We start from the raw sequence: 87,073 nt of genomic DNA on the forward strand, positions 1-87,073 counted from the left end.
CACGGGGAAGCCACCTCAGGCAAGGTTCTGAATGCGAAAAAATCCCTCCGTTTCGCTGAACCCGGGGGACATTTCTACTTGGGACAAAAGGGGACATTTCTATTTAGCGTTGACAGGAAGAAAATGTGGAATGGCCGGCATTTTTTTGCGCAGCAGCATAAAACCCCCGCCCCATGAAAAAAGCCGCCCGGCTTGCGCGGGGCGGCAGTTCTGCAACTGCGGCTACTACTTAGGCAGTCAAGGCTGCAATACCAGCTTTCGCGATTTGCGCATCTTCCGCCGACTTCACGCCCGAGACGCCGACGGCGCCCACGTAGTGACCGTCGAACACGATGGGCACGCCGCCTTCGAGCAAGCCGTCGATTTCCGGTGCGCTCAGGAACGACACGCGGCCGCCATTGATCATCTCTTCATAGATGCGCGATTCGCGGCGGCCCAGCGCGGCCGTCTTGGCTTTCGACGGGGCGATGTGCGACGAGATCGGCGCCACGCCATCCATGCGCTGCAGCCACAGCAGGTGGCCGCCGTCATCGACGATGGCGATCGTGACCGCCCAGTTATTCTTGACCGCTTCCGCTTCGGCGGCGGCAGCGATTTTCTTTACGTCGTCCAGGGTCAAAATCGGTTTCGATTGCATGGTGCATCCTTGTTATGTTGAAGCAAAATTGTATACGAAATGCGCAGCGGCACGATCGCTTACTGCTCGCGCTTGGCTTTCAGCTTTTGCTTGAGCTGCGCCATCACGGCAAAGGCCGCCTGCTCGCCCGCCAGAATGGCCTGGTTGCGGCTGTTGAAATCGTTGCCCTTCATGGTGCCCAGGCTGGGCTGGATCACCACGTCCGCATCCTTGAGCTCGAACTGATTGATGCGCTGGCCCATGATGGCAAACGTCTGCATGATCACTTCCATCGAACTGATAGCCTTTTGCGTATCCGTTTGCGACGAGATATTCACGGCGATGATGAAATCGGCGCCCATGTCGCGCGCAAAGCGCACAGGCACGGGAGCGACCAGGCCGCCATCGACATAGGTGTGGCCGGCAATCGTCACGGGCTGGAACACGCCGGGCACGGCCGACGAGGCGCGCACTGCCATGCCGGTGTTGCCGCGCTGGAACAGGATCGGCTGGCCATTTTTCAAATCGGTCGCCACCACGCCAAACGGTATCTTGAGTTTTTCCAGCGGCACGCCGCCGACAGCCTTGTTGACATAGCTTTGCAGCGCTTCGCCCTTCAATACGCCGGACGACTTGCCGAACAGGGGCAATGCCCAGTCGGAAATGGCCGCCTCGTCCATGTCGAACGCCATCTTTTGCAGGGCGAAGCCGGAATTGCCCGCCGCATACATGGCACCCACCACGCTGCCGGCGCTGGTGCCCGTGACGATGTCGGCATGGATACCCTGCGATTCGAGCGCCTTGATCACGCCGATGTGCGCGAAGCCGCGCGCCGCGCCGCCGCCCAGGGCCAGGCCAATCTTGATCTTGCGGGGCGTGACGACGATGGGTTCCGGTGGCGTCAATACTTGTATGGGTTTCGGGACGGTGGTATCGCAGCCGGCCAGCGCAAAGGCGGCCAGGGCAAGCAGGGTCAGGCGTTTAGGGAACATGGTGGAGAGGGGGAACCGCGCGCGGCAGTGGCAACAAAGGAGAGACGATTGTAGCGCAAGCGGGGCTGCCCGCACTGAAGGCGGTCTTAAATGTTTGTGGTGACAATGTTCCGAACCGTGCGCGCCACTCCGGCTGCTAGACTGGCGCCTGGTCTTTACTCACAATTAACATGTCCGAAGAATTGCAATTTGCCGACAGCCGCGCCCTGCACGCACCGTTTGCGCAACAGCTATCGCAGCTATCGCCCGACGGCGCCCTCGCCTGGATCGACGTCAATGTTGGCTCGCCTGTGGCGGGGCAATGGGGCGTGGCGGCAGCGCTGCTGGACACGCCCTGGCCACATATCATGCGGCCAAACCTGCAGAACCTGCTCAAGGGCATGCTGTGAACAGGCCAGCCCATATCAGCATCGACTTGAGCGATATCAACACCGCGCGCCAGTTACATGCCAGCCTGGCAGCAGCGCTGGCCTTTCCTGCCATCTACGGCATGAACTGGGATGCGCTCTGGGATGCCATCACTGGCCTGGTGGACATGCCGCAACAATTACAATTCACAGGCTGGCAAGTGTTGGAAGAGCGGCTGCCGCGCGATGCGGCCATCCTGCAGCGCATCCTCGCGCGCATGGCGCAGGATGCGCAGGACGGGGCGACGCAGGTCCATTACATGTAGAACGGAAACGCTTGACAGCCCGGCCCAACTTCCCTTACATTAAGTGCATGTCCTCCTTCAAACATTCCTCCCCTTCCCTGCTGTCGCTATCGCGACTACCCCTAGCACGCGCATAACGTTTGCCGCATTGCTTCGCCTGGCCACACGCCGGCGTGTTTCAAAAACCCTGGAAGGTTTGATGATGTTTGCACCATCCCCATTCGTACACGTAATCCCCACTGCGACCGCCCCTGCTGGCATCGCTGCCGCACTGCTACCGCTACCGATCGCTTGCCTGGCCTAGTGTTGCGTGGCCGCCCGGCAAGCTTGCGCCACAACCATTGATTTCCCCCCTATCTTCAGGAGTACCCGATCATGATGTTGCAAAACCCAGCTTCCAAATACCGCGCCTTTCCTCCCGTCAAATTGACCGACCGTCAATGGCCCAACCAGATCATCAGCAAACCGCCTATCTGGATGAGCACCGACTTGCGCGACGGCAACCAGTCGCTGATCGAACCGATGAGCGCGGAAAAGAAGCTGCGCTTCTTCGAGATGCTGATCGCCATCGGCCTGAAGGAAATCGAAGTGGGTTTCCCATCGGCATCGCAGACGGATTTCGACTTCGTGCGCAAGCTCGTCGATGAAGGCCGCATCCCGGACGACGTCACCATCATCGTGCTGACCCAGTCGCGCGAAGAATTGATACGCCGCACGGTGGAGTCCGTCGTCGGTGCCAAGCGCGCCATCGTTCACCTGTACAACTCGGTGGCGCCCGTGTTCCGCAAAGTCGTGTTCGGCATGTCGCGCGAAGAAATCACCAACATCGCCACCACCGGCACGACCTTGGTAAAACAGCTGGTGGCCCAGCATCCGGAAACGGAATGGGGCTTTGAATACACGCCCGAATCGTTCTCCACCACGGAACTCGATTTCTCCAAGCATATCTGCGACGCCGTCAGCGCCATCTGGAAGCCGACGCCGGCCAACAAGATGATCATCAACCTGCCATCGACCGTGGAATGCAGCACGCCCAACGTGTATGCGGACCAGATCGAATGGATGTCGCGCAAGCTGGCGCGCCGCGATTCCATCATCATCAGCGTGCACCCGCATAACGACCGCGGCACGGCCGTCGCGTCGGCCGAACTGGCCGTGATGGCGGGCGCCGACCGCGTCGAAGGCTGTTTGTTCGGCAATGGCGAGCGCACGGGCAACGTCGACCTGGTGACGTTGGCGATGAACTTGTACACGCAAGGCGTGCACCCGGGCCTGGATTTCTCCGACATCGATACCGTGCGCAAGTGCGTGGAAGAGTGCAACCAGTTGCCCGTCCACCCGCGCCACCCGTATGCGGGCGACCTGGTGTTTACGGCATTTTCCGGCTCGCACCAGGATGCGATCAAGAAAGGTTTTGCCAAGCAACAACCGGACAGCATCTGGGAGGTGCCGTACTTGCCGATCGACCCGGCCGACCTGGGCCGCAGCTACGACGCCGTGATCCGCGTCAACAGCCAGTCCGGCAAGGGCGGCATGGCGTACTTGCTGGAACAGGAATACGGCCTGGTCTTGCCGCGCCGCCTGCAGATCGAATTCTCGCGCGCCGTGCAAGCCGTGGCCGATGCCACGGGCCGCGAAATCGCCGCGCAAGATATCCATGAAATCTTCCAGAAGGAATACCTGGAGCAGACGGCGCCGTACGCCTACGCTGCGCACCGCATGGTGGAAGACACCAGCAGCGACGAATCCGTGCAAATCGACATCAGCCTGTCGCACCGCCAGACACCGCTGGCCTTGCAAGGCGGCGGCAACGGCCCCATCGATGCCTTCGTCAATGCGCTGGGCCTGGACATCAAACTGATGGATTACCACGAGCATTCGATCGGCTCGGGCGCCAACGCGCAAGCGGCTTGCTATGTGGAGTTGCGCCTCGACAATGGCCCGACCCTGTTCGGCGCCGCCATCGACAGCAATATCGTCACCGCCTCGTTCAAGGCCGTGCTGTCGGCCGTGAACCGCCGCATCGGGCAGACGGAAGCTGAAAAGACAACGGCGGCCGAGGTCGCTGCCAGCGCCGCCTAAACACTTTTCAGCGCACTCCCTAGGGAGAAAAAGCGGTACGGCTTGATCTCCGTGCCGCTTTTTCATTTCTTTGGGGCAATTAGTAGTGCAAATCAGGTATTGCCGACCGTATAATCATTTCATAACAAGACCAGCGGAGACAGATCATTAGCTACCGAGGGAATCAGTATGAAGTTGAAGGACATGAAGATAGGCGTGCGCCTGGGTGCCGCTTTTGGCGTGGTGCTGCTGTTGATGGCAGTGCTGGTGGGAACGGGCCTTTTCCGGCTGGACAAGATCGGCGCGCTCGGCGAAGCCATCATCGAGAAAGACTGGGCCAAGGCTGACGCCATCGCCACCATCCGCAGTACCACCCGTTCAAACGCGGCGCTGGTGCTGGAACTCTTCATCCATGAAGATCCGGCCCGCGCCAACGCCATCCACGGCGAAATCGATGCCAACAAGGCCACCATCAGCGATGCGCTGGCCATCCTCGACCGCCTGATCGTGCTACCTGAAGGCAAGGAACTGCTGGCTACCCTGAAGCAGCAGCGCAAGGCCTATGTCGTCTCGTTCAGCCAGGCCGACAAGCTGCTGATGGCAGGACAGCGCGCCGAAGCGGCCGTGCATGTGCGCGACGATACCCTGCCCGCCTTGAACCGCTTGCAAAAGACGGTGAACCACCTGAACGAAATCCAGCGCGCAGTGGTCGTGCACGGCGGCCAGCAAATCCAGCACAATATTACAGCAGCGAATGTGCTGATGGCCAGCCTGGGCACGGCCGCCCTGCTGCTGGGCGTGCTCTTTGCCTGGTGGGTCACGCGCTCGATCACCACGCCAATGGCATATGCCTTGCGCGTGGCGCAAGCCGTGGCCGCAGGCGATCTGAGCACTAAAATCGTGGCCGATGGCAAGGATGAAGCGGGCCAGCTGCTGCAGGCGCTACGCGACATGAATACCAACCTGGCCACCCTGGTGGGGCAAGTGCGCGGCGGCACGGGCACGATTGCCGTGGCATCGAGCCAGATCGCCAGCGGCAATGCCGACCTGTCGGCCCGCACGGAAGCACAAGCCAGCGCGCTGGAAGAGACGGCCTCGTCGATGATCGAACTGACGGGCACCGTGCGCAGCAACAGCGACAATGCGCGCCAGGCCGACAGCCTGGCCCGCTCGGCATCAGCCATCGCCCAGCGCGGCGGCACGGCCATGGCGGAAGTGATCGGCACCATGGATGCCATCAATGCATCGTCGCGCAAGATCGTCGACATCATCGCCGTCATCGATGGCATCGCTTTCCAGACGAATATCCTGGCCCTGAACGCGGCGGTGGAGGCAGCGCGTGCCGGCGAGCAAGGCCGCGGCTTCGCCGTGGTGGCGTCCGAAGTGCGCAACCTGGCGCAGCGCTCGGCTGCGGCCGCCAAGGAAATCAAGGAACTGATCGCCGACTCCGTCAACCGGGTCGGCCAGGGCGCGCAGCTGGTCAGCCAGGCGGGCGCCACGATGGACGAAGTGGTGGCCAGCGTGGGCCGGGTCAGCGCCATCGTCGGCGAAATCAGCGTCGCCAACCACGAGCAGAGCGAAGGCATCGAGCAGATCAATGCCGCCATCATGCAGATGGATCAGACGACGCAGCAAAACGCGGCTCTGGTCGAGGAGGCAGCTGCGGCTGCGGCGGCCATGCATGAGCAGGCAGGCGAACTGGAAACCCTCGTCAGCCAGTTCAAGCTGGAACAGAACGCCATCGCCAAGGCGCCGCCCCGCCCTGCCCCCTCAGTTCCGCGCTTGCAGTAAGCAAACTATTCCACCTGGCGCGCCAGGCGGATGCCGGAAAATTGCCAGCGCGCGCCGGCCGGGAAGAAATTGCGGTAGCTGGCGCGCGCATGGCCGGCCGGCGTGGCGCACGATGAACCGCGCAGCACATACTGGTTCAGCATGAACTTGCCGTTGTATTCGCCGAGCGCCCCGGGCGCCGTACGGTAGCCGGGATAGGGCGCGTAGCTGCTGCTGGTCCACTGCCAGCAATGGCCGAACATTTGCCGCAATCCCGTTCCCGACGCGCCGGCCTCCGGATGCAGCTGGCCAAGCTCCACCGCGACGCCTTGCGCCGCCACTTCCCACTCCGCTTCCGTCGGCAGACGCGCGCCGGCCCAGTGTGCATAAGCGTCCGCCTCGAACAGCGACAAATGCGTGGCCGGCGCCTGCAAGTCGAGCGGATGCAAGCCAAACAGGGTGAACTCCAGCCAGTGGCCCGCCTCGTCGCGCTGCCAGTACAGCGGACACTGCAAACCCTGGCTGCGCACCCAATCCCAGCCTTCGGCCAGCCACCAATGCGCCGTACGGTAGCCGCCCGCCTCGATGAAGGCGAGATAGTCGCCATTCGTCACCAGCGCGCTGGCCAGTTCGAACGGCGCCACGTATTGCGGGTGGCGCGGCAATTCATTGTCAAAGCAAAAGCCATCGCCCGCATGGCCGATCTGCGCCAGGCCGCCATCGAAGGCGAGCCAGGCCGTGGGCTGCGCGCGTCCTTGCGCTGGCGCAACCGCGCTGTCCATGTAAGCGGGAAACAGGGCGCTCTGCGCCAGCAAGTGCTTGACGTCCGTCAACAGTAATTCCTGGTGCTGCTGCTCGTGTTCGAGACCCAGCGCCAGCAGCATGCTCAGCCGTTCGCGCTCCTCGCGCGCCAGTTCGCCCGTCAGCAGGCGCCCGATGCGCGCATCGACGTTGGCCCGGTAGGCGCGCACCTGCGCCATGCCGGGACGCGTCAGCAAGCCCCGCTGGGCGCGCGGATGCTTCTCGCCCACGCCGTTGTAATACGAGTTGAACAGCACGCGGAAGGCCGGGTGAAAGGGCGCAAACGCCGCTTCCATGCTTTCCAGGATAAACGTTTCGAAAAACCAGGTGGTATGCGCCAGATGCCATTTCACGGGACTGGCGTCCGGCATCGATTGCGCGCCGCAATCCTCGTCCGACAGGGGTTCGGCCAGCAGCAGCGAATGCTGCCGCACTTTATGGTAATGATCGATCAGCATCGTCGCCTTTTAGTCTCTGATAGCGCGCGCATAGATCACGGCAAACCACTGCTGCGGGTCCGTCCAGACTTGCACTGTGGAAAACCCGGCCTGTTCCAGCAAGCCGACGAAGGTGGCGCGCGTGTACTTATAGCTGTCTTCCGTATGGATGCGCTCGCCTTTAGCGAAGCGCCGCTGGCCACCTTTCCAATGGACAACTTGCTCGCTGCGCGCTTCCAGGTGCATCTCGACGCGGCGCTCGTCGGCATTGAAGAAGCCGTGGTGCTGCCACGCGCGCACGTCGAAGTCGGCGCCGATCAGGCCGTTCACATGGCGCAGCATGTTCAGGTTGAAGGCGGCCGTGACGCCCAGCGCGTCGTCATAGGCGGCGTCGAGGATGGCGTCATCCTTGATCAGGTCGACGCCGATCAGCAGGCCGCCATCGCCGTCCGCATTCGCGCGCAGGCGGCGCAGGAAGGCGATTGCTTGCTCAGGCGCAAAATTGCCGATCGACGAGCCGGGATAGAAGAACAATCGCCGCGCCTCGCGCACGCTATCGGGCAAGTCCAGGCGGCTGGAGAAGTCCAGGCCCAGTCCCGTCATTTCGATGTGCGGAAAGCGCTGCTGCAGTCGACTCAGCGATTCGCTGAGGAAATCATAGGAAATATCCACGGCCACATACTGGGCCGGGTGCAGCAGAGGGAACAGGCTGGCGGCCTTGGCGCAATTGCCCGCGCCCAGGTCGATCAGGGTGCTGCCCGGCCCCACGGCGTGCGCGATCTCGGCGCCGTGGCGGGCGAAGATGGCCGCTTCCGTGCGCGTCGGATAATACTCGGGCAAGGCGCAGATGGCCTCGAACAGTGTAGAACCCAGCGCGTCGTACAGGTACTTGGGCGAGGTCCAGGCATTGCGCGCCAGCAGGCCGCTGCTGATCTCGGCTATCATGGCAGGAGTGGCGCTGGCCGCTTCTGCGTTGCCGGCGGGATACAAATAGGACTGCTGTTGCGCGAGTTGCATGGTCATGGGCTGGCGTCGTTTCTCTAGGTTCACGAAGGGCATGCACGGGTGACCACCGGATGCGCCGCCCCTGCCGTACCGCTTTGCGGGCGCCTTGCCGATGACTTTTTCTCATCATAGCGGAATCCGCGCAAGCCAGCCGTGCGGCAGGTAACTTAAGGTCAATGCGCGCCGCACGCCGCAGTAACCACACAAAAGTGGTATTACCAAGCAAAAAGCATAAGCCTGTCGTATACTACACATTGCCGGCCAAACAATCCGCGCCCCTTTGCAGTTCCCAGGCCCCCCTCTCCCCCGCGTGCCTCCCTTTACGATAGCCGTTAACACCATGCTCGAATTGCGCAATCTGTCGAAGTCCTATGCCCATGCCCGTCCCGTGCTGGCCAACATTTCCTGCCGTTTCAAGGCCGGGGAATTCATCGCCATCATGGGTGACTCGGGCGTGGGCAAGTCGACCTTGCTGAACCTGATCGCCGGCCTCGATACGCCCGATGCGGGTGCCGAAGCGCACCCTATCCTGGTGGACGGCATTGCCATGTCCAGCCTCGATGACGCGGCCGCCACCCGGCTGCGGCGCGCCCGCATGGGCTTTATCTTCCAGGCCTTCCACGTCTTGCCGCACCTGACCCTGCTGCAGAACGTGGCCCTGCCGCTGCTGCTCAACGGACTGCCCCAGGAGCGTGCCGCCAGCATGCTCGAGGCGGTCGGCCTGGGCGGACGCGGCGGAGACTTTCCGCAGCAATTGTCCGGCGGAGAAATGCAGCGCGTGGCCATTGCCCGCGCGCTCGTGCACAAGCCGGCGCTGGTGCTGGCCGATGAGCCTACCGGCAATCTCGACCCGGATACGGCGCACAGCATCCTGCAATTGCTGCGCGCCGAAATCAAAGCCAACGGTAGTTGCGCGATCATGGTCACGCATTCGCTGGCCGCCGCCGAAATGGCGGACAGAACCATGATCCTGACGAAAAGTGGCTTACAAAATACAACAATCGTCAACCAAATTGATCAAACAATCAGTTAATTTAACTGACCATCTGTCACAAGTTTTGTTATCGTAGTATTATTGAAAACACTTGCCTGGTTATCAATGTTGTAACGCAAATGTTGTCACGTCACCCAGACAGCGGTACTGCGATGACGAACTATAGCCGGGACCGCATAACTGTGGTCTCGTCCCTTGCATAACCTGAAGGAGGAGTAAATGAACGTTCGGCAAAAGAAGCTGGAAATGATTGAAGCGATGAACCGGGCGCGTGCGCTCGAACCATCGAGTTTTGTGCCCAACAAGCTGCTCGATACCCTGATCGAGAAGATGAACCTGAAAAATGATGCGGAACTGTGCCGTGTACTCGAGGTCCAGCCCCCCATCATCAGCAAGATTCGTCACGGCAAACTGGCGGTCGGTGCAACGATTTTATTGCGCATGCATGAAAAATCGGACATCACCATCCGCGAACTGAAGGAACTGTCCGCCACGCCAGTCCACTGATACATCCGCTGTTGTCATACCATGCCAGGCACCCAGGCCCCCGGCGCCATGAACTGTTGCCATACAATTCGCGTAGTTCGCTCACCGCACAACATCCGAGCACGATAGCGAAGAGACCCAGCCCAAACCATGCTGACCGTTTCTCTGCCCTTCCGCTCCCGCAGCCCCCCCCGCATTCACTCCGCATTGCCCCGGCAGCCGGCATTTCCACTCAAACTCGATCTGACACACCACGCATAGTCTGCGCAGGTATCAAGGTCAGCTTTAATCAGCTTTCTCAAGCGCACCCCGGCGACACCCAGGGCGACATGCGCCCCGACGTCATCGCGCCATGCTCGAAACTGGCCGCCATCCTCGCCACGGCCTTCATTGAAATGGGCTCGCAAGCGGCCATCGCGGCCCGCTGGCGCATTGGGCGGAACTGGAGATACGCGAGGGCGACGCGCTGTGTGGCATCGATGCGGGCGCCGACATCGACGTGCCGGCCGTGCCCGACCCGGCGCAGGGACGGCAACTGCTGCACGACGGACGGCGCCGCCGTGCAGGCGCTGGCGAGCCAGCTGCAGGCCTCACTTCCCGCTATCAGCCAGCCACTACCCCGTAATGGCGCGCATAGCGCTCGTCCAGATTCGCCAGCGGCATCATCATGAACATGTCGGCGCTTTCGAAATCAGGATCCCACGCCGGTTCGCCGCAAATCCACGCGCCCGAACGCAGGTAGCCCTTGATCAGCGGTGGCACCTGCGGCTTGTGCGCCGCTTCCACCTTGTGAATGGGGAAAGGCAGGTGCGGCGTGACGCGGTACTCGCTTGGGGCCATGTGCTTTTCGGCCAGCGCCTGGTACACGGCGACGGCGTTATGGCCGCCGTCGGCCAGGCTGATGCTGGCGCAGCCGACCAGGTAGTCGCAGCGCTCGCGGCGCATGTATTCGGCCAGGCCCGACCACAGCAGCATGATCACACTGCCGCCCCGGTATTTCGGGTGGATGCAGGCGCGGCCCGCTTCGACCATGCGTCCGCGCAGGTTCTTCAGGCGGCTCAGGTCGAACTCGTTTTCCGAATACAGCCGGCCGATCTTGGCTGCCTTGGCCGCGCTCAGCACGCGGTAGGTGCCCACCACTTTCAGGGTATCGGCGTCGCGCACGATCAGGTGATCGCAGTGCGCGTCGAATTCATCACTGTCGAGGCCATCGGCGTTGGCCAGCGACGTGAGGCCCATGGTCTCGATAAACACCTTGTAACGCAAACGCTGGACTTCGCGCAATTCCGCCGCTGTCGTGGCCTGGCTCAGTACCAGTTGAACCGGCCGGGCCTTGGCTTCGTTTGATGCGATTATGTTTTGCATGGTTTCATCCCTGTGATCAAGACGACTCCAGCGTACTTGTCTAATATGTCAGGAAAATGACAGCCGAATGTCATTTCCATGACGCAAGTCAATGCCATGCGGGGATCGTGCATAATTACCACACTCGCCCAGCCGAAAGAGCCCATGAAAGACACAGACGCCGTCCACATCCGCCCCTACACCAAGCCGGCAGCCGGCTGGGATGCGTTGAAACACGTGGCCATCAGCCTGCGCCAGGAACGGGTCGCACCCGGCAATCTGAAGGCGCTGCTGGCGCAAAACCAGCCGGACGGCTTCGACTGCCCCGGCTGCGCCTGGCCCGACCGCAACCACGCTTCCACGTTTGCCTTTTGCGAGAACGGCGCCAAGGCCGTCGCCGCCGAAGCGACCAGCCGCCGCGCCGGCCCGGAGCTTTTTGCCAGCCATACCGTCACGCAGTTGCTGGAGCAATCCGACTACGCGCTGGAGCAGCACGGCCGCCTGACCGAGCCGATGGTGTACGACGCTGCCAGCGACCGCTATGTGCCCATCGCCTGGGAAGACGCCTATGCCCTCGTGGGGCGCCACCTACGCGCCCTGCCCGATCCGAACCAGGCCGCGTTTTACACGTCGGGGCGGGCCAGCAACGAAGCGGCCTTCTTGTACCAGCTGATGGCGCGCCTGTACGGCACGAACAACTTCCCCGACTGCTCCAACATGTGCCACGAGGCGACCAGCCGCGGCTTGCCGGCCACCGTGGGCATGGGCAAGGGCACGGTGACCTTGGCCGACTTCGAACTGGCCGACACAATCCTTATCTTCGGCCAGAATCCCGCCACCAACCATCCGCGCATGCTGGGCGAACTGCGCGACTGCGCGCGCTGCGGCGGCAGCATCGTTTCCATCAATCCCCTGCGCGAACGGGGCTTGCAGCGCTTCATGGACCCGCAAAGCGCGCTGGAAATGGCGACCCTGGGCAGCACGCGCCTGGCCGGCCTGTTCGTCCAGCCCACCCTGGGCGGCGACTTCGCCCTGATCAAGGCCGTCGCCAAGCGCGTCGTCGAGCATGACGATGCGGCGCAGGCGGCCGGCGCCCCGGCCGTCATCGACCATGCTTTCATTCTTCAACACTGCAGCGGCTTCGACGCATTCCGCGACGACCTGCGCACGGAAAGCTGGGAGCTGCTGGTACGGGAGTCGGGCGTGGCGCGCGCGCAGATCGAGGCGCTGACGGACATCTTCGTCAAGGGCCAGCGCATCATCGCCACCTGGGGCATGGGCCTGACGCAGCACAAGCACAGCGTGGCGGCCATCCGCATGCTGTCGAACCTGATGATGCTGCGCGGGCAGATCGGCAAGCCGGGCGCGGGCTTGTGTCCCGTGCGTGGCCACTCCAACGTGCAGGGCGACCGCACGGTGGGCATCGAGGAAAAGCCCACCAAGGCCTTCCTCGACCGCCTGGGCCAGGTATATGGATTCGAGCCGCCGCGCGCGCATGGCCACGACGTGGTGGCCAGCATCGACGCCATGCGGCGCGGCGCGGTAAAAGTGTTCATCGCGCTGGGCGGCAATTTTGCGGCCGCCACGCCAGACACGCCGCTCACTTTTGCCGCCCTGCGCCAGTGCGCGCTGACGGTGCAGGTAGCCACCAAGCTCAATCGCAGCCACCTGGTCATCGGCAAGGAAGCCTTGCTGCTGCCCACGCTGGGGCGCACGGAGATCGACCTGCAGCACGGCGTGGCGCAGGGCGTGACGGTGGAAGACTCGATGAGCATGGTGCATATCTCGTACGGCCGCAATGCGCCCGCTGCGCCGCAGCTGCGCTCGGAAGTGGCCATCGTGGCCGGCATGGCCGAAGCGACCGTGGGCAGCAGCCTGGTGGACTGGCGCGCGTATGCAGCCGACTATGCGCGCATCCGCGACGACATCGAGAAGGTGTTTGACGATTTTTACGACTACAACGCCAGGGTGGCGCAGCCGGGCGGCTTTCATCTGACGGTGGCTTCGCGCCAGCGCGTGTGGAAGACGGCCAGCGGCAAGGCCAGCTTCCTGGTGGCGCCACTGCAGCTGGACACCCCGCTGCACCGCGCCCGCGCGCGCCACGGCGAGCGCCTGATGGTATTGATGAGCACGCGCTCGCACGACCAGTACAACACCACCATCTACGGCATGGATGACCGCTACCGGGGCGTGTACGGCACGCGCAAAGTGGTCTTCGCCAACAGGGAAGATATCGCCATGCTGGGCTTTGCCGACGGTGAGCTGGTGGACTTGATCGGCGCCTGGGACGATGGCGTGGCGCGCCGCGCCGATGGCTTCCGGCTCGTCGCCTACGACATCCCGCGCGGCTGCCTGGGCGCGTATTACCCGGAGACGAACGCGCTGGTGCCGCTGGCCAGCACGGCCGACGGCGCCGGCACGCCGACGTCGAAGTCGGTCCCCGTGCTGCTGCAACGCAGTGAAGTTAAAGCGTGATGGCGGGCGTGTAATCGACGTACGCATCCTGGCGGCAGAAACCCACCAGCTTCATGCCCGCCTGCGTGGCGATGGAAATGGCCAGCGAACTGGGGGCGGAAATCGTCGCCAGCAACGGGATCTGCATGCGCGCCGCCTTGCGCGCCAGCTCGTAGCTGCCGCGGCTGGACAGGAAGACAAAGCCGCGCCGCATGTCGATATCGTGCAGCGCGAGATGGCCAATCAGTTTATCCAGGCCGTTGTGGCGGCCGACATCCTCGAAGACGTGCACGATATCGCCATCGGGCGTGCACCACGCGGCTGCGTGGACGCCGCCCGTTTCCCGCATCAGCACCTGGTGTTCGCGCAAGCTGCTCGATGCGCGCGCCAGCGCGGCCGGCAGGTCGACGTGGATCAGCGCCGGCGGCAGCGCTGCAGGCTGCAAGTCGAGCATGTCGATGCTGTCGATGCCGCACACGCCGCAACCCGTGCGGCCCGTCAGCTGGCGGCGCCGGTCCTTCAGGCGCACGAAATCTTCCTGCGCGATGCTCAAAGCCACTTCAGCAGAATCAGGACGCAGGAACACCTCGCAGTCGAAGATGGCATCGGCGGAAGCGACCACGCCTTCCGTCAGCGCGAAGCCGTAGGCAAACGCTTCCAGGTCGCGCGGAGTGGCCATCATGACGACGTGGGAAATGCCATTGAAGACCAGCGCGACGGGAATTTCCTCGGCGACATGGTCGGTGGCGGCAATGGATGCGCCCGCGCGGTGGCGGACGATGGCGCGCTCGACGAAGCCGGCGCGTTCGATCTCTATATCTTCTGACATGGCAACCATGGGGAAACTATCACAGACCCCATGGTAAACCAGAACGGCCAGACAGGGGGCGGCCCCTGCCCGCGCCATCAATCCTTCTTCGGACGGCCCGTTTTCAGCTGCGGCAAGCCGGCCAGCACGTTTTGCAGGGTGGCCAGGTCGATCTGGCTGATCAGCGCCACGCCGATGCGCAGCAATTCGCTTTTCTTGATCTCGAAACCGGCCTTCAGGCAGGCTTTCTTGACCTGGCCCAATACTTCGTATTCCGCTTCCGGCATGGTGAAGCTGTCGCGCACCAGTTTCGGCTTGCGGGCTTTTTCCTTGACGGCGGCGACCTTGGCGACAGGCGCTTTTTTCGCTGGCGCAGGCTTGACGGCCGCTTTGGCTACCGCTTTGACAGCGGTTTTCGCTGCCGGCTTGGCGACGGCCTTGGCGGCTGGCTTCGCAGCAACCTTGGCCGCTGGCTTGGCGACCGGCTTGGCAGCGGCTTTGGCGACAGGTTTCGCCACGACGGCCTTGGCGGCCCCTTTGGCGGCAACAGGTTTTGCTGCTGCCGGTTTCGCAGCGGCCGGCTTGGCGGCCACTGGCTTGACGGCGGCTTTTGCCACCGGCTTGGCTGCCGGCTTGGCGGCAGGTTTGGCGGCCGGTGCGGTCTTGGCGGCTGCCGCGTTGATCGAGGCGCTGGTGGGAAACATCGATACGGGCGCGCTGTCGGCTTTTTTCGCTGGGACGGGTTTGGTCATGGATTTTCCAATCTAATAAATAATATAAACAATATATACGGTTTTTTGAAACCTTGCTTGCTGCACATCAAATTGCGTCAATACTGCCCCCTCCTCACGCGCTGGCGCGTATCGTGAAATCGACCCCGACCTCATCCCAGAATTCCTGCTCCTTCTCGATCCAGAACGACACGGTGGGATGGTGCGCCACCCAGCCGCGCTTGATATCGAGTTCGATGCGGCTCTTCATGCGCAGGCGCAGTTCGCTGAAATCGGCTTCGATGCGCGCATGCATGAGCAAAATCGACAGGCGCAGCGCCAACACGGCCTTGGCGAAATCGGGGTCGGACAGCACCTCGCCGATCTTGCGCAAGTTGCCCTTCTGCGCCAGGATCAGCCGGCTCATGGTCTTCTGTTCGCGCGTGGTAAAGCCGGGCAAGTCCGCGTTTTCCACGATATAGGAAGCGTGCTTGTGGTAGCCCGTCTGCGACACGGCCAGGCCCACTTCGTGCAGCAGGCTGCTCCAGCGCAGGCATTTCACCAGGGCGTCCGACGCGGGCTTGAGCTGCGCATACATGGCCAGCGCCTGTTCGGCCACCCGGTTGGCGCGCTGCTGGTCGATATGAAATTTCTCCATGCAGCCCTGTACCGACTGCTCGCGGCGGTCGCGCTTGGTCGAACGCAGGTACAGATCCCACATCACGCCCATGCGCAAGCCCGCCTCAATCGGCGTCATGGCGGGAATGGCCAGTTCGCGGAACAGGCCGATCAAGATGGCCAGGCCGCCGACGATGGTGCTGGCACGGTCGGGGCGCAAGCCGGGCATGTCGATACGGCTGGTGTGACCGAGTTCGATGAAGCGGCGCGCCAGCGCATCGAGGCTGGCGCTCGTGAGCAAGCCGTCGCCCAGCTTGTTGCGGGCGATGATGTCGGCGATGGTGCGGATGGTGCCGGAAGAGCCGTAGGCCGTCTTCCAGTGCTGCGGGCGGTACGGCGGCGCCGCATCCTCGAAATGGCTGCGCGCCGACAGGATGGCCGCCTCGAACGACGGCGCGTCGATGCGCCCGCCGATGAAGAACGACAGGCTTTGCTTGACGGTGCCCAGGCTGAACGACTCGACGCGCTCGATATCGTTGCCGCGCCCCAGTATCAATTCGGTCGAACCGCCGCCGATATCCATCACCAGCCGGCGTTCGCCGGGAATGGCCAGCGCATTGGCCACGCCCATGTAGATCAAACGCCCCTCCTCCTCGCCCGAGATAATCTCGATCGGGTAGCCGATGGCTTGCTCGGCCAGCGGCAGGAAGACGGCGCCGTTGCGCGCCACGCGCATGGCCGACGTGGCCACCACGCGCACGGCATCGAGTTCGAAGCCGGCGAGGATGGCGCGAAAGCGCTGCAAGCAGGCCAGCGCGCCCTGCATGGCCGCCTCGGTCAGGTCGCCATTGGCGTCCAGGCCGGCGGCCAGGCGTATCGGGTCGCGCACGCTCTTGACCACGCGGATCGTGTCGCCATCATGCTTGCCGACGTGTAAACGAAAACTGTTGGACCCCAGGTCCACCGCTGCATACATACTGGCCTCTTGTCTTGTCATTACTGTGCCAACCGAAAAAGTTGGCAAACTCAGTTGCTAAACTATATAAATCATTTAAACGATTTAAAAATCCTACCACACTACCCCCATCGTATGACAGCGGCGTGACAGGATTGTGACAAAACGGCGAGCAACAGTAACGCTCAAGAACACCTGACAAAACCGTAGCGAGCGGAAGGAAGTTGTGGTTGAGACGCGCAACTGTACGAAGGTACAGTGAGCATCGCAGACCATAAATTCCGACGCGCAGTAGGTTTTGACAGGTGTTCTACGGCACGATGGTGGTAAATAAATAGACCGCAAAAATCACCAGATGCACCGTGCCCTGCATGACCGTGGTACGGCCCGTGCCCAGCGACAGGGTGGCAACCATCAACGACAGCAGCAACAGCACTGTCGACTTGATATCGAGTCCCAGGGTAATCGTCAGGCCCGTGGCCAGCGACACCACCACCACGGCGGGTATCGTCAGGCCGATGCTGGCCAGCGCGGAGCCGAGCGCCAGGTTCAGGCTCGTTTGCAGCCGGTTGGCGCGCGCGGCGCGCACGGCGGCCAGGCCTTCGGGCAGCAGCACGATGGCGGCGATGACGATGCCGACCAGGGTTTTCGGCGCGCCCATGGCGGCAATCGCCGTCTCCAGCGCGGGCGCCAGCGATTTGGCCAGCAGCACCACGGCACCCAGGCACACCAGCAGCGCGCCGGCGCTGACCCAGGCGACGGTGGGCGTCGGCGGCGCCGCATGCACTTCTTCGTCACCGACGGCTTCCTTGGGCAGGAAGTAATCGCGGTGGCGCACCGTCTGCACCAGCACGAAGGTGCCGTACAGGACCAGCGAGATCACGGCGATGAAGATCAGCTGGCTGGAATTGTAGAAGGGGCCGGCGGCGCTCGATGTGTAGTTCGGCAGCACCAGGGTCAACACGGCGATGGCCGCCAGCGTGGCAAGCGAAGCACTCACGCCCAGCAAGCCGAAGGTCTGCTCGCGGTGGCGCCCGGCGCCCAGCAGCAGGCAGATGCCGACGATGCCGTTCAAGATGATCATGATGGCGGCAAACACGGTGTCGCGCGCCAGGCCCGTCGTTTCCGGTCCGCCTGCCAGCATCAGCGAGACGATCAGCGCCACCTCGATCAGGGTCACGGCCAGCGCCAGCACCAGGGTGCCATACGGTTCGCCGATGCGGTGCGCCACCACTTCCGCGTGGTACACGGCGGCCAGCACGCTGCCGATCAGGCCAGCCACCAGCAGGATCTGGTAAGCGCCGCCGACATTGAAGGTGGAGCCGAAGAGGAACAACCAGCCGGCAAGCGGGGCGGCAAGCGGCCATACAGGCAGGGTTTTGAGCATTTTCATTATGGGCCTGGCAAGAGTAAAAAAGGGGAACTGCGGTGCGGACGACAAGAGAGGGCCTAGCGTGCACCCCACAGCATAACTTGCTTAGCTTAAATGAAAGTTAGGGAATGCACACCTCCGGCTGCCGGCGGCCCGCGCCTTGATCACCTTGCTGCAGTGCACCTCCTTGCTTCCAGTAACTATAGTACCTTTGGTAACATGCCGTTGCAATTTTCTTGTCTTTTTGCATCCTGCTGGCGTCATACTGCAGGGCCCGCCCTCTGGCACCGAGCAAGGACAGACCATGATTTCCGTAAACAGCAGCGCCATGCGCACGTTCGTCTTCGCGGGCAGCTTGCTGTGCGCCGCCGCACACGCGGACACACCGCCAGCGCAGGCAGCGCAGGTAGACGCGAACTGGGCCACCCCGCCCGCGCCCGCCGCAGAGCCGCGCTGGCAAGACAGCCTGCCACCCGCGCCACCCGTGGCGCCACGCGAAGAAAAGATACTGCCCAAGAGCGAATGGCTCAGCGTCGAGCCGATGAAAACGCCCGACCGGCGCTGCGATCCTGGCCTCGATGCCCTGTTCTTGCCCAAGGAATGCGGCAAGGAACCCAGCTGGCTGGGCTCACGCAAGAAGTAATCCGATTTAAATATCGAGGATGCTGTTGGCCTGCGCCTCCACCACCCTGTTGCGGCCGGCCTGCTTGGCCGCCTGTAGCGCCTCGTCAGCGCGCTTGAACAGGCTGACGGTGCTGTCTTCGGCACGGATGGTGGTCACGCCCAGGCTGGCCGTCAGTTGCAGCACGGCGCGTTCCGTCTTGACGGGCAGCACTTCGACGGCGGCGCGGATGCGCTCGGCCACCATCAGCGCATCGGCCAGGGTCGTGCGCGGCAACTGGATGGCGAATTCGGCGCCGCCCAGGCGGCCCATCAGGTCACTGTCGCGCAACTGCTGGCGGCAGGTGTCGACGATGGTTTTGAGCACCGCATCGCCCACCGGATGGCCATAGCTGTCGTTGACGCGCTTGAAATGATCGATATTGAGCACCACCAGCGCCGTCGGCAAGCCGGGCCGGCGCGCCAGCGCCATCCATGGCGCCAGCGCCTGGTAAAAGCCGCGCCGGTTTGGCACGCCCGTGGCCGCGTCGAGCACTTCCAGGCGCGCCAGCTGGCCGCCCAGCTTTTCACGCGACAGCAGCAGATAGCCGAAGGCGTTCGTCAGCATCATCAGGTACAGGGCGCCGAAACCGGCCAGCTGCAGCAGCTCCGCGTCAAAAGCGGGGACGGCGGCGGCCAGCACGCCGCGCGCGGCGATCAGCAGCGACAGCAGGCCCATACTGACGACGAGGAAGCGGCGCAGCATGCTCGCCTCGCGCCATTTCAGGCACAGCGCGGCCACGCCGGCCAGGAAGAAGCCGGCCACGATCAGCGAACCGCCGGCGCTGCGCAACAGCGGCGCCACATCGAACAGGTAGCAGGCGGCGAACAGCCCCACCGACAACCCCAGCGCCGGCAAGACATAACGGCGCCATCCGCTGCGCCCGGCCGCCTGCCACAGCGCGCCCGCGTCGAGCGCCATGCCGGCAAACAGCAGGCTGTTGCCCAGCAAGATGGAGAGGAAATCGGGCAGCACGCCGCGGAAATACAGCAGGCACCAGGCCACGGCCTGGCATTGCTTGGCCACCGCCCAGGTGGACATGCTGAGCGACTTCTTGCGCTCGTACTCGAAGAAGAACAGGGCCGCGCACAGGCTCAGGTTGCCGAGGGCCAGGGCCAGTACCAGGGTCTTGATATCCATGGGCTACGCTATCGATGCGCAGGCGCGGCGCGCCAGGTCAGATTTCGTGTTCGACATTGGTGCTGCCGTCGCCGATCTTGCTGACCCACGCCTGCACGAAATACTGCTTTTCCACGTCGCTGGGGGCCTCGTGCCAGAACACGATGAGAGTGCCCTTGTGATCGTGAATTTGCGCCACTTTTTCAATGAAGCCGACATTGTCGGCCTGGTCGGCCAGCGCCGCCGCGTAGCCATACACGCGCGTCAGCCGCTCGATGCGGTCAGGCTCCGTAAAACTGTTCGTCGCCGTAATAATGGGGTGATCCAAAAACATGCTTGTCTCCATGGTGCCCGACTGCGGCCGTGCCGCTGCGCGCAGATATACGCATGCTCGGCGCGGATTAATCGGGTATGCTCACGGGAGCTTATCAGATTTCTCTGAATGCAACAAAGCATCTCCCCCAGTCCACTCAGCGAAGTTGTCCCATGCCGGAAAACGGAAGCACCTCCCCACTTGCCCCGCAGGTGCATACCTGTGGCGACCGGCGCCGCCTGGAATTCCAGCCCGGCATGATCCAGAGCGAAATGCTGCTGTCGCGCCCCGACCATCTGCTGCTGCGCTATGCGCGCGCCATGATGTGCTTTACCCTGTTCGTGCCGCGTCCCCGCCACATCCTGATGGTAGGCCTGGGCGGCGGCTCGCTGCTGAAATTCTGCCACCGCCACCTGCCCGACACGTCCATCACGGTGCTGGAATTGCGCGCCGACGTGATCGCCCTGCGCGAACAGTTCTTGCTGCCGCCTGACGACGCGCGCCTGCGCATCATCGAGACAGATGCCGTCAGCTATATCCGCCAGCATCCGGGCTGCGCCGACGTGCTGCTGCTCGATGGCTACGACGAAACGGGCTTGCCGCCGGCACTGGGCAGCGCACGCTTCTACGCTGACTGCCTGCGCGCCCTGCTGCCCGGCGGCGTGCTGGTGGCCAACCTGTTCAGTTATGACGAGCACTACCCTGCCATGCTGGCGCGCCTGATGCTCACATTCCGTGGCGCCGTCTGCCACTTCGACGGCATCGCCGGCAATAACCGCATCATCTTCGCCGCCAAGCCCGAGCAGGGCCAAGACGCCGACGGCCGCGCCGTGCGCATGGTGCGCCTCGTGCGCTGGCGGCGCATGGCCGGCCTGGCGTTCCTGAACCGCTGGCTGCCGGCATGGCAGTTGTGGCGCTTGCGCCGCCAGTCAGGTGCGGACAGCGACTGAAAGTCGACTTCCCCAGCCATAGATGTTGTTGCTTATTAGCAGTGATTTGGTGCAAAATCAGCATGGTGGATGTGGTTTATGACAAACTACGGCCTGCGTGGGGGCGGCAGGCGCCGCCGAACCCATGTGTCCATGAAGTGAGATAGGAAAAACCATGCTGCGTGGCCGCCTGCCATTGTCGATTTCCGCTGCGGCCGCGCTGACTTTTGCCTGCGGCGTCAGCGTGACGGCCGTGCTGTTTGCCGCCATCAGCCAGCTCGAATACGACAAGATGAGCCTGAGCCTGCAGCAGCGCGCCGGCGCCAGGGTGGCAGCCATCAAGCAGGGGCTGGACGACGCAGTCGAGGTGCTGACCACGACGAACCAGCTGTTTGCCGCAGTCGTACCCGTCACACGGGAACAGTTCCACGACTTCACCACGCCGCTGCTGCAGCGCCATCCGTTCATCCAGGCCTTCAATTTCCACCGTATCGTGCCGCATGCGCAGCGCGCGGCGTTCGAGGCCGAGCTGCGGCGCATCGTGCCCGACTACGCCATGATGGAAATGCGCGATGGCGTCGTCGTGCCCGCCACAACGCGCGCCAGCTACCTGGTGGTGGACTACCTCGTACCCTTGCAGGGCAACCGCCCCGCCTTCGGCTTGAACGTCACTCCGAGCGGCATGCTGGCGCGCGCGCTGGAACAATCGATCATGAGCGGCCAGACCACCGCCACCGGCCTGCTGGCCCTGGCGCAGGGACCGCAGCAAGGCTTCGTCATCGTGCGCCCCGTGTACCGCCACGGCGTGCCCCTGCAAACGGTACAGCAGCGGCGCGCGGCGCTGATCGGCGATACGGCGGTCATCGTGCGCGCGGGAGAACTGGTGCAGAAAATCCTCGCCGGCGCCGACCTGCTGGGCGACTCGCAGCTCGAACTGAGCGTCTACGCGGACGCCGGCGCCGACCCGCGCCAACTGGTTTTCCGGCATGGCCAGGCGCCTGCCGATGAAGCGAGCGGCGCCTGGGAATTGCTGCCCCGCTGGCTGCACTTTGCCTACCACAACCAGTATGATGGGGCCTTTACTTCCGCCGGCCGGCCCTGGCACGTGCGCGTGGTGGCCCATCCGCGCCCCTTCCTGTCCGACCATCTGGGCTCCCTGTTTACCCTGATCGCGGGCTTGCTGTTCAGCACATTGACGGCCGCCTTCGTGCAGTCGCTGACGCAGCGTTCGCGCCGCGTGCAACTGCTGGTGGAGCAGCGCACGGCCGACCTCAAACGCAGCAATGAGCTGCTCAGCGCCGACGTGCGGGCGCGCCAGCGCACAGAGCGCGCTCTGCAGGAAAGCGAGAAGCGTTTCCGCCGCCTGCTGGCCCTGTCCTCGGACTGGTACTGGGAACAGGATGCCAACTTCTGCTTCACCCACATCACCAGCGGTTTTACGGACAAGTCGAACATGCCGCTGGAACGCTTCATCGGCATGACGCGCTGGGAAAACAATCCGGAAATGCGCAATTCGCGCTGGGGCAAGCAGCATATCGCCAACCTGGAAGCGCACCTGCCCTTCTCCAATCTCGAATATGCGATGCAGGACCGCGACGGCCAGCTGCGCTGGTTCAGCATCAATGGCGAACCGCTGTTCAACGAGCTGGGCGAATTTCGCGGCTACCGGGGCACGGGTTCGGAAATCACGGAACGCAAGCTGGCCGAGCAGCAAATCCAGCACATCGCCCACCACGACGTGCTGACAGGCTTGCCCAACCGCGCCCTGCTGCGCGACCGCCTGACGCAAGCGATGGCCCTGTCGCGCCGCAAGAACCGCGCATTGTGGGTACTGCTGATCGACCTCGACCGTTTCAAGTTCGTCAATGACAGCCTGGGCCACAAGGCCGGCGACCTGCTGCTGAAAACCATCGCCACGCGATTGCAGGCCAGCCTGCGCGAAAGCGATACGGTGGCGCGCCTGTCGGGCGATGAATTCGTCGCCATCCTGTGCGAACAGGCGGACGAAGTGCTGAGCGGCGCCATCGTGCAGCGCGTGATGGATGCCGTGGCGCAGCCGGTACTCTTAGATGGCAAGGAATTCTTCGTCACCTGCAGCATCGGCGTGGCCGTCTACGACATGTCGCGCTACGACGCGCCCGGCGACGTGACCTTGCATGGCGAGACGCAGAACCTGATCGAGCAGGCCGACATCGCCATGTACTGCGCCAAGAAACAGGGCCGCAACAACATCAAGTTCTACACGACGGCCATGAACCAGGCAACCCTGGAGCGCCTGCGCATCGAGACGGCGCTGCGCAACGCGCTCGAACGCGAGCAGTTCGTGCTGCATTACCAGCCGCAGGTGGACCTGGCCAGCGGGCGCATCGTCGGCGTGGAAGCGCTGTTGCGCTGGCAGCATCCGGAGCTGGGCATGGTGGCGCCGCAGCGCTTCATCGCGCTGGCGGAAGATACGGGCCTGATCGTGCCGATCGGCGCCTGGGTCATGCGCGAAGCATGCGCGCAGGTGAAGCGCTGGCATGTGGCGGGACTCGGCACGCTGCGCCTGGCCGTCAACCTGTCGGCGCGCCAGTTCAACGAGCCGAACCTGGTGGCGTCAATTGCCGAAGTGCTGCTGGAAACGGGCTTGCCGCCCGCCTGCCTGGAACTGGAACTCACGGAAAGCCTGTTCATGCACGACGTGGCGCTGGCCGTCAGCCAGCTGCACGACATGAAGGCCCTGGGGGTGCAGCTGTCGATCGACGACTTCGGCACCGGCTATTCCAGCTTCGCCTACCTGCGCACCTTCCCCATCGACGTGCTGAAGATCGACCGCAGTTTCGTCGGCGACGTGGCGCGCGACGCGGACGATGCGGCCATCGTCGTTTCCATCATCGCCCTGGCGCACAATTTGAAGTTGCGCGTGGTGGCCGAAGGCGTGGAAACGGCGGAGCAGCTCGATTACCTGCGCCGCCATGGCTGCGACGAGGCGCAAGGCTATTACTTCAGCCACCCGCTGCCCGCGCATGAGGTGGAGGCGCTGCTGCGGGCGGAAGAAACGCACGTCATGCACTAGCCGGCGGCGGCACCCTTGCCCCGAGCTCGAGCTCGGCCCAGTCGTCGTCCAGACCCGCTTGCGCCTCTTGACCGTTGCGTGCAGCAGGTCGCCATACTCGCCGCAAGTCGGACACTGCATGCCGGTCTCCATGGCTACAGCTTCTGCTGGAGGAATTCGAGGAAGCAGCTGATGCGCTGCGCCAGCTGCGTATTGCGGTAATACACGGCGTGGATCTGCTGGCGGTAGCCCGTGGAGAACGATTCAAGCACTTTGACCAGGCGGCCGGCGGCGATGTCGTCCTTCGTCATGAAGTCGGACAGGCAGACGATGCCCTGGTCGTGCAGGGCCAGCTGGCGCAGGGTTTCACCGCTGGAGGCGGCCAGCGCGGGCACGATCTGCAGGCTGTTGCCGGCTGCGTGACGCAGCGGCCAGTGATTGCCCAGTTCATATTGGGCAAAGCCCAGCAGTGCATGGCCGGACAGCGCTTCCGGCGTGGCCGGGGTGCCGTGGCGCGCCAGGTAGGCGGGCGTGGCCAGCACGTGCAGGGGGCTGGCGCTGAGGGGGCGCGCATGCAGGGTCGAGTCGACCAGGGCGCCGATGCGGATGGCGATATCGGTGCGGTGCTCGAGCAGGTCGGCAATCTGATCGTTGCTGGTCAGCTCCAGGCGGATGTCCGGGTACAGGGCGCGAAACTCCGCCACGTGGGGCACCACGCAATGCAGCATGAAGGGCGAGGCGGCATCCACGGACAAACGCCCGGCCGGCTTCTGGCGGCGGATGCGGATCGACTCTTCCACGTCTTCCATCGAGGCGAGGATGGCGCGTGCCTTGTCCAGGAATAGCTGCCCCTCTTCCGTCAGCTCCATGCGGCGCGTGGTGCGCGTCAGCAGCGACGTGGCCAGCTTGTCTTCCAGGCGCGACAGGGCGCGGCTGACGCCTGAAGTGGTTTGCCCCAGGTGTACGGCGGCCGCGCTCAGGGTGCCGCTGTCGATGACGGTGACGAAGATTTTCAGGTCGTCCGAGTTAATATCCATTCTTGCCCTTGTTTCACAGATCAGGGCATTATAATGGATTACAGGCAATAGTCAGGGAGGGCGGCCTGACTGCTCGCTACATCAGGCAACGTAGAACAAAATGGCGACAAAATGGCAGCTACTGCCCGCCAGCACGAACAGATGCCAGATGCCGTGACCATGACGCAGCTTGTGGTCGGTGGCATAGAAAGCGATGCCGCCCGTGTAGCACAGGCCGCCCGCCACCAGCCACAGGAAGCCGTTCCACGCGAGCGCCGCCAGCAGCGGCTTGATGCCGATGACGATGAGCCAGCCCATGGCCACGTAAATCACCAGCGACAGGATGCGCGCGCCTTTCGCGTACACATATTCCTGCACGATGCCAAGCAGGGCCAGACCCCAGACCACGCCGAACAGCGACCAGCCCCATGGTCCGCGCAGGGTCACCAGCATGAAGGGGGTGTAGGTTCCCGCGATGAGCAGGTAGATGGCGCAGTGGTCGAGCCGCTGCAGCACGGCCTTGGCCTTGCCGCGCACGCTGTGATACAGGGTGGAAGTGAGGTACAAGGTCAGCAGCATGGCCGCATACACGCTGCAGCTGACGATTTTCCAGGCGTCGCCCGTGCGGGCCGCCACGACGATCAGGATGACGCCGCCGATGGCCGCCAAGGCGGCGCCTACCGTATGGGAAATGCTGTTGAAGCGTTCGCCGTGGTACATGGCTTAAGCCGGGCGTACAGGTACGCAGCAAAATGCCGGGGTCAGACCCGCCGGGTCTGACCCCAGTGCTTGCTTTGGGGTTTCAATCAAGCTTCTTCCGCCTTCTTGCGCGCGGGACGGCGCGCCGGCGTCTTGCGTGGCGCCCTGGCCGGCTTGTCTTCCGCTACCGGAGCGACTTCCACCGGCGCAGGCTCGATGACTTCCACTACAGCCTCAACCGCCTTCTTGGCCGGCTTTTTCGCCGCTGCAGTCTTGCGGGCCGGCGTGCGCGGCTTGGCCTTGGGCTTCGCTTCGGCGACGGCTTCCACCATCACTTCGGCTACAGGTTCAGGCACTGGCATGGCTTCCACCACCGCCACCTCGACGACTTCGGTGCGCGCTTCGCGGCCGCCATCGCCATTCTTGCGGCCACCGCGGCCATTGCGGCGCGAACCGCGCTTGGCGTTGCCCTCTTCCGCCACTACCTCGGCCACCGCTGCAGCTACCTCGTGCTGCACCTCCGGCTGCGGCGCCGGCACATACTGCTCGACGACGACTGCTTCCGTGTCGGCCACCGGCACGAAGGCTTGTGGCGCTTCGCCGCGGCGTTGTTCGTTCTGCTTGCGGCCGCCACGGCCATTGCGGCGCGAATCGCGGCGGCTGCCGCCTTCGCGGCTGTTGCCGTCTTCCGCCGTCGCGCCGGTCTCGCCGTTGCCGCTTGCTTCGCTGGCTGCGTCTGCGTTCACTGGGACAGGTGCCGCCACCAGGCCGCTGCTGCGGTAGACATAGGCGCCCGATTTTTCATCGCGGCCAAATTCCAGCAAGCCGCGCGTCTGCGCTTCTTCCAGCAGGTTGCCGAAGGTGCGGAAACCGTAGTACGACTCGCTGAAATCGGGCTTGCGGCGCTTGATCGCTTCTTTCAGCATCGAGGCCCAGATCTTGCCGCTGTCGCCGCGCTCCGAGACCAGCGCGTCGAAAGTCTCGACGGCCATCTCGATCGCTTCCGTCTTGCGCGACTCGTATTTTTCCTTGCGGCGCACTTCTTCGTCGGGCGAGCGCTTGGCGGCCGCAGCCGGGCTTTCGCGCGCATCGCGCTTGGCGGCCGTGCGGCGGCTTTCGCGCACCAGGTCATCGTAGAAAATGAATTCGTCGCAGTTGGCCACCAGCAGGTCGGAGGTCGACTGCTTGACGCCCACGCCGATCACCTGCTTGGCGTTTTCGCGCAGTTTCGACACCAGTGGCGAAAAGTCGGAGTCGCCGCTGATGATGACGAAGGTGTTCACGTGGGCCTTGGTGTAGCACAGGTCCAGCGCATCGACCACCAGGCGGATGTCGGCCGAATTCTTGCCGGACTGGCGCACGTGGGGAATTTCGATCAGTTCGAAGTTCGCCTCATGCATGGTGCCCTTGAAACTTTTATAACGGTCCCAGTCGCAATATGCCTTCTTGACAACAATACTGCCCTTGAGCAGCAAGCGTTCGAGGATGGGCTTGATATCGAATTTTTCGTAATTTGCATCTCGCACGCCGAGCGCGACGTTCTCGAAGTCGCAAAACACGGCCATGCTGAGGTTTTCTGGGGATGACGCCATAAGGGTGAATTCTCGCTGATGATAAGGGCGGACGGGAAGCGCAACGCCTCCCTTTTCGCCTAGTATATTCGCCCATCCCCCGTTTCGGCGACAACTATCGTGCGCGGCAGCCTATTGCGCGCCACCAGCGGCGCTCGCACTGGCGCCGGCGACCGGCCAAACGACGCTTTCATCGACCGAATACAACTGGAATAAGGCAAACCAGGTGGAAAATCGCAGACTCCGTCGATGACGTCGCTGCCTGTCCAGACAGCGAGTAGCACAGAACAATATTAAAACTACGTGACGCACATATTTTTGTGGCCACCAGCTGCGAAAAAATTGTTGCCTTGCACCAACACACTTTTCCCACTGACAGGAGTAAACTGGATGCCTTCTGAAGGAGTTGCCATGTCCATAGCCGCCCTCACCACCGGTACCTCGGGGCTGACCGCCAACCAGCGCGCGCTGGATGTGGCCGCCAACAATATCGCCAATGCAAGTACGCCGGGCTTCCAGCCGCAGAAAGCCGAGTTCCAGGAAGCCAGTCCGGCCGGCACGGGCGTCACCCTCTCCGTCGAAGGACGCAAGCTGGCCGCCAGCGAAAGCGTCAGCGGCGCCAATGCGAATGCGGCCAAGGCGGCCGAAAGCCGGCCGAACGGCGTGGGCCTGGCATCAGAACTGACGGATAACCTCGTCTACAAGGCCGGCTTCAACCTGTTGGCCAATGTCGTCAAGGCAGCCGACCAGGCTTTGGGCAGCCTGATCGATGTCAAGACCTGAAGCCCTGAGACTATCTACACCATAGCCAGCGCCAGCGGCGCCATCGCCGGCGTAATCAGCGCCAGCAGCCGTTCTGCGGGAATGCCATCGCGCGCCTGCACCGACAGGCCATGCAGCAAGGCCGCATAGTAGTCTCCCAGCGCCTGCACGTCCGCCTCCCCTTTCAATTCCCCCGCCAATTGCGCCGCGCGCAGGCGCTCGATGACGGCTTGCGCGCGCGCGCGGCGGTGCTGCGCCAGCCAGTCGGCGATGCCCGCGTTGTCCGCGCTGGTGTTGGTGGCGGCCGTTACCACCATGCAGCCTTGCGGCTGGCCGCTGCGTGTGTACAGCAGCACGGCTTCTTCCAGCATGCGCACCACCGCCTCGCGCACATTCAGGCTCGCGGCCAAGGCATGCACGGCAAACGCGCCCTCACCCGTTTCATACAATTCCACGGCTTCGCGGAACAACTGCTCCTTCGAGCCGAACGCCGCATAAATGCGCGCCGAGGCGATGCCCAGCGCCGCCACCAGGTCGGCCATCGACACGCCCTCGTAGCCGCGCGTCCAGAAGGCGTCGCGCGCTTTTTCCAGCGCCAGCGCGCGGTCGAATTCCCTCGGTCTTCCCGCCATTTTCATCCTCTGCTTACGAACTGGCGGCCAGTATAACGCCTGGCACGCAACCCGCCTTCACGATTTATTTTGCATCGACGCCTTGACCAGGCCAACAATTTCACCTATTCTTTGTCAATCGACAAACAATAGGAGCCGATATGAAAACCGTCCAAGGACCCAGCCTGCACCTGGCCCAATTCGCCGCCGACACGGCGCCCTTCAACACCCTGCCCGCCATCGCCGAGTGGGCGGCCGGCATGGGCTTCAAGGCTTTGCAGATTCCCGCCTGGGATGCGCGTCTGTTCGACGTGGCGCAAGCCGCCCACAGCCAGCAATACTGCGATGAACTGATCGCCATGCTGGCCGGCCATGGCCTGGTCATCAGCGAACTGACGACGCACATCTTCGGCCAGCTGGTGGCCGTGCATCCCGCCTACGACGCGCTGTGCGACAGCTTCGCGCCGGAACACCTGCATGGCCAGCCGGCAGCACGCACGGCATGGGCCATCGAGCAGGTCAAGCTGGCGGCCATGGCCTCGAAACGCCTGGGCCTGACGGAAATGGGCACGTTTTCCGGCTCGTTTGCCTGGCCATATTTGTTCCCGTTCCCGCAACGCCCGCCCGGCCTGATCGAAACGGCTTTCGACGAACTGGCGCGCCGCTGGCTGCCCATCCTCGACGTGTGCGAGGAACAGGGCGTCAACCTGTGCTACGAAATCCACCCCAGCGAAGACCTGCATGACGGCATCAGCTTCGAGATGTTTTACGAGCGAGTGGGACGCCACCCCCGCTGCAAGATGCTGTTCGATCCCAGCCACTTCGTGCTGCAGCAACTGAACTACCTGGAATTCATCGATATCTACAAGGAGCACATCCGCATGTTCCATGTGAAGGATGCGGAATTCAATCCGACGGGACGGCAAGGCATTTACGGCGGCTATCAGTCATGGGAAAACCGCGCCGGGCGTTTCCGTTCGCTGGGCGACGGCCAGGTCGACTTCAAGGCGATTTTCTCGAAGATGGCGCAGAACGATTACGCGGGCTGGGCCACCCTGGAATGGGAATGCTGCCTGAAGGATCAGGAAGTGGGCGCGCGCGAAGGCGTGGCCTTCATCAACGCCCACATCATTGCCGTAACGAGCAAGATCTTCGACGACTTCGCCGGCGCCCCCGTCAGCGCGCAGCAAATCCAGCAATTGCTGGGCATCGAGCACAACTAAACAAGGAAACCCCATGAACGAATTTACACATGACTACGTCCGCATCGACGGCCAGCGCCTGCATTGCGTGATTGCCGGCGAAGGAAAACCCGTGCTGCTGATCCCCGGCTGGCCGCAAACCTGGTATGCCTGGCGCCACGTGATGGCAGCCCTGGCCGCCAACGGCTACCAGGCCATCGCCATCGACCCGCCCGGCAGCGGCCACTCGGACCGCCCGGCCGGCGGCTACGACACGGGCGCCGTGGCGGCCACCCTGCACCGCGCCATGCTGGCCCTCGGCCATGCGCAGTACGATGTCGTCGGCCACGACATCGGCATGTGGGTCGGCTATGCGCTGGCCAGCGATTTCCCGCAAGCCGTGACGAAACTGGCGCTGACGGAAGCCGTGATCCCCGGCCTGGCGCCCGCGCCGCCGATTTTTGTCGCGCCGTCCGACAACATCTTCCTGTGGCACTTCATGTTCAACCAGGTGCTGGACTTGCCGGAAATGCTCACGGCGGGCAAGGAGCGCGAATACATCCGCTTCATTTTCGACCGCTGGTCGTACCGCCGCGACAAGGTGGCCGTCGACGTGTATGCGGACGCCTACGCCACGCCGGGCGCCCTGCGCGCCGGTTTCGCCTACTACCGCGCCATTCCCGAAACCATCCGCCAAAACCTCGAGCGGGCGAAAAAGAGCCTGGCCATGCCCGTGCTGGCCATCGGCGCCGACCATGCGACAAATGACGCGCCCCTGCTGACCATGCAGGGCAAGGCGGTTCATTTACAAGGCGCTATCGTCGCCGAGTGCGGTCACTTCATCATGGAAGAACAGCCGCAAGCGTTCATCGCCCAGTTGCTGCCCTTCCTGGACGGAGAGCTGGCATGAGCCTTGATCCGCTGATTGCCGCCTGGCTGGAACAGACCAGGGATGCGCCGCCGCCCGCCTCGCTGGCAGACTTGCGCGCGGCCACGGAAACGGGCTTGCGCCAGCTGCACGGGCCATTGGAAGATGTCGCGTCGATCAGGGATTACGTGCTGCCCGGTGAACATGCATTGACTGTGCGCGCCTATGTGCCGGCCGGCGCGGATACGGGCCAGCCCTTGCCTGCCATCGTCTTTGCGCATGGGGGAGGATGGTGTCTGTGCTCGCTGGACCTGTACGACAATCCTTGCCGCGCGCTGGCCAACGCCACCGGCTGCGTGATTTTTTCCGTCGATTACCGGCTGGCGCCCGAGCACAAGTTCCCCGTGCCGCCAGCCGACTTTTACCGGGCGCTGTGCTGGGTGGCGGACCATGCAGAGGCGCTGGGCATCGATGCAAAACGACTGGCCGTGGGCGGCGACAGCGCGGGCGGCAACCTCGCCGCCGCAGCGGCACTGATGGCGCGCGACCAGGCCGGCCCCGCGCTGGCGCACCAGCTGCTGCTGTACCCGGCGCTCGATTTTTCCTTCGACACGCAGTCCTACCAGCGCTATGCGAAGGGCCATTCGCTGACCCGGGAAGCCATGCGCTTTTGCTGGTCGGCGTACCTGAACAAGCCGGCCGACGGCGCGCAAGCTTACGCCGCGCCCCTGCGAGCAGCGTCGCTGAAATACTTGCCGCCGGCGACCGTGCTGGTGTGCGAATTCGATCCGTTGCATGACGAGGGCGCGGCGTATGCGCTGCGCCTGCGCGACGACGGCGTGGCAGCCGAGTGCGTGCAGCTCGACGGCATGATCCATGCGTCCATACACATGCTGGGCTTGACGCCAGCTGCGCGGCGATTGTTTGACGTGGCGGGCCAGGCCATGCGAACAGCGCTGGGAAGGTAAGCAATCCGCCGCCGCGGATACGTCCACGGCGGCCATCATCTAACAGCGCAATATACAGACGTATATGGCAATGCTCGGACCACAAGAGTCCAAGCCCATGCGCAGGTCAATTTTGCCGACTATTTTCATGCACCGCAGCATTTCGCTGTGCGAACGAATGTTTCATAAAACGGTTGACACGCAGAATTTGGCTAGGCAAACTGATTTCCAGGGAGCCTGAAAATGAATGCAAATATGACAAATATTCAGACCGCAGCAGATCCGGAACTCATCGCCTTCAGCGATGACGAGGAAAGCAAGGACCGCCAGTTCGTCAACGCGCTGGCGCGCGGGCTGGAAGTGCTGCGCTGCTTTCGCCCCGGCGAAGTCTATCTGTCGAACGCGGAGATGGCCAAGCGCACGGGCATCCCGAAACCAACGATTTCGCGCCTTAGCTACACCCTCACTAAACTCGGCTACCTCAATTATTCGGACAGCCTGGGCAAGTACCAGCTGGGCGCCGGCGTGCTGGCCCTCGGCTACCGCATGCTGTCGAACCTCGACGTGCGCAAGATGGCGCGTCCGCTGATGGAAGAACTGGCAGAACACGCGCAAGCCTCCGTGTCGCTGGGCACGCGCGACCGTCTCAGCATGGTCTACGTGGAAACCTGCCGCAGCAGCGCCAACGTCACCCTGCGTCTCGACGTCGGTTCGCGCATCCCCCTGATGACGACGGCCATGGGCAAGGCGCTGCTGTGCATCCTGCCGCAGGCCGAGCGCGACTACCTGATGGACCACGCCAGGGCGCATGAGACGGAGCGCTGGCCGCGCATCAAGGCCGGCATCGAACAAGGCTTCAAGGATTACCAGGACCGGGGCTTTTGCATCTCGGCCGGCGAGTGGCAGAACGACGTGCATGCCGTGGGTGTGCCCTTGCAGGGCTTTGACGGCGAACAGGTGATGGCCTTCAATTGCGGCGGCCCCGCCTTTTTGCTGTCGCGCGAAAAACTCGAAGGTGACCTGGGACCGCGCCTGGCAACCCTGGTCAGGACAGTGGAAAAAAACCTGGGCCGCGGTTAGACTGCGCGCCCTCTCTCAATATCGCCTCCGAGGACCCCGATGATACGCGACGAAGAAACCCTGAACATCCTGCTCGACAGCATCGCCCGTTTCGTGCGCGAAGTGCTGGTGCCGAACGAGGCGCTGGTGGCCGAAACGGATACGATCCCGCCCGCCATCGTGGCGCAGATGCGTGAACTTGGCCTGTTCGGCCTGTCCATCCCGGAAGCCTACGGCGGCCTGGAACTGAGCATGGAAGAGGAAGTGCGCGTGGCCTTTGAAATCGCCCGCACCTCGCCCGCCTTCCGCTCGCTGATCGGCACGAACAACGGCATCGGCTCGCAAGGCATCGTTATCGACGGCACGGAAGCGCAAAAACGGCATTACCTGCCGAAACTGGCGGCCGGCGAAATCATCGGCTCATTCGCCCTGACGGAAGCGGGATCGGGCTCCGATGCGGCATCCCTGCGCACCACCGCCGTGCGCGACGGCGACTTTTATATCCTCAACGGCAGCAAGCGCTATATCACCAACGCGCCTGAAGCCAGCATTTTTACCGTCATGGCGCGCACGGACCCCGTCAAGCGTGGCGCCTCGGCCATTTCCGCCTTCATCGTGGAAAGGGACACGCCGGGCCTCTCGCTGGGGAAAATCGATAAAAAGATGGGCCAGCAAGGCGCGCATACCTGCGATGTGATCTTTGAAAACTGCCGCGTGCCGGCCGCGAACATCATCGGCGGCAAGGAAGGCGTGGGTTTTAAAACGGCCATGAAGGTGCTCGACAAAGGCCGTTTGCACATCGCCGCCGTCTGCGTGGGCGCGGCCGAACGCATGCTTGCCGACGCGCTGGCGTATGCGATGGAACGCCAGCAGTTCGGCCAGCCCATCGCCGAGTTCCAGCTGATCCAGGCCATGCTGGCCGACAGCAAGGCCGAGATTTACGCTGCGCGCAGCATGGTGCTCGATTGCGCGCGCCGGCGCGACAACAAGGAAGACATCTCGACGGAAGCGTCGTGCTGCAAGCTGTTCGCCTCCGAAATGTGCGGCAGAGTCGCCGACCGCTCCGTGCAAATTCACGGCGGCGCCGGCTACATCAGCGAATACGCGGCCGAGCGCTTCTACCGCGACGTGCGCCTGTTCCGCATTTATGAGGGCACGACGCAGATCCAGCAGATCGTCATCGCCCGCAACATGATCAAGGCAGCGCAAAAGTGAAGGAGGCTGCGATGGATATTCCCGCCTTGCTGGCCGGCTTGCCGGCGCGCCTGTCGGCCATTCCCGCCTACTGGGCCGCGCGCGCGCCGGACGCGCCGGCGCTGCATGAAGCTGGCCGCAGCTGGACCTACGCGCAGTTGCAGCACAGTGTGGAAAATGCAGCGCAGTTGCTGCGCCAGCTGGACGTGCGCGCCGGCGACCGCCTGATGGTGGTGGGAGAGAATGGCGCGCTGCAAGTGGCGCTGATCTTCGCTTGCGCCAGCATCGACGCGTGGATCGTCAACGTCAATGCGCGCCTGTCGGCACGCGAGATCGACACCATCGCCACGCACAGTTCCGCGCGGCGGGTGCTGTTCCTGGCCGGCGCCTCGCCGGAAGCGGCTGCGCATGCTGCGCGTCTGGGCGCGGCCAGTGCCAAGGTCGACGGCATGGGCGAGCTGCTGGCGGGCGACTTGAACGACGCAGCCATCGCGGAAGACACGGTCGCCGGCAACGAACAGGTGGCCGCGCTGATCTACACCACGGGCACCACGGGACAATCGAAGGGCGTCATGCTGACGCACCGCAATCTGCTGTTCATTGCCGCCGTCTCCAGCACCTTGCGGGGCTTGACGCGCAGCGACCGCGCCTACGGCGTGCTGCCGATTTCGCACGTGTACGGCCTGGCCTCCGTTGCCCTGGGCACCCTGTATGCGGGCGCCGCCCTGTACCTGGTGCCGCGCTTTTCCGTCGATGGCCTGCTCGCGGCCCTGAAGGACGACGGCTTGACCATCGTCCAGGGCGTGCCCGCCATGTACGCCAGGCTGCTGCAAACCCTGGGCGGCGCCGATACGCCGCTGCCCACGCGGCTGCGCTTTGCGTATGCGGGCGGCTCGCCATTGGCGCCGTCGCTCAAGCGCGACGTGGAAAAGCTGCTGGGCACCGCGCTGCACAATGGCTACGGCATGACGGAAAGCTCGCCCACCATCAGCCAGACGCGCCTGGAAGCGCCGCGCCGCGACGATTCGGTGGGCACGCCGATACCCGGCGTGGAAGTGCGCGTGGTGGACGTCGACGGCCTTGAGGTGGCGCCGGGCGAGCCGGGAGAATTGTGGATACGCGGGCCGAACATCATGGCCGGCTACTACCAGGAACCCGCCATGACGGCGGCCACCATGCGCGACGGTGGCTGGCTCAATACGGGCGACATGGCGCGCCAGGCCCCTGACGGCGCGCTGTTCATCGTGGGCCGCACCAAGGAACTGATCATCCGCTCCGGCTTCAATGTGTATCCGCTGGAAGTGGAAACGGCGCTGAACGCCCATCCCTCCGTGGTGCAGTCGGCAGTGGTCGGGCGCACCCTGGACGATGGCAACGAGGACGTCATCGCCTATGTGGAGCTGGACCCGCGCCAGCCAGCCAGCGTGGCACAATTGCAGGCCTGGCTGGCGCAAACCCTGTCGCCGTACAAATGCCCATCCGCCATCATCGTCATGGAAGCGCTGCCAGCGGCCGCCACGGGCAAGATTTTAAAAGGGCAGCTGCGGCAAATGGCGCAGAATGCGCCGATAAGTTGACCATGTTGTACCAGACCCGACAATAAAACCAAGCCACATCACCGGAGGAGACACGATGAAACGCACATACACACGCATCGCCATGGCAGCGCTGCTTGCCAGCGCCTGGATGACGCAGGCCAGCGCCGACGAATTCCTGGTCGGCGCGGAAATCCCGCTGACGGGCAACCTGGCCAGGGTCGGCGCCGGCATGCAGGAAGGCATCATGGTCGCCGCCGAGGTCTTCAACAAGACCAACGGCAAGCACACCATCAAGATCATCACCGTCGACGACGAATCGGCGCCCGCCAAGGCCATCGCCGCCGTGGAAAAGCTGGCCAGCCAGGGCGTGGTGGCCATCACGGGCGGCTATGGCTCGAACAATATCTCGCCCGCCTCGGACACGGCAAATAAACTGGGCCTCGTCTACATCACCTCGGGCGGCGTGGACGACAGCCTGGTGACCAGCGGGCGCAAGAATTTTTTCCGCATCAATAACACGGCCGGCTACGAAAAAGCCATGCTGGGACTGCTGCAAGACGTGGGCGCCAAGTCCGTCTCCATCGTGTATTCGACCAAGGACGCCACCACGGGCCTGGCGAAAGACGTGGAAAAGGCCCTGACGTCCAAGGGTGTGAAAGTGACGACGCATTCGTTCGACCCGGCCATTACCGACTTCAAGCCCATCATCAACAAGATCAAGCTGCAGGACAAATCTGAAGTGGTGGCCATGGTCGGCTACGAAAACGATTACGTGGGCATCATCCGCGCCGCCCGCGTGCTCAAACCGAAAATCAAGGCCATGGTGGGCGTGTGGTCGCTGGCCACGCCGAAAATGGCGGCCGACTTCCCCGACCTGATGCCGAACGTGTTCGGCACGGCCCTGCTGCCCTTCCCTACGGAATTCAAGACGGCCGACGGCAAGGCCTTCAGCGACGCCTACAAGCAGCTGTACAAGAAAGAACCGGACTACCTGGGCCAGTTCGGCTACGTGCAGTCGATGCTGCTGTTCGAAGCCATCGCACGCGCGGCCGACAAGGGCACGCTCAAGAAAGGCGGCGTGGCTGAGGAAATGCGCAAGACGGACCGCGAAACCCTGATCGGCCGGGTGCAGTTCGCCGCCAATGGCGACAACCAGAACTTCGTGCACCGCATGGCGCAGCACCAGGACAAAAAAGTGGTGATCGTCTGGCCGAAGGAACACGCGACAGGCAAGCTGGCCTATCCAGCCCTGCCCTGGTAGCAGCAGCCGCCCCCTGCACACGCGCGTGTCCGCTAGGGCGCGCACCGATGAACGGCAGTTCTGGCGCATCTTCGCAATGCGCCAGGGCTGCCTGACGGGATGACGACATGACAGAATTAATCTTGCAAGCCCTGTATTCGGGCTTGCTGCAGGGCGGCTCCTACGCCCTGATCGCACTGGGACTGGCGCTGGTCTTCGGCACCATGAAAGTGATCAACCTGGCGCACGGCGAACTGGTGCTGCTGGCCGCCTACATCGCCTACAGCGTGGAGTCAAGCCTGGGCCTGGGGCCCATGTTCGCCATTCCCCTCGCGCTGGTGATCGTCAGCCTGACGTCGGTCGGCGTCTACCTGATCGTCAGCCGCATCAAGAAAGACCGCGAAATCAATTCGCTGATCCTCACCTATGGTATCGGCGTGATCCTCACCAATTTCATCCTGCTCGTATGGAAGGCCGATATCCGCTCGACGTCATCGAGCTGGCTGCAGGAAGGCATCGAGATCGGTCCGTTTTTCAGCATGCGCAGCGAGGTGATTTTCTTCGGCGTCAGCCTGGTGCTGATGGCGGCCCTATGGCGCTGGCTGGCCACCAGCTGGTATGGCCGCGCCGTGCGCGCCGTCTCCAGCAACCGCGATGCGGCCAAGCTGATGGGCATCGACCCGGGCCGCACGGAACTGGTTTCCTTTTTAGTCGCCGGTATCCTGGCCGCCTTCGCCGGTGTCGCCCTGTTCAGCTATGGCGTGATCCAGCCCGCCTACGGCGGTGCGCTGACGGTGAAAGCCTTCATCATCACGGTATTGGCCGGCATCGGCTCGATCCCCGGCGTGCTGATCGCCGCCGTGCTGCTGGGCGTGGCCGAGGCGCTGACCGTCACCCTGGCCAGCTCCGCGCTGCAGGAATTGTCCGGCATGGTGCTGTTCCTGCTGGTGCTGTTCATCATGCCGAACGGCCTGTTCGGCGCACAACGGAGGCGCGGATGAAGCGCTCGACACTGATTTCAACGGCCGGTTTGCTGCTGGCCGCGTATATCGCCGTGCCGCTGGCCCTGGGCGGCAACCAGTATGTGATGAGCATGGTGGTGGCGGCCCTGATCATCGGCGGCGTGGCCATGTCCTGGGCCCTGCTGGGCAACCTGGGCGGCATGGTCAGCTTCGGCCATGCGGCCTTCTTCGGCGTGGGCGCGTATGTCTCCGCCCTCACTACCGTGAAACTGGGCTTGCCCGTGTTTGCCGCCATGCTGCTGGGCGGCGCGGGCGCTGCCATCGCCGCCGTCATCATGCTGCCCGTGCTGCGCCTGCGCGGGCCGTACTTTGCCCTGGCCATCCTCGCCTACGCCCACATCTTCCGCATCCTGGCCACGGAATGGAGCTCCGTCACGGGCGGCGCCGGCGGCATCAACAATATACCCACCTTGCCCACCGTCCTCGGCTTCGATTTGGCCAGCAAGACGGGCGCCTACCTGGTGGTGCTGACCCTGGTGGTGGCATGCGCCTTCGCCTACAGCCGCATCCGCGCCAGCCACTACGGCATCGCCCTGCGCGCCATGCACGACAGCGAAGACGCCACGCGCGTCGTCGGCGTCAACAGCACCTTGCTGAAAGGCGCCATGCTGCTCGTGTCGGCCTTCATGGCCGGCCTGTTCGGCGCCTTCAACGCCCACTACATCAACTTCCTGGAACCGGACTACGCCTTCAACAGCCTGTGGGTGACCTTGCCCATCGTCGCGGCCATCTTCGGCGGCTACCGCACGATACTCGGTCCCGTGCTGGGCGCCGTGGTGGTCTACCTGGTCGATCAGCTCATTTTCAAATCGCTGATCCCCACGGGCCACCAACTAGTGCTGGGCGTGCTGCTGGTGGCGATGATCATCTTCAGTCCGAACGGCTTGCTGCCGCTGCTGCACAAGCTGCTCAAGGGTAAAGCGAAGGAGAACGCACATGCTTGAACTCGATAATGTCTGCGTGCGCTTCGGCGGCCTGACGGCCGTCGATTCCGTCACGTTAAAAGTGGGCAGCCACGACGTGATCGGCCTGGTGGGCGCGAATGGCGCCGGCAAGACCACCCTGTTCAACGCGATTTCCGGCCTGGTGCGCCCCACCAGCGGCGGCATCCGCTTCGAGGGGCGCGACATCATGGCCACGCCCATGTACCAGCGCGCCCGCCTGGGACTGGGCCGCACCTTCCAGATTCCGCAACCCATGCATGAATTGACGGTGCGCGAAAACCTCGTCGTGGCGCAGCGCTTCGGCACCGGCAAGGTGGACATGCGCAAGATCGATGAAATCCTCGATTTTACGAGCCTGGCGGGCAAGGCCGGGCGCGACGCGGCCAGCGAACTGGCGCTGACAGAACTGAAAGCGCTGGAAGTGGCCAAGGCGCTGGCCACCAACCCGAAACTGCTGCTGCTCGATGAAGTGCTGGCGGGCCTGGAAACGAACGGCAAGCGCCGTTTCATGGGCATGCTGAAGGATTTGCACGCCGCCTTTGGTGTAGGCATCGTCATGATCGAGCACGACATCGAAACCATCAGCAATCTGTGCCAGCGCGTGGCTGTGCTCAATTTTGGCCAGCTGATCGCCGACGGCACGCCGGACGCCGTGTTCCGCGATCCGGCCGTCATCCAGAGCTATACAGGAGCCGAGCATGCTTGAGATAGAAAACCTGCGCGCCGGCTATGGCGCCATCAATGTGCTGTGGGATGTCTCGCTGTCCATCCAGAAGGGCAAGCTGACCACCATCATCGGCCCGAACGGGGCCGGCAAGACCACCCTGCTGCGCGCCATCATGGGTTTGCTGCCCGTGGGCGCGGGCGGCATCGCGCTCGATGGCGTGGCCATCAACGGCACGCCGACGTGGAAGATGAGCGACGCGAGGGTTACCATGATCCCCGAGGGGCGCATGACCTTCCGTGACATGAGCGTGGAAGAAAACCTGATCATGGGCGCGTTTCCGAAGGAGCACCGCAGCCACATGCCGGCGCGCCTGGCCGAAGCCTACGCCATGTTCCCGCGCCTGCAGGAACGCCGCAAGCAGCTGGCTGGCTCACTGTCCGGCGGCGAAGCGCAGATGCTGGCCATGGCGCGGGGCTTGATGTCGGACCCGTCGCTGCTGATCATCGACGAGCCTTCGCTGGGCCTGGCGCCGCTGGTGGTCAACGAGCTGTTCGACATCCTCGCGCGCCTGAACGATGGCCGGCGCACCATCATCCTCGTCGAGCAGAACACGGCGCGCGCCGTGGGCGTGGCCGATCATGTTTACCTGATGCAAAGCGGTAAAGTGGCGCTGTCGCAGGCGGCTTCCGAGGTCGACCTCGAGCACCTGCACGAACTCTATTTTGCGCGCTGAGCAAGATCAGCTGCATGCGGTTGGCATCAATCCTCGTCGTCGGCCAGTTTGTCAAACGCCAGCAGCGCGCCCTTGCCCAGCCCGGCCGTCACGAAGGGATCGTCGGCAGGAAAGCGGCCCGTATCGACCAGCATGCGCAGCTTGCTCAAGCGCTCGCCCAGCGCCAGCGCTTGCGCCTGCGGATCGGCATCAGCGTGGGCATCGATGCCCGCCTGCCCGATCGCATTGGTCACGGACGCAGGAAACTCCCATAATTCGGCGATCCGTACCGACAAGATACGTGCTTGCGCAAACACCTGGGCAATGAAGGCGTCCGATTGCGGAAAGGCATCGGGCGCATGCATCTGGTCGATCAGCCGGAACGCCACCACCAGGCCGACATTGGCCATCAGTCCCGCGAGATAGGCGTCGAAGGCGTTGGCCTGCATGGCCGGCGCGAGCAGGTTGGCCGCCAGCGCGCATTTCTCGGACTGGCGCCAGATCAGCGGCGCCGTGCGTATGGTCAGCCCACCGCTTTGCATGCTGACGATGGGACGGAAGGCGACGCGGGCGAGCAGCATGCGCATGCCGTTTTGCCCCAACAGCATGATGGCGCCTTCCATGTTGTTGATCGATGGACTGGCGTTGTAGCGCGAATGGTAGCAGGGCCGGTTCGCTTCGCGGTAGACCTCGGCGACCAGCAATACGTCCTGGGCCAGCTGGCGCGACAGCTCGGCTGCGCTCATGTTTTCATCTTGCAAGGTACGCATCAACTGCGGAATGATGGCCGGAATGCGCGGCACCAGCGCGGCGCCAGCGATCGGTTCACGGGCCAGGCGCGTCAATTCGTCCAAAATCTGCTGTTCGGCCTGCTCGGGAGCCTGCGCCGAACCGGCCGCCGCCAGCCAGCGGTAGTAGATGGCATCGATTTCGGTGATGGTGGCTGGCTGCCGTGTCATCTCGGGCACCGCCGCTGCCGTGACCGGCGCAGCCTTGTTTTTTTCGTCGCCGCCGTTCAGTAATTTTCCTATCCAACCCATTTTGCTATCCAAACCTTATATGCATCACTATCGCGACATCCGCTGCGCGATTTTACTTGATGATCGCTGCGCTGGTGCGGCTGGCGTGAGCGCTTTGTTCACCTGCAGCAACATGCTAAAGTGACACTGCATGCACCCTGCCATGCTCGACAAGCGACCCATCATGAACAATCCACTTGCGCACTACATCACCGGCCAGGCGTATAACAACGCCTGGGCCAACCACCGCCTGCTGAAAGCTTGCGGCGAACTGACCCAGGCCGAGTTTCAGGCCACGCGCGTCAGCTTTTTTCCTACCATCCAGTTCACCCTGAACCACATTTTGACGTGCGACTGGTTTTATCTCGATGCACTCGAACGCGAGCTGCGCGGTGCAGCGCCCCATCCAGATTGCTATATATTCTTTGAAAAGGACGAACCATTTGCCGACTGCGCCGCCCTGCACGCGGCACAGCGCGCATCGGACTTGCGCCTGATCGCCCATTGCCGCAGCCTGTGCGATGCGGACCTGGCGCGACCCGTGACGATACTGCGCGACACGCCGCAAGTCGACACGCGCCAGCGCCTGCTGGCACACCTGTTCCAGCACCAGATCCACCACCGTGGGCAAGTGCACGCCATGCTGGCCGGCACGCGCATCGCGCCGCCCCAGCTCGACGAGTTCTATTGCGCCGGCGAAGCGGACGAGCGGGCGCAGGATTTTGCGGAGCTGGGCTGGACAGAGGAAGATATGTTCTTCCAGTAGGGCCGTGTAGAAAGCGTAGGCGCGGGGAAAGGCGTTGCTGCCGAGGCAGATATGGGACAGCATGCTGCTCCTTCATGAATTCAGGCATGGGCGGCGAAATGCGCCAGATGATTATAATGGCGCATCGCTTTTCCACACGATCCCATGCCAGACCTCGACCGCCTTCAGTTGCTCCCGCCCTCCAACGCCGACCTTCCCGCCTTGCTGGCCTTCGAACTGGACAACCGCGCGTATTTTGAAAGCTGGGTCACGGCGCGCGCACCCTCCTATTATCGCCAGGAAGCCGTCGCCGCCGCCATCGAGCAGGCGCAGCGCGAGCGCCAGCAAGATCTCGCTTACCAGTATCTGGCCAAGCTGGACGGGCAAATCATCGGCAGGGTCAACCTGACAGCCGTCACGCGCCCCTACTTCAACAAGGCGACGCTCGGCTATCGCATCGGCGAACGGTTCGGCGGACGCGGCTACGCCACGCGCGTGGTGGCACTGCTGCTGGAAGAGGCCTTCGGCGCACTGGAACTGTGGCGCGTGGAGGCGACGGCGCGGCCGCAAAACCTGGGTTCGGTCGCCGTCATGCGGCGCAACGGCTTTCACCAGTATGGCCGTTCGGAAAAGGCCATGCGCTTCCAGGATGCCTGGTCGGACCTGCTGTACTTTGAACGGCGCAACGAGCACGCCTGCGCCTGAAAAAACCGAGCAACTGCTCTAGCAACTGCTCTATTAAGCAGGCAATCTCTAGCTGATGTTGTAGTATGGACAAATATGGCGCGACATCGGCCGTGTCGCTTGCCGGCCTTGCGCGCACGCGTATGCACTCACACTCGGGAAAAACATGCGCAACACAAACAAAAAAGCCTACCTCGTCGGCGGTGGCATCGGCTCGCTGGCTGCGGCCGCCTTCATGATACGCGACGGCGGCATGCAAGGCAGCAACATCACCATCTTCGAAGCGTCGCCCCTGACCGGGGGCAGCCTCGATGGCGGCGGCAATGCCGAAGATGGCTATACCCTGCGCGGCGGGCGCATGCTGACCACCGACAATTACGAGTGCACCTGGGACTTGTTCAAGAGCATCCCCTCGCTTGAGCATGTGGGCCAGAGCGTCTACGACGAAACCATCGCATTCAACGAACAGCATATTCCCCACTCGCGCGCGCGACTGGTCGACCGCAACCGCTTCAAGGTCGACGTCAGCAGCATGGGCTTTTCCATGCAGGACAGGCTGGAACTGCTGAAGCTGACGGAAGCGGACGAAGACACCCTGGGCAGCAGCGCCATCACGGACTGGCTCTCGCCCGAATTCTTCGACACCAAATTCTGGACCATGTGGGCCACCACCTTCGCCTTCCAGCCCTGGCACAGCGCCGTCGAGTTCAAGCGCTACCTGCACCGCTTCATGATGGAGTTTTCGCGCATCGAAACCCTGGCCGGCGTCAAGCGCACCGTCTACAACCAGTACGATTCGCTGGTGCGTCCCCTGGTCGCCTGGCTGCAGGCGCAAGGCGTCAACCTCATCATGGATTGCACGGTGACCGATATCGAGGTGCAAGAATCCGGCGGCCGCCTGAGCGCCACCGCCATTGCCTGCCAGCGGCGCGGCCTGAGCGATATGATTCCCGTCGCGGCCGACGACCTGGTGTTTTTCCAGAATGCCTCGATGACGGATGCCTACAGCTATGGCAGCATGCACAGCGCACCGGCCAAGCGCACGAAAAACGACAGCCATGGCTGGCGCCTGTGGGAAAAACTGGCCGAGGGCCGCCCGCAACTGGGACGTCCAGCCGCCTTCAACAGCAGCATCCCTGAATCGTACTGGGCCTCGTACACGGTCACCTTGAAAGACAGCGCCTTCTTTGACAGGATGGAGCAATTCACGGGCAACAGCGCGGGCACGGGCGGCCTCGTCACCTTCAAGGACAGCAACTGGTTCATGTCCATCGTGCTGGCGCACCAGCCCCATTTCGCCGGCCAGCCCGAGGGCGTGCAAGTATTCTGGGGCTATGCGCTGCACCCTGACCGCATCGGCAATTTCGTCGCCAAGCCCATGTCCGACTGCAGCGGCGAGGACATCCTGCGCGAGCTGTGCGGCCATCTGAACTTCGACCTCGACATCATGGCCACGGCCAACTGCATCCCCTGCCGCATGCCCTACATCACCAGCATGTTCATGCCCCGCGCGAAGAGCGACCGCCCGTTGCCCGTGCCGGCCAACTGCGTCAACCTGGCCTTCGTCAGCCAGTTCGTGGAAATCGCCGACGATGTCGTCTTCACCGTGGAATACTCGGTGCGTGCGGCGCAGACGGCCGTCTACCAGCTGCTCGGCGTACAGCGCGAAGTGCCGGCCATCCACGCGCACGACAAATCGCTGAAGGTCAAGCTGGACGCCGTCATCAAGGCCTTCAAATAGCCGCATTGCTGACGCTTGCGCGCAACAAAGACCGTGCTGCCGGTCGTGTGATTTAAGACTGGCTTCAGCCTCGCCGTGCATCGTGGATAGGGCGCCAGCAGCAATGGCGTTTCCCTTCACCATCACGGGCCCAGCCCAGCGAAAGAGCCGACATGAGCACATGGATGCGCGCCAATAAAGGTTTTTTGATGTTTCTGCTGTTGTTCGGCGTGTTCCGCACGGCCGTGGCGGACTGGAATCCCATACCGTCGGCGTCCATGCGCCCCAACCTGCTCGAAGGCGACGTGGTCTTCGTCAACCGCCTCGCCTTCAACCTGAAAGTGCCGCTCACCGATATCGTGCTGCAACGCCTGGGCGAACCGCAGCGGGGTGACATCGTCACATTTTCTTCGCCGAAAGACGGCACGCGATTGATCAAACGCATCATCGCCCTGCCCGGCGACACGGTGGAAATGCGCAATGAAGAGCTGGTCATCAATGGCCAGCCCGCCCGGTACACGGCGCTCGATACGGCGCCGGAAACCATCGCCCACCTGGGCCAGCTGACAGCGCAGCGCATCAGCGAGCGCAACGCGACCGAACAGCACCGCATCCAGCTCTTGCCGCAAATCGCGGGCGCGGCGCGCAGCTTTGCCCCCGTAACGGTGCCGGCCGACCATTTTATGATGCTGGGCGATAACCGCGACAACAGCGCCGACTCGCGCTATTTCGGCTTCGTGCCGCGCGCATTGCTGATTGGCAAGGCCGAGCGCATCCTCGTCTCGGCCAATATCGAGGAGCATTGGCAGCCGCGGCTGCAGCGTTTCGGCATGAAGCTGGAGTAAACACCCCCATTGCAACGGCGCCGCGCTTTTCGGTTAGCATGGCGCATCATGCAAAACTTTCCCTCCGCCAGCCTGCAAGCCGCCAGCGACGATCCTGCCTTCGATCAGCTGGCGCAGTTCCTGCAGCGCCATCCCGACGTGCTGCTGCTGACGGGCGCGGGCATCAGCACGGCGTCCGGCATTCCCGCTTACCGCGACACGGAAGGCGTGCGGCGCGGCAACGCGCCCGTGCAAGGCCCCGATTTTCGCCGCCAGGAAGCCGTGCGCCGCCGCTACTGGGCCCGCAGCATGGTAGGCTGGCCCACCCTGGCGCGCGCCATGCCGAATCCCGGCCACCTGGCCATCGCGCAACTGGCCCAGCGCCAGCACATTGGCGGCCTGGTCACGCAAAACGTGGATGGCCTGCATCAGCAGGCCGGCAGCCCAGCCGTCACGGAGTTGCACGGCAGCATACATGGCGTGGTGTGCCTCGATTGCCAGGCACGCCACACGCGCCGCCTGATCCAGGACATGCTGGAACGCGACAATCCGCACATGCTGGGCGCCACGGCCACGCCGGCGCCCGATGGCGACGCCTTGCTGGAGCCGTCGCAGCTGGCCACCTTCCACCTGCCCGTCTGCCCCCGCTGCGGCGGCACCCTGCAGCCGGACGTGGTGTTCTTTGGCGATGGCGTACCCTCCGCCTGCGCGGCCGAGGCCGAGCGCAAGCTGATGGAGGCCAGCGCGCTGCTGGTAGTCGGCTCGTCCGTGATGGTGTATTCCAGCTTTCGCCTGTGCCGCATGGCGGCCGAGACGGGCAAGCCCGTGGCCGCCATCAACATGGGCAAGACGCGCGCCGACCATTTGCTGGCATTCAAGACCGATGCGCCGGCACAGGACATCTTGCCAGCATTAGCGGCCATGCTGGGCTGATCCCGGCTCAGCGGTGCGCCGCTCTGGCTATACTATGATATTAACGAGGAGAATTCATGCTGGAACTGTTGAGTGAACACGCCTGTTTTGGCGGTGTACAACGCTTTTATCGCCACGACGCGCAAGCCATCGGCTTGCCCATGCGTTTTTCGGCCTTCATTCCCGACACGGCGCCAGGCGCCACCGTCAGCATCAAGCGCCCCGCCCTGTTTTACCTGGCTGGCCTGACGTGCACGGAAGAAACCTTCATGATCAAGGGCGGCGCGCAGCGCGTGGCGGCCGAGGAAGGCTTGATCCTGATCGCGCCCGACACCAGCCCGCGTGGCGCGAACATCGCGGGCGAGACGGATGCCTGGGATTTCGGCGCGGGGGCCGGATTTTATGTCGATGCGACCGAAGCGCCGTGGAGCAACCACTACCGCATGTACAGCTACCTCCTGGAACTGCGCGCGCTGCTGGAACAGGAACTGGCGATCGATGCGCAACGCACGGGTATTTTCGGCCACTCGATGGGCGGCCATGGCGCGCTGGTGCTGGCCTTGCGCAATCCTGACCTGTTCCGCTCGGTGTCCGCCTTCGCCCCCATCGCCGCACCGAGCCAATGTCCGTGGGGCAAGAAAGCGTTTATGGGCTACCTGGGCAGCGATGAAGCCAGCTGGCAGCAGTACGACGCCAGCGCGCTGATGCGCGGCCTGCAGGGCCAGGGGCCACTGTTCCCCGAAGGCATCTTGATCGACCAGGGCCTGTCCGACAAGTTCTTGCCCGAGCAACTGTACCCCGAGGTCTTCGAAGCGGCGTGCCGCGACGCCGGCCAGCCATTGCAGTTGCGCCGCCATGCCGGCTATGACCACGGCTATTACTTCATCGCCAGCTTCATGGAAGAGCATGTACGCTTCCATGCGAAGAACTTGCGCGCCGTGGCCTGACGCCCTTGCCTGATTGAGCTATTGCGCCGTGCTGGTATGCCCGTTGAAATGGCGCGTGTACCAGTCCGTGGCCAGCAAGGCGGCTTGGTGGCGCGCGTCGGGCCCGCCAGGGGCGGCGATCTGTTCCAGTTGTTTGTCGCAGCGCAAGGTGGCGAAAGCCATGCGGTTCAGGCCGGCCACGTCGGGGTCGCGCCCGCCCACGATCAGCAAGGATGGCACGCGCACGTTTTCCAGCGCCGCCTTGCCCGCCATTTCCACCTGGCCATCGCAGACGGCCAGCGCGGCGATTTCCGCACTGCGCCAGGCCGCAAGTTGCATGACGACGGCCGCGCTGCTGCCATAGCCATACAGGCCGCAGGGCAAGCGCCGCGTGGAGGCGTCGACCTGCAGCCAGCCGAGGGCTTTTTCCAGCTGGCGCGCCAGCAGCACGATATCGCTGCGCACGAAATACGCGTGGCCATTGCTGCCGCCGCCGGGTCCGACACCGCCCTGGTCGAAACGCAGGGTGGCGATGCCCGCTCGCAAAAAATCCTGGGAGGTAGCATGGCTGGAGGCGCCCAGGTAATCACTGTCGGCCCCCGCGCCGTGGGCAAACAGGACGATGCCCACGGGTCGCTCGGGCATTTCAAGCACGCCGTCCATTTGAAGTTCATCGGCCGTGATGCTGACAAATTGTTCTTGCATGGCTGCCTCCGCTATCGAGCTGAAATCGGGCTGACATCAAGCGTGAAATCACGCTGCTATTGCGCTGCTATTGCCGGACCGGGCGCCGCCTGCGCGCCCTGAGCGGCACTCCTCAGTGTAGCAGCCTGCGTCCGTTCACGCGCGGCGCACGTCATTTTGCCACGCGTCCGCATCAGACGGCGCCGTGCCGGTCCAGCCCCTTCAGCACGGCTTCCGGGCGGATCGGCAAATGCCGCACGCGCGAAGCCACGGCGGCGAAGATGGCGTTGCCGATCGCCGGCGCCACGGCCGTCGTGGGCGGCTCGCCCATGCCCGTCGAAGTTGCCGCACTAGCAAGGAATTCAATGTCGAGCTCGGGCACGTCGGCCATGCGCAGGGGCGTGTAGGTATTCAGATTGGTATCCTTCACTTCGCCATTCAGGAAAGCCGTGCCTTCATGCAAGGCCATGCTCACGCCCCACAATGCGCCCCCTTCCGCCTGCGCCAGCGCGCCATCCGGGTCGACGATGCTACCCGCGTCGATCACCATGAACAGTTTTTCGACTTTCACCATGCAAGTGCTGCGGTCCACCTTGACGCGGGCGACGCAGGCCGTCCAGGTGGGCATGTCGCGTTCCTGGCCGAACGTGGCGGCGATGCCCAGGCCCGTGTCGGGCGGCATGGCCGTGCCCCAGCCGGCCTTGTCCGCCACCCGCCGCAGCACGTGGGCCAGGCGCGCGGCACCGCCGACGGCGTTCGGCGCGCTGCCCGCGTTGCGCCCCGTGCCCTGCAGCAGCGACAAACGGAAGGCCAGCGGATCGACCTTGGCCGCCTGCGCCGCCTCGTCCATAAAACTTTCCACAGCCCAATTCGTCCAGCCGGGGCCCACGGAGCGCAGCCAGCCGGGGCGGAAACTGCTGTTGGCCAGGTCGTTCGACACGGCCCGCACGCGCTGCGCGCCCACCGTGTACCAATGGTCGGCGCCGGCGATGGCGAACGGGTCATACGGATGACCCTGCTTATTCTTGGCCAGGAAGGCGGGTATCATCGCTTGCGTGGGCCAGCCCGCGCTGGCCTCGTGCACCATCGCCGACACCTTGCCGGCATCGTCGAAGGCCATGCGCACATGCTGCACGGATGGCGAACGGGGCGAATCGAAACGGGCATCATCGGCCCGCGTGCAAATCATCTTGACGGGGCGCCCCACGGCTTGCGCCGCCAGCGCGGCCGGCACGCAATAATCGCCATTCAAACGCCGCCCGAAGCCGCCGCCCAGCAGATAGGTATGCAGCATCACCTTGCTCTCCGGCACCTGCAAGGCCTGCGCCAGCACAGGCAGGATCAACGATTGCCACTGGTTGCCCGCATGAATATGCCAGACGCCATCGATTTCCTGCGCCAGCGCATTCACCGGTTCCAGCTGGAAATGCAGCACGGTGCTGGTCGTGTAGTGGCGTTCCAGTTGCAGGCTGGCATCCTTGAAAGCTTGCTCCACGCCATCATCATCGACTACGCGAGCACCCAGGCTGGCATCGGCCAGCTGTTTGGTGGCGTAGTTGACGATATCCTGCTCCGCCACGTGGGCCGCCGCGCCAGCCCGCCATTTCACCTGCACCAGATCGGCGGCGCGCATGGCGGCCGCATACGTCTCGGCCACCACCATGACCCAGCCGGGCACCGTGCCGCTGGGATCGTGCAAGGCGAACGAACGCAGGTAGCCCTTGACCTCTTTCGCCGCCGTATCATCGATGGACACCACCTTGGCACCGTAGCGCGTGGGCGGAATCTTCGGGCGCGCAAACAGCATGCCCTCGACTTCTGCATCGATGCCGTACACGGCCGTGCCATTGAGTTTCGCGGGAATGTCGAGCGCCTGCACAGGCTGGCCGATCAGGCTGCGCTGCGATGGCGTTTTCAGCACGATGGCCTGCAATTGCTCGGGCGTGTACTGGCGCGCCAGTTTGCCACGGCGCACGATGTCGCCATAGGCAATCGAGCGCCCCCGGCCATGCACGACGCCCAGTCTGGCGTGGCAGGCCGATACGGGCACGCGCAGCAGGCGCGCGCCCTCTTCGACCAGCGCGAGGCGCCCGGCCGCGCCGGCGCGGCTGAGGGGGTCGAAATTCTGCCAGACGGACCAGCTGCCGCCCGTCACCATCAAGCCCCATTTCGGGTCCGTGTCCACGTAATGCAGGCGTACCTTGCTCCAGTCCGCCTCCAGCTCCTCGGCAACGATGCGCGCCAGGGCCGTGCCGATATGCTGGCCCATTTCCGCCTTGGCGATGTTGACGGTGACGATGCCGTCGCGGCCGATCTGGAACCAGATGCTGGGGTCGAACACGGGCGCAGTGGCAGACTTGGCGGGCGGCGCGGGCGCCACCTTGCCGGCAGCCAATGAGCTGTCGGCGCGCAAGAAGGCCAGGGTAAAACCCGCGCCGGCGGCGGCGATCAGGAAACCGCGCCGCCCCAGCGCGGGGGCACGCGCACTGTTAGTTTCTTTTGGCAACTTAAACACCGGGCGCCTCCTGCATGCCGGCCGCCAGCTTGATGGCCTTGCGAATGCGCACATACGCCATGCAGCGGCACAGGTTGCCGCTCATGACGGCATCGATATTCGCATCCGTCGGCTGGGGATAGTCGCGCAACAAGGTCGCCGCCTGCATGATCTGGCCCGACTGGCAATAGCCGCACTGCGGTGCCTGCGTGGCGACCCAGGCCCGCTGCAGAGGATGCGTGCCGTCCGGCGAGAGGCCTTCGATGGTGGTGATGGCGCAACCGGTGACGGCGGCAATCGGCGTGATGCACGAGCGCATGGCGCGGCCATCCACGTGCACGGTGCAGGCGCCGCACATGCCGATGCCGCAGCCAAACTTCGTGCCTTTTAAATGCGCTTCGTCGCGCAGCACCCACAGCAGGGGCGTCTCGGCGTCGGCCTCGGTGCCGAAGGGCTGGCCATTCACAATAAGGTTATACATAAATGTTATACATGAGCATTGCACATAAGAAACTTCAAGAATTACTTGCCGGCACGCGCGCGCGCCACGGCCGCTTCCAGGTTCGTCCAGGCCGGCTGGGGGCTGCGGCTGCGGCGCAAATAGGCGGCCAGCTGGGCCACGTCGTTGTCCGTCAGCGAGGCGGCAAAACCGGGCATCAGCACGCCAGGCATCGCCTCGTCCTTGCTGATGCCGTGCAATATCACCTGGATCAGGTTGGCGGGATCGGGCGCGCTGACGGCGCTATTCAGGCTCAGTTCCGGACGCAGAGCCACGGGGCGGCCATCGCTGTTCGAGTGACACGATGCACAAGCGGCCACGTACAGGCTGGCGCCACGGTCGTTGTCGACCAGGCTGACGCGCTGCGAGCGGGCGATGCCGGCTTGCACCACGGTATCGGTATCGACCTGGCGTTGCCCGACTGCGGCCAGGCCGGCAAAATAGACGGATAGCGCGCGGATATCGCTATCGGGCGAAGCGCCCATGCCTTCGTGCACGACGGCCGACATGGGCCCTGCCGCCACGCCGTGCAAGACCGTCGCCCCCGTGCGCAAAAAAGCGTACAGCTCGTCCTGCGTCCACGGCAGGGGTGCCGTGTTGGCGCTGGTCAAGGACGGCGCATACCAATGGTCGATGGACGCGCCCAGATAGGATGAGCCGGCAAGCTCGGCGCCCAGCGCATTGCGCGGCGTGTGGCAGGCGGCGCAATGCGCCAGCCCCTCGGCCAGGTAGCGGCCCCGGTTCCAGTCCAGGCCTTGCGCAGTATCCATTTGATAGCTGGCCGGCTTGAAAAACAGCAGCTTCCAGCCCGCCTGCAAGGGGCGCAGGTTCAGGGGGAAAGGCAGGCTGTTGGCGGGCGCCACCGCATACACGGGCGGGCGCGTCATGACATACGCGTACAAGGCCGTCAGGTCGGCGTCCGAGACGAGGTTGAAATGGGTGTACGGAAAGACGGGATACAAATGCGCGCCATCGCGGCCCACGCCTTCGCGCATGGCCCGCTGGAAGGCGGCCAGCGACCAGCGGCCGATGCCCGTTTGCCGGTCGGGCGTGATATTCGTCGCGTAGATCGTGCCGAACGGCGTAGCCAGGCCGTGGCCGCCCGCGTAGTCGGCGCCGCCCCTGGCCGTATGGCAGGCGGCGCAATTGCCCATGCCGGCCAGGATGCGGCCCTGCTCCACCACTTGCGGGGAAAATGCCGTGGCGGCAGGCGGATCGATGGGTGCCAGCGCGGGGCGCCAATAATACAGATACGCGGCCAGGGCCGCCACGATGAGCAATGCCAGCGACAGCAGCAGGCCGGTGAAGATTTTCTTGAGCAAAACAGGAATCCGGTAAAAGGCTAGGCACGCGTGCCGCGCACGGACGGCGGCGACAGCGCCGATGGTGACAACGACAGGTACAATCTTACCGCGATTGTGACTTATTGTATGTACGCAATGACACGCAGGCGCTGCCGGCAGGCGGGCTGCGCCTTATAATCAGCGTTTCAGCACGCCGCCGCTCCTTCATGCATACCGTTACCATCATCCTCATCCTCGTGTTGACCGTCGTCCTGTGCGGCTTTCTCGCCCGCTCGCGCTGGGTCAAGCTGCCGCTGCCCCTGATCCAGATCGCCGGCGGCACGGGATTGGCCCTGTTTGGCGTGCAAGTGCCGCTCGATCCCGACATTTTCTTCCTGCTCTTCATCCCGCCGCTGCTGTTTCTCGATGGCTGGCGCATCCCCAAGGGCGCCTTCTTTTCCGACGCGCGCTCGATCCTGATGCTGGCCATCGGCCTGGTGCTGTTTACCGTGCTGGGCATGGGTTTCTTCATCGACTGGCTGATTCCCAGCGTACCGCTGGCCGTCGCCTTCGCGCTGGGCGCCATCCTCTCGCCGACGGACCCCGTGGCCGTGTCGGCGATTGCCGCCGGCAATCCCATCCCGCCGCGCCTGATGCACATTCTCGAAGGCGAATCCTTGCTCAACGACGCTTCGGGCCTGGTCTGCTTCACCTTTGCCGTGGGCGCCATGATGACGGGCGGCTTTTCCATCGGCGCCGCCTCGCTGAGTTTCCTGCAGGAAGCGGGCGGCGGCATCATCATCGGCCTGGCCATCTCGTGGGGCGTGGGCCTGGCAAATAAATGGCTGGTAAGCAAGGTCGGCGAAGAGCCGGGCCTGCAAATCCTCATCAGCACCCTGATCCCGTTTGCCGCCTACCTTGGCGCCGAGCAAATCCACGGTTCCGGCATCCTGGCCGCCGCCACGGCGGGCGTGTCCATGCATTACGCCGATCTGATCGGCCGCCCGCTGGCCGCCACGCGCACCCAGCGCAAGGCCGTGTGGGATACAATACAACTGGTCTTGAATGGCGTGATCTTCGTGATGCTGGGCGCGCAACTGCCCACCACGGTTGCCGGCTTGCCCGCCGCTTCCATGGAAGTGGGCGCCGGCAGCGCCTGGAAACTGCCCCTGTTCGTCGTCGCCATCACGGTGGGGCTGACCTTCATGCGCTTCCTCTGGGTCTTCATCTCGATGAAACTGACCCTGTTCAAGCACCACAAGAAAGTGGCGGGCGAATCGAAGGACGCGGCGCTGCTGGCCCGCCCCAGCCTGCGCCTGTTGCTGGTGGCGTCGTTTGCGGGCGTGCGCGGCGCGCTGACCCTGGCCGGCATCCTGACCCTGCCCTTGTTCTTGCCCGACGGCACGCGTTTCCCCGCGCGCGACCTCGTCATTTTCCTGGCCATGGGTGTTATTTTGCTGTCGCTGCTGCTGGCCAGCGTCACCTTGCCCCTGCTGACCAAGGGCCTGGTGTTCGCGCCGCCCGCGCGCCGTTCGACGGAAGAGCGCAATGCCCGCGCCGCAGCCGCCGAGGCGGCCATCGCGCGGCTGGAGAAGGTGTGCGAAGGCATCGACAAGAATGACAAGCAGCAAGTCGTCACCGAGGCGGCCAACCGCCTGATCGAAGCCTACCAGCGCCGCCTCGCGTATGGCGAAAGCAGCAACGACGAAGCGATGCGGCTGCAGGAACTGGCCAGGACCGAACGCGCGCTACGCCTGGAAGCGCTGAATGCGGAGCGGGACGAACTGTTCCGCCGCCGCATCTCGGGCGAACTGGATGACACCATCCACTTGCGCCTGCTGCGCGAAATCGATTTGCTGGAAGCGACATTGGAAGAATAGCAACACTCTGGCGCGCCACGGCAGTGTTGACAAGAAATTCTCATGGTAAAGAACGCAAGTTTTCACATTCGTGTTTATAATGCAAGGTTATGGCATAGCGCCGTGATTTACTTTCAACAGGGACTTCCGTACAGTCTGTGTTGCTGAGTAACTATTTGAATAGCCATCCGACCTGCATAAAGACACCGACGCCGTGCCCTCCTTCCCCCGCCACCGGCAGCGCCCCGCGCCGCCCGCCCTGCTGACCTCGCTGTTGGCCTGGCTGCTCGCCTGCACGGCGCTGGCGCCGTGCGCGTGGGCGCAAACGGGCGCGGCGGCAGACGCCAGGCGTCCCGCCGAGGTGGCCCAGGTCTTGTTTGGCATCATCAGTTATGTGCGCTGGCCCGTGGCGCGCCAGGAAGTGCGCGTCTGCATACTCGGTACGCCCCGCTACGGCGCGGCCATCGTCGACACGCCCGCCTCCATCCTGGGCCAGCGTATCCGCGTAAAAGTTCCGGCGGCGCCAGCCGCTGTCAGCGAATGCGACGTCGTCTACATGGGCAGCCTGCCCGAGGGCGAACGCGAGCATCTGCTGGCGCAGATCATCGGCAAGCCGATTTTATCGGTCGCCGAACCCGGCACGTCCTGCGCCGTGGGCACCATGTTCTGTCTGCGCCTGAACGAGCCGCAGATCGGTTTTGATGTCAACCTCGACGCCATCGCCCGCAGCGGCTTGCGCGTGCATCCGAACGCCTTGCAAATTGCACGTCGCAAGGGACCGCCGCCATGAGCGCCCGAAAAAGCAATAAGCTTGCCCGCCAGCCCCGCCCCACGCTCGACAGCGTGCTGCGGCGCGCCCACCTGAGCGTGTCGCTGATCGCCGTGCTGGCCGCTGGCCTGACCCTGACGGCCGTGGCGCTGCTGGCGCTGCGCGTGTATTCGGACCAGAATCTGCGCCTGGTGGCACGTTCGATGAGCTACACGGTGGAGGGAGCCGTCGTCTTTAACGACTCCGGGGTCGCCAAAGAAGCGCTGGCGCTGATCGGCGTCAATGAAGATATCGACCAGGCGCAGGTGAGCAACAAGGCCGGCAAGGTGCTGGCCCGCTGGGAACGGGGCGAACATGGCACGCGCTACTATATCGAACGCGCGCTGACGGGCTGGATGCTGCCCGATTCGCTGACCTTCCCCGTCACGCGCAATGAACAGGCCATCGGCAGCATCACCTTGGTGCCGCATAGCCGCAGCCTGCTGCCCTTCCTGCTCAGCGGCCTGGCCTGTTTGCTGGCTTGCCTGGTGCTCAGCCTGGTCGTCGCCGTGCGCCTGTCGCGCCGCATGGAAACGGAGATCACGTCGCCCCTGCGCCACCTGGCGGAAACGGCCCATCGCGTGCGCCGCGACCGCTCGTTCGAACTGCGCGTGCCGCCGGCCAATATCGCCGAACTGAACCAGATCAATGACGACTTCAACGCCCTGCTCGACGAACTGGAAGCATGGCAAAGCCATCTGCAAAAGGAACACGCCTCGCTGTCGCACCGCGCCAATCACGACAGTCTGACGGGCCTGTCGAACCGCGCCTTCATGGAAGCGGAACTGGAACGCGCCATCCTCGAAGCGCGGGTCAGTAATGGCAAGGTGGCCGTGCTATTTCTCGACAGCGACCGTTTTAAATACATCAACGACACCTTCGGCCATGCCTCGGGCGACCGCGTGCTGGTGACGATCGCGGCCCGCATCAAGCAGCAATTGCGCGAAGGCGACCTGGTGGCGCGCCTGGGCGGCGACGAATTCGCCATCCTGCTCAAGCCGCTGCGCAACAGCAGCGATGCCGTGCACATCGCCGACAACATCATCGCCGCCATGGCGCAAGCCATTGAACTGCCTACCGGCAACAGCATCGTCAGCTCGCTGACCATCGGCGTGGCCGTCTTCCCCGATCACGCCATCGACGCCGTCTCGCTGGTCGGCGCGGCGGACGAAGCCATGTACCGCGCCAAACAGGCGCAACGCGGCACGCGCCAGGTGGCGCGCTTGCCACAACCCCATACTCACCCCTGAACCAAGGAGCAACACCATGCAATTTATCTACAAGCAATTACGCCGCGGCTTCCTCGGTCTGTTGATGCTGGGCCTGCTGGCCGCCTGCCAAAGCACGCCAGAGACAAAACCGCTGTTCAACGCCGAACAAGTCGCCATCTTGAAGGAACAGGGCTTCAACCAGACCGACGAAGGCTGGGAGCTCAGCTTTACCGACAAGCTGCTGTTCGAATTCGACGCCGCCAAGCTGATCCCGCCCAGCCGCAACGCCATCCAGAAAATCAGCGCCGCCCTGCTGAAAGTGGGCATTACCCACATGCGCGTGGAAGGCCATACGGATAACGAAGGCACGGAAGCGTACAACAACAAGCTGTCGCTGGCGCGCGCCAACGCGGTGGCCGACGCCATGAGCGTATCGGGTATTCCTCGCGACAATATCTCCGTCAAGGGCCTGGGCATGAGCAAGCCCGTCGCCTCGAACGCCAGCAAGGCGGGCAAGGCGGAAAACCGCCGCGTCACCGTCATCGTCTCGGCGCCTTGAGGCGGGCGTGCCGGCCGCGCGCTGGGTCGTGATGGGCGTGTCCGGCTGCGGCAAGAGCGCCGTCGGCAGCCTGCTGGCCGACGCCTTGCACCTGCCTTACGTGGAAGGCGACGACGTGCATTCCCCGGAAAACGTGGCCAAGATGGCCGCCGGCACCCCCCTCGACGATGCCGACCGGGCCGGCTGGCTGGCCGCCCTGCGCGAGCGCATCGCCATGGCCCGCGCCCAGGGCAGCGGCCTGGTGGTATCCTGCTCGGCCCTGAAACGCGCTTACCGCGACCTGCTGCGCACAGGCGACCCGGCCCTGCGCTTTGTCCACCTGGACGGCCCGCGCGCTGTGCTGGAAAGCCGTTTGCAGCGCCCCGGTCATTTCATGCCGCCCAGCCTGCTCGACAGCCAGCTGGCCACCCTGCAGCCTCTACAGCTGGACGAGGCCGGCATCGTGCTCGACATTCGCCAGCCCTTGGCCGTGCTGCTCGAACAGATCCTGCAAGCGCCCTGACAGGCGCGCGGCTGGACAGCCCGCGCGCCCCTGTGTAGACTGGCGCGCACTTTCATGAGGGATTTTTATGAGCACACCAACCACCAAACCAGCACCGGGCCCGGAATTCTGGGAGCGCGCCGACCAGGTCATCGCCCTGGCCAACGCGCAGTGCGAACATAGCCGCGGCAACGAAGTAGCCACCTCGCTGCTGTACGCGGCCGCCCGCTTCAACGCCTTCCTCGTCGCCAGCAAGAGCGACGACGTGGCCAAGATGCAGGAAGAGAAAGAAGGTGCCGTGGCGTTCTTCACGGAACAATACAAGCGCATGCTGACCGACAACTTCAACGACTACATCACCAACTTCGACAAGTACACGCAACCGTCGTCAGCCCCCAAGGATTGATGTCCGCTGCCAGCCTGGACAGCCACCGCGCCCGCGCCACGCACGCCGGCAGCGTGCTGAACGGTGCGGTGCGCTACGCGCCGCTGCAATCGCTGTGGCTGGCAACCATGCTGGCCGGCGCCATTGCCGGCTCCCTGTTCGCCTTCAGCTGGACGGGCCTGCTGCTGTTTGTGTCCGGCACGGCCATCGTCCTGCTGTTCGGCCATTCGCTGGGCAGCCACCGCAAGCTGATCCACGACAGCTTTGAATGCCCGCAGTGGCTGGAATACCTGCTCGTGTACCTGGGCGTGCTGGTGGGCCTCAGCGGCCCGCTGGGCCTGCTGCGCCAGCACGAATTGCGCGACTATGCCCAGCGGCTGACCGCTTGCCACCCCTACCTGCGCCACGGCGCCGGCCTCTGGCGCGATGCCTGGTGGCAACTACACTGCCGCCTGGACCTCGATCACCCGCCACATATCGCCATCGAGCCGCGCATTGCGCACGACCGCTTTTACCGTTTTCTGGAAACAACCTGGATGCTGCAGCAACTGCCGTGGGCACTGCTGTTCTTCGCCTGGGGCGGCTGGGGCCTGGTTTGCTGGGGCGTCTGCGCGCGCGTCAGCGCCGGCGTGCTGGGCCATTGGCTGGTCGGCTACTTCGCCCACAACCATGGGCAGATGCACTTTGAGGTCCATGGCGCCGCCGTGCAAGGCCGAAATATCCGCCTGACGTCGCTGCTGACCATGGGCGAATGCTGGCATAACAACCATCACGCGTACCCGGGCTCAGCCAGGCTGGGCTTGCTGCCGGGCGAATGGGACCCGGGCTGGTGGATGCTGCTGCTCTTGCGGCGCCTGGGCCTCGTATCCAGGCTGCGCCTGCCGCAAGACCTGGCGCCGCGGCCGGAATTGCGCCGCCTTGACGGCGCTGGCGCTCAGGCGTCGTCCCCACCGGCCAGGTAATTGTTTTTGACGCGCACATAGTGTTCAGCCGAATAGCGCAGGTAGGCGATCTCCGCTTCAGTGAGCGCGCGCACCTTGGCGGCAGGACGGCCCACGTACAAATGGCCGCTTTCCAGTACCTTGCCCGGCGAGACCAGGCTGCCCGCGCCCAGCATCACGTGTTTTTCCACCACCACATCATCCATGACGATGCTGCCCATGCCGATCAGGCATTCGTCGCCTATCGTGCAGCCATGCAAGATCACGGAGTGGCCGATGGTCACGTACTTGCCGATGGTCAAGGGTGAACCGTCGGGCTTGGCCGCATTCTTGTGCGACACATGGCCCATGGAAAAATCCTGGATATTGCTGCCCTCGCCGATGACGATGCGGTTGACGTCACCGCGCAGCACGCTGTTGCACCAGATGGAACAGTCGTCGCCGATCTGTACATCGCCAATCACTTGCGCCGTGTCATGCAGGTAAACGCGTTCGCCCAGCACGGGGCGGGTATTCAGATAGGAACTGACAGGCATCGCTTTCTCGCTTTTCGTTAAAAATAAACATTCACACCCAGACGGCGGCCAGCGCAAAAATGGCCAGGCCATGCGCCAGGGAGTGATCTCGTGCATCGTTCGGCCCAGATCGGAAACACGGAGCCAGCGGGCACGGGCGCAGCAATTGTATGCGGCGGCTGGCAACATGGGCAAGCTGTCTGGCGATGCCGCTGTCAAGCCGCCTTGCGCCAGCCATGCATCAGCCCATGCGCCGCCAGTCCGGCCGCCAGCCCCCACAGGGCGCCGCCCACGCCCAGCAGGGTAACGTTCGCAGCCGTCGCCAGGAAAGTGATCAGCGCCGTTTCGCGCATGCGCACGTCCGCCATCGCCTGCGCCAGGCTGTTGCCGATGGCGCCCAGCAGGGCCAGCCCGGCCAGCGCCGTGATGAAGCTGCGCGGCAAGACCATGAACAGGCTGGCCAGGGTGACGCCAAAGATGCCCACCAGGATGTACAGCACGCCGCACGCCAGCCCGGCGACATAGCGCTTAGCCGGCTCCGCATGCGCATCCTTGCCCGTGCAGATGGCGGCCGTGATGGCGGCCACATTGAAGGCGTGCGCGCCGAACGGCGCCATGAGCAGCGAACCGAGCCCCGTCACCGTCAAAATGGGATTGGCGCTGACGCCGTAACCGTCATTGCGCAGCACCAGCATGCCGGGCATGTATTGCCCCGTCAGGGTGATCAGGAACAGGGGCAGCGCAACGCCCAGCAGCGACGCCACGGAAAAGCGCGGCATCTCGAACACCGGCGCGGCCAGGGCCAGTTCGATACCTTGCGCATCGATGCGCCCCTGCGCCAGCAGCAGGGCCAGGCCGATCAGCATGATGCCCACCACGGCAAAGCGTGCCGTGAAACGACGCAGCACGGCGTACGACAGCAGCAGTACCACCACCAGCAGCGGGTCGGCGCTGGCGCCGCCAAACGCATTCACGCCAAACTGCAGCAGGATGCCGGCCAGCAAACCGGCGGCGATGCCGCCAGGAATCAGCCGTACCAGGCGCTCGAAGGCGCCGGACATGCCCAGCAGAATGAAGGCGATGGCGGAAATGATGTAGGCGCCGATCACCTCGGCATACGGCGTGTGCGGCATGACGGTGGCCAGGAAGGCCACGCCGGGCGTGGACCAGGCCGTGATGATGGGCGCGCGGTAGCGGTAGCTGAGCCAGATGCCCGTCACGCCCACGCCGATGCTCAGCGACCAGACCCAGGACGCCGTCTGCGCCGCGCTGAGCTGGGCCAGCTGGGCCGCCTGGAACACCAACACGAAGGTGCCGCCATAATTGACGAGGACGGAAATAAAGGCCGCCATGATGGGGGATGCCAGGTCGCGCCAGTGCGCCTGGCGCCCGTTGTCGATTGCCGCCGAGGATGTGGAACTTGTCTGCATGCGTGTGCCCTTGCCTGAGGTTCAAAAAGGGCATCTTAGCGCTCACATGGACTGCTCTGGCAGGCCAATTCTCACGCATTTAACAGACCACTTGAGCACTCACCCCAGCGCGCGGGCCAGGCGGACGATGCCGCTGTCGATCTCGTGCGGCGTGAGTGCCGCAAAGCCCAGCAGCCAGCCACCCCGCTGCGGCGGCGTCGCGTACAAGCGGCTCAGGCCCGGTAGCACGATGCCCGCCTGCGCCGCCAGGCGTAGCGTATCTAGCTCGTCCCTGCCCTCGTGCAGCAGACACGGCATCTGCAAGCCGCCCGGCGGCAGCTGCGCCGTGACCACGTGCGGCAAGTGCCGCTGCAAGGCCTGCGCCATCGCATCGCGGCGCACGGCGTAGACCTTGCGCATGGCCCGCACATGGGCCGCGAAATGGCCATCGGCGATGAAACGGGCCAAGGTCAGCTGATCCAGTTGCGGCGTATGCCCGTCGAGAATGCTGCGCGCATACGTCATCGGTTTCACCAGCGCGGGCGGCAGCACCATGTAGCCGATGCGCAGGCCCGGATACAGCGACTTGGCGAAGGTGCCAAGGTAGATCGTGCGCTGCTGCGTGTCCAGCCCCTGCACGCACGCCGTCGGCAAGCCCGCGTAATGAAACTGGCTGTCGTAATCGTCCTCGATGATCCAGCCCTGGCGCTCGGCCGCCCAGTCGGTCAGCGCGAAGCGGCGCTCGAGCGCCAGCGTGGCGCCCGTCGGGTATTGATGCGACGGCGTGACGTAAATCGTGTTGGCCCCGCTGCGGTCCGCGCGCAAGTGCTCGATGCACAAGCCATCGGCATCGACGGGCACGGGCACGACCTGCAATTGCGCCATCTCGAACGCCTTGCGCGCGCCGAAATAGCCGGGGTCTTCCATCAGGATGGGGCCATGTGCGTCGGCCAGCACTTGCGCGCACAGGTACAAGGCCTGGCGCGTGCTGCTCAGCACCAGCACCTGGCCGGCCGTGGCCCGCGCGCCCCGCTCCAGGTTCACATAGTCGGCGATGGCCTGGCGCAGCGGCTCTGCGCCTTGCGGGTCGCCATGCAGCAGCACATGGTGTTCGCTACTGGCCGCCTGGCGCCGCAAGCGCTCCCACACATCGAGCGGGAAGGCCCGCGTTTCCGGCAAGCCCGTGGCGAAAGCTTTGACGCTTTGCTGGTCGGCTACGCCGCCGCTGGCGAGAATCTGCGCACCGCGCCCGCTGAGCGCCACCCGCTGCGCGGACAAGGGCTGCAGCGCAGTCGCCGGCTTGCCCAGCAAGCTCGCGCCTATCGTCGGCGAGACAAAACTGCCCGATCCCGCCTGCCGCCGCAGATAGCCATCGAGACGCAGCTGCGCATACGCCATTTCCACCGTATCGCGCGACACGCCCAGCGATTGCGCCAGCGCGCGCGTGGCCGGCAGCCGCAGGCCGGGCGCCAGCACGCCATCGAGTACCAGCTGGCGCAGCGCGCGCTGCACCCGCACGCGCAAGTCGAGCGCCGCCAGTTCGGGGGCGGCGATGCGGATTTTCAGGGTATCGAGTTCGAATTGCGGCGTCATGGCGCTGTCGGCGCGGCGCGGGCGGCATCCACGGCAGCCATGCTGCTGGCCAGCGAAAAGCCGTGCTGCTGCAGCACCGCCACCAGTTGTTCGCCGGCGCAGCCAAGGCGCAGGTTTTCCGCCACCCAATCCCGCCACGCGCCGCCGATCTCCGGCATGGGCTCGGGGGCCAAGGTGAGACCGAGTATGCATGCGGCCAGCAAGCCGTTGATGCGCCTCGTGTCGATCAGGTGCTGCACCACCGCGTGGCCCGAGTGCGGATACGGGTGCAGGGTGCAGCGGCCAAAGGCGGCCAGGCGCTGCGCGTGCATGGCGTCGAGGTTCACCGATTCGCTGGCGCTCACACTGGCACTGCCTCCCACGCTGGCCGCGTCAGGCCGCGTGCCGAACACCAGGTGCATCTGCATCTTGTCCGTCGCCCTGGCCCGGCACAGGGCCGCCAGGTCGTAATAGCCCGACGGCGGCGGGTCTTGCGCCAGCGACTCCATCACTGGCAGCCAGCGCAGCTCATGGTACAAACGCGCTTGCTGCACGTCGAGGAAGGACAGCGGCCCGAAGGCGACGATCTGCTGAGCGTCCAGCAGCAAGCCATACATGACAGCCGCGTACGCGCCCATGGACTGACCGAGGGTAGTGACTTGACTGGGCGCGATGCGGCACACCAGCTCGCGCAGGGCCTGCGCCGTTTCATCCACATGGCTGCCCAGGCCAGCGATGCGGCGGTGGTACCAGGCGTTGCCCGAGTCGCGCACGAGGATTTTGTTCAGAGGCTGGCCGCTGGCCTGTTCCAGCTTTCTCAGGCGCCCGTAGAAATCGAAGGCGGGGCGCGTGGTCCACGAAACGAAGCCGAAAGCGATGACCAGCAGCGCGCCGGGCACGATGCGGTCGATCAGCACGTCGTCGCCAGTGGTGGCGACCAGTCGATTATCCAGCGCTTGCGCTTGCAGCATCGGTCCGGCTCCCGATCAAGGTTGAAACAGCAGAAAGCATGAGTTTAATGCCAGGACTGGCAAAATGGAAAGAATCGCCGCTGCCGTGCGCTGAGCGGCGCGCAAAACCTGCTAGTCTGCACGCATTCCCCCTCACAGGAGCTCTCCATGCTGCATCGCCTGAAATATCTGCCTCTTGCCGCCGCCATCGCCATGGCCGGCGGCTGCGCCACCATGTCCGACAACGCCAAGCCGGACACCGGCCTGACGCCCAGCTACAGCCTGACGAATACCTACTGGAAGCTGACGCAGCTCGATGGCGCCGCCGTGACGATGGCACCGGAGCAGGAGCGCGAAGTGCGCATCACCCTCACCGACGATGGCAAGGTCCATGGTTTTACGGGCTGCAACCGCGTGATGGGCGGCTATACCTTGACCGGCAATGTCCTGCGCTTCACGCAGCTGGCCGGCACGCGCATGGCCTGCCCGCCGCCGTTGATGCAGCTGGAAAGCGCCGTATTGGCCAGTTTGAACCGCGTAACGGGCTACCGCTTCGATGGCGAATACCTGATCCTGCTCAAGGATGGCGCGCCCGTGGCCAGGTTTGAATCGGTCTACCTGTGAAATAAAAATCGACTGCCGTTACAATGACTTCCAGTCCATCATCTGGAAGGAAGCCATGTCCGCACTGCCCTCGCCGCCGCAGCAGCCACCGTTATCGTCGACGCCACCCCGGGCCGCAGGCCGCTACCGCGCCCTGCTATTCGACATGGACGGCACCGTCATCAATTCCATCGCCGCCGCCGAACGCATCTGGGGTACCTGGGCGCAGCGCCAGGGCCTCGATGTCGCAGCTTTCCTGCCCACCATCCATGGCGCCCGCTCGGTCGACACCATCGCCAAACTGCGCTTGCCCGGCGTCGACGCGCAGCGCGAGTCGCAGGGCATCACGGATGCGGAAATCATCGATGTGGAAGGAATTGTTGAAATCGCCGGGGCGCTGCGCTTTTTGCAGTCGCTGCCACCCGCGCAATGGGCGATTGTCACCTCGGCGCCGAGGGCACTGGCCACGGCCCGCCTGAAGGCGGCCGGCATGCCCATTCCCGCCATCATGGTGACGGCGGAAGACGTCAAGGCAGGAAAACCCAAACCCGATTGCTACCTGCTGGCGGCAGAAAAACTGGGCGTGGCCCCCTCCGATTGCCTGGTCTTCGAAGACGCGTCCGTCGGCATCGAGGCAGGCGAGGCGGCTGGCGCGAAAGTCATCGTCGTCACCGCCACGCATGCGCACCCGCTGGCCACGCGCCACCCGGCCATCGACAGCTACGAAGGCATCGTGGCGACACTCGATAGCGATGGTTTCATCGTGCTGGCCGAGACGGTTGCAGTACCCGCGACAAGATAGCCTGCTCCAGCGCGGCGAAGGCCGCATTCCCGCGCTGTCGCGGGCGCGGCAAGTCCACCCGCACGTCCATGGTGATCTGCCCATCCTCGATCAAGAGCACCCGGTCGGCCAGGGCCACGGCTTCGGCCACGTCATGCGTCACCAGCACGGCCGTGAAGCCGCGCGCCAGCTACAGCGACTCGATAAGCTGCTGCATCTCGATGCGCGTCAGAGCGTCGAGCGCGCCCAAGGGCTCGTCGAGCAGCAGCAGTTGCGGTTCGTGCACGAGGGCGCGCGCCAGCGCCACCCGCTGTTTCTGCCCTCCTGACAGGGAAGCCGGCCAGTCGTCGGCCCGCTCGGCCAGGCCCACCGTCCACAGCGAGGCGGCCGCCGCGCCGACGGAACGGGGCAGGCCCAGGGCCACGTTGGCTAGCACCGTCTTCCACGGCAGCAAACGCGACTCCTGAAACATGATGCGGATGTCGGGTGCGCCGACGCCGCTGCCGATGGCAACCTTGCCCTCGTCGACGCTTTCCAGTCCCGCGATCGAGCGCAGCAAGGTGCTCTTGCCGCAGCCACTGCGCCCCACGATGGCGACGAATTCACCCGCTTCCAGCTGCAGGTCGACGTTTTTCAGCACGGGACGTTCGCCATAGGCCTTGCTCAATTGCGTCAATGCCAGCGGCACGCCGCGGCGCGCCAAAGGGGCTTGCGGGACGACTTTGGCCTGCGGCGGTGCGCCGGCCGGGTCGTACTGCACGAAGTGCGACAAAAAATCCGTTTCGATCTGGATGGGGGCGAGCAGCATGGTGTTCTTTCCTTATTTCGTCACTATCGGTAGGCGGGATTCCAGCGCAGGCAATGGCGTTCCAGGTGGCGCGAGAACAGATCGGCCAGCTTGCCCAGCAAGGCATACAGCAGTATCCCCACCAGCACCACGTCCGTTTGCAGGAATTCGCGGGCATTCATGGTCATGTAGCCGATGCCTGCCTGCGCCGAAATGGTTTCGGCGACGATCAGCAGCACCCACACGAGTCCCAGCGAAAAGCGCACGCCCACCAGAATCGAAGGCATGGCGGCCGGCAGGATCACGTCGCGGTACAAGGGCCAGCCGGACAAGCCATAGCTTTTCGCCATTTCGATCAAGCCCTGGTCGGCCGAGCGGATGCCGTGGAAGGTATTCAGGTAGACGGGAAAGAAGACGCCGACGGCCAGCAGAAACAGCTTGGCCGTCTCGTCGATGCCAAACCACAGGATCACCAGCGGTATCAGGGCCAGCGCGGGGATGTTGCGCACCATTTGCAGGGTGGTGTCGAGCAGGGTTTCCGCATGGCGGAAGCTGCCCGTCAATAAGCCCAGCAGCAAGCCCAGTCCCGCGCCGATGACGAAACCGACCGTCGCGCGCCACAAGCTCGTTTTCAGGTGCAGCCACAATTCGCCCGATGCGGCCAGGTGCCAGAAGGCTTTCGCCACGGCCCACGGCTCGGGCAAAATGCGGCTCGACAGCCAGCCCCATTGCGCCGCCAGTTGCCAGGCCAGCAGCAGCGCCACGGGCAAGGCCCACGGCGCCAGTGCATGACGCAGCGAAGGCCAAGGGGTGGTGCTTGCGCGTTGTATCGAGCCGGCCGCCATCTCAGGCCGCCTTTTTCTGCGGCGCGGCCGGCACGATATTACTGGCCATGACTTCGCCGAAGGGTCCCGTCAGTGACTGCTCACCCACGGCCTTGCCCTTGCCCAGCAGCGGGAACACCAGTTCGGCAAAGCGGTACGACTCTTCCAGATGCGGGTAGCCGGAGAAAATGAAGGTGTCGATGCCCAGGTCCGCGTATTCCTGCATGCGCGCCACCACCGTCGGGCCGTCGCCCACCAGGGCCGTGCCCGCGCCGCCGCGCACCAGGCCCACGCCGGCCCAGAGATTCGGCGACACTTCGAGCTTGTCGCGCCGCCCGCCATGCAGGGCCGCCATGCGCTGCTGGCCCACGGAATCCATCTTGCCGAAGGCTGCCTGCGCCTTGGCGATGATGTCGTCGTCCAGGTGGCTGATCAGTTCATCGGCCGCGCGCCAGGCCGCCTCGTTCGTTTCGCGCACGATCACGTGCAATCGGATGCCAAAGCGCACCGTGCGGCCACGCTTGGCGGCGCGCGCCCGGATGTCGGCGATTTTCTCGGCCACGGCGGCGGGCGGTTCACCCCAGGTCAGGTACACGTCCATCTGCTCGGCCGCCAGTTCGTGCGCGGGCTCCGACGAACCGCCGAAATACAACGGTGGATACGGTTTCTGCACGGGCGGATACAGGGTTTTCGCGCCCTTGACCTGGATATGCTTGCCCTCGAAATCATAGCCGGCCGCACCGCCCTCGCCGGCCAGCGTGGCGCGCCACACCTTAATGAATTCGTCGGAGATTTCATAGCGCTTGGCGTGGTCGGCAAACAGGCCGTCCGCTTCCAGCTCGCCCTGGTCGCCGCCCGTGACGACATTGATCAACAGGCGCCCGTTCGACAGGCGGTCAAACGTGGACGCCATGCGCACGGCCAGACCGGGCGTGGACAGGCCGGGACGCACGGCCACTAAAAATTTGAGCTTTTGCGTCACGCTGATCAGCGACGAAGCCACCACCCACGCGTCTTCGCAGGAACGGCCCGTCGGCAGCAGCACGCCGTCGTAGCCCAGGGTATCGGCAGCCACGGCCACCTGGCGCAAATAATCGGCATCGACTGGGCGCGCGCCCTGCGAGGTGCCCAGGTAGCGGCTGTCGCCGTGGGTGGGGATGAACCAGAAGACATTCAATGACATGATATTCGTTCCTTATTTTGCGCTGGTGGCCAGCTGGCGCGCCGGCAGCAGCGCATCCTTGACGATGATCGGTTTGGGAATCAGCTTCAGGCTGGAAAAGGCGTCCGCCACCCTTTGCTGCGACGCGATGACGTCGACCGACACGGGTTTGACGCCATACGCATAGCGCGAGGCGGCCAGCGCCACCACCTCCTTGCTCAAGCCCGTCTGCGCCGACAAAATCGTCGCCACTTCCTCCGGATTGTTGCGGCCCCAGTCATCGACCTTGGCTACTTCGTCGAGCACGATGCGCAGGATTTCGGGATTTTTTTCCGCATACGTACGCGAGGCCAGGTAAAACTGGTAGTTCGCCACCAGCCCCTTGCCATCGGCCAGCACGCGCGCGCCCAGCTGCTTTTCGGCGGCCGCCAGGAACGGGTCCCAGATGGCCCAGGCATCCACGCTACCCCTTTCAAAAGCGGCGCGCGCGTCGGCCGGCGGCAGGAACACGGGCTGGATATCGGCGTACGCGACACCGGCCTTTTCCAGCGCCTTCAATAACAGGTAATGCACGTTCGAGCCCTTGTTCAGGGCGATTTTCTTGCCCTTCAAGTCGGCCAGGGTGCGCAAGCCGGAACCCTTGGGCACGACGATGGCTTCGCTGGCCGGCGACGCCGGCTCATTGCCGACATACACCAGGTTGGCGCCGGCCGCCTGGGCAAAGATCGGCGGCGCCTCGCCCACGGTGCCAAAATCGATGCTGCCCACGTTCAAGCCTTCCAGCAGCACGGGGCCGGCCGGGAACTCCGTCCATTTCACGCCCACGCCCTGCCCGGCCAGGCGTTTTTCCAGGGTGCCGCGCCCTTTGAGCAGGGTCAAGGTGCCGTATTTCTGATAACCGATGCGGACCTCCCCCTTGGCCTGCGCCTGCGCCGCGGCCGGCATGCCGGCCGCCATCACGCCGGCAACGGTGGCAAACAGCAAGCCCAAAGTGGTACGGCGCGAGAGTCGTTGTGCGTGGCGGTGTGTCATGACAGTTCCTTGGTCGGTGAATAATCAGGCGGCTTGATAGTGGGGCGCGTAAGGCTGGTCTTGCAGCGAACGCACGGGTACGGAGATATCGCTTGGCGCGGGCGGGCGCTGTCCCTGCAGCACGAACAGGCCGCTCGAGAGCTCCTCGATGCCGGCCTGCACGCGTTCGGCAATCGGCGCGTCCAGGCTCAGGCCCCGCTCTTCGTGCCAGTCCAGCTGCTGCGCATTGGCATAAATGCTGGTGAAGACTTGCTTGGCGCCCAGCGCATGCAGCACGGGACGCAGCGCATAGTCGAGCGCCAGGGTGTGGGCATGGCCGCCGCCCGTGGCCAGCGGCAGCACCAGCTTGCCGGCCAGGCCATCTTGCGGCAGCAAGTCGAGGAAGGCTTTCAGCAACCCTGTATACGAGGCCTTGTAGATGGGCGTGGCGATCACGATGGCATCGGCGTCGGCCACGGCGCGCACCGCGCGGGCTATCGCCGCGTCGTCGTAGTCGGCCAGCAGCAAGGCGCGCGCCGGCAAGTCGCGCACATGCAGCCTGGCGTAGCTGTGGCCCTGCAGCGCCAGCTGTTCGCCGATATGCAGCAGCAGGCGGCTGGAACTCGATGGGAGTTGCGGGCTACCGCCCAATAACAAGATGCTCATGTGATGCCCGTCCCTGTACGTTGTCGGATTGGAGTTGCTCGGATGCTTGCAGCGTATCGCCATCAGCCGCCCGGCAAAACGAATGCTTTCACGCTTCGATATGCGTTTTTTGACTATCCGGGCCTGACGCCCCGCAAGCGAAGGCGCCGCTCCCCGCGTGGCTTTTTTCGTATATCCATGCGCGGTTTTCTTCGTGTACGGCGCACGCCTGGCGGTGCAATATCGGCCTCATCGTCTTTCTGGAATCTGTCCCATGCCTAGCGCTTTTCTCCATGCCGCAGCTCGCACCACTCCCGCAGCCGAACCCCTGCAGGACGCCATCAGCGTCGCAACAAAGCTGGCCGCGCGTCTGGCCGAAACGGCCAATGCCCGCGACCAGGCCGGCGGCCACGCGGCCCAGGAACGCGAATGGCTGCGCGAGTCGGGCTTGTTGACCTTGTCGATTCCCGCGGAATTCGGCGGCCAGGGCGCGTCGTGGCCCCTCGTGTACCAGGTGATACGCATCCTGGCGCGGGCCGACAGCGCACTGGCGCATGTCTTCGGCTTCCATCATTTGCAGCTGGCCGGCTTGCAGCTATATGGCAGCGCGCAGCAGCAGCGCCGCCTGCTCACCCTGACCGTCGACGAGCGCCTGTTCTGGGGCAATGCCTTGAATCCCCTCGACAAACGGGTCACGGCCAGCGACAGCGACGACGGCTACCTCCTCGACGGCATCAAGAGCTTTTCTTCCGGCTCGGTCGGTTCCGACTGGCTGACCGTCTCCGCCTGGCACGCGCCCACGCAGACGGCGCTGATCGCCGCCCTGCCCACGCGCCAGGACGGCGTCACCGTGCAGGCGGACTGGGACGCCTTCGGCCAGCGCCAGACGGACAGCGGCAATGTGCATTTCCAGGCGGTCGCCCTGCCGCAAGAGCTGGTGCTGCAGGCGCCCGCGCAGGCCGCTACGCCGCAAGCCACCGTGCGCTCGCAGATCGCGCAACTGATCATGAGCAACCTCTATCTGGGCATCGCCGAAGGCGCATTCGAGGCGGCGCGCCGCTACACGGACGAACAGACGAAAGCCTGGTTTGCCTCGGGCGTGACCAAGGCAACGGACGACCCTTTGATCCAGCACCGCTACGGCCAGCTGTGGCTCTTGCTGCGTCCCGCGCAAGTACTGGCCGACGCGGCGGCGCAGGACCTGGAAAAAGTGTTCCGCAAGGGCGCGCTGGTGACGGCGCGCGAACGGGGCTTGCTGGCCGTGGCCGTGGCCGAAGCCAAGTGCCTGGCGCACAAGGCGGGACTGGAAATCAGCAGCCAGATGTTCGAACTGACGGGCGCCCGTTCCACCTCGGCCCAGTATGGCTTCGACCGCTACTGGCGCAACGTGCGCGTGCATACCCTTCACGACCCCATCGACTACAAGCTGCGCGACCTGGGACGCTTTGCCTTGAATGGCACGGTGCCCGAGCCGACGGCTTACTCGTAAAAACGGGCCTGGGCGAATCGATACATTTGCGCCTCAGGCTATTTAGCAGACTTCCGGGGTCAGACCCGGCGGGTCTGACCCCAGTTCTTCACTAAGCAGGAGTTAACATGACCATCGCCCGCAGCAGCATCCTCCTCAGCGCCCTGACCCTGGCCTTGACGGCCACCTTCGCCCACGCCAAGGACCCGAAAGACATCACCATCGGCACCAGCGCCGGGCCGTACGCGGACCAGATCAAGCTGGGCATCAAGCCTATCCTGGAAAAGCAGGGCTACAAGGTCAGGCTGGTGGAATTCAATGACTACATCCAGCCGAACTTCGCGCTGGCCGAGGGTTCGCTGGACGCCAACGTGTTCCAGCACATCGTCTACCTGAAGAAATTCGCGCTGGAACACAAGCTGGCGCTGACGGACCTGATCACGATACCCACGGCGCCGATTGCCATCTACAGCAAGAAACACAAGACGCTCGATGGCGTGAAAGAAGGCACGACGGTGGGCTTGCCGAACGATCCGACCAACCAGGCGCGCGCGCTGGTGCTGCTCGACCAGCTGGGATGGATCAAGCTGCGCGCCAGCTTCGACCCCGTGCGCGCGTCGGAAAAGGATATCGCCGTCAACACGAAGAAAATCAAGCTGCTGCCGCTCGAAGCGGCGCAACTGCCACGCTCCCTGGGCGACACCGATTACTCCTTCATCAACGGTAATTACGCACTGGCGTCGGGGCTGAAGCTGACGGATGCGCTGGTGGCCGAGAAAATCTCGCCCAACTACATCAACCTGGTGGCTGTGCGCACGGCGGACAAGGACAAGCAGTTCGCGAAAGACCTGGCAGCCGCCTACCGTTCGCGCGAATTCCTCGACATCACCAACAAGCACTTTGCCGGTTACTCGAAACCCGATTACCAGCAAGCCTTGCAAACGGCGGCAAAATAAGCCATGGCAAAGACAATCCGCTTCAACGCCTTCCAGATGAATACCGTCGGCCACCAGTCGCCAGGCCTGTGGACGCATGCGCGCGACCGCAGCCACCGCTACACCGATCCTGCGCACTGGACGGAACTGGCGCGGCTGCTGGAAGCGGGCCTGTTCGACGCGGTGTTCCTGGCCGACGTACTGGGCGTGTATGACGTGTACCGGAGCAGCCTCGATGCGGCCCTGGAACACGGTGTGCAGGTGCCGCTGAACGACCCGCTGGCGCTCGTGCCCATCATGGCGCAAGCCACCACGCACCTGGGTTTCGGTGTCACCTGCGCCCTCACCTACGAACACCCGTACACGTTCGCGCGGCGCATCTCCACCCTCGACCACCTGACGGGTGGGCGCATCGGCTGGAATATCGTCACCGGCTACCTCGATAGCGCGGCGCGCAACCTGGGCTTGAGCCAGCAACTGGGCCACGACGAGCGCTACGACCTGGCCGACGAATACCTCGACGTCGTCTACAAGCTGTGGGAAAAGAGCTGGGACGACGACGCCGTCGTCAACGACAAGACACGCGGCATCTACGCCGATCCGGCCCGCGTACATCCGATCAACCATGCCGGGCGCCACTACAAGGTGCCCGGCATCCATTTGTGCGAGCCGTCGCCGCAACGCACGCCACTGCTGTACCAGGCGGGCACCTCACCGCGCGGCACGCGCTTTGCGGCGCGCCACGCGGAAGCCACCTTTGTCAGTGGCCCCAGCAAGACTGTCGTCAAGCGTTACGCGGACGACTTGCGCGCCGCCGTGCGGCTGGCAGGACGCGATGGCGAGGCGCTGCTGATCTACGCCCAGGCGCTGATCATCACGGGCGCCACGGAAGAAGAGGCGCGCGCCAAGCATGCCAACTACCTGCTCCACGTGAATATCGAGGCGGCACTGGTGCTGCTGTCCGGCTGGACCGGCGTCGATTTCAGCCGCTATCCGCTCGACGCCACCATCGACTACATCGATTCCCCGGCCGGCCGCTCGGCGCTGGCTTCGTTCAGCCAGGCCGACCCGGACCGCACGTGGACGGTGCGCGAGGCGGCCGAATACATCGGCCTGGGCGGGCGCGGCCCGGTGCTGGTGGGCGACGCGCGCCAGGTGGCCGACCAGCTGGAAAGCTGGCTGGACGAGACAGGCATCGACGGCTTCAATCTGGCCTTCGCCGTGGCCCACGACAGCATGGCCGACGTGGTAGCCCACATCGTGCCGGAACTGCAGCGGCGCGGCCGTTATCGCACCCATTACGAGGAAGGCAGCTTGCGCCACAAGGTCTTCGGCCAGGGCCCGCGCCTGCCCGCCGGTCATGCGGGACGCCAGGTCAGCATCGTCCCCGCATCCGCGCCCGCCTCTGCACTGGCGGCCTGACTCCCCTTCCCCACATCCAAGGACACCATGAAACGCAGAACCATCTTGCAACTGGCAGCCAGCGGCACCGCCCTCGCCGCCTTGCCCGGCCTGGCCCGCACCCGTACTAACGCCGAAGTGAAGTCCCCGCTGCTGGCGTTTGGAACCGCCGTGCGGAATAGATAAAGATATATCTCGCCATAGGGTTTCGCCAATTCCGGACACTTGATGAGATGAGCAGCAGACGGCCACTAGCTCCGACACGGGTCTCCTGTTGCTGGCCAGGTCGTACTCGCACTCGCACACTGCACGAAAGGCCTACGCTTGAGAGTTACTTCTGCCCGTGTAGCTCGGCAACTCGCCTACCGTTGTCCGTCGTAGAGTAAAATTGGTTAGTCCTCTGACCAACTCGACCAAATGGATATTCCTGCTCTACGCGACCTACTGCGTCCTATCGTCGGCGATTTCAAAGATCACTGTACAAACACGTTTATACCGGAACGCTGCATTGAGTTAGGGCTGCCCGTTCCGGACGACGTAGGCAGTAAGCGAGACCGCTGGCACGCCGCTTTCGATGCTTTGGAAGATATAGATGTCCCCCGCTTCGCGCAAGGATTGGTCGACCGGCGGCACTTGATTCCTCAAGTGCGTAATGACGTCCAAGACATCCTTTGGGGCGATACGCCAGTTGTTGTTATACCGAAACGGCACCGTCGCGAAGTCGCACGCGCACTGCAGTCACTCGTGCTCTTTCACCATTGGGAGAGCTTTGCTCAACTACTCAAAGATGTGTTTGTCATCTACGAGACAGTAAACTGGACATCTTTAACTAGCGAGCCTACTGGAGTACTCGGAGAAATTTTTCGACATTTTGTCCGCAATGAGGAAGACGCCAACGTCGAATGGTTATTCGACTATCTGACGGCGTTTGACCTTTCTGATAATCGATTTAGTGTCTTTCTCAAAGGCCTCACCTCGGCAGACGTCCAAATTGACATCGAGCACCAGATGTCCATCGTAGCGGCGATGAATGTACCTCTTAAGGCATGTGGCGTAGAGATGCGTCACACAGACGAGCACGAAGGCTACCCGGTCTTCAGCCTGGTAGCCCTGCATACAGCACGCGCTCGGCCGAAAAACCTTATCTTCGCATCCTCCATCAAACCAGACATTCGTTTCAGAGACGCCGTAAACAACGATGTCGAAATTGTGTCAAATGCAAACGACTGCCTCTTCTATGACAGGCCAATAGGCGTGGAAGGCCTGCGCTGGAAAGACTTACAGCAATGGTGGGCCGATATATCGATGGAAAAGGACAAGCAAGCTGCGAAAAAGACGTTGTATCAAAGACTATTGTCTTGCTTGCCAAAATCTTCACCACCCCAGCGCTTACTGTTCACATCGTTCTACAGCGCATTCGGGAAGGAGATTCCGGATTTGCCAGCGCTAATACCAGAGGTCTGGTTACACTGGGATCCTAAGACAGTGGCACAGCGTGGTGTGCACGCACTACTCAACCATCGTATGGACTTCCTACTTCTTCTCCCTGGCGGTGCTAGGATCGTAATTGAGGTTGACGGGATTCAACACTACGCCGACGATACCTACCGAGCTGACACGCGCCGGTATGCTCGATTGGCGGCAGGAGACCGGGAACTCAAATTGGCAGGTTATGAGGTTTATCGATTTGGAGGGATTGAACTGCAATCCCCTGAATCATCGGTTATGGTTGAACAGTTCTTCAAAGCATTATTTAGTCGTCATCACATCAGAGTGAACTAAGTTGTGACCCGCGTCGGCCCGCCGCACGCGCATTGCGACGTGGCCCTACCCCGTCCCTGCACACGCGATCTGAGCCCATGGCGCCGCCGCCAGTGACAAGCCTGGGCATTCATGTTAGTTTGCCATCTTGAAAACAAACAGGCGGCTACGTGCATCTTCCTTTCCTTCCCGTTCTCGCCATCCTTGCCCTCAGCCACATCGCAGCTCACGCGGATACGCAGGCTGACACACCTGCCGACGCAGCGGTCGACACCAGCCAGTCCATCCACGTCAGCAGCATCCGCAACCCGGAACTCAAGTCCTACCGCGTGATGACCGCGGGCCTCGATGCCTTTGACGACCACCATGCACTGGCGCCCAGGGCACCCGAAGTGCGCTTCCAGCTGATTCCCGGCCCCGGCGCACCGGACAACGCCATGCAGGATCTGAGCTTGCGTATCGCCGGCAATGAAACCTCAATCGTCCTGTCCCTGGCCGCCGACGGCAGTTTTACGCTGCCGCGCAGCGCGCAAGCCGAGCGCGAAGACGCGGACCTGGTCACCAACAGGAAGAAGGACGCGTACCGCTGGCAAGCCAGCGTCCGCAGCGACGATGTACCGCCCGGCATGCGCCGCCTGGGCGACCTGCGCCTGCAGTGCCAGGTCGGCATCGCCATTGCCAAGAAAGAGACGCCCTTCTTGCTACGCACCCTGGTCGCCACCAAGCTGCGCACCACCGACTGGTGCTCCGCCGTTGAACTCAAGATGAGCACGTACAGCGATCCGGCCATCGCCAGCGCCACCCTGCTCGATGGCGGGCGCCGCGTCGCGCTGCAGGTGAAAAATGGCGGCACGTCCTTCCTGGCCCCCTTGGGCGACACCCGCTATGCGGACGATACCTTGATCGAACTGGTCTACAAGGACACTGGCGCCGCACCGCCTGCCTCCCTGTAAACGTTTGCGTCGCGCCCCGTTCCATGTCAGCATACGCCACCCTGGCAACACGGATAAGGATCGCAATGCCCCTCACTCTTACACGCGCGCTGGTACTGGCGCTGCTGGCAGGCCATGGCTCCCTGGCAGTGGCGCAGACGCCAGGCTGCGATATCTGCGCCACCTGGAATGCCGACCAGGCGCCGTTCCGCATTTTCGGCAATACCTATTATGTGGGCGTGAAAGGCCTCAGTTCCGTGCTGGTGACGTCACCGCAGGGCCATGTGCTGATCGATGGCGGCTTGCCGGAATCGGCGCCCAAGATCATCGCCAGTATCGCCGCGCTGGGCTTTCGCATCGAGGACGTCAAGCTGATCCTCAATTCGCACGGCCATATCGACCATGCGGGCGGCCTGGCCGAACTGCAGCGGCGCAGCAATGCGCTGGTAGCCGCCAGCCCCTCGGCCGCGCTGGACCTGGCGTCGGGCGAAGTGGGCCCCGATGACCCGCAATACCACGCGCTGCCCAAGTACCCGCCCGTCAAGGACATGCGCCTGGCGCGCGATGGCGGCCAGTTCAATGTCGGCCCCGTCAATCTGACGGCGCATGCTACGCCAGGCCACACGCCCGGAGGCCTGAGCTGGACCTGGCAATCGTGCGACGGCCCCCGCTGCCTGAACATGGTCTACGCCGACAGCATCAACGCCGTCTCGCGCCCCGGCTTCAAGTTCAGCGCCAGCAGCGAGTATCCAAACGCGGTGGCGGACTTGCGGCATAGCTTCGAGACCCTGGAAAAACTGCCCTGCGACGTGCTCGTTTCGGCCCACCCGGAAGCGTCGCAATTGTGGGAAAGGCTGGAAGCGAGCGTTACGGGCGGCAGCGATGCCTTTGTCGATCCGCAGGCCTGCCACGCCTACGTGGCGGCGGCGCGTACCTTGCTTGACGCGCGCCTGGAACAGGAAAAACAACCATGAACTTATCAACCGTGCACGCTGGCGTGGCGCCGATCTGCTACGCTGGCGCCATTCATTTAAAGAAGGAAATGCCATGTTCACACTCGCCAGACTGATCCCCCTCGCCGCCATCGTCGCCATCACCGCCGGCTGCGCGCAAACGCCCGTGCACAGCGACGCTGCTGCCGCCGCGCCAGGCGCCACCTCGCCCGCCAAGCCGGCGCCGAAGCTGATGGGCACGCAGTGGAAGCTGAAGGAATTGAAGGGCAAGCAAGTGGTGCGCAAGGCGCCCGAGCAGCGCGACGTGACCCTGCTGCTGGCCGAAGGCCGCGCCAGCGGCAACAGCGGCTGCAACCAGATGATGGGCGGCTATACCAGCGATGGCATCAGCACCTTGAACTTTGGACAGATGGCCGGCACCATGATGATGTGCCAGCCGCAGGACATGGACCTGGAGCGCCTGCTCCTGACCACCCTGGGCGAAGTCAACGGCTACCGCTACGCCGACCAGGAATTGCTGCTGCTGAAGGATGGCGTGCCCGTGGCGCGCTATGAAGCGCTGACGGTGAAGTAAGCCCAACTGCAAATACCGGGGTCGTACCCTGAGGGTACGACCCCGGTTTCTGCGCTGGGGTTCGTTGTCCCCTCCATTCTTCTCAATCGTTGCGCATCTGCGCCTGCGATACATTGCTTTCTGGCGGCACACTCTGCGTCAGCCACACATTCCCCCCGATGGTCGATCCGGCGCCGATGGTGATGCGCCCCAGCACGGTCGCGCCCGCGTAAATCACCACGTCATCCTCGACGATGGGGTGGCGCGGCGTGCCTTTGATCAGCACGCCGGACGCATCGGCCGGAAAACGCTTGGCCCCCAGGGTGACGGCTTGGTACAGGCGCACGCGCTGGCCGATGATGGCCGTCTCGCCGATCACGACACCCGTGCCATGATCGATGAAGAAGGAGGCGCCAATGTGTGCGCCCGGGTGGATGTCGATGCCCGTCAGCGTGTGCGCGATGTCGGCGATCAGGCGCGCCAGGAATGGCGCACCCAGGGCATGCAGACGGTGCGCCAGGCGGTGGTACAAGATGGCGATGGTGCCCGGATAGCACAGCATGATCTCGGCCACCGAGGTGGCGGCCGGGTCGCCCGCGTAGGCGGCCTGCACGTCCGACACCAGCAGCGCGCGGATATCGGGCAGGCTGGCGGCGAAGGCGCGCGTGATGTCGCGTGCCTGCTGCGCCAGCGCCGCATCGTCGCTGGCGGCATGCGGCTCCTCGCCAGCCGGTACAGAAAATAACAGGCCGCGCCGCACCTGCTCGCTGAGGCGGTTCAAGGTGGTGTTGAGGGTATCGCCGACAAAATAGTCGATGCTTTCATCCGTCAGGTTGGGCCGCCCGTAATGCGTGGGGAACAGGGCAGCCGACAAGCCGTTGACGATGGTGGTGAGCGCTTCGCGCGACGGCAGTTCGCGCACCCGGCCGTTATGGCGGATCTTGTGCTTGTCTTCGCGCGAGCTGCGCAGGGCCTGGATCAGGGGGCCCAGGTTCCACTGGGCCGTGTCGTCGGCGGGCGCTGCGGGATCAATGCTGTGCATGGCGTATCACTTCCAGAAAACGGCAAACAAGCCGGGTCGCCGCAGCTTAGCGGTGGCGGCTGGCGATGCAAACGAAGAATTCCAAGATTCCATATGTGAAAAACGCATATGGATGGCAAACAAGGCCGGCATCAAACCCGATTCCAGTCACTAGCGTAAAATGACGGACTAACAAAAACACTCTTCAACATGACTAAATTATTAACCTGGATTTTGGCGGGCCTGGCGATGGTCGGACCGCTTGCAATTGACACCTATCTGCCGTCTTTCCCCGCCATCGTGCACGATTTCAATGCCAGCCCCCTGCTGGTGCAGCAAACCCTGAGCTTTTTCCTGTTCACGTTCGCCTTCATGATGCTGTTTTACGGCACCCTGTCCGACTCCTTCGGCCGCCGTCCCGTAATTCTCGTCTCGCTGGTGCTGTATGTGATCGCTTCCGTGGGCGCCGCGCTGGCGCCGTCGCTGGGCTGGCTGCTGGCCTGGCGCGTGCTGCAGGGCCTGTCGGCGGGCGCCGGCTCCGTCATCGGTCGCGCCATCGTGCAAGACCGCTATTCGGGCGCCGCCGCGCAGAAAATCCTCTCGCACATCATGATGGTATTCGCCCTGGCGCCGGCGATTGCGCCCGTGCTGGGCGGCTGGCTGCAAGTGGGCCTGGGCTGGCGCTGGATCTTCTGGTTCCTGACGGCCTTCGGCGTGCTGATGTTCATCGTCGTCTGGCGCGCGCTGCCGGAAAGCTTGCCGAAGGAGCAGCGCCATGCCTTCCACCTGGGCGACATCGCCGTCAATTACTGGAAAGTGCTGTGCCACCGCCAGTTCCTGCTGCTGTCGACGGCCATCGGCGCCGCCTTTGGCGGCTTCGCCTTGTATATCGGCTCGGCCGCCTACTTCATCATCAACATCCTGCACCTGCCGGAGACGGCGTTCGCCTGGCTGTTCATTCCGCTGATCAGCGGCATGGTGTTCGGTTCGGCCCTGTCGGCAAAAATCGCCCACCGCTACAGCCAGCGCCAGATGATCTGGGCCGGCTTCATCCTGATGCTCATTGCCGCGCTGGCCAACATCGGCTACAACTATGTCTTTGCCGCCGAAGTGCCATGGGCCGTGCTGCCCCTGTTCTTCTACTCGTTCGCCCTGTCCATCGCCATGCCGCCGATGACCTTGATGGCGCTGAACCACTTTCCCAACAACAGCGGCCTGGCGTCGTCGATGCAGTCGTTCATCCAGATGCTGCTGTTCGCGCTGGTCTCGGGCCTGCTGGCACCACTGCTGTTCGACAGCGCGCTGAACCTGGCGTATGGCGTGATGGCGGGACTGCTGGTGAGTTTATTGTGCTGGGTGTTTGCGCAGGGCGGTTCTGCGGAAGTCGCAGCGAAGTAAAGTCACGCATACCAACCCGGTAAAAACTGGGGTCAGACCCGGCGGGTCTGACCCCAGCAGTTAATCAAGGCCAGGGCGCTGGCGTCACATCCTGGTATTGCACCCCGCCCTGCTCCGGTTCCGCTTCATTCTGCTGCGACGGCTGGTTCAACGGCCCGGCCGGCGAACGCAAACTCAAGATTTCCTTGCGCGCCTCGACGAAATCGGCGGAACTCAAGGGATGTTGCTGGTCCGGCCAGTGGCTGACAGCCCATTCCTGCAAGGTTTCAAAGCGCCGCCACAGTTCGGCGATGAATTCCCGGCGCGCTTCTTCCTCCTGCTGCGGCGTCTTTTCGGCGCCTTCCCCGGTATCTATTTGCATGGCTACTCCCTGGCTGATCAATCGTCCTGCCAGCCTACGCAGGCACCAGCCAGGCGTCTGTTCGCGAACGAACACAGGATTTATTCGGGCATCTTGCGGAAACCCACGGCCAGGCGGTACCAGGTGCGGCAACAGGGTCAGCGCTTCCGTCCAGGCCAGCAATTGCCACCCACGCGCCTGCTGGCCAGCGCAAGACGGTGTCCTACGTGTATGAAAAGCTGGACTAGGAAAAACTGCTGGTCGGCAAAGTGGGCGTGGGCAGCACTGGTTCAACGGACTGTTGTCGCCGTGGTTACGCCTGGTGCCCGCCAGCGCCGGTTTCCACGTGGCGGCCCTGGCGCAAGCGCCGCTCGACATCGCCGAATTGCTGCGCCGTGCTCGCCTGGTCGACGTCAGCCTGTATGCGCTGGCCAGCTTTTACCATGGGCCCGCCCGCCATGAAGGCCTGTTCCTCGGCTATGGCGCCATCGACAAGCCCGATATCGACACGGCGCTGGCCCGTGTGCTGGCGATCCTGCAAGACATGGCGCCCCTGCCCCTCAGCGCGGTTGCCAGCGATAGTGCCCCGTAATCGGATAGCTGAATAAAATATTTTCCTCGCGCGCGCCCTCACCGATATTGTGGATGATGAGCGGTACGCCGCTCCACGACTGCTTGTCGCTGACGATGCCGATGTGCGTGAGGTTGCGCGGCAAGCGCCAGGTGACGATGTCGCCCGCGCGGTAAGCGTTCGCTTCCTTGCTTGGCGGCAGGCTGGTGCCGTGGCGGGCAAAGTACGTGCCCAGGTTCGGCACGCGGCGGTGGTCGATATTGCGGTCCGGCCCCTTCATCTGCCAGCGTCCCTGCTGCTGGTACACCTGCCACGCCTTGCGCATGTCTTCGTGCACCAGCACCTGCAAGTCCTGCCCCAGCTGGCGATAAGCGCGCACGACCACGTCCGTGCACACGCCACGCTCGATCGGCACGTCGCCGCCCGGATAGGCGAGACGTTCATAGCGCGGATCGTACTGCAAGGTCACGCCCACCTGCTTGCGGGCGGCGGCGACGAGGGCTTGCGGGGTGGCAGGGGCTGCCGAGGCCAGCATGGGCGCCAGGGCAAGCAAGAGGATGGAAAGCAGTTTGATTGGCATCAACGTCGATAATCGGATGGAAATGCCAACTTTACCGCAGCGGCAGGAAAAACGTCGGACGCTTAGACCGCCGCCAGCTGTGCCAGGTGGGCAGGGAAATCCACGGCCGGACCTGCCGCATTGATGGTGTCGAAGTAATCATGCCAGCCCGTGGCGGCGATGCCGGCCAGCAAGGCGTCCAGTGCCGCCTCGTCCGGGAAGCGCCAGACGGCATAGAATTGCTGCGTAGCCGCATGCAGCTTGCCGCCATCGATGGCGCCCATGGCGAGCGCTTCGGCGCCGCTGGCCGACAAGGCCGCCATGCCGGCGCCCACCGTGTCGAAATACGCCTGGCGCGCGGCGCCGTCGAGGGCCAGCCAGGCCCCTTTCGGGCTGTACAGTTCTAACAGGTAATGCATGGTTTCTCCTTGAGTAGTAAATCGTCAGGCCAGCGAGCGCTGGGCGCGCTTGCAGATGCGCACGGTCGCGGCAGCGGGGCTTTCCAGCAGCCATTGCGCGCACAGGCTGCGCACCCAGTCCGGCTGGCTCTTGGCCGCATCGTTGAGCCAGTTGGCCACGGCATCCTGCACGTAGACGGCCGGGTCGGCGCGCAGGGGCTGCAACAGGGGCAAGGCCAGCTGCGGCTGCTCTTTTAAGCGGGCGATATGCGCGCACCACACGCCGCGCGGGCGCAGCGCTTCGCAAGCAAAGCGGCGCACTCTTTCCGACGCATCCCCCGTCCATGGCGCCAGCAAGGCAATCGCCTCGTCAAGACTTGCCGCCAGATGGGGCCGCAGCGCCAGCCAGGCCCATTCGCGCACGCCGAAGTGGCCATCGTCGGCCAGCGGCCGCATGGCGGCCAGCTGTTGCGGCAAGGGCCAGCTGGCTTGGGCGGCGATGGCAAAGCAGGCCCAGCCTCGTACCGTGTCGGATGGGTGCGCTTGCAGCAGCGCCAGGTCGGCGTCGGCCTCCAGCAGCAATTGCGCCGCCAGCGCCATGCGCCTGGTGATGCCGGCTGCGGCCTGCACGCGCATCTGCTCCAGCCGGGCGGCGCCGATAGCGGGCACGGCCGCAGCCAGCAACTGGGCGAAATCGATGGCCAGCCCTTCCGTCAGGGTGGCGCTGGCCACGCTTCCCCCGTTCAGCAGGGCCAGGCGCGCGGGAGCGATGTCGGCGATGCCACGGCTCATGCCGCACCCCGGTCCGTCTTGCGCCAGGCTTTTTCCAGCAGCGCGCTCAACAACTGCATTTCTGCCGGCGTGAAATCGGCAAACAGGCTGGCGATCCATTGCGCGTGCTCATCGACCAGGGTGGAGGCGGCAGCTTCTCCCTTGGGACTCAGGCGCACCAGCAGCTTGCGCCGGTCCACCTGATCCGCGTGGCGCGCCAGGAAACCGTCGCGCTCCAGGCCATCGAGCAAGCCCGTGATGGTGCCGCGCGTCACGCCGGCCCGCTCGGCCAGTGCGTGCGGCGAGAGTCCCTCCGGCACATCGCGCAGCAGCGACAGCAAGACGAACTTGCCTTCCGACAAGCCATGCCGGCCCAGGCGCGTGGCGCAATCGGCATCGATGGCGGACGCCAGGCCCAGCGCTTCAAAGCACAGGCGCAACTGTCCGATGGCTGACGGCACTCCCCCACCGATGGCGCGGCGCTGCACGTCGCCCAGCAGGGCTGTGTATTTCTGTTCGAGTCTTATCATAAGGCGCAATATAATATGGCACCATACTACATGTCAAATGAAAAGCTGTGATGGTTTTCCCGTCGGCTCAAGAGCGGGCTTTGTCCCTGGCCCAGGCGATGATAGCCTGCGCATCGATGGCGCCCGGCTGGCGCGCCACTTCCACGCCGCGCAAAAACAGGGCCAGGGTGGGAATACTGCGGATATTGAAACGACTACCCAGGTCCGGCGACGCTTCCGTATTCACCTTGACGACGCGGAAGGCTGGCTCCAGGGTCTTGGCGGCTTGCACATAGAATGGCGCCATGCTGCGGCAGGGGCCGCACCAGGGCGCCCAGAAATCGACCAGCACGGGAATGTCGCTGCGTTCGATATGCTTGAGGAAACGGGCGCTGGCCAGGTCTACGGGCTGCCCCATGAATAAATCCTTCTGGCACTTGCCGCAGGTGGGCTGCTCAATCAGGCGCGCGGCCGGCAGGCGGTTGACGGCGTCGCAATGGGGGCACACGATGTGCAGGGAGTCTGGCGTGGTCGAGGTCATGGCATTCCTGGAAAGGGTAGCGTACAGTTGCCGGCCATTTTACGGCGTATCGGACGGCGCCGTCGGCACGCTGGCGGCACTTTTGCAAATACTCGACTATAGTGCGCTGGAACGGCGCGCACATTGCCCAGCCGGCCAAGGAAAACAATGCCTGATGTCGCAGAAAACATGGAATTGAAGAACCCCGAACTGGCTGCTGCCCTGGCCTTGCAGCGCGCCGCCTGCCTGGCCCACCCCATACCCACGTTTGCCGAGCGCAAACGCGACCTGCAGACCCTGCAGCGCTTCATCCGCGACCATAAAGATGCACTATGTGCGGCGATCAGCGCCGATTATGGCAATCGTGCCCGGCACGAAACCTTGCTGGCGGAAATCTTCCCCGCCATCGACGGCATAGACCATGTATTAAAACACTTGAAAAAATGGATGCGGCCGCAGCGCCGCAGTGTGGACTGGCGCACCTTCCCTGGCGCCCGCAACCGCGTGCTTCCCCAGCCGCTGGGCGTGGTGGGCGTCATCGTGCCGTGGAATTTTCCTGTGAATCTGAGTCTGGTGCCCCTGACCTATATCTTCGCCGCCGGCAACCGCGCCATAGTCAAGATGAGCGAAAACTCGCGCCACCTGGCGCGGCTGCTGATCGACACCATGCCCGCCTACTTCCCGCCGGAAAAACTGCAGTTTTTTGACGAGACGGGCGGCGTGGGTGTTGATTTTTCACAACTGCCGTTCGACCACCTGCTGTTTACGGGCTCCGGCCAGACGGGCCGCGCCGTCATGGCGGCGGCCGCGCGCAATCTGTGCCCCGTCACCCTGGAGCTGGGCGGCAAGGCGCCGGCCATCGTCTGCGCAGACTTTCCCCTGCGCACCGCAGCCGAGCGCATCCTGTTCGTCAAGTACCTGAACGCGGGGCAGATCTGCACCAGCGTCGATCACGCCTGGCTGCCAGAAGCCAGCATCGCCGCCTTCGTCGAACACGCGCGCCAGATCGTGCCGGCCCGTTATGCCGGGCTGGACACCCCCGACTACACCGCCATCATCGACCAGGCCGCCTTTGAGCGCCTGCTGCTGGCGCTCGACGAGGCGCGGGAACGAGGCGCGCAAGTGATTTCGCTGTTGCCGGGACCAAGCCACGACCGGGCCACGCGCAAGATCGCGCCGCACATCGTGCTCGATGCGCCCGAAGATTGCCTGTTGCTGACGCGGGAAATTTTCGGCCCCATCCTGCCGCTGCGCGGCTATGCGAACCTTGACACCGTGATCGACAGCATCAATGCGGGGCCACGCCCGCTGGCCATCTATCCGTTCAGCAATCAGGCAGACACCGTGCAGCGGCTGATCGACCGCGTGATGTCAGGCGGCGTGTCCGTCAACGACGCCCTGTTCCACGTCGGCCAGCACGATCTGCCCTTCGGCGGCGTGGGCGAGTCCGGCATGGGCCACTACCATGGCGTGGAAGGTTTTCATACCTTCAGCAAGCTGCGGCCCGTGTTTTACCAGGCCCGCCACAGCGCTTTGACACTGCTGTGGCCGCCGTATGGCAAACTGGCCAGCCGCGTGCTGAACTTTCTGACCCGCTGATTACAGGAACAGCGAGGCGGCGATGGCCCACATCACGAGGGCGATGATGCCGTCGAGCACGCGCCAAGCCATGGGCTTGGCAAACACGGGCGCCAGGTAGCGAGCGCCAAAGCCCAGCAGGAAGAACCACAGGGCCGAAGCCATGATGGCGCCGCCGGCAAAGTAGAAGCGCCCCATGCCTTCATGCTGGCCGCCGATCGAGCCGAGCAGGATGACCGTGTCGAGGAAGGCGTGCGGATTGAGCAGGCTGAACGCCAGCGCCGCGCCGATCACGGCCCAGTAGCCTTCGGGCGACTTGGCGGCCGACACCGTCAGGGCCGTTGGACGCCAGGCGGACTTGGCGGCGCGCAAGCCGTAGGCGATCAGGAAGGTAGCGCCACCGGCCTTGGCCCACAGCAGGAAATTGGGATTGTCGGCAATGAAGGTGCCCATGCCGGCCACGCCAGCCGTGATCAGGATGGCGTCGCAGACCAGGCAGACCAAGATGCAGGTGAGCACATAATGCCGCTTCAAGCCCTGCTTGAGCAAGAATGCGTTTTGCGTGCCGATGGCCACGATCAGGCTCGCTCCGAGCCCCATGCCTTTCAAGAAAATTGCGCTGTCCATATCGATTCCTTTCTATTGCTTTCCATCACGCGCACGGCCGCCCACGCTCTGCCGGCAACGGCAAAGTCATCAGAGGTAGGTGGAGGGTGGTGCGGAACCAGGAGGACCGCGCGGGAGAGTGGAGTTGTTACCCTATTTCAACAGTGTAAAGAAAAAGTAAATATAAGTATAATGAATGATTCTAACTATATATAAGAGAATCTTATGCGCGTCGTCGATTACCGTGGATTGGCCGCCCTCGACGCCGTGATCGGCCTGGGCAGCTTTGAAAAGGCCGCGCAGGCGCTGGCGATCAGCCAGCCGGCCGTGTCGCAGCGTATCCGCACGCTGGAAAACCTGGAGGGCACTTTATTGATCATCCGCAGTCACCCGCCCGTGCCCACGGAAGCGGGCCAGCGCCTGATCGCCCATTACCGGCAAGTCAAGCTGCTCGAGGCGGCGCTCGACGCCCAGCCTGGACCCACCACGCAGTTGCCGGCGCTGGCCATTGCCGTCAACGCCGACAGCGCCGCCACCTGGATCCCGGAAGCGCTGGGGCCGCTGCTGTCGCCGCCGTCCTGCCTGCTCGATATCCGCCTCGACGACCAGGACCACACCCTGAGCCAGCTGCGCGAAGGGCGCGTGTTTGCCTGCGTCACCAGCGCCAACGACCTGGTGGCCGGCACCACGGCCACGCCGCTGGGCGGCATGCGCTACTTGTGCGTGGCATCGCCCGCGTTCGCCCAGCAATGGTTTCCCCATGGTTTTACGGTGGAAGCCGTCAGCCAGGCGCCCGCCATCACCTTTGGCAGCAAGGATGCGCTGCACGAGCGCTATCTGCAGCACCGGCTCGGCTACACGGGCCGCTATCCGCACCATGTGCTCGGTTCGGCACGCGACTTCGTGCGCTTCATCGAAGCGGGCTATGCCTATGGCATGGTGCCCTTGCTGCAGGCGGAAACGGCGCTGGCCGCCGGCCGGCTGGTCGACGTGGCGGCGGGGCAAGCGCTCGACGTACCCCTGACCTGGCATGCATGGGATATCCAGACGCCCCTCACACGCACCTTGTCGGACGCCGTCATCGCCACGGCGCGCAAATGGCTGTTGCAGGATTGATTGACGCATGCAACATTTATCTATGACGGACAGCAACTTTCCCATGCGCGCCCTGCCCTGCCTGGTCTACACTGCAAGCTTCACCAACAAGTATCAGGAGCCAGCATGACGATCCTGCGCACCACATTGCTCGGTTTGCTGGCGGCCATCCCGCTGGTCACAGTCCTGGCTGCCTGCTCGCCCTTGACCGCCATCAATGCCCTGTCGTCCGGCAGCGCCTCGCAAGTGACGCGGGGCCTGGCCTACGGCCCCCTGCCACGACAAAAACTCGATATATATACCCCAAAAATCCGCACGGGGCCTGTGCCTGTGGTGGTGTTCTTTTATGGCGGCAACTGGACGGTGGGCGAGCGCGCAGACTATGCCTTCGTTGGCCATGCGCTCGCTGCGCGCGGCTACATGGCCGTGATCGCCGACTACCGGCTGTATCCGGACGTGCACTACCCCGAGATCTTGCAAGATGCGGCCCGCGCCGTGGCCTGGGCCGCGATGGAGTCCAGCCGCCATGGCGGCGACCCCGCGCGTTTGTTCGTGATGGGCCATAGCGCCGGTGCCTACAATGCGGCGATGGTGGCGCTCGACGCCAGCCTGCTGGCGCGCCACGGCATGCGCCCGCACGACTTGCGGGGCTGGATAGGCCTGGCCGGCCCCTATGATTTCTTGCCCATCGAAAACACCACCACCCGACCCGTCTTCTTTTACCCGGATACGCCCGCCGCTTCGCAGCCGATCCATCACGTAACTGCCGAAGCCCCGCCCGCCCTGCTGATCGCTCCCCTGCCAGGGCAGGACAAGCTGGTCAATCCGCAGCGCAACACGGGTGGCCTGGCCACGGCCTTGCGGGCGCTGGCCAGGCCCGTGACGGAAACGTATTTCGACAAGGTCAGCCATACCACCCTGGTCGCCTCGCTGGCCAGCCCCTTGCGCATGCTGGCCCCCACGCTCGACGCCATGAGCGCTTTTATCGACGCCAACAGCCAGACAGACAAGGCGGCGGACAAGGCGGCAAACAACGGAGGCACGCCGCAAGACGCCAGGCCAACACCCCCGGCCACGCCGCAGCACCCGGCAATGACGCAGGGCACTGCCACGCAGGCTGGCACGGCGCGCGTCATCGAGTAGGGGGCTGAGTTACCTCAGCCGCCCTCTCACACCACCGTACGTGCGGTTCCGCATACGGCGGTTCATTAAACACGCTGGAAGCGTCGCTGAGTATTCAGCAACGAAA

At 63.9% G+C, this 87,073-nt stretch carries 86 protein-coding genes and 1 pseudogene; 50 read left to right on the forward strand and 37 right to left on the reverse strand.

Features of this window, described 5'->3' with window-relative positions; translation table 11 throughout:
- Positions 1 to 229: 229 nt before the first annotated feature.
- Both ACQ4WS_RS16420 and ACQ4WS_RS16425 read right to left on the reverse strand, forming a co-directional pair.
- On the reverse strand, positions 230 to 637 hold the full coding sequence (locus ACQ4WS_RS16420) for a GlcG/HbpS family heme-binding protein (RefSeq protein WP_034786036.1): 408 nt from the start codon (positions 635 to 637) through the stop codon (positions 230 to 232).
- A gap of 59 nt (positions 638 to 696) precedes the next feature.
- Positions 697 to 1,608 carry a patatin-like phospholipase family protein gene (locus tag ACQ4WS_RS16425; RefSeq protein WP_436477951.1) on the reverse strand — a complete coding sequence of 304 codons (912 nt, stop codon included), beginning with the start codon at positions 1,606 to 1,608 and terminating at the stop codon, positions 697 to 699.
- Positions 1,609 to 1,778: 170 nt separating this feature from the next.
- Here ACQ4WS_RS16425 and ACQ4WS_RS16430 point away from each other — a divergent pair, with 170 nt between their 5' ends.
- From ACQ4WS_RS16430 to ACQ4WS_RS16445, 4 genes are all read left to right on the forward strand, one after another.
- Positions 1,779 to 1,997 carry a hypothetical protein gene (locus ACQ4WS_RS16430; RefSeq protein ID WP_436477953.1) on the forward strand — a complete coding sequence of 73 codons (219 nt, stop codon included), beginning with the start codon at positions 1,779 to 1,781 and terminating at the stop codon, positions 1,995 to 1,997.
- Entirely contained in the window at positions 1,994 to 2,281 is a 288-nt protein-coding gene (locus ACQ4WS_RS16435; protein ID WP_436477955.1) for a barstar family protein, read from the forward strand. The genes ACQ4WS_RS16430 and ACQ4WS_RS16435 overlap by 4 nt, the downstream gene beginning before the upstream one ends.
- 354 nt (positions 2,282 to 2,635) lie before the next feature.
- Complete coding sequence (gene leuA, locus ACQ4WS_RS16440; RefSeq protein WP_436477957.1) at positions 2,636 to 4,342, forward strand: 2-isopropylmalate synthase; 1,707 nt, start codon at positions 2,636 to 2,638, stop codon at positions 4,340 to 4,342.
- A 168-nt stretch (positions 4,343 to 4,510) separates the two neighbouring features.
- Positions 4,511 to 6,112 (forward strand): methyl-accepting chemotaxis protein, encoded by a 1,602-nt coding sequence (locus ACQ4WS_RS16445; protein ID WP_436477959.1) that lies wholly within the window; start codon positions 4,511 to 4,513, stop codon positions 6,110 to 6,112.
- Between the two features lie 5 nt (positions 6,113 to 6,117).
- Here the strand turns inward: ACQ4WS_RS16445 and egtB are convergent, their stop codons facing one another.
- Entirely contained in the window at positions 6,118 to 7,350 is a 1,233-nt protein-coding gene (gene egtB, locus ACQ4WS_RS16450) for an ergothioneine biosynthesis protein EgtB (protein WP_436477961.1), read from the reverse strand.
- 9 nt (positions 7,351 to 7,359) lie between these two features.
- Entirely contained in the window at positions 7,360 to 8,274 is a 915-nt protein-coding gene (egtD, locus tag ACQ4WS_RS16455) for an L-histidine N(alpha)-methyltransferase (protein WP_436478109.1), read from the reverse strand.
- Between the two features lie 400 nt (positions 8,275 to 8,674).
- Here egtD and ACQ4WS_RS16460 point away from each other — a divergent pair, with 400 nt between their 5' ends.
- Complete coding sequence (locus tag ACQ4WS_RS16460) at positions 8,675 to 9,367, forward strand: ABC transporter ATP-binding protein (protein WP_436477963.1); 693 nt, start codon at positions 8,675 to 8,677, stop codon at positions 9,365 to 9,367.
- A gap of 180 nt (positions 9,368 to 9,547) precedes the next feature.
- The gene (locus ACQ4WS_RS16465; protein WP_152252401.1) at positions 9,548 to 9,835 is read left to right on the forward strand and encodes a hypothetical protein; all 288 of its coding nucleotides are present in this window, start codon (positions 9,548 to 9,550) and stop codon (positions 9,833 to 9,835) included.
- A 582-nt stretch (positions 9,836 to 10,417) separates the two neighbouring features.
- Here the strand turns inward: ACQ4WS_RS16465 and ACQ4WS_RS16470 are convergent.
- Positions 10,418 to 11,179 (reverse strand): GNAT family N-acetyltransferase, encoded by a 762-nt coding sequence (locus ACQ4WS_RS16470; RefSeq protein ID WP_436477966.1) that lies wholly within the window; start codon positions 11,177 to 11,179, stop codon positions 10,418 to 10,420.
- A gap of 144 nt (positions 11,180 to 11,323) precedes the next feature.
- Between ACQ4WS_RS16470 and ACQ4WS_RS16475 the strand changes: the two genes are divergently transcribed.
- Entirely contained in the window at positions 11,324 to 13,633 is a 2,310-nt protein-coding gene (locus tag ACQ4WS_RS16475) for an FdhF/YdeP family oxidoreductase (protein ID WP_436477968.1), read from the forward strand.
- Here the strand turns inward: ACQ4WS_RS16475 and fdhD are convergent.
- From fdhD to ACQ4WS_RS16495, 4 genes are all read right to left on the reverse strand, one after another.
- On the reverse strand, positions 13,623 to 14,450 hold the full coding sequence (gene fdhD / locus ACQ4WS_RS16480) for a formate dehydrogenase accessory sulfurtransferase FdhD (RefSeq protein ID WP_436477970.1): 828 nt from the start codon (positions 14,448 to 14,450) through the stop codon (positions 13,623 to 13,625). The two genes, ACQ4WS_RS16475 and fdhD, sit on opposite strands and share 11 nt — an antisense overlap.
- Positions 14,451 to 14,518: 68 nt before the next feature.
- The gene (locus ACQ4WS_RS16485) at positions 14,519 to 15,172 is read right to left on the reverse strand and encodes a hypothetical protein (protein ID WP_436477972.1); all 654 of its coding nucleotides are present in this window, start codon (positions 15,170 to 15,172) and stop codon (positions 14,519 to 14,521) included.
- Between the two features lie 94 nt (positions 15,173 to 15,266).
- Complete coding sequence (locus tag ACQ4WS_RS16490; RefSeq protein ID WP_436478111.1) at positions 15,267 to 16,724, reverse strand: Ppx/GppA phosphatase family protein; 1,458 nt, start codon at positions 16,722 to 16,724, stop codon at positions 15,267 to 15,269.
- 289 nt (positions 16,725 to 17,013) lie between these two features.
- Positions 17,014 to 18,096 carry a calcium:cation antiporter gene (locus ACQ4WS_RS16495; protein WP_436477974.1) on the reverse strand — a complete coding sequence of 361 codons (1,083 nt, stop codon included), beginning with the start codon at positions 18,094 to 18,096 and terminating at the stop codon, positions 17,014 to 17,016.
- A gap of 283 nt (positions 18,097 to 18,379) precedes the next feature.
- Between ACQ4WS_RS16495 and ACQ4WS_RS16500 the strand changes: the two genes are divergently transcribed.
- On the forward strand, positions 18,380 to 18,718 hold the full coding sequence (locus tag ACQ4WS_RS16500) for a hypothetical protein (RefSeq protein WP_436477976.1): 339 nt from the start codon (positions 18,380 to 18,382) through the stop codon (positions 18,716 to 18,718).
- A 6-nt stretch (positions 18,719 to 18,724) separates the two neighbouring features.
- On the opposite strand, the gene ACQ4WS_RS16505 is transcribed toward ACQ4WS_RS16500, so the two are convergent.
- Positions 18,725 to 19,876, reverse strand: a complete 1,152-nt coding sequence (locus ACQ4WS_RS16505) for a GGDEF domain-containing protein (protein ID WP_436477978.1) — start codon at positions 19,874 to 19,876, stop codon at positions 18,725 to 18,727.
- A 37-nt stretch (positions 19,877 to 19,913) separates the two neighbouring features.
- Positions 19,914 to 20,189 (reverse strand): hypothetical protein, encoded by a 276-nt coding sequence (locus ACQ4WS_RS16510; RefSeq protein ID WP_436477980.1) that lies wholly within the window; start codon positions 20,187 to 20,189, stop codon positions 19,914 to 19,916.
- A gap of 152 nt (positions 20,190 to 20,341) precedes the next feature.
- Between ACQ4WS_RS16510 and ACQ4WS_RS16515 the strand changes: the two genes are divergently transcribed.
- Both ACQ4WS_RS16515 and ACQ4WS_RS16520 read left to right on the forward strand, forming a co-directional pair.
- Positions 20,342 to 21,118, forward strand: a complete 777-nt coding sequence (locus tag ACQ4WS_RS16515; protein WP_436477982.1) for a spermine/spermidine synthase domain-containing protein — start codon at positions 20,342 to 20,344, stop codon at positions 21,116 to 21,118.
- A gap of 154 nt (positions 21,119 to 21,272) precedes the next feature.
- Entirely contained in the window at positions 21,273 to 24,152 is a 2,880-nt protein-coding gene (locus ACQ4WS_RS16520; RefSeq protein ID WP_436477984.1) for a bifunctional diguanylate cyclase/phosphodiesterase, read from the forward strand.
- 134 nt (positions 24,153 to 24,286) lie between these two features.
- Here ACQ4WS_RS16520 and ACQ4WS_RS16525 read toward each other — a convergent pair whose 3' ends face one another.
- The 3 genes from ACQ4WS_RS16525 to ACQ4WS_RS16535 form a co-directional block, all read right to left on the reverse strand.
- Positions 24,287 to 25,168 carry a LysR substrate-binding domain-containing protein gene (locus tag ACQ4WS_RS16525; protein ID WP_436477986.1) on the reverse strand — a complete coding sequence of 294 codons (882 nt, stop codon included), beginning with the start codon at positions 25,166 to 25,168 and terminating at the stop codon, positions 24,287 to 24,289.
- A gap of 81 nt (positions 25,169 to 25,249) precedes the next feature.
- Positions 25,250 to 25,867, reverse strand: a complete 618-nt coding sequence (trhA, locus tag ACQ4WS_RS16530; protein ID WP_436477988.1) for a PAQR family membrane homeostasis protein TrhA — start codon at positions 25,865 to 25,867, stop codon at positions 25,250 to 25,252.
- Between the two features lie 86 nt (positions 25,868 to 25,953).
- Complete coding sequence (locus ACQ4WS_RS16535) at positions 25,954 to 27,438, reverse strand: NYN domain-containing protein (protein WP_436477990.1); 1,485 nt, start codon at positions 27,436 to 27,438, stop codon at positions 25,954 to 25,956.
- A gap of 390 nt (positions 27,439 to 27,828) precedes the next feature.
- Here ACQ4WS_RS16535 and ACQ4WS_RS16540 point away from each other — a divergent pair, with 390 nt between their 5' ends.
- On the forward strand, positions 27,829 to 28,200 hold the full coding sequence (locus ACQ4WS_RS16540) for a flagellar basal body protein (protein ID WP_436477992.1): 372 nt from the start codon (positions 27,829 to 27,831) through the stop codon (positions 28,198 to 28,200).
- 14 nt (positions 28,201 to 28,214) lie between these two features.
- Here ACQ4WS_RS16540 and ACQ4WS_RS16545 read toward each other — a convergent pair whose 3' ends face one another.
- Positions 28,215 to 28,811, reverse strand: coding sequence for a TetR/AcrR family transcriptional regulator (locus ACQ4WS_RS16545; protein ID WP_436477994.1), 597 nt, complete (start codon positions 28,809 to 28,811; stop codon positions 28,215 to 28,217).
- A 140-nt stretch (positions 28,812 to 28,951) separates the two neighbouring features.
- Here ACQ4WS_RS16545 and ACQ4WS_RS16550 point away from each other — a divergent pair, with 140 nt between their 5' ends.
- The 11 genes from ACQ4WS_RS16550 to ACQ4WS_RS16600 all read left to right on the forward strand — a co-directional run bounded on the left by ACQ4WS_RS16550 (position 28,952) and on the right by ACQ4WS_RS16600 (position 40,183).
- Positions 28,952 to 30,013, forward strand: a complete 1,062-nt coding sequence (locus ACQ4WS_RS16550) for a sugar phosphate isomerase/epimerase family protein (RefSeq protein WP_436477996.1) — start codon at positions 28,952 to 28,954, stop codon at positions 30,011 to 30,013.
- Between the two features lie 13 nt (positions 30,014 to 30,026).
- On the forward strand, positions 30,027 to 30,881 hold the full coding sequence (locus tag ACQ4WS_RS16555; RefSeq protein ID WP_436477998.1) for an alpha/beta fold hydrolase: 855 nt from the start codon (positions 30,027 to 30,029) through the stop codon (positions 30,879 to 30,881).
- Positions 30,878 to 31,807 carry an alpha/beta hydrolase gene (locus tag ACQ4WS_RS16560; protein ID WP_436478000.1) on the forward strand — a complete coding sequence of 310 codons (930 nt, stop codon included), beginning with the start codon at positions 30,878 to 30,880 and terminating at the stop codon, positions 31,805 to 31,807. Before ACQ4WS_RS16555 ends, ACQ4WS_RS16560 begins: the two co-directional genes overlap by 4 nt.
- Positions 31,808 to 32,041: 234 nt before the next feature.
- Positions 32,042 to 32,866, forward strand: a complete 825-nt coding sequence (locus tag ACQ4WS_RS16565) for an IclR family transcriptional regulator (RefSeq protein WP_436478002.1) — start codon at positions 32,042 to 32,044, stop codon at positions 32,864 to 32,866.
- Between the two features lie 39 nt (positions 32,867 to 32,905).
- On the forward strand, positions 32,906 to 34,060 hold the full coding sequence (locus ACQ4WS_RS16570; RefSeq protein WP_436478004.1) for an acyl-CoA dehydrogenase family protein: 1,155 nt from the start codon (positions 32,906 to 32,908) through the stop codon (positions 34,058 to 34,060).
- Between the two features lie 11 nt (positions 34,061 to 34,071).
- Positions 34,072 to 35,616 (forward strand): class I adenylate-forming enzyme family protein, encoded by a 1,545-nt coding sequence (locus ACQ4WS_RS16575; protein ID WP_436478006.1) that lies wholly within the window; start codon positions 34,072 to 34,074, stop codon positions 35,614 to 35,616.
- 55 nt (positions 35,617 to 35,671) lie between these two features.
- On the forward strand, positions 35,672 to 36,838 hold the full coding sequence (locus tag ACQ4WS_RS16580) for an ABC transporter substrate-binding protein (protein ID WP_436478008.1): 1,167 nt from the start codon (positions 35,672 to 35,674) through the stop codon (positions 36,836 to 36,838).
- Positions 36,839 to 36,945: 107 nt separating this feature from the next.
- The gene (locus ACQ4WS_RS16585; protein ID WP_436478010.1) at positions 36,946 to 37,818 is read left to right on the forward strand and encodes a branched-chain amino acid ABC transporter permease; all 873 of its coding nucleotides are present in this window, start codon (positions 36,946 to 36,948) and stop codon (positions 37,816 to 37,818) included.
- Entirely contained in the window at positions 37,815 to 38,783 is a 969-nt protein-coding gene (locus tag ACQ4WS_RS16590) for a branched-chain amino acid ABC transporter permease (protein ID WP_436478012.1), read from the forward strand. Before ACQ4WS_RS16585 ends, ACQ4WS_RS16590 begins: the two co-directional genes overlap by 4 nt.
- On the forward strand, positions 38,776 to 39,489 hold the full coding sequence (locus tag ACQ4WS_RS16595; protein ID WP_436478014.1) for an ABC transporter ATP-binding protein: 714 nt from the start codon (positions 38,776 to 38,778) through the stop codon (positions 39,487 to 39,489). Before ACQ4WS_RS16590 ends, ACQ4WS_RS16595 begins: the two co-directional genes overlap by 8 nt.
- On the forward strand, positions 39,482 to 40,183 hold the full coding sequence (locus ACQ4WS_RS16600) for an ABC transporter ATP-binding protein (protein ID WP_436478016.1): 702 nt from the start codon (positions 39,482 to 39,484) through the stop codon (positions 40,181 to 40,183). Before ACQ4WS_RS16595 ends, ACQ4WS_RS16600 begins: the two co-directional genes overlap by 8 nt.
- Positions 40,184 to 40,209: 26 nt before the next feature.
- Here ACQ4WS_RS16600 and ACQ4WS_RS16605 read toward each other — a convergent pair whose 3' ends face one another.
- Complete coding sequence (locus ACQ4WS_RS16605) at positions 40,210 to 41,202, reverse strand: HDOD domain-containing protein (protein ID WP_436478018.1); 993 nt, start codon at positions 41,200 to 41,202, stop codon at positions 40,210 to 40,212.
- A 163-nt stretch (positions 41,203 to 41,365) separates the two neighbouring features.
- Here ACQ4WS_RS16605 and ACQ4WS_RS16610 point away from each other — a divergent pair, with 163 nt between their 5' ends.
- The 6 genes from ACQ4WS_RS16610 to fghA all read left to right on the forward strand — a co-directional run bounded on the left by ACQ4WS_RS16610 (position 41,366) and on the right by fghA (position 47,013).
- A complete protein-coding gene (locus ACQ4WS_RS16610) occupies positions 41,366 to 41,947 on the forward strand; it encodes a DinB family protein (protein ID WP_436478020.1) in 582 nt (193 codons plus the stop codon).
- Between the two features lie 144 nt (positions 41,948 to 42,091).
- Positions 42,092 to 42,631, forward strand: coding sequence for a GNAT family N-acetyltransferase (locus tag ACQ4WS_RS16615; protein ID WP_436478022.1), 540 nt, complete (start codon positions 42,092 to 42,094; stop codon positions 42,629 to 42,631).
- Between the two features lie 145 nt (positions 42,632 to 42,776).
- The gene (locus ACQ4WS_RS16620) at positions 42,777 to 44,351 is read left to right on the forward strand and encodes an oleate hydratase (RefSeq protein ID WP_436478024.1); all 1,575 of its coding nucleotides are present in this window, start codon (positions 42,777 to 42,779) and stop codon (positions 44,349 to 44,351) included.
- 152 nt (positions 44,352 to 44,503) lie between these two features.
- Positions 44,504 to 45,175 (forward strand): signal peptidase I, encoded by a 672-nt coding sequence (gene lepB / locus ACQ4WS_RS16625; RefSeq protein ID WP_436478026.1) that lies wholly within the window; start codon positions 44,504 to 44,506, stop codon positions 45,173 to 45,175.
- A gap of 48 nt (positions 45,176 to 45,223) precedes the next feature.
- Positions 45,224 to 46,087, forward strand: a complete 864-nt coding sequence (locus ACQ4WS_RS16630) for an NAD-dependent protein deacetylase (protein WP_436478028.1) — start codon at positions 45,224 to 45,226, stop codon at positions 46,085 to 46,087.
- A 56-nt stretch (positions 46,088 to 46,143) separates the two neighbouring features.
- A complete protein-coding gene (gene fghA / locus ACQ4WS_RS16635; protein ID WP_436478030.1) occupies positions 46,144 to 47,013 on the forward strand; it encodes an S-formylglutathione hydrolase in 870 nt (289 codons plus the stop codon).
- Between the two features lie 18 nt (positions 47,014 to 47,031).
- Here fghA and ACQ4WS_RS16640 read toward each other — a convergent pair whose 3' ends face one another.
- The 4 genes from ACQ4WS_RS16640 to ACQ4WS_RS16655 form a co-directional block, all read right to left on the reverse strand.
- Entirely contained in the window at positions 47,032 to 47,697 is a 666-nt protein-coding gene (locus ACQ4WS_RS16640; protein ID WP_436478032.1) for a dienelactone hydrolase family protein, read from the reverse strand.
- 172 nt (positions 47,698 to 47,869) lie between these two features.
- Positions 47,870 to 50,191 (reverse strand): xanthine dehydrogenase family protein molybdopterin-binding subunit, encoded by a 2,322-nt coding sequence (locus tag ACQ4WS_RS16645; RefSeq protein ID WP_436478034.1) that lies wholly within the window; start codon positions 50,189 to 50,191, stop codon positions 47,870 to 47,872.
- Positions 50,184 to 50,651 carry a (2Fe-2S)-binding protein gene (locus tag ACQ4WS_RS16650; protein ID WP_436478036.1) on the reverse strand — a complete coding sequence of 156 codons (468 nt, stop codon included), beginning with the start codon at positions 50,649 to 50,651 and terminating at the stop codon, positions 50,184 to 50,186. Before ACQ4WS_RS16650 ends, ACQ4WS_RS16645 begins: the two co-directional genes overlap by 8 nt.
- A gap of 41 nt (positions 50,652 to 50,692) precedes the next feature.
- Positions 50,693 to 51,991: a cytochrome c gene (locus ACQ4WS_RS16655; RefSeq protein ID WP_436478038.1), complete on the reverse strand. Its 1,299-nt coding sequence runs from the start codon at positions 51,989 to 51,991 to the stop codon at positions 50,693 to 50,695.
- Positions 51,992 to 52,179: 188 nt separating this feature from the next.
- Between ACQ4WS_RS16655 and ACQ4WS_RS16660 the strand changes: the two genes are divergently transcribed.
- From ACQ4WS_RS16660 to ACQ4WS_RS16690, 7 genes are all read left to right on the forward strand, one after another.
- Positions 52,180 to 53,832 (forward strand): Na+/H+ antiporter, encoded by a 1,653-nt coding sequence (locus ACQ4WS_RS16660; protein WP_436478040.1) that lies wholly within the window; start codon positions 52,180 to 52,182, stop codon positions 53,830 to 53,832.
- Between the two features lie 193 nt (positions 53,833 to 54,025).
- Entirely contained in the window at positions 54,026 to 54,601 is a 576-nt protein-coding gene (gene yfiR, locus ACQ4WS_RS16665) for a regulatory sequestration protein YfiR (RefSeq protein ID WP_436478042.1), read from the forward strand.
- Positions 54,598 to 55,869 (forward strand): diguanylate cyclase DgcN/YfiN, encoded by a 1,272-nt coding sequence (gene dgcN, locus ACQ4WS_RS16670; protein WP_436478044.1) that lies wholly within the window; start codon positions 54,598 to 54,600, stop codon positions 55,867 to 55,869. Before yfiR ends, dgcN begins: the two co-directional genes overlap by 4 nt.
- A gap of 16 nt (positions 55,870 to 55,885) precedes the next feature.
- Positions 55,886 to 56,389, forward strand: a complete 504-nt coding sequence (yfiB, locus tag ACQ4WS_RS16675; RefSeq protein WP_436478046.1) for an outer membrane lipoprotein YfiB — start codon at positions 55,886 to 55,888, stop codon at positions 56,387 to 56,389.
- A 7-nt stretch (positions 56,390 to 56,396) separates the two neighbouring features.
- Positions 56,397 to 56,891, forward strand: a complete 495-nt coding sequence (locus ACQ4WS_RS16680) for a gluconokinase (protein WP_436478048.1) — start codon at positions 56,397 to 56,399, stop codon at positions 56,889 to 56,891.
- Between the two features lie 67 nt (positions 56,892 to 56,958).
- Positions 56,959 to 57,276 carry a DUF3144 domain-containing protein gene (locus ACQ4WS_RS16685; protein ID WP_436478050.1) on the forward strand — a complete coding sequence of 106 codons (318 nt, stop codon included), beginning with the start codon at positions 56,959 to 56,961 and terminating at the stop codon, positions 57,274 to 57,276.
- The gene (locus tag ACQ4WS_RS16690; RefSeq protein ID WP_436478052.1) at positions 57,276 to 58,217 is read left to right on the forward strand and encodes an acyl-CoA desaturase; all 942 of its coding nucleotides are present in this window, start codon (positions 57,276 to 57,278) and stop codon (positions 58,215 to 58,217) included. Before ACQ4WS_RS16685 ends, ACQ4WS_RS16690 begins: the two co-directional genes overlap by 1 nt.
- Here ACQ4WS_RS16690 and ACQ4WS_RS16695 read toward each other — a convergent pair.
- From ACQ4WS_RS16695 to ACQ4WS_RS16710, 4 genes are all read right to left on the reverse strand, one after another.
- Positions 58,190 to 58,732: a gamma carbonic anhydrase family protein gene (locus tag ACQ4WS_RS16695; RefSeq protein ID WP_426056321.1), complete on the reverse strand. Its 543-nt coding sequence runs from the start codon at positions 58,730 to 58,732 to the stop codon at positions 58,190 to 58,192. The two genes, ACQ4WS_RS16690 and ACQ4WS_RS16695, sit on opposite strands and share 28 nt — an antisense overlap.
- A 194-nt stretch (positions 58,733 to 58,926) precedes the next feature.
- Positions 58,927 to 60,141 carry a benzoate/H(+) symporter BenE family transporter gene (locus ACQ4WS_RS16700; protein WP_436478055.1) on the reverse strand — a complete coding sequence of 405 codons (1,215 nt, stop codon included), beginning with the start codon at positions 60,139 to 60,141 and terminating at the stop codon, positions 58,927 to 58,929.
- Positions 60,142 to 60,240: 99 nt separating this feature from the next.
- The gene (gene pdxR, locus ACQ4WS_RS16705) at positions 60,241 to 61,713 is read right to left on the reverse strand and encodes a MocR-like pyridoxine biosynthesis transcription factor PdxR (RefSeq protein WP_436478057.1); all 1,473 of its coding nucleotides are present in this window, start codon (positions 61,711 to 61,713) and stop codon (positions 60,241 to 60,243) included.
- The gene (locus ACQ4WS_RS16710; RefSeq protein WP_436478059.1) at positions 61,710 to 62,663 is read right to left on the reverse strand and encodes a hypothetical protein; all 954 of its coding nucleotides are present in this window, start codon (positions 62,661 to 62,663) and stop codon (positions 61,710 to 61,712) included. Before ACQ4WS_RS16710 ends, pdxR begins: the two co-directional genes overlap by 4 nt.
- Positions 62,664 to 62,810: 147 nt before the next feature.
- Here ACQ4WS_RS16710 and ACQ4WS_RS16715 point away from each other — a divergent pair, with 147 nt between their 5' ends.
- The gene (locus ACQ4WS_RS16715; RefSeq protein WP_436478061.1) at positions 62,811 to 63,266 is read left to right on the forward strand and encodes an META domain-containing protein; all 456 of its coding nucleotides are present in this window, start codon (positions 62,811 to 62,813) and stop codon (positions 63,264 to 63,266) included.
- A 55-nt stretch (positions 63,267 to 63,321) separates the two neighbouring features.
- Positions 63,322 to 64,047 (forward strand): HAD-IA family hydrolase, encoded by a 726-nt coding sequence (locus ACQ4WS_RS16720; protein WP_436478063.1) that lies wholly within the window; start codon positions 63,322 to 63,324, stop codon positions 64,045 to 64,047.
- Here ACQ4WS_RS16720 and ACQ4WS_RS16725 read toward each other — a convergent pair.
- From ACQ4WS_RS16725 to ssuE, 5 genes and pseudogenes are all read right to left on the reverse strand, one after another.
- Positions 64,004 to 64,834 (reverse strand): annotated as a pseudogene (locus ACQ4WS_RS16725) (ATP-binding cassette domain-containing protein). The gene ACQ4WS_RS16720 and the pseudogene ACQ4WS_RS16725 overlap by 44 nt on opposite strands.
- Before the next feature lie 23 nt (positions 64,835 to 64,857).
- Positions 64,858 to 65,658 (reverse strand): aliphatic sulfonate ABC transporter permease SsuC, encoded by an 801-nt coding sequence (gene ssuC, locus ACQ4WS_RS16730; protein WP_436478065.1) that lies wholly within the window; start codon positions 65,656 to 65,658, stop codon positions 64,858 to 64,860.
- 1 nt (position 65,659) lies between these two features.
- A complete protein-coding gene (gene ssuD / locus ACQ4WS_RS16735; RefSeq protein WP_305057151.1) occupies positions 65,660 to 66,820 on the reverse strand; it encodes an FMNH2-dependent alkanesulfonate monooxygenase in 1,161 nt (386 codons plus the stop codon).
- A 12-nt stretch (positions 66,821 to 66,832) separates the two neighbouring features.
- Positions 66,833 to 67,831 (reverse strand): sulfonate ABC transporter substrate-binding protein, encoded by a 999-nt coding sequence (locus ACQ4WS_RS16740; protein WP_436478067.1) that lies wholly within the window; start codon positions 67,829 to 67,831, stop codon positions 66,833 to 66,835.
- Between the two features lie 24 nt (positions 67,832 to 67,855).
- A complete protein-coding gene (gene ssuE, locus ACQ4WS_RS16745; RefSeq protein ID WP_436478069.1) occupies positions 67,856 to 68,476 on the reverse strand; it encodes an NADPH-dependent FMN reductase in 621 nt (206 codons plus the stop codon).
- 253 nt (positions 68,477 to 68,729) lie between these two features.
- Here ssuE and ACQ4WS_RS16750 point away from each other — a divergent pair, with 253 nt between their 5' ends.
- The 8 genes from ACQ4WS_RS16750 to ACQ4WS_RS16785 all read left to right on the forward strand — a co-directional run bounded on the left by ACQ4WS_RS16750 (position 68,730) and on the right by ACQ4WS_RS16785 (position 76,479).
- Complete coding sequence (locus ACQ4WS_RS16750) at positions 68,730 to 69,944, forward strand: acyl-CoA dehydrogenase family protein (protein WP_436478071.1); 1,215 nt, start codon at positions 68,730 to 68,732, stop codon at positions 69,942 to 69,944.
- 107 nt (positions 69,945 to 70,051) lie between these two features.
- Entirely contained in the window at positions 70,052 to 70,879 is an 828-nt protein-coding gene (locus ACQ4WS_RS16755; protein ID WP_436478073.1) for a MetQ/NlpA family ABC transporter substrate-binding protein, read from the forward strand.
- A gap of 3 nt (positions 70,880 to 70,882) precedes the next feature.
- Positions 70,883 to 72,280 (forward strand): LLM class flavin-dependent oxidoreductase, encoded by a 1,398-nt coding sequence (locus ACQ4WS_RS16760; RefSeq protein WP_436478075.1) that lies wholly within the window; start codon positions 70,883 to 70,885, stop codon positions 72,278 to 72,280.
- A gap of 27 nt (positions 72,281 to 72,307) precedes the next feature.
- The gene (locus tag ACQ4WS_RS16765; protein WP_436478077.1) at positions 72,308 to 72,445 is read left to right on the forward strand and encodes a hypothetical protein; all 138 of its coding nucleotides are present in this window, start codon (positions 72,308 to 72,310) and stop codon (positions 72,443 to 72,445) included.
- Positions 72,446 to 72,676: 231 nt separating this feature from the next.
- Complete coding sequence (locus ACQ4WS_RS16770; protein WP_436478079.1) at positions 72,677 to 74,041, forward strand: AbiJ-related protein; 1,365 nt, start codon at positions 72,677 to 72,679, stop codon at positions 74,039 to 74,041.
- A gap of 149 nt (positions 74,042 to 74,190) precedes the next feature.
- Positions 74,191 to 74,973: a hypothetical protein gene (locus ACQ4WS_RS16775; protein WP_436478081.1), complete on the forward strand. Its 783-nt coding sequence runs from the start codon at positions 74,191 to 74,193 to the stop codon at positions 74,971 to 74,973.
- Between the two features lie 65 nt (positions 74,974 to 75,038).
- Positions 75,039 to 75,926, forward strand: coding sequence for a subclass B3 metallo-beta-lactamase (gene bla, locus ACQ4WS_RS16780; protein WP_436478083.1), 888 nt, complete (start codon positions 75,039 to 75,041; stop codon positions 75,924 to 75,926).
- A gap of 73 nt (positions 75,927 to 75,999) precedes the next feature.
- Positions 76,000 to 76,479 carry an META domain-containing protein gene (locus ACQ4WS_RS16785; RefSeq protein ID WP_436478085.1) on the forward strand — a complete coding sequence of 160 codons (480 nt, stop codon included), beginning with the start codon at positions 76,000 to 76,002 and terminating at the stop codon, positions 76,477 to 76,479.
- A gap of 82 nt (positions 76,480 to 76,561) precedes the next feature.
- Here the strand turns inward: ACQ4WS_RS16785 and epsC are convergent, their stop codons facing one another.
- Positions 76,562 to 77,500, reverse strand: coding sequence for a serine O-acetyltransferase EpsC (gene epsC / locus ACQ4WS_RS16790; protein WP_436478087.1), 939 nt, complete (start codon positions 77,498 to 77,500; stop codon positions 76,562 to 76,564).
- A gap of 189 nt (positions 77,501 to 77,689) precedes the next feature.
- Here epsC and ACQ4WS_RS16795 point away from each other — a divergent pair, with 189 nt between their 5' ends.
- Positions 77,690 to 78,877, forward strand: a complete 1,188-nt coding sequence (locus ACQ4WS_RS16795; RefSeq protein WP_436478089.1) for a multidrug effflux MFS transporter — start codon at positions 77,690 to 77,692, stop codon at positions 78,875 to 78,877.
- A gap of 64 nt (positions 78,878 to 78,941) precedes the next feature.
- On the opposite strand, the gene ACQ4WS_RS16800 is transcribed toward ACQ4WS_RS16795, so the two are convergent.
- Positions 78,942 to 79,238 carry a hypothetical protein gene (locus ACQ4WS_RS16800; protein ID WP_436478091.1) on the reverse strand — a complete coding sequence of 99 codons (297 nt, stop codon included), beginning with the start codon at positions 79,236 to 79,238 and terminating at the stop codon, positions 78,942 to 78,944.
- A 280-nt stretch (positions 79,239 to 79,518) separates the two neighbouring features.
- On the opposite strand from ACQ4WS_RS16800, the gene ACQ4WS_RS16805 reads away from it, so the two are divergent.
- Positions 79,519 to 79,809, forward strand: coding sequence for a hypothetical protein (locus ACQ4WS_RS16805; protein ID WP_436478093.1), 291 nt, complete (start codon positions 79,519 to 79,521; stop codon positions 79,807 to 79,809).
- Here ACQ4WS_RS16805 and ACQ4WS_RS16810 read toward each other — a convergent pair.
- From ACQ4WS_RS16810 to trxC, 5 genes are all read right to left on the reverse strand, one after another.
- Positions 79,778 to 80,368, reverse strand: coding sequence for a DUF1287 domain-containing protein (locus ACQ4WS_RS16810; protein WP_436478095.1), 591 nt, complete (start codon positions 80,366 to 80,368; stop codon positions 79,778 to 79,780). The genes ACQ4WS_RS16805 and ACQ4WS_RS16810 overlap by 32 nt on opposite strands.
- A 62-nt stretch (positions 80,369 to 80,430) precedes the next feature.
- Positions 80,431 to 80,766 (reverse strand): DUF6616 family protein, encoded by a 336-nt coding sequence (locus tag ACQ4WS_RS16815; RefSeq protein ID WP_436478097.1) that lies wholly within the window; start codon positions 80,764 to 80,766, stop codon positions 80,431 to 80,433.
- 24 nt (positions 80,767 to 80,790) lie between these two features.
- Positions 80,791 to 81,537 carry a HEAT repeat domain-containing protein gene (locus ACQ4WS_RS16820; RefSeq protein ID WP_436478099.1) on the reverse strand — a complete coding sequence of 249 codons (747 nt, stop codon included), beginning with the start codon at positions 81,535 to 81,537 and terminating at the stop codon, positions 80,791 to 80,793.
- Entirely contained in the window at positions 81,534 to 82,043 is a 510-nt protein-coding gene (locus ACQ4WS_RS16825; RefSeq protein ID WP_436478113.1) for a MarR family winged helix-turn-helix transcriptional regulator, read from the reverse strand. The genes ACQ4WS_RS16820 and ACQ4WS_RS16825 overlap by 4 nt, the downstream gene beginning before the upstream one ends.
- Before the next feature lie 70 nt (positions 82,044 to 82,113).
- Complete coding sequence (gene trxC, locus ACQ4WS_RS16830) at positions 82,114 to 82,566, reverse strand: thioredoxin TrxC (RefSeq protein WP_436478101.1); 453 nt, start codon at positions 82,564 to 82,566, stop codon at positions 82,114 to 82,116.
- 147 nt (positions 82,567 to 82,713) lie between these two features.
- Between trxC and ACQ4WS_RS16835 the strand changes: the two genes are divergently transcribed.
- Positions 82,714 to 84,144: a coniferyl aldehyde dehydrogenase gene (locus tag ACQ4WS_RS16835; protein WP_436478103.1), complete on the forward strand. Its 1,431-nt coding sequence runs from the start codon at positions 82,714 to 82,716 to the stop codon at positions 84,142 to 84,144.
- Here ACQ4WS_RS16835 and ACQ4WS_RS16840 read toward each other — a convergent pair whose 3' ends face one another.
- Entirely contained in the window at positions 84,145 to 84,750 is a 606-nt protein-coding gene (locus ACQ4WS_RS16840; RefSeq protein ID WP_131686719.1) for a LysE/ArgO family amino acid transporter, read from the reverse strand.
- 204 nt (positions 84,751 to 84,954) lie between these two features.
- Between ACQ4WS_RS16840 and ACQ4WS_RS16845 the strand changes: the two genes are divergently transcribed.
- Both ACQ4WS_RS16845 and ACQ4WS_RS16850 read left to right on the forward strand, forming a co-directional pair.
- A complete protein-coding gene (locus ACQ4WS_RS16845; RefSeq protein ID WP_436478105.1) occupies positions 84,955 to 85,845 on the forward strand; it encodes a LysR family transcriptional regulator ArgP in 891 nt (296 codons plus the stop codon).
- A 105-nt stretch (positions 85,846 to 85,950) separates the two neighbouring features.
- The gene (locus tag ACQ4WS_RS16850) at positions 85,951 to 86,967 is read left to right on the forward strand and encodes an alpha/beta hydrolase (RefSeq protein WP_436478107.1); all 1,017 of its coding nucleotides are present in this window, start codon (positions 85,951 to 85,953) and stop codon (positions 86,965 to 86,967) included.
- Positions 86,968 to 87,073 lie beyond the last annotated feature (106 nt).

The organism is Janthinobacterium leeuwenhoeki (assembly GCF_051380795.1).
Lineage (GTDB): Bacteria > Pseudomonadota > Gammaproteobacteria > Burkholderiales > Burkholderiaceae_D > Janthinobacterium.

Bases quoted from the DNA above. Each gene is read 5' to 3' on its own strand.
- ACQ4WS_RS16420 (WP_034786036.1), bottom strand. From the start codon at position 637: ATGCAATCGAAACCGATTTTGACCCTGGACGACGTAAAGAAAATCGCT.
- ACQ4WS_RS16425 (WP_436477951.1), bottom strand. From the start codon at position 1,608: ATGTTCCCTAAACGCCTGACCCTGCTTGCCCTGGCCGCCTTTGCGCTG.
- ACQ4WS_RS16430 (WP_436477953.1), top strand. From the start codon at position 1,779: ATGTCCGAAGAATTGCAATTTGCCGACAGCCGCGCCCTGCACGCACCG.
- leuA (WP_436477957.1), top strand. From the start codon at position 2,636: ATGATGTTGCAAAACCCAGCTTCCAAATACCGCGCCTTTCCTCCCGTC.
- ACQ4WS_RS16445 (WP_436477959.1), top strand. From the start codon at position 4,511: ATGAAGTTGAAGGACATGAAGATAGGCGTGCGCCTGGGTGCCGCTTTT.
- egtB (WP_436477961.1), bottom strand. From the start codon at position 7,350: ATGCTGATCGATCATTACCATAAAGTGCGGCAGCATTCGCTGCTGCTG.
- egtD (WP_436478109.1), bottom strand. From the start codon at position 8,274: ATGATAGCCGAGATCAGCAGCGGCCTGCTGGCGCGCAATGCCTGGACC.
- ACQ4WS_RS16460 (WP_436477963.1), top strand. From the start codon at position 8,675: ATGCTCGAATTGCGCAATCTGTCGAAGTCCTATGCCCATGCCCGTCCC.
- ACQ4WS_RS16465 (WP_152252401.1), top strand. From the start codon at position 9,548: ATGAACGTTCGGCAAAAGAAGCTGGAAATGATTGAAGCGATGAACCGG.
- ACQ4WS_RS16470 (WP_436477966.1), bottom strand. From the start codon at position 11,179: ATGCAAAACATAATCGCATCAAACGAAGCCAAGGCCCGGCCGGTTCAA.
- ACQ4WS_RS16475 (WP_436477968.1), top strand. From the start codon at position 11,324: ATGAAAGACACAGACGCCGTCCACATCCGCCCCTACACCAAGCCGGCA.
- fdhD (WP_436477970.1), bottom strand. From the start codon at position 14,450: ATGGTTGCCATGTCAGAAGATATAGAGATCGAACGCGCCGGCTTCGTC.
- ACQ4WS_RS16485 (WP_436477972.1), bottom strand. From the start codon at position 15,172: ATGACCAAACCCGTCCCAGCGAAAAAAGCCGACAGCGCGCCCGTATCG.
- ACQ4WS_RS16490 (WP_436478111.1), bottom strand. From the start codon at position 16,724: ATGTATGCAGCGGTGGACCTGGGGTCCAACAGTTTTCGTTTACACGTC.
- ACQ4WS_RS16495 (WP_436477974.1), bottom strand. From the start codon at position 18,096: ATGAAAATGCTCAAAACCCTGCCTGTATGGCCGCTTGCCGCCCCGCTT.
- ACQ4WS_RS16500 (WP_436477976.1), top strand. From the start codon at position 18,380: ATGATTTCCGTAAACAGCAGCGCCATGCGCACGTTCGTCTTCGCGGGC.
- ACQ4WS_RS16505 (WP_436477978.1), bottom strand. From the start codon at position 19,876: ATGGATATCAAGACCCTGGTACTGGCCCTGGCCCTCGGCAACCTGAGC.
- ACQ4WS_RS16510 (WP_436477980.1), bottom strand. From the start codon at position 20,189: ATGTTTTTGGATCACCCCATTATTACGGCGACGAACAGTTTTACGGAG.
- ACQ4WS_RS16515 (WP_436477982.1), top strand. From the start codon at position 20,342: ATGCCGGAAAACGGAAGCACCTCCCCACTTGCCCCGCAGGTGCATACC.
- ACQ4WS_RS16520 (WP_436477984.1), top strand. From the start codon at position 21,273: ATGCTGCGTGGCCGCCTGCCATTGTCGATTTCCGCTGCGGCCGCGCTG.
- ACQ4WS_RS16525 (WP_436477986.1), bottom strand. From the start codon at position 25,168: ATGGATATTAACTCGGACGACCTGAAAATCTTCGTCACCGTCATCGAC.
- trhA (WP_436477988.1), bottom strand. From the start codon at position 25,867: ATGTACCACGGCGAACGCTTCAACAGCATTTCCCATACGGTAGGCGCC.
- ACQ4WS_RS16535 (WP_436477990.1), bottom strand. From the start codon at position 27,438: ATGGCGTCATCCCCAGAAAACCTCAGCATGGCCGTGTTTTGCGACTTC.
- ACQ4WS_RS16540 (WP_436477992.1), top strand. From the start codon at position 27,829: ATGTCCATAGCCGCCCTCACCACCGGTACCTCGGGGCTGACCGCCAAC.
- ACQ4WS_RS16545 (WP_436477994.1), bottom strand. From the start codon at position 28,811: ATGGCGGGAAGACCGAGGGAATTCGACCGCGCGCTGGCGCTGGAAAAA.
- ACQ4WS_RS16550 (WP_436477996.1), top strand. From the start codon at position 28,952: ATGAAAACCGTCCAAGGACCCAGCCTGCACCTGGCCCAATTCGCCGCC.
- ACQ4WS_RS16555 (WP_436477998.1), top strand. From the start codon at position 30,027: ATGAACGAATTTACACATGACTACGTCCGCATCGACGGCCAGCGCCTG.
- ACQ4WS_RS16560 (WP_436478000.1), top strand. From the start codon at position 30,878: ATGAGCCTTGATCCGCTGATTGCCGCCTGGCTGGAACAGACCAGGGAT.
- ACQ4WS_RS16565 (WP_436478002.1), top strand. From the start codon at position 32,042: ATGACAAATATTCAGACCGCAGCAGATCCGGAACTCATCGCCTTCAGC.
- ACQ4WS_RS16570 (WP_436478004.1), top strand. From the start codon at position 32,906: ATGATACGCGACGAAGAAACCCTGAACATCCTGCTCGACAGCATCGCC.
- ACQ4WS_RS16575 (WP_436478006.1), top strand. From the start codon at position 34,072: ATGGATATTCCCGCCTTGCTGGCCGGCTTGCCGGCGCGCCTGTCGGCC.
- ACQ4WS_RS16580 (WP_436478008.1), top strand. From the start codon at position 35,672: ATGAAACGCACATACACACGCATCGCCATGGCAGCGCTGCTTGCCAGC.
- ACQ4WS_RS16585 (WP_436478010.1), top strand. From the start codon at position 36,946: ATGACAGAATTAATCTTGCAAGCCCTGTATTCGGGCTTGCTGCAGGGC.
- ACQ4WS_RS16590 (WP_436478012.1), top strand. From the start codon at position 37,815: ATGAAGCGCTCGACACTGATTTCAACGGCCGGTTTGCTGCTGGCCGCG.
- ACQ4WS_RS16595 (WP_436478014.1), top strand. From the start codon at position 38,776: ATGCTTGAACTCGATAATGTCTGCGTGCGCTTCGGCGGCCTGACGGCC.
- ACQ4WS_RS16600 (WP_436478016.1), top strand. From the start codon at position 39,482: ATGCTTGAGATAGAAAACCTGCGCGCCGGCTATGGCGCCATCAATGTG.
- ACQ4WS_RS16605 (WP_436478018.1), bottom strand. From the start codon at position 41,202: ATGGGTTGGATAGGAAAATTACTGAACGGCGGCGACGAAAAAAACAAG.
- ACQ4WS_RS16610 (WP_436478020.1), top strand. From the start codon at position 41,366: ATGAACAATCCACTTGCGCACTACATCACCGGCCAGGCGTATAACAAC.
- ACQ4WS_RS16615 (WP_436478022.1), top strand. From the start codon at position 42,092: ATGCCAGACCTCGACCGCCTTCAGTTGCTCCCGCCCTCCAACGCCGAC.
- ACQ4WS_RS16620 (WP_436478024.1), top strand. From the start codon at position 42,777: ATGCGCAACACAAACAAAAAAGCCTACCTCGTCGGCGGTGGCATCGGC.
- lepB (WP_436478026.1), top strand. From the start codon at position 44,504: ATGAGCACATGGATGCGCGCCAATAAAGGTTTTTTGATGTTTCTGCTG.
- ACQ4WS_RS16630 (WP_436478028.1), top strand. From the start codon at position 45,224: ATGCAAAACTTTCCCTCCGCCAGCCTGCAAGCCGCCAGCGACGATCCT.
- fghA (WP_436478030.1), top strand. From the start codon at position 46,144: ATGCTGGAACTGTTGAGTGAACACGCCTGTTTTGGCGGTGTACAACGC.
- ACQ4WS_RS16640 (WP_436478032.1), bottom strand. From the start codon at position 47,697: ATGCAAGAACAATTTGTCAGCATCACGGCCGATGAACTTCAAATGGAC.
- ACQ4WS_RS16650 (WP_436478036.1), bottom strand. From the start codon at position 50,651: ATGTATAACCTTATTGTGAATGGCCAGCCCTTCGGCACCGAGGCCGAC.
- ACQ4WS_RS16660 (WP_436478040.1), top strand. From the start codon at position 52,180: ATGCATACCGTTACCATCATCCTCATCCTCGTGTTGACCGTCGTCCTG.
- dgcN (WP_436478044.1), top strand. From the start codon at position 54,598: ATGAGCGCCCGAAAAAGCAATAAGCTTGCCCGCCAGCCCCGCCCCACG.
- yfiB (WP_436478046.1), top strand. From the start codon at position 55,886: ATGCAATTTATCTACAAGCAATTACGCCGCGGCTTCCTCGGTCTGTTG.
- ACQ4WS_RS16685 (WP_436478050.1), top strand. From the start codon at position 56,959: ATGAGCACACCAACCACCAAACCAGCACCGGGCCCGGAATTCTGGGAG.
- ACQ4WS_RS16690 (WP_436478052.1), top strand. From the start codon at position 57,276: ATGTCCGCTGCCAGCCTGGACAGCCACCGCGCCCGCGCCACGCACGCC.
- ACQ4WS_RS16695 (WP_426056321.1), bottom strand. From the start codon at position 58,732: ATGCCTGTCAGTTCCTATCTGAATACCCGCCCCGTGCTGGGCGAACGC.
- ACQ4WS_RS16700 (WP_436478055.1), bottom strand. From the start codon at position 60,141: ATGCAGACAAGTTCCACATCCTCGGCGGCAATCGACAACGGGCGCCAG.
- pdxR (WP_436478057.1), bottom strand. From the start codon at position 61,713: ATGACGCCGCAATTCGAACTCGATACCCTGAAAATCCGCATCGCCGCC.
- ACQ4WS_RS16710 (WP_436478059.1), bottom strand. From the start codon at position 62,663: ATGCTGCAAGCGCAAGCGCTGGATAATCGACTGGTCGCCACCACTGGC.
- ACQ4WS_RS16715 (WP_436478061.1), top strand. From the start codon at position 62,811: ATGCTGCATCGCCTGAAATATCTGCCTCTTGCCGCCGCCATCGCCATG.
- ACQ4WS_RS16720 (WP_436478063.1), top strand. From the start codon at position 63,322: ATGTCCGCACTGCCCTCGCCGCCGCAGCAGCCACCGTTATCGTCGACG.
- ssuC (WP_436478065.1), bottom strand. From the start codon at position 65,658: ATGGCGGCCGGCTCGATACAACGCGCAAGCACCACCCCTTGGCCTTCG.
- ssuD (WP_305057151.1), bottom strand. From the start codon at position 66,820: ATGTCATTGAATGTCTTCTGGTTCATCCCCACCCACGGCGACAGCCGC.
- ACQ4WS_RS16740 (WP_436478067.1), bottom strand. From the start codon at position 67,831: ATGACACACCGCCACGCACAACGACTCTCGCGCCGTACCACTTTGGGC.
- ssuE (WP_436478069.1), bottom strand. From the start codon at position 68,476: ATGAGCATCTTGTTATTGGGCGGTAGCCCGCAACTCCCATCGAGTTCC.
- ACQ4WS_RS16750 (WP_436478071.1), top strand. From the start codon at position 68,730: ATGCCTAGCGCTTTTCTCCATGCCGCAGCTCGCACCACTCCCGCAGCC.
- ACQ4WS_RS16755 (WP_436478073.1), top strand. From the start codon at position 70,052: ATGACCATCGCCCGCAGCAGCATCCTCCTCAGCGCCCTGACCCTGGCC.
- ACQ4WS_RS16760 (WP_436478075.1), top strand. From the start codon at position 70,883: ATGGCAAAGACAATCCGCTTCAACGCCTTCCAGATGAATACCGTCGGC.
- ACQ4WS_RS16765 (WP_436478077.1), top strand. From the start codon at position 72,308: ATGAAACGCAGAACCATCTTGCAACTGGCAGCCAGCGGCACCGCCCTC.
- ACQ4WS_RS16770 (WP_436478079.1), top strand. From the start codon at position 72,677: ATGGATATTCCTGCTCTACGCGACCTACTGCGTCCTATCGTCGGCGAT.
- bla (WP_436478083.1), top strand. From the start codon at position 75,039: ATGCCCCTCACTCTTACACGCGCGCTGGTACTGGCGCTGCTGGCAGGC.
- ACQ4WS_RS16785 (WP_436478085.1), top strand. From the start codon at position 76,000: ATGTTCACACTCGCCAGACTGATCCCCCTCGCCGCCATCGTCGCCATC.
- epsC (WP_436478087.1), bottom strand. From the start codon at position 77,500: ATGCACAGCATTGATCCCGCAGCGCCCGCCGACGACACGGCCCAGTGG.
- ACQ4WS_RS16795 (WP_436478089.1), top strand. From the start codon at position 77,690: ATGACTAAATTATTAACCTGGATTTTGGCGGGCCTGGCGATGGTCGGA.
- ACQ4WS_RS16800 (WP_436478091.1), bottom strand. From the start codon at position 79,238: ATGCAAATAGATACCGGGGAAGGCGCCGAAAAGACGCCGCAGCAGGAG.
- ACQ4WS_RS16810 (WP_436478095.1), bottom strand. From the start codon at position 80,368: ATGCCAATCAAACTGCTTTCCATCCTCTTGCTTGCCCTGGCGCCCATG.
- ACQ4WS_RS16815 (WP_436478097.1), bottom strand. From the start codon at position 80,766: ATGCATTACCTGTTAGAACTGTACAGCCCGAAAGGGGCCTGGCTGGCC.
- ACQ4WS_RS16820 (WP_436478099.1), bottom strand. From the start codon at position 81,537: ATGAGCCGTGGCATCGCCGACATCGCTCCCGCGCGCCTGGCCCTGCTG.
- trxC (WP_436478101.1), bottom strand. From the start codon at position 82,566: ATGACCTCGACCACGCCAGACTCCCTGCACATCGTGTGCCCCCATTGC.
- ACQ4WS_RS16835 (WP_436478103.1), top strand. From the start codon at position 82,714: ATGCCTGATGTCGCAGAAAACATGGAATTGAAGAACCCCGAACTGGCT.
- ACQ4WS_RS16840 (WP_131686719.1), bottom strand. From the start codon at position 84,750: ATGGACAGCGCAATTTTCTTGAAAGGCATGGGGCTCGGAGCGAGCCTG.
- ACQ4WS_RS16845 (WP_436478105.1), top strand. From the start codon at position 84,955: ATGCGCGTCGTCGATTACCGTGGATTGGCCGCCCTCGACGCCGTGATC.
- ACQ4WS_RS16850 (WP_436478107.1), top strand. From the start codon at position 85,951: ATGACGATCCTGCGCACCACATTGCTCGGTTTGCTGGCGGCCATCCCG.